101 protein-coding genes and 2 pseudogenes (2 of these 103 only partly in view) are annotated in these 112,358 nt (G+C 67.3%); 49 read left to right on the top strand and 54 right to left on the bottom strand.

Annotated features, from left to right (window positions below):
* A protein-coding gene (locus ACFJI2_RS28365) for a DUF2461 domain-containing protein (RefSeq protein WP_377702849.1) crosses the window boundary here: on the top strand, window positions 1-207 show its 3' portion. It extends 486 nt beyond the left edge of the window; the window shows 207 of its 693 coding nt (coding positions 487-693); the start codon falls outside the window, past its left edge; it ends in the stop codon at window positions 205-207.
* A gap of 1 nt (window position 208) precedes the next feature.
* Here ACFJI2_RS28365 and ACFJI2_RS28360 read toward each other — a convergent pair whose 3' ends face one another.
* The gene (locus tag ACFJI2_RS28360) at window positions 209-1,117 is read right to left on the bottom strand and encodes a LysR family transcriptional regulator (RefSeq protein ID WP_377702848.1); all 909 of its coding nucleotides are present in this window, start codon (window positions 1,115-1,117) and stop codon (window positions 209-211) included.
* Between the two features lie 88 nt (window positions 1,118-1,205).
* Between ACFJI2_RS28360 and ACFJI2_RS28355 the strand changes: the two genes are divergently transcribed.
* From ACFJI2_RS28355 to ACFJI2_RS28345, 3 genes are all read left to right on the top strand, one after another.
* The gene (locus ACFJI2_RS28355) at window positions 1,206-2,294 is read left to right on the top strand and encodes a tartrate dehydrogenase (RefSeq protein ID WP_377702847.1); all 1,089 of its coding nucleotides are present in this window, start codon (window positions 1,206-1,208) and stop codon (window positions 2,292-2,294) included.
* Between the two features lie 165 nt (window positions 2,295-2,459).
* Window positions 2,460-2,666 carry a hypothetical protein gene (locus ACFJI2_RS28350; RefSeq protein WP_377702845.1) on the top strand — a complete coding sequence of 69 codons (207 nt, stop codon included), beginning with the start codon at window positions 2,460-2,462 and terminating at the stop codon, window positions 2,664-2,666.
* Between the two features lie 36 nt (window positions 2,667-2,702).
* Entirely contained in the window at window positions 2,703-3,464 is a 762-nt protein-coding gene (locus tag ACFJI2_RS28345) for a GIN domain-containing protein (protein WP_377702844.1), read from the top strand.
* Window positions 3,465-3,488: 24 nt separating this feature from the next.
* Here the strand turns inward: ACFJI2_RS28345 and ACFJI2_RS28340 are convergent, their stop codons facing one another.
* From ACFJI2_RS28340 to ACFJI2_RS28275, 14 genes are all read right to left on the bottom strand, one after another.
* Window positions 3,489-4,424 (bottom strand): type II secretion system F family protein, encoded by a 936-nt coding sequence (locus ACFJI2_RS28340; protein ID WP_377705923.1) that lies wholly within the window; start codon window positions 4,422-4,424, stop codon window positions 3,489-3,491.
* Between the two features lie 8 nt (window positions 4,425-4,432).
* Window positions 4,433-4,615, bottom strand: coding sequence for a type II secretion system F family protein (locus ACFJI2_RS28335; protein ID WP_377702843.1), 183 nt, complete (start codon window positions 4,613-4,615; stop codon window positions 4,433-4,435).
* Window positions 4,567-5,424, bottom strand: coding sequence for a type II secretion system F family protein (locus ACFJI2_RS28330; protein WP_377702842.1), 858 nt, complete (start codon window positions 5,422-5,424; stop codon window positions 4,567-4,569). The genes ACFJI2_RS28335 and ACFJI2_RS28330 overlap by 49 nt, the downstream gene beginning before the upstream one ends.
* A 28-nt stretch (window positions 5,425-5,452) precedes the next feature.
* Window positions 5,453-6,820, bottom strand: a complete 1,368-nt coding sequence (locus tag ACFJI2_RS28325; RefSeq protein ID WP_107979796.1) for a CpaF family protein — start codon at window positions 6,818-6,820, stop codon at window positions 5,453-5,455.
* Window positions 6,821-6,843: 23 nt separating this feature from the next.
* On the bottom strand, window positions 6,844-8,019 hold the full coding sequence (locus ACFJI2_RS28320) for a CpaE family protein (RefSeq protein ID WP_377702841.1): 1,176 nt from the start codon (window positions 8,017-8,019) through the stop codon (window positions 6,844-6,846).
* 31 nt (window positions 8,020-8,050) lie between these two features.
* The gene (locus tag ACFJI2_RS28315; RefSeq protein WP_107979794.1) at window positions 8,051-8,653 is read right to left on the bottom strand and encodes a TadE family protein; all 603 of its coding nucleotides are present in this window, start codon (window positions 8,651-8,653) and stop codon (window positions 8,051-8,053) included.
* Window positions 8,643-9,104, bottom strand: coding sequence for a hypothetical protein (locus tag ACFJI2_RS28310; RefSeq protein ID WP_377702839.1), 462 nt, complete (start codon window positions 9,102-9,104; stop codon window positions 8,643-8,645). Before ACFJI2_RS28310 ends, ACFJI2_RS28315 begins: the two co-directional genes overlap by 11 nt.
* A complete protein-coding gene (locus ACFJI2_RS28305; RefSeq protein ID WP_377702838.1) occupies window positions 9,101-10,531 on the bottom strand; it encodes a pilus assembly protein TadG-related protein in 1,431 nt (476 codons plus the stop codon). Before ACFJI2_RS28305 ends, ACFJI2_RS28310 begins: the two co-directional genes overlap by 4 nt.
* Window positions 10,528-10,860, bottom strand: a complete 333-nt coding sequence (locus ACFJI2_RS28300; RefSeq protein WP_377702837.1) for a hypothetical protein — start codon at window positions 10,858-10,860, stop codon at window positions 10,528-10,530. The genes ACFJI2_RS28305 and ACFJI2_RS28300 overlap by 4 nt, the downstream gene beginning before the upstream one ends.
* Window positions 10,857-12,395: a type II and III secretion system protein family protein gene (locus ACFJI2_RS28295; RefSeq protein ID WP_377702836.1), complete on the bottom strand. Its 1,539-nt coding sequence runs from the start codon at window positions 12,393-12,395 to the stop codon at window positions 10,857-10,859. The genes ACFJI2_RS28300 and ACFJI2_RS28295 overlap by 4 nt, the downstream gene beginning before the upstream one ends.
* A gap of 8 nt (window positions 12,396-12,403) precedes the next feature.
* The gene (cpaB, locus tag ACFJI2_RS28290) at window positions 12,404-13,246 is read right to left on the bottom strand and encodes a Flp pilus assembly protein CpaB (protein WP_377702835.1); all 843 of its coding nucleotides are present in this window, start codon (window positions 13,244-13,246) and stop codon (window positions 12,404-12,406) included.
* Window positions 13,243-14,649 carry an ATP-binding protein gene (locus ACFJI2_RS28285; RefSeq protein WP_377702834.1) on the bottom strand — a complete coding sequence of 469 codons (1,407 nt, stop codon included), beginning with the start codon at window positions 14,647-14,649 and terminating at the stop codon, window positions 13,243-13,245. The genes cpaB and ACFJI2_RS28285 overlap by 4 nt, the downstream gene beginning before the upstream one ends.
* A 68-nt stretch (window positions 14,650-14,717) precedes the next feature.
* Window positions 14,718-15,266 (bottom strand): prepilin peptidase, encoded by a 549-nt coding sequence (locus ACFJI2_RS28280; protein ID WP_377702833.1) that lies wholly within the window; start codon window positions 15,264-15,266, stop codon window positions 14,718-14,720.
* A gap of 60 nt (window positions 15,267-15,326) precedes the next feature.
* Window positions 15,327-15,506: a Flp family type IVb pilin gene (locus tag ACFJI2_RS28275; RefSeq protein WP_107869821.1), complete on the bottom strand. Its 180-nt coding sequence runs from the start codon at window positions 15,504-15,506 to the stop codon at window positions 15,327-15,329.
* 380 nt (window positions 15,507-15,886) lie between these two features.
* Here ACFJI2_RS28275 and ACFJI2_RS28270 point away from each other — a divergent pair, with 380 nt between their 5' ends.
* Window positions 15,887-16,936 carry a GGDEF domain-containing protein gene (locus tag ACFJI2_RS28270; RefSeq protein ID WP_377702832.1) on the top strand — a complete coding sequence of 350 codons (1,050 nt, stop codon included), beginning with the start codon at window positions 15,887-15,889 and terminating at the stop codon, window positions 16,934-16,936.
* Window positions 16,937-16,951: 15 nt separating this feature from the next.
* Here the strand turns inward: ACFJI2_RS28270 and ACFJI2_RS28265 are convergent, their stop codons facing one another.
* Window positions 16,952-18,175: an HD-GYP domain-containing protein gene (locus tag ACFJI2_RS28265; RefSeq protein ID WP_377702831.1), complete on the bottom strand. Its 1,224-nt coding sequence runs from the start codon at window positions 18,173-18,175 to the stop codon at window positions 16,952-16,954.
* 104 nt (window positions 18,176-18,279) lie between these two features.
* Between ACFJI2_RS28265 and ACFJI2_RS28260 the strand changes: the two genes are divergently transcribed.
* The 8 genes from ACFJI2_RS28260 (at window position 18,280) to ACFJI2_RS28225 (ending at window position 29,091) form a co-directional block, all read left to right on the top strand.
* On the top strand, window positions 18,280-19,209 hold the full coding sequence (locus tag ACFJI2_RS28260) for a LysR substrate-binding domain-containing protein (RefSeq protein ID WP_107869818.1): 930 nt from the start codon (window positions 18,280-18,282) through the stop codon (window positions 19,207-19,209).
* A gap of 262 nt (window positions 19,210-19,471) precedes the next feature.
* The gene (locus ACFJI2_RS28255) at window positions 19,472-23,026 is read left to right on the top strand and encodes an indolepyruvate ferredoxin oxidoreductase family protein (RefSeq protein WP_377702830.1); all 3,555 of its coding nucleotides are present in this window, start codon (window positions 19,472-19,474) and stop codon (window positions 23,024-23,026) included.
* 178 nt (window positions 23,027-23,204) lie between these two features.
* Window positions 23,205-26,501 (top strand): fused isobutyryl-CoA mutase/GTPase IcmF, encoded by a 3,297-nt coding sequence (icmF, locus tag ACFJI2_RS28250; RefSeq protein ID WP_377702829.1) that lies wholly within the window; start codon window positions 23,205-23,207, stop codon window positions 26,499-26,501.
* Between the two features lie 90 nt (window positions 26,502-26,591).
* Complete coding sequence (locus tag ACFJI2_RS28245) at window positions 26,592-26,831, top strand: hypothetical protein (protein ID WP_377702828.1); 240 nt, start codon at window positions 26,592-26,594, stop codon at window positions 26,829-26,831.
* Window positions 26,773-27,237: a putative toxin-antitoxin system toxin component, PIN family gene (locus tag ACFJI2_RS28240; protein ID WP_377702827.1), complete on the top strand. Its 465-nt coding sequence runs from the start codon at window positions 26,773-26,775 to the stop codon at window positions 27,235-27,237. The genes ACFJI2_RS28245 and ACFJI2_RS28240 overlap by 59 nt, the downstream gene beginning before the upstream one ends.
* 201 nt (window positions 27,238-27,438) lie before the next feature.
* The gene (locus ACFJI2_RS28235) at window positions 27,439-28,287 is read left to right on the top strand and encodes a type I restriction endonuclease (protein WP_377702826.1); all 849 of its coding nucleotides are present in this window, start codon (window positions 27,439-27,441) and stop codon (window positions 28,285-28,287) included.
* A gap of 152 nt (window positions 28,288-28,439) precedes the next feature.
* Window positions 28,440-28,802: a glyoxalase superfamily protein gene (locus ACFJI2_RS28230; protein ID WP_377702825.1), complete on the top strand. Its 363-nt coding sequence runs from the start codon at window positions 28,440-28,442 to the stop codon at window positions 28,800-28,802.
* Between the two features lie 79 nt (window positions 28,803-28,881).
* Window positions 28,882-29,091: a hypothetical protein gene (locus tag ACFJI2_RS28225; RefSeq protein WP_132133524.1), complete on the top strand. Its 210-nt coding sequence runs from the start codon at window positions 28,882-28,884 to the stop codon at window positions 29,089-29,091.
* 15 nt (window positions 29,092-29,106) lie between these two features.
* Here the strand turns inward: ACFJI2_RS28225 and ACFJI2_RS28220 are convergent.
* The 5 genes and pseudogenes from ACFJI2_RS28220 to ACFJI2_RS28200 all read right to left on the bottom strand — a co-directional run bounded on the left by ACFJI2_RS28220 (window position 29,107) and on the right by ACFJI2_RS28200 (window position 35,522).
* A pseudogene (locus ACFJI2_RS28220) lies at window positions 29,107-30,118 on the bottom strand (substrate-binding domain-containing protein).
* A 10-nt stretch (window positions 30,119-30,128) separates the two neighbouring features.
* Window positions 30,129-31,397: an MFS transporter gene (locus ACFJI2_RS28215; protein ID WP_107979782.1), complete on the bottom strand. Its 1,269-nt coding sequence runs from the start codon at window positions 31,395-31,397 to the stop codon at window positions 30,129-30,131.
* Window positions 31,398-31,427: 30 nt separating this feature from the next.
* On the bottom strand, window positions 31,428-32,087 hold the full coding sequence (gene pgmB, locus ACFJI2_RS28210) for a beta-phosphoglucomutase (protein WP_377702824.1): 660 nt from the start codon (window positions 32,085-32,087) through the stop codon (window positions 31,428-31,430).
* Window positions 32,084-34,420: a glycoside hydrolase family 65 protein gene (locus ACFJI2_RS28205; protein WP_377702823.1), complete on the bottom strand. Its 2,337-nt coding sequence runs from the start codon at window positions 34,418-34,420 to the stop codon at window positions 32,084-32,086. Before ACFJI2_RS28205 ends, pgmB begins: the two co-directional genes overlap by 4 nt.
* A 94-nt stretch (window positions 34,421-34,514) precedes the next feature.
* Window positions 34,515-35,522: a LacI family DNA-binding transcriptional regulator gene (locus tag ACFJI2_RS28200; protein WP_377702822.1), complete on the bottom strand. Its 1,008-nt coding sequence runs from the start codon at window positions 35,520-35,522 to the stop codon at window positions 34,515-34,517.
* Between the two features lie 210 nt (window positions 35,523-35,732).
* On the opposite strand from ACFJI2_RS28200, the gene ACFJI2_RS28195 reads away from it, so the two are divergent.
* Together ACFJI2_RS28195 and ACFJI2_RS28190 are read left to right on the top strand one after the other, a co-directional pair.
* A complete protein-coding gene (locus ACFJI2_RS28195) occupies window positions 35,733-38,219 on the top strand; it encodes a TonB-dependent receptor (RefSeq protein WP_377702821.1) in 2,487 nt (828 codons plus the stop codon).
* A 243-nt stretch (window positions 38,220-38,462) separates the two neighbouring features.
* Window positions 38,463-38,675: a hypothetical protein gene (locus ACFJI2_RS28190; RefSeq protein ID WP_377702820.1), complete on the top strand. Its 213-nt coding sequence runs from the start codon at window positions 38,463-38,465 to the stop codon at window positions 38,673-38,675.
* 80 nt (window positions 38,676-38,755) lie between these two features.
* On the opposite strand, the gene ACFJI2_RS28185 is transcribed toward ACFJI2_RS28190, so the two are convergent.
* On the bottom strand, window positions 38,756-39,778 hold the full coding sequence (locus ACFJI2_RS28185) for an MBL fold metallo-hydrolase (protein WP_377702819.1): 1,023 nt from the start codon (window positions 39,776-39,778) through the stop codon (window positions 38,756-38,758).
* An 84-nt stretch (window positions 39,779-39,862) separates the two neighbouring features.
* Between ACFJI2_RS28185 and ACFJI2_RS28180 the strand changes: the two genes are divergently transcribed.
* Window positions 39,863-40,468, top strand: coding sequence for a TetR/AcrR family transcriptional regulator (locus tag ACFJI2_RS28180; protein ID WP_107869804.1), 606 nt, complete (start codon window positions 39,863-39,865; stop codon window positions 40,466-40,468).
* Window positions 40,469-40,477: 9 nt separating this feature from the next.
* On the opposite strand, the gene ACFJI2_RS28175 is transcribed toward ACFJI2_RS28180, so the two are convergent.
* Window positions 40,478-41,566, bottom strand: a complete 1,089-nt coding sequence (locus ACFJI2_RS28175) for a WD40/YVTN/BNR-like repeat-containing protein (RefSeq protein WP_377702818.1) — start codon at window positions 41,564-41,566, stop codon at window positions 40,478-40,480.
* Between the two features lies 1 nt (window position 41,567).
* Window positions 41,568-41,837: a MoaD/ThiS family protein gene (locus tag ACFJI2_RS28170; protein WP_107869802.1), complete on the bottom strand. Its 270-nt coding sequence runs from the start codon at window positions 41,835-41,837 to the stop codon at window positions 41,568-41,570.
* Between the two features lie 85 nt (window positions 41,838-41,922).
* On the opposite strand from ACFJI2_RS28170, the gene ACFJI2_RS28165 reads away from it, so the two are divergent.
* Window positions 41,923-42,255, top strand: coding sequence for a hypothetical protein (locus ACFJI2_RS28165; RefSeq protein WP_377702817.1), 333 nt, complete (start codon window positions 41,923-41,925; stop codon window positions 42,253-42,255).
* Here ACFJI2_RS28165 and ACFJI2_RS28160 read toward each other — a convergent pair.
* From ACFJI2_RS28160 to ACFJI2_RS28140, 5 genes and pseudogenes are all read right to left on the bottom strand, one after another.
* Window positions 42,256-42,537, bottom strand: a pseudogene (locus ACFJI2_RS28160) (2Fe-2S iron-sulfur cluster-binding protein); the annotation flags it as partial.
* On the bottom strand, window positions 42,534-42,854 hold the full coding sequence (locus tag ACFJI2_RS28155; RefSeq protein WP_377702816.1) for a hypothetical protein: 321 nt from the start codon (window positions 42,852-42,854) through the stop codon (window positions 42,534-42,536). The pseudogene ACFJI2_RS28160 and the gene ACFJI2_RS28155, both read right to left, overlap by 4 nt.
* Window positions 42,855-42,948: 94 nt before the next feature.
* Window positions 42,949-44,637 carry a glycosyltransferase family 39 protein gene (locus tag ACFJI2_RS28150; protein ID WP_377702815.1) on the bottom strand — a complete coding sequence of 563 codons (1,689 nt, stop codon included), beginning with the start codon at window positions 44,635-44,637 and terminating at the stop codon, window positions 42,949-42,951.
* Window positions 44,634-45,821, bottom strand: coding sequence for a TIGR03088 family PEP-CTERM/XrtA system glycosyltransferase (locus ACFJI2_RS28145; protein ID WP_377702814.1), 1,188 nt, complete (start codon window positions 45,819-45,821; stop codon window positions 44,634-44,636). Before ACFJI2_RS28145 ends, ACFJI2_RS28150 begins: the two co-directional genes overlap by 4 nt.
* A complete protein-coding gene (locus ACFJI2_RS28140; protein WP_377702813.1) occupies window positions 45,818-47,029 on the bottom strand; it encodes a glycosyltransferase family 4 protein in 1,212 nt (403 codons plus the stop codon). The genes ACFJI2_RS28145 and ACFJI2_RS28140 overlap by 4 nt, the downstream gene beginning before the upstream one ends.
* A gap of 153 nt (window positions 47,030-47,182) precedes the next feature.
* Between ACFJI2_RS28140 and ACFJI2_RS28135 the strand changes: the two genes are divergently transcribed.
* The 4 genes from ACFJI2_RS28135 to ACFJI2_RS28120 are packed head-to-tail and all read left to right on the top strand — an operon-like array spanning window position 47,183 to window position 52,122.
* A complete protein-coding gene (locus ACFJI2_RS28135; RefSeq protein WP_377702812.1) occupies window positions 47,183-48,550 on the top strand; it encodes a UDP-glucose dehydrogenase family protein in 1,368 nt (455 codons plus the stop codon).
* The gene (locus ACFJI2_RS28130; protein ID WP_377702811.1) at window positions 48,547-49,557 is read left to right on the top strand and encodes an NAD-dependent epimerase/dehydratase family protein; all 1,011 of its coding nucleotides are present in this window, start codon (window positions 48,547-48,549) and stop codon (window positions 49,555-49,557) included. Before ACFJI2_RS28135 ends, ACFJI2_RS28130 begins: the two co-directional genes overlap by 4 nt.
* Before the next feature lie 10 nt (window positions 49,558-49,567).
* Entirely contained in the window at window positions 49,568-50,884 is a 1,317-nt protein-coding gene (locus tag ACFJI2_RS28125; RefSeq protein ID WP_377702810.1) for a nucleotide sugar dehydrogenase, read from the top strand.
* Window positions 50,881-52,122 carry a glycosyltransferase family 4 protein gene (locus ACFJI2_RS28120; protein WP_377702809.1) on the top strand — a complete coding sequence of 414 codons (1,242 nt, stop codon included), beginning with the start codon at window positions 50,881-50,883 and terminating at the stop codon, window positions 52,120-52,122. Before ACFJI2_RS28125 ends, ACFJI2_RS28120 begins: the two co-directional genes overlap by 4 nt.
* A gap of 10 nt (window positions 52,123-52,132) precedes the next feature.
* Here the strand turns inward: ACFJI2_RS28120 and ACFJI2_RS28115 are convergent, their stop codons facing one another.
* Genes ACFJI2_RS28115 through ACFJI2_RS28070 form a run of 10 tightly spaced genes read right to left on the bottom strand, consistent with a single transcriptional unit; the run spans window position 52,133 to window position 65,168 of the window.
* Complete coding sequence (locus ACFJI2_RS28115; RefSeq protein ID WP_377702808.1) at window positions 52,133-54,028, bottom strand: XrtA/PEP-CTERM system amidotransferase; 1,896 nt, start codon at window positions 54,026-54,028, stop codon at window positions 52,133-52,135.
* Window positions 54,029-54,051: 23 nt separating this feature from the next.
* Window positions 54,052-55,701, bottom strand: coding sequence for an exosortase A (gene xrtA / locus ACFJI2_RS28110; RefSeq protein WP_377702807.1), 1,650 nt, complete (start codon window positions 55,699-55,701; stop codon window positions 54,052-54,054).
* Window positions 55,698-56,912 carry a TIGR03087 family PEP-CTERM/XrtA system glycosyltransferase gene (locus ACFJI2_RS28105; RefSeq protein ID WP_377702806.1) on the bottom strand — a complete coding sequence of 405 codons (1,215 nt, stop codon included), beginning with the start codon at window positions 56,910-56,912 and terminating at the stop codon, window positions 55,698-55,700. The genes xrtA and ACFJI2_RS28105 overlap by 4 nt, the downstream gene beginning before the upstream one ends.
* 4 nt (window positions 56,913-56,916) lie before the next feature.
* Window positions 56,917-57,987 (bottom strand): FemAB family XrtA/PEP-CTERM system-associated protein, encoded by a 1,071-nt coding sequence (locus ACFJI2_RS28100; RefSeq protein WP_377702805.1) that lies wholly within the window; start codon window positions 57,985-57,987, stop codon window positions 56,917-56,919.
* Complete coding sequence (locus tag ACFJI2_RS28095; protein WP_377702804.1) at window positions 57,984-58,853, bottom strand: XrtA system polysaccharide deacetylase; 870 nt, start codon at window positions 58,851-58,853, stop codon at window positions 57,984-57,986. The genes ACFJI2_RS28100 and ACFJI2_RS28095 overlap by 4 nt, the downstream gene beginning before the upstream one ends.
* Window positions 58,850-59,992 carry a non-hydrolyzing UDP-N-acetylglucosamine 2-epimerase gene (gene wecB, locus ACFJI2_RS28090; RefSeq protein WP_107869790.1) on the bottom strand — a complete coding sequence of 381 codons (1,143 nt, stop codon included), beginning with the start codon at window positions 59,990-59,992 and terminating at the stop codon, window positions 58,850-58,852. Before wecB ends, ACFJI2_RS28095 begins: the two co-directional genes overlap by 4 nt.
* Window positions 59,989-60,996, bottom strand: a complete 1,008-nt coding sequence (locus ACFJI2_RS28085; RefSeq protein WP_107869789.1) for an XrtA/PEP-CTERM system-associated ATPase — start codon at window positions 60,994-60,996, stop codon at window positions 59,989-59,991. Before ACFJI2_RS28085 ends, wecB begins: the two co-directional genes overlap by 4 nt.
* Window positions 60,997-61,011: 15 nt before the next feature.
* A complete protein-coding gene (locus tag ACFJI2_RS28080; RefSeq protein ID WP_377702803.1) occupies window positions 61,012-62,574 on the bottom strand; it encodes a TIGR03016 family PEP-CTERM system-associated outer membrane protein in 1,563 nt (520 codons plus the stop codon).
* Window positions 62,567-63,628, bottom strand: a complete 1,062-nt coding sequence (locus tag ACFJI2_RS28075) for an XrtA-associated tyrosine autokinase (RefSeq protein ID WP_377702802.1) — start codon at window positions 63,626-63,628, stop codon at window positions 62,567-62,569. Before ACFJI2_RS28075 ends, ACFJI2_RS28080 begins: the two co-directional genes overlap by 8 nt.
* A gap of 19 nt (window positions 63,629-63,647) precedes the next feature.
* Window positions 63,648-65,168, bottom strand: a complete 1,521-nt coding sequence (locus ACFJI2_RS28070) for an XrtA system polysaccharide chain length determinant (RefSeq protein WP_377702801.1) — start codon at window positions 65,166-65,168, stop codon at window positions 63,648-63,650.
* A 332-nt stretch (window positions 65,169-65,500) separates the two neighbouring features.
* Between ACFJI2_RS28070 and ACFJI2_RS28065 the strand changes: the two genes are divergently transcribed.
* The 7 genes from ACFJI2_RS28065 to ACFJI2_RS28035 all read left to right on the top strand — a co-directional run bounded on the left by ACFJI2_RS28065 (window position 65,501) and on the right by ACFJI2_RS28035 (window position 71,038).
* Window positions 65,501-66,241 (top strand): serine protease, encoded by a 741-nt coding sequence (locus ACFJI2_RS28065; RefSeq protein WP_377702800.1) that lies wholly within the window; start codon window positions 65,501-65,503, stop codon window positions 66,239-66,241.
* Window positions 66,242-66,363: 122 nt separating this feature from the next.
* Entirely contained in the window at window positions 66,364-66,978 is a 615-nt protein-coding gene (locus ACFJI2_RS28060; RefSeq protein WP_377702799.1) for an XrtA/PEP-CTERM system exopolysaccharide export protein, read from the top strand.
* 191 nt (window positions 66,979-67,169) lie between these two features.
* Window positions 67,170-67,790: a hypothetical protein gene (locus ACFJI2_RS28055; RefSeq protein ID WP_377702798.1), complete on the top strand. Its 621-nt coding sequence runs from the start codon at window positions 67,170-67,172 to the stop codon at window positions 67,788-67,790.
* Window positions 67,791-67,822: 32 nt separating this feature from the next.
* Entirely contained in the window at window positions 67,823-68,083 is a 261-nt protein-coding gene (locus ACFJI2_RS28050; RefSeq protein WP_377702797.1) for an HPr-rel-A system PqqD family peptide chaperone, read from the top strand.
* Complete coding sequence (locus ACFJI2_RS28045) at window positions 68,077-68,991, top strand: HprK-related kinase A (RefSeq protein ID WP_377702796.1); 915 nt, start codon at window positions 68,077-68,079, stop codon at window positions 68,989-68,991. The genes ACFJI2_RS28050 and ACFJI2_RS28045 overlap by 7 nt, the downstream gene beginning before the upstream one ends.
* On the top strand, window positions 68,988-70,091 hold the full coding sequence (locus tag ACFJI2_RS28040) for a nucleotidyltransferase family protein (RefSeq protein WP_377702795.1): 1,104 nt from the start codon (window positions 68,988-68,990) through the stop codon (window positions 70,089-70,091). The genes ACFJI2_RS28045 and ACFJI2_RS28040 overlap by 4 nt, the downstream gene beginning before the upstream one ends.
* A 44-nt stretch (window positions 70,092-70,135) precedes the next feature.
* Entirely contained in the window at window positions 70,136-71,038 is a 903-nt protein-coding gene (locus ACFJI2_RS28035; protein ID WP_377702794.1) for a lytic transglycosylase domain-containing protein, read from the top strand.
* 58 nt (window positions 71,039-71,096) lie between these two features.
* On the opposite strand, the gene ACFJI2_RS28030 is transcribed toward ACFJI2_RS28035, so the two are convergent.
* Entirely contained in the window at window positions 71,097-71,993 is an 897-nt protein-coding gene (locus ACFJI2_RS28030; protein ID WP_377702793.1) for a PEP-CTERM sorting domain-containing protein, read from the bottom strand.
* A gap of 443 nt (window positions 71,994-72,436) precedes the next feature.
* On the opposite strand from ACFJI2_RS28030, the gene ACFJI2_RS28025 reads away from it, so the two are divergent.
* A complete protein-coding gene (locus ACFJI2_RS28025) occupies window positions 72,437-73,270 on the top strand; it encodes a ThiF family adenylyltransferase (protein WP_107869780.1) in 834 nt (277 codons plus the stop codon).
* Here ACFJI2_RS28025 and ACFJI2_RS28020 read toward each other — a convergent pair.
* The 6 genes from ACFJI2_RS28020 to ACFJI2_RS27995 form a co-directional block, all read right to left on the bottom strand.
* Window positions 73,267-74,121: a PEP-CTERM/exosortase system-associated acyltransferase gene (locus tag ACFJI2_RS28020; RefSeq protein ID WP_377702792.1), complete on the bottom strand. Its 855-nt coding sequence runs from the start codon at window positions 74,119-74,121 to the stop codon at window positions 73,267-73,269. The genes ACFJI2_RS28025 and ACFJI2_RS28020 overlap by 4 nt on opposite strands.
* A 21-nt stretch (window positions 74,122-74,142) precedes the next feature.
* Window positions 74,143-74,964 carry a PEP-CTERM/exosortase system-associated acyltransferase gene (locus ACFJI2_RS28015; protein ID WP_377702791.1) on the bottom strand — a complete coding sequence of 274 codons (822 nt, stop codon included), beginning with the start codon at window positions 74,962-74,964 and terminating at the stop codon, window positions 74,143-74,145.
* A 174-nt stretch (window positions 74,965-75,138) separates the two neighbouring features.
* A complete protein-coding gene (prsT, locus tag ACFJI2_RS28010; protein ID WP_377702790.1) occupies window positions 75,139-77,916 on the bottom strand; it encodes an XrtA/PEP-CTERM system TPR-repeat protein PrsT in 2,778 nt (925 codons plus the stop codon).
* Window positions 77,917-78,042: 126 nt separating this feature from the next.
* Entirely contained in the window at window positions 78,043-79,896 is a 1,854-nt protein-coding gene (locus ACFJI2_RS28005) for an asparagine synthetase B family protein (protein ID WP_377702789.1), read from the bottom strand.
* Window positions 79,893-81,167 carry a pyridoxal-dependent decarboxylase, exosortase A system-associated gene (locus ACFJI2_RS28000; protein WP_377702788.1) on the bottom strand — a complete coding sequence of 425 codons (1,275 nt, stop codon included), beginning with the start codon at window positions 81,165-81,167 and terminating at the stop codon, window positions 79,893-79,895. Before ACFJI2_RS28000 ends, ACFJI2_RS28005 begins: the two co-directional genes overlap by 4 nt.
* Window positions 81,164-82,750: an acyl-CoA ligase (AMP-forming), exosortase A system-associated gene (locus tag ACFJI2_RS27995; RefSeq protein ID WP_377702787.1), complete on the bottom strand. Its 1,587-nt coding sequence runs from the start codon at window positions 82,748-82,750 to the stop codon at window positions 81,164-81,166. Before ACFJI2_RS27995 ends, ACFJI2_RS28000 begins: the two co-directional genes overlap by 4 nt.
* A 229-nt stretch (window positions 82,751-82,979) precedes the next feature.
* Here ACFJI2_RS27995 and ACFJI2_RS27990 point away from each other — a divergent pair, with 229 nt between their 5' ends.
* From ACFJI2_RS27990 to ACFJI2_RS27950, 9 genes are all read left to right on the top strand, one after another.
* Window positions 82,980-84,278 (top strand): putative O-glycosylation ligase, exosortase A system-associated, encoded by a 1,299-nt coding sequence (locus ACFJI2_RS27990; RefSeq protein WP_377702786.1) that lies wholly within the window; start codon window positions 82,980-82,982, stop codon window positions 84,276-84,278.
* A 1-nt stretch (window position 84,279) separates the two neighbouring features.
* The gene (locus ACFJI2_RS27985) at window positions 84,280-85,266 is read left to right on the top strand and encodes a polysaccharide deacetylase family protein (protein ID WP_377702785.1); all 987 of its coding nucleotides are present in this window, start codon (window positions 84,280-84,282) and stop codon (window positions 85,264-85,266) included.
* A 94-nt stretch (window positions 85,267-85,360) separates the two neighbouring features.
* A complete protein-coding gene (locus ACFJI2_RS27980; RefSeq protein WP_377702784.1) occupies window positions 85,361-86,647 on the top strand; it encodes an aminotransferase class I/II-fold pyridoxal phosphate-dependent enzyme in 1,287 nt (428 codons plus the stop codon).
* Window positions 86,644-87,741 carry a GNAT family N-acetyltransferase gene (locus ACFJI2_RS27975; protein WP_377702783.1) on the top strand — a complete coding sequence of 366 codons (1,098 nt, stop codon included), beginning with the start codon at window positions 86,644-86,646 and terminating at the stop codon, window positions 87,739-87,741. Before ACFJI2_RS27980 ends, ACFJI2_RS27975 begins: the two co-directional genes overlap by 4 nt.
* 3 nt (window positions 87,742-87,744) lie before the next feature.
* The gene (locus tag ACFJI2_RS27970) at window positions 87,745-87,993 is read left to right on the top strand and encodes an acyl carrier protein (RefSeq protein ID WP_377702782.1); all 249 of its coding nucleotides are present in this window, start codon (window positions 87,745-87,747) and stop codon (window positions 87,991-87,993) included.
* 15 nt (window positions 87,994-88,008) lie between these two features.
* A complete protein-coding gene (locus ACFJI2_RS27965; protein ID WP_377702781.1) occupies window positions 88,009-88,926 on the top strand; it encodes a hydrolase 2, exosortase A system-associated in 918 nt (305 codons plus the stop codon).
* Complete coding sequence (locus ACFJI2_RS27960; protein ID WP_377702780.1) at window positions 88,916-89,827, top strand: hydrolase 1, exosortase A system-associated; 912 nt, start codon at window positions 88,916-88,918, stop codon at window positions 89,825-89,827. Before ACFJI2_RS27965 ends, ACFJI2_RS27960 begins: the two co-directional genes overlap by 11 nt.
* Window positions 89,821-91,083 carry a glycosyltransferase gene (locus ACFJI2_RS27955; RefSeq protein ID WP_377702779.1) on the top strand — a complete coding sequence of 421 codons (1,263 nt, stop codon included), beginning with the start codon at window positions 89,821-89,823 and terminating at the stop codon, window positions 91,081-91,083. Before ACFJI2_RS27960 ends, ACFJI2_RS27955 begins: the two co-directional genes overlap by 7 nt.
* An 11-nt stretch (window positions 91,084-91,094) precedes the next feature.
* The gene (locus ACFJI2_RS27950; RefSeq protein WP_377702778.1) at window positions 91,095-91,883 is read left to right on the top strand and encodes a type IV pilus biogenesis/stability protein PilW; all 789 of its coding nucleotides are present in this window, start codon (window positions 91,095-91,097) and stop codon (window positions 91,881-91,883) included.
* On the opposite strand, the gene ACFJI2_RS27945 is transcribed toward ACFJI2_RS27950, so the two are convergent.
* From ACFJI2_RS27945 to prsK, 3 genes are read right to left on the bottom strand one after another with little or no spacing between them, the layout of a single operon-like run.
* Window positions 91,873-93,126 carry a VanZ family protein gene (locus ACFJI2_RS27945; protein ID WP_377702777.1) on the bottom strand — a complete coding sequence of 418 codons (1,254 nt, stop codon included), beginning with the start codon at window positions 93,124-93,126 and terminating at the stop codon, window positions 91,873-91,875. The two genes, ACFJI2_RS27950 and ACFJI2_RS27945, sit on opposite strands and share 11 nt — an antisense overlap.
* A gap of 8 nt (window positions 93,127-93,134) precedes the next feature.
* A complete protein-coding gene (gene prsR / locus ACFJI2_RS27940) occupies window positions 93,135-94,490 on the bottom strand; it encodes a PEP-CTERM-box response regulator transcription factor (protein WP_107869761.1) in 1,356 nt (451 codons plus the stop codon).
* Window positions 94,491-94,503: 13 nt separating this feature from the next.
* Window positions 94,504-96,060, bottom strand: a complete 1,557-nt coding sequence (gene prsK, locus ACFJI2_RS27935) for an XrtA/PEP-CTERM system histidine kinase PrsK (RefSeq protein ID WP_377702776.1) — start codon at window positions 96,058-96,060, stop codon at window positions 94,504-94,506.
* Window positions 96,061-96,062: 2 nt separating this feature from the next.
* Between prsK and ACFJI2_RS27930 the strand changes: the two genes are divergently transcribed.
* Together ACFJI2_RS27930 and ACFJI2_RS27925 are read left to right on the top strand one after the other, a co-directional pair.
* Window positions 96,063-96,263, top strand: coding sequence for a hypothetical protein (locus ACFJI2_RS27930; protein WP_377702775.1), 201 nt, complete (start codon window positions 96,063-96,065; stop codon window positions 96,261-96,263).
* A 27-nt stretch (window positions 96,264-96,290) separates the two neighbouring features.
* Window positions 96,291-96,560, top strand: coding sequence for a hypothetical protein (locus ACFJI2_RS27925; RefSeq protein WP_377702774.1), 270 nt, complete (start codon window positions 96,291-96,293; stop codon window positions 96,558-96,560).
* A gap of 36 nt (window positions 96,561-96,596) precedes the next feature.
* On the opposite strand, the gene ACFJI2_RS27920 is transcribed toward ACFJI2_RS27925, so the two are convergent.
* From ACFJI2_RS27920 to ACFJI2_RS27905, 4 genes are all read right to left on the bottom strand, one after another.
* Window positions 96,597-98,000, bottom strand: coding sequence for a TIGR03013 family XrtA/PEP-CTERM system glycosyltransferase (locus ACFJI2_RS27920; protein ID WP_377702773.1), 1,404 nt, complete (start codon window positions 97,998-98,000; stop codon window positions 96,597-96,599).
* 85 nt (window positions 98,001-98,085) lie between these two features.
* Window positions 98,086-99,132: an SDR family oxidoreductase gene (locus ACFJI2_RS27915; RefSeq protein WP_377702772.1), complete on the bottom strand. Its 1,047-nt coding sequence runs from the start codon at window positions 99,130-99,132 to the stop codon at window positions 98,086-98,088.
* Complete coding sequence (locus ACFJI2_RS27910) at window positions 99,132-100,421, bottom strand: nucleotide sugar dehydrogenase (RefSeq protein ID WP_377702771.1); 1,290 nt, start codon at window positions 100,419-100,421, stop codon at window positions 99,132-99,134. The genes ACFJI2_RS27915 and ACFJI2_RS27910 overlap by 1 nt, the downstream gene beginning before the upstream one ends.
* 292 nt (window positions 100,422-100,713) lie before the next feature.
* Entirely contained in the window at window positions 100,714-102,150 is a 1,437-nt protein-coding gene (locus ACFJI2_RS27905; RefSeq protein ID WP_377702770.1) for a UbiA family prenyltransferase, read from the bottom strand.
* 213 nt (window positions 102,151-102,363) lie between these two features.
* On the opposite strand from ACFJI2_RS27905, the gene ACFJI2_RS27900 reads away from it, so the two are divergent.
* The 9 genes from ACFJI2_RS27900 (at window position 102,364) to galE (ending at window position 111,736) form a co-directional block, all read left to right on the top strand.
* Entirely contained in the window at window positions 102,364-103,845 is a 1,482-nt protein-coding gene (locus ACFJI2_RS27900; protein WP_377702769.1) for a lipopolysaccharide biosynthesis protein, read from the top strand.
* Window positions 103,846-103,852: 7 nt separating this feature from the next.
* Window positions 103,853-104,839, top strand: coding sequence for a WxcM-like domain-containing protein (locus ACFJI2_RS27895; protein ID WP_377702768.1), 987 nt, complete (start codon window positions 103,853-103,855; stop codon window positions 104,837-104,839).
* A gap of 37 nt (window positions 104,840-104,876) precedes the next feature.
* Window positions 104,877-105,839 (top strand): ATP-grasp domain-containing protein, encoded by a 963-nt coding sequence (locus ACFJI2_RS27890; RefSeq protein WP_377702767.1) that lies wholly within the window; start codon window positions 104,877-104,879, stop codon window positions 105,837-105,839.
* 4 nt (window positions 105,840-105,843) lie between these two features.
* Window positions 105,844-106,500: an HAD family hydrolase gene (locus ACFJI2_RS27885; RefSeq protein ID WP_377702766.1), complete on the top strand. Its 657-nt coding sequence runs from the start codon at window positions 105,844-105,846 to the stop codon at window positions 106,498-106,500.
* Window positions 106,497-107,624 carry a DegT/DnrJ/EryC1/StrS family aminotransferase gene (locus ACFJI2_RS27880; protein ID WP_377702765.1) on the top strand — a complete coding sequence of 376 codons (1,128 nt, stop codon included), beginning with the start codon at window positions 106,497-106,499 and terminating at the stop codon, window positions 107,622-107,624. The genes ACFJI2_RS27885 and ACFJI2_RS27880 overlap by 4 nt, the downstream gene beginning before the upstream one ends.
* Entirely contained in the window at window positions 107,621-108,589 is a 969-nt protein-coding gene (locus ACFJI2_RS27875; RefSeq protein ID WP_377702764.1) for a glycosyltransferase family 2 protein, read from the top strand. The genes ACFJI2_RS27880 and ACFJI2_RS27875 overlap by 4 nt, the downstream gene beginning before the upstream one ends.
* A gap of 7 nt (window positions 108,590-108,596) precedes the next feature.
* On the top strand, window positions 108,597-109,673 hold the full coding sequence (locus ACFJI2_RS27870; RefSeq protein WP_377702763.1) for a glycosyltransferase: 1,077 nt from the start codon (window positions 108,597-108,599) through the stop codon (window positions 109,671-109,673).
* Between the two features lie 68 nt (window positions 109,674-109,741).
* Window positions 109,742-110,680, top strand: coding sequence for a methyltransferase domain-containing protein (locus ACFJI2_RS27865; RefSeq protein ID WP_377702762.1), 939 nt, complete (start codon window positions 109,742-109,744; stop codon window positions 110,678-110,680).
* Window positions 110,681-110,734: 54 nt separating this feature from the next.
* Window positions 110,735-111,736 (top strand): UDP-glucose 4-epimerase GalE, encoded by a 1,002-nt coding sequence (gene galE / locus ACFJI2_RS27860; protein WP_377702761.1) that lies wholly within the window; start codon window positions 110,735-110,737, stop codon window positions 111,734-111,736.
* A gap of 19 nt (window positions 111,737-111,755) precedes the next feature.
* Here the strand turns inward: galE and ACFJI2_RS27855 are convergent, their stop codons facing one another.
* Window positions 111,756-112,358 carry the 3' end of a hypothetical protein gene (locus ACFJI2_RS27855; RefSeq protein WP_377702760.1) on the bottom strand. The gene runs 1,284 nt beyond the window's last position, so 603 of the gene's 1,887 nt are visible here — the last part of the coding sequence; the start codon falls outside the window, past its right edge; it ends in the stop codon at window positions 111,756-111,758.

Here is a 112,358-nt window from a genome sequence, read left to right as displayed (position 1 = left end):
CTGCAGCGCCCGCCCAAGGGCTTCGACGCGGACCACGAGCACATCGAATTCATCAAGCTGAAGAGCTTCTTCGTGTGGACCGAGATGAAGCTGGACCTGAACAAGCCGGACCTGCTGCTGCCGCTGATCGCCAACGGCCTGAAGGACGCCTATCCCCTGGTGACCTGGATGCGCTCGGCCAAGGTGGAAGAGGAAGCCGCCGGGTAATTCACGCCTCGGCCAGCCACTGCTCGATAAACTCGACGCAGACCCGCACCTTGGCCGAGGTGGACAGCCGCGACGTGTACACCGCCCACACGTCCGCCGGCTGCGCATAGGCCGGCAGCACGCGCAGCAGCTCGCCGCGCGCCAGCGCCGGCCCCACATCCCAGATCGATCGCAAAATGATGCCGTGGCCGTCCAGCGCCCACTGGTGCACGATCTCGCCGTTGCTGGCCGAGAGCGGCCCGGCCACCTTCACCGCCTCCACCCCGTCCGGCCCGGACAGCAGCCAGCGGCCCGAATTCTGCTCATGCCCCTGGTCGCGCTCGCGGATGACGATGCAGCGGTGCTGCGCCAGTTCGGCCAGCGTGGCCGGCGCGCCGTGCCGCGCCAGGTAGGACGGCGCCGCGCACAGCACGCGCTGGTTGGCGGCGATGCGGCGCGACATCAGGTGCGGCTCGTGCGCCTCGCCCACGCGGATATCCAGATGAAAGCCTTCGCCGATCAGGTCCACCGGCCGGTCCAGCAACTCAAGCTGCACTTCCAGCGCCGGATAGCGCAGCGCCAGCGCCGAGATGGCGGGCGCCACCCGGTTGCGGCCGAAGCCGGAACTGGTGCACACGCGCAGCAGGCCGCTGGGGGCGCTCTGCTCGTTCGATACCGCGTCGCGCATCTGGTCCACGTCCTCCAGTATCCGCAGCGCCCATTGGTGCACCACCCCGCCCTGCTCGGTCACCGTCACGCTGCGCGTGGTCCGGTGCAGCAGCTTCGCCTGCAAGGACTGCTCCAGCAAGGCGATGCGCTTGCTGACGTAGGCGTTCGACACGCCCAGCGTGCGCGCGGCGGCGGCAAAGCCGCGTTCGCGCACCAGGGTGCAGAACAGGCGCAGGTCGGCCAACAGGGGTTGATTATTCACGATACGTGCACGCTGGAATTACGAATCAGCCGATTATAGCGCTACCGATTAACGCTATGCTGAACGCACATTCACAGGAGGAGTCTTCATGAAAACGCACCGCATCGCAGTCATCGCCGGCGACGGCATCGGCCAGGAAGTCATGCCGGAGGGCCTGCGCGCCGTCCAGGCTGCCGCGCGCAAGCACGGCTTGCCGCTCGAATTCACCACCTTCGCGTGGGCCGACTGCCAGTACTACGCCCGGCACGGCCAGATGATGCCGGACGACTGGTTCGAGCAGCTGAAGGGCTACGACGCCATCTACTTCGGCGCCGTCGGCTGGCCGGACACGGTGCCCGACCACATTTCGCTGTGGGGTTCGCTGATCAAGTTCCGCCGCGAGTTCGACCAGTACGTGAACCTGCGCCCGGTGCGCCTGATGCCGGGCGTGCCCTGCCCGCTGGCCAACAAGCAGCCGGGCGACATCGACTTCTTCGTGGTGCGCGAGAACACCGAGGGGGAGTACTCGTCGGTGGGCGGGCGCATCTTCGAGGGCACGGAGCGCGAAACGGTGCTGCAGGAAGCGGTGTTCACGCGCAAGGGCGTGGACCGCATCCTGAAGTATGCGTTCGAGCTGGCGCAGAGCCGTCCGAAAAAGCACCTGACCTCGGCCACCAAGTCGAACGGCATCGCCATCAGCATGCCCTACTGGGACGAGCGCGTGAAGCAGATGGCGGGCGGCTATCCGGAAGTGCGCTGGGACCAGTACCACGTGGACATCCTGGCGGCGCGCTTCGTGCTCAGCCCGGAGCGCTTCGACGTGGTGGTGGCCTCCAACCTGTTCGGCGACATCCTGTCCGACCTGGGACCGGCCTGCACCGGCACCATCGGCATTGCGCCGTCGGCCAACCTGAATCCGGAGCGCACCTTCCCTTCGCTGTTCGAACCGGTGCACGGCTCGGCGCCCGACATCGCCGGCAAGAACATCGCCAACCCGGTCGCCATGATCTGGTCCGGCGCGCTGATGCTGCAGTTCCTCGGCCAGGGCGATGCGGCACAGCAGGCTGCATTCCAGGCGGCGCACGACGACATCATGCGCGCCATCGAAACCGTGCTGGTGGAAGGGCCGCGCACGCCCGACATGGGCGGCAGCGCCAGCACCACCGGCATGGGGGAGGCTATCGCTGCGCTGATCTGATTTGATCTGATCCGGGCCAAGCGCTCGGGCTCCCATATTTGCAGTTCATGTCGCCGATTGTGCATTTCGTCGCACTGCGGTGGAGTGGTGCGCGGGGTTTATCTATAGTTCACTCAACGCAAACGCAAAACGCAAGCACCACCCCACCAGACAAGGAGAAACATCATGAACATCGCTAAAAACATGGAAGCCATCTTCATCGCCACCGTTGCCCTGGCAGGCGTCGCCAGCTTCGCCACCGCAGCCGTGCCGGCCGCCGTCGCCGCACCGGCTCCTGTCACCGTCACCGACGCCAAGGCCGCTCCGATGCAGGTCGTGACGATTACCGCCAAACGGCTGAGCGCTGCCGAAAAAGCCGCGCTCGCCAATTAATCGCCACGCCACGCAGACCACCACACGGAGCACGTAATGAACAACTTTATCAGCGCAACGATGATGGCAGTGACCCTGTACGCGACGCACGGCGCCGCGATCGCCCAGGAACTGGCCAGCGAAAGCCGCAGCATCGATGCGCGTGCCGTGAAGGTGGTGCTGGACGGCGTGATCAGCCTGAATGTGAAACAAGGCCCGACCGCTTCGCTCGTCGTCACCGGCGACAAGCGCTACCTGCAGAAAGTGACCGTGGTGCAGAACGGCGACACGCTGCGCATCGGCACCGAACTGCGCGGCGTGCAAATGCACAGCCATAACCTGCGCGCCGAACTGACCTTGCCGAACTTGCGCGAACTGGTGTCGGCCGGCGTCGGCTCGACCGAAGTGAGCGGCTTCACCGGCGATGAAATGCGCCTGGCGCTGGAAGGCGCGGGCGCCGTCAACGTCACGTCGCGCTACCGCACCGTGAACGCCAAGCTGACCGGCGTGGGCAGCATGCACGTGAACGCCGGCGACGCCGATACCGTGGGCATCGATTTGCGCGGCGCGGGCCAGATGGTGGTCAGCGGCCAAAGCAAGAACCTGAACGCCAAGCTGGGCGGCATTGGCAGCCTGGACGCGCAGCAGCTGCGCGCCGACAGCGTGGATGTCGATCTCAGCGGCCTGGGCGGCGCCACCGTGTACGCCAGGACCAGCGCCAATCTGCGCCTGAGCGGCCTCGGTTCGGCCACTGTATACGGCAAGCCCGCCAACCGCAGCGCCAGCGCGCGCGGCCTGGGCAGCGTGGCCTGGAACTAGCCGCCTGCCTGATGTCCTAATGCCCTAATGCCCGCCGGCGGCGGGCAGCAGCACCTTCGACATTTGCAGCAGCGCCGGTCCGAGCAGCACCAGCATCAGCGTCGGGAAGATGCAGAAGATCAGCGGGAACAGCAGCTTGAGCGCGATCTTGGCCGCCGCTTCCTCGGCCAGCATGCTGCGCTTGGCGCGCAAATTCTCCGCATGCACGCGCAGCGAATCGCCCATGCTGGTGCCGAAGCGCTCCGACTGGATCAGCATCGCCACCAGCGTGTCCACGTCCTCTACGCCGCTGCGCAGGGCCAGGTTGCGCAAGGCCTTCTCCTTGCTGAAGCCGGCCCGCATCTCCATCAGCACCAGCTGCAGTTCCTGCGCCAGCACCACGCTCTTGATGTGCACTTCGCCGGCCACCTTGGCCAGCGCGCGTTCCAGGCTCAGGCCCGCTTCCACGCACACCGTCAGCAAATCCAGCGCATCGGGCAGATGCTCGAAGATGTCGCGCTGGCGGCCGGCCGCAGTGCGCGCCAGCAGCGCGTTGGGCAGGTAGTAGCCCAGCGCCGCAGCGCCCAGCAGGAAATACAGCCAGCCGCCGCCCACGGCGCCGGCCTTCAGGCCCGCCATCAGCGCCGCCAGCAGGGCCGGCAGCAGCAGGGCCAGCAAGGTCTTGCCCGCGAAGTAGAAGGTGGGCGCCGACGCATGGCGCCAGCCGGCCGTCATGAAGCGCGTGCGCAGCGGCGAGCGCTCCCAGCCCTCCTCCGGCAGCGACAGGCGCATGAAGGGCTGCGCCACCTTGGCCGCGCGCTCGACCCAGCCGGACGGCGCATCGGCCACGCCCTCGGGCAGCGCGTGCGCGGCCAGGCGCTGGCGCAGTGCGCCCGGCGCGAACAGCAGCATGGCTGCCAGCGCCACCAGCGCCACGGCCGCGAACACCACCAGCAGGAACAGCCAGTGGTTCAGTTCCATGCCGGCGCTCATATGCGTATCCTGATCATCTGGCGCATCCACAGCAGGCCGCCCAGCATGGCCGCCGCGCCGTACCACAGCATCTGCACGCCGGCCGGGTCGGTCCACAGCTGGCTGATGTACTGGTAGCTGGTGAGCGACATCAGCGCCATGGCGCCCAGCGGCAGCAGGCCCAGTATCCAGGCCGACATGCGGCCCTCGGCCGACAGCACGCGGATCTGCGCCAGCAGCCGCAGGCGGGCGCGCACCATGCGCGAGATCTGCCCAGCAATTCGGCCAGGTTGCCGCCCGATTCGCGCTGGATCAGCACCGCGATCACCAGGTAGCGCAGATCCGTCAGCGGAATGCGGGCGCCCAGGTTGTGCAAGGCTTCGTTCATCGGCACGCCGTAGTTGATCTCCTCGTAGGCGATGCGGAATTCGCTGCCGATCGGTTCGGGCATCTCGTTGCCCACCATGTGCAGCACGTTGGCGAAGGAGTGCCCGGCGCGCAGCGCGCGGCTGAGGAAATCGGCCACTTCGGGCAGCTGTTCCTGCAGCTTGGCCAGGCGCGCGCTGCGGGCGCGGTACAGCAGCAGCGCCGGCGCCAGCACCGCAGCGGCCAGCGCCAGCAGTTGCGCCGGGCGCGGCAAGCCGGCCAGCGCCGGCAGCGCGGCGGCCGCCAGCAGCAGCACTGACTGCACGCCCAGCAGGCGCGCCACGCTCCAGCCGAGGCCGGACTGCAGCAGCAGCCGGTCCAGCCGCGCCGCCAGCGGCAGCAGCGGCGCCCGGCGCAGCAGTTGTTCCAGCCAGGGCAAGGCGCTGTAGCGGCGCTGCTTGAGGATGGTCACGCGCGGCGCCAGGCCGCCATCGTCGGCGCGCGCGGCCATCAGCTCGAGGCGGCGCGCAATGCGCCGCGCGCCGCCGCCATGGGTGCCGGACCACCACAGCCAGGCCCCCTCGATCAGCAGGATGACGGCGGCGAACAGCAGCACCACGAAAGAAGAAAAGACCAGATCCATAGGCGTCTCCCGGAGACTGATGGGCGAATTATTCGTAGATCTTGTCGGGATCGAAGGCGCTGTCCGGCACGGCCGCGCCGAACATGCGCAGGCGCTCGGCGAAGCGCGGCCGCACGCCGGTGGCGCGGAACTGCCCTTGCACCCTGCCCTCGCCGTCCACGCCGGTTTGCTCGTAGCGGAAGATTTCATGCATGGCGATCATGTCGCCTTCCATGCCGGTGATCTCCTGCAGGCTGACCAGCTTGCGCGTGCCGTCGGTCAGGCGCGACACCTGCATCACCACCGTGATGGCCGAGCAGATCTGCTGGCGCGTGGCGCGCGGCGTCAGGGTCAGGCCGGCCATGCCCACCATGTTCTCCAGCCGCGACAGGGCGTCGCGCGGCGTGTTCGAGTGGATGGTGGCCAGCGAGCCTTCGTGGCCGGTGTTCATGGCCTGCAGCATGTCCACCGCCTCGGCGCCGCGCACCTCGCCCAGGATGATGCGGTCCGGGCGCATGCGCAGCGCGTTGCGCACCAGCGCGCGCTGCGTCACCTCGCCCTTGCCCTCGATGTTGGGCGGCCGCGTTTCCAGCCGCACCACGTGCGGCTGGCGCAGCTGCAGCTCGGCCGCGTCCTCGATGGTGACCACGCGCTCGCTGCCGGGAATGAAGCCGGACAGCACGTTGAGCAGGGTGGTCTTGCCGCTGCCGGTGCCGCCCGAGATCAGGATGTTGATCTTGGCGTGGCCCAGCGCCTCCAGCACCTGCACCATGGGCGGCGTGACACTCTTGAACGCGAGCAGGTTGGCCACCGTCAGCGGCTGCACGGCGAAGCGGCGGATCGACAGCATGGGGCCGTCGATCGCCAGCGGCGGGATGATGGCGTTCACGCGCGAGCCGTCCGGCAGGCGCGCGTCCACCATGGGACTCGATTCGTCGATGCGGCGCCCCACGCGCGAGACGATTTTCTCGATGATCTTCATCAGGTGGGCGTTGTCGTGGAAGCTGATGCCGGTCAGCTCCAGCCGCCCGCCGCGCTCCACGTAGACCTTGGACCAGGTGTTGACCAGGATGTCGGACACGCCGGCGTCGGCCAGCAGCGGCTCGAGCGGACCGAAGCCCAGCATCTCGTGCTGGATGTCGAGCACCAGGCGGTGCCGCTCCTGCTGGTTCAGCACGATGCGCTCGTCCTCGATCACGCGCTGTACCAGCAGCGCCAGCTCGTGCTTGAACTGCTCCGGCGTGAGCCGCTTCAGGCGCTCCAGGTCGATCCGGTCCAGGATGGTCTGGTGCATGGTCTTGCGCAGCTCCTGGTAGGACGCGTCCGGCAGGCTGCCCATCAGTCCGGGCTGCAAGCCCACCACGTTGCTGCTGCCCCGCGTCTCGTCGCCGCTGGCCAGGCGTTCGCGCAAACTCATGTTGCTCTCCTTTTTGTTGGCGGTTAAAGCTCGGCGTCGCTGCGGCCGAACAGGCGGTCGAACAAGCCCTTGCTTTCCGGGACCCTGCGCGCCGTCACCACTTCCACCAGGTCGGCCAGGCTGCGTGCCACCGGGCTGCTGCGCGACAGCTGCAGCAGCGGCACGCCCTGGTTCACCGAATCGGTGGCCGACAGGTAGTCGTTGGGCACCGTGTGCATCACCTCCGCGCCCAGCGCCTGTTCCAGGTCGGCCAGGCGCAGCTTGCCGCCGCGCTCGTAGCGGTTGACGATCAGGCGGATGCGGTCGCCCGGATAGCCGAGCGAGCGGAAGATGTCGAGCAGGCGGCGGCCGTCGCGGATGTCGGGCAGCGCCAGCTGCAGCACCGGGTAGATGGCGTCCGCGCTGTCGAGCGCGCGCAGCGAGATGGCGTCGATCTGGCGGCCCACGTCCAGCACGATGTAGTCGTAGTGCTGGCGCGCCACGCGCAGGATGGCGTCCATATGGTCCGGCTTCATGTCCGACACCTGGTGCGGGTCGTCGGCCGCCGCCAGCACGCCGAAATTGGGCGTGACGTGCACCAGGCAGGAATCGAGGAAGGCGCCGTCCATGCGGCCGATCTGGGCGCAGATGTCGGACAGCGTCATGGCCGGCTTCTGGTCCGACACATACAAGGTGGCGTCGCCGAACTGGCCGTGCAGGTCGATCAGCAGCACCTTGCGTTCGGCCAGCACCGCCAGCGCGTAGCCGAAATTGGTGGCCAGGAAGGTGGCGCCGCTGCCGCCCTTGCAGGAGATGAAGGCCAGCGCCTTGCCGTCGCGCATATGGGTGACGCCTGTCTCGATCTCGATGCGGTCCATGGCCTCGTGGAAGGCGCGGTGCACCAGCGGCAGCGGCAGCACTTCGCGCATGCCGGCGCGCATGGCGCGGATCAGCAGGTCCTGCTGCGGCGCGCGCGTGAGCATCATGTAGGAGGCGCGCGGATAGTGCTTGCCCAGGCGCTCGACCAGTTCCACCTCCTCCGGCGCCACGTCGCTGGCGTCGAAGATCACCAGCTCGGGCGCCTCGGCCAGCACGCGCTCGACCGCGTCGCGCAGCCCCTGGCGCGTGGCCACCAGCTGCACCGCCGGCATGCGCGCCGATCCCTGCGCCGCCACCTCGGCGTGCAACTGGCTGTCCCTGCTTATCATCAAGGCTTTCATAGGCATTCCTTCGTCAAAGTGCGCGCCGTGTTCAGGGGGGCGGCGCGGCAGGCGCGGCGCACAGCGCGCTGCCCGGCTGATAACCCAGGGACTCGGCGCGCCCGGTGGTGGCCGAGGGCGGCAACACCAGGCTTTGCCAGTCCAGCTGCGGCAGTGGCAGCAACGGCCGGAACGGCACCGGCCGGCAGCCGTCCGCATCGGCCGGATCGCACACGCTGGCGCGCACGAAGCGGATGCAGTCGCTGCCGTTCGGATTGCGCAGGCAGTACAGCCGGTTCAGCGCCGGGCACGGCGCGCGCGCGCCGGCCGCCACCGGCTGCAGTGCGCCGTCCGCGCCCTGCCACAGATACTCGATGCGCAGATAGCTGCTGTCGAGCCCCGGCACCAGCGGCAGCGTGCCGCCGTTCGAACGCAGCAGCGCGCGCCGGCGCAGCGCCTCCATCGCCGCCGGGTCGGTGTAGTCGGCCATGGCGGCCGCGCGCGCGGCGGCGCGCGTGACCTCCTGCAGCGTGTTCCACAGATACACCAGGCGCGCGCATTCCAGCATGCCGTACATGAACAGCAGAAAAAATGGCAGTACCAGCGCCAGCTCGATCAGCAGCGCGCCGGCGGCGCGGCGGGGCTCAGTTCTCATAGCGCAGCACCGCCACGGTTTGCAGCGGCAGGCCGCCGGCGCCGAGCAGCCAGCCGGACAAGCCGTCGCCGCCGCTGCTGTGCACCGTCAGCGAGATCATCACCGTTATCCGCTGCGGCAAATTCGCGGTGCCGCACGAGCTCGGCGCGCAATCGACGTCGATTACCAGCTCGGAGGTGTCCAGCCGCGCGGCGTTCAGCGCCGCCATCACCTGCGCCTGCACTTCCCCCTCGACCTGCAGATAGCTGGCGCGCTTGGCCATCTGCACGCGCGGCATGGCGGCCAGCTGGCGCACGGCCTGGTAGGAGGCCTTCTCCAGCACCACGTACTGGCGCATGGCGTTGCCCAGCGTGATCACGCAGGGCACGATCATCAGCGCCACCAGCAGGATCATGGCCAGCTCCAGCGCCAGCATGCCGCCCATCCGGCGGCCGGGCAGCGGCGCCTTCATCGGTACAGCTCCACCGCGCCGGCCAGCGTGCTCTCGTCCACCACGCCTGCGAACTCGGCGCGCACCCCGCCCGCGCCGGCCTGCTCCATCAGGAAGAACTGCGCCAGCGCCAGCACCGCCGCCTGCGTGTCCGGGCCGGGCGCGGCGGGGCACTGCAGCAGCGGGATCACCAGCATGCGGCGCAGCGCCAGGCCGGGCATGGACGGCGCCAGGTAATTGGCTGGGGTGGTTTGCGCATAAGGCGGCACCGTACCGTAGGTGGGCGCGGACGGCGCGCTGCCGGCAGTGACGGGATACAGGAAGGGCCACTGCGTGCGGGCGATGGCGCCGCCGCCGGCCGCCTGCCGCGCCGCGCCATAGGCCCACAGCAAACCGTAGGATGCCGCCCCGGGCGCGTTGGCGCGGTCGGCCACGGTGTTGTAGGGCAGGCCGCCGCCGGTCGCGGCATCGGCACTGGCGGCGTTGGGCGCCGTCGCCATCCAGCTGCCGGTGGCGGTGTACTGGCGCACATTGGTGTCCGGCGGCGCCGTGAGCTGCGAGCAGGCCAGGGCGCCGGCGCCATACAGGCCGAAACGGGAATTGAGCTGCTCGCCCAGCGTGAAGCCGGCCGGACGGCGCAGCCTGAGCGTGCTGCCCGTGACGCGCGGCAGCTGCACCGTGCCGCTGCACATGAACGGCGCCAGCACCGCGTCGCTGGTATGGTCCACCGGCCCGGCCGGCCCGCCGGCGCCCTGGATCGGGTCGACCAGGAAGTATTCGGCCGTGGTGGCGTTGGCGGCCGGGTTGAGCTGAAGCAGGTTGTAGGACACGCCGAAACGGAAGCCATATTGCAGCAATTCCGAGGCGGCGCCGCCGGACGCGCCGGGGTTGCTGCGCGTGCCGCTGGCCGCGCCCATGGCGCACACGGCCAGCGGCGTGACGCGGGTGCCGGCGCGGCCCGCCACCGCGCGCCCGGTGGCAGTGACCGGCGCTGCGGCACCAGCCAGGCGCAGGAAGGCAGTGTTGACCGCGCCCACCCCGAGCACGCTGGTGTCCACCCTGGCGTAAGCCAGGCCGGCCGGCGCGGCGGCGGCGGCAGCGGCGTCCAGCCAGGCCCCATCGGGCGCGTCCGGCGTGGCGCTGAAACTCAGCGCGGAAGGCTGCCACGGCAGGCTGGCGCCGAAATACCGCTGGCTGCCGGCGATCTCCTGCGCCTTCGCGGCCGCGTCGGTCACGCCGGCCGCCGTGCCGTTCAGCGAACGCGCCGCCGCCAGCGCCACCGCGTCCGCGAAATTCTGCAGCTGCGCCTTGCGCTGGTACACCAGGGCCAGGTCCAGCGCCATGCCGGCCGCGCACAGCACCACCGGCAGCAGCAGCGCGAACAGCAGCGTCAGCACCCCGCGCTGGCGCGCGGCGGCATGGCGGACGGGCGGCGCGCGGCGTGTCATTTTGCGCCGCTCACGCCGATGGCGAAGCTGCCCGGCTGCGGCCCCGCTTCGCTGTAGCTTTTCTGGTAGCGGCCCTGCGCGTTGGCAGCAGCGCGGCCGTCCACGCCGGCTGCCGCGCCATGGTCCTGCTCCTGCGCTCGGCGCGCCGCGTCCGGGTTTGCGATCTGCTGCGCCAGCGCGGCGCGGGTGACGCTGCCGAACGGCGGCGGGGCCGGCTCGGCCTGCGGCGCGCTCCCGGCGGCGCAGGCGCACAGCGCCAGCGGCAGCGGCAGTAACAGCAGCAGTGCCCGCAGCGGCAGCAGCGGCATGGTCCTCAGGGTGCGCATCATGGCTGTCCTCCTTGCGGGGCGGCGCCGAGAAACAGTTCGCCACGCGCCGGCGGCGCCATGCTGCCGGTGGGCAGCGGCTGGCCGGGCGGCAGCGGTTTGACCAGATGGGCGGTGATGACGAACAGCAGTTCGCTGCGGTCCTGCTGGAAATCGGTGCTGCGGAACAGCGCCCCCAGGATGGGCAGTTCGCCCAGCAGCGGCAAGCCCTTGACGCTGGTGTTCTGCGTGTTGCGTATCAGCCCGCCGATGGCGAAGCTCTGGCCGTCGTACAGCTGCACCGTGGTGTTGGCGCGCCGCGTGGTGATCAGGGGCAGCACGGCGCTGCCGGTAAAGCCGGTGGCCGTGATGCCGATGCCTTCGCGCGACAGCTCCGACACTTCCGGCGCCACCTTCAGGTTGATGCGCCCGCCCGCCAGCACAGTGGGCGTGAAGCGCAGGCCGACGCCGAATTCCTTTTCCTCCAGCGTCACCTTGTCGCGGTCCTGCGCCACCGGGATGAAGATCTTGCCGCCGGCCAGGAAGCTGCCCTCCTGGCCGCTGATCGCCATCACGGTCGGTTCGGCCAGGATGCGTACCTGGCCGTCCTTGCGCTCGGCGTCCAGCGTGATGCGCTTGTTGTCGCCCCTGGCCAGGTCGAGCCGGCCGCCGGCCGTGCCGGTGAGGAAATTCGACAGCATGGTGGTGGCCCAGCCGCCGCCGGCGTAGTGCAGCATCACGCCGGCCTCCAGCTTGTCGAGCAGGGTCTTGGAGACCTCGGCGATCTTCACCTCCAGCATCACCTGCTGCGGCGCGGTCACCGACAGCAGGTTGACCACCCGGTTTAGCGTCATGCCCGCCACGCCGGGCACGGTGCCCGATGGCGGGGCGGACGGCTGCTGCGTGGCCGGCGCCTTATCCTCCGGCGCGCGCGGGCTGGCCAGCGCCTGCACCGGACGCCGCACATAGGCGTGCGCCAGCTCCAGCACATTCATCAAGGTGGCGCCGTCTTCCACGGTGCCGCTCAGCACCAGCGCGTCCGCCGCCGCCGTGACGCGGATGTTCTTTTCCTGCGGCAGCAGCTGCGCCAGCGAGGCTTGCAGGCCGGCCACGTCCATGCCCACCACCAGGTCAATCAGGCTGCACTTGCCGCTTTTGCCCTGCACCACCATATTGGTGCTGCCGATATCCACCCCGGCCACGTAGAGCGTGTCCGGCGCCACCAGCATGGCTTGCGCCACGGCCGGGTTGCCGATGCTGCGGCTGGCCACGGCTTCGGGCAGGCGCAGCAGGGTGGATTTACCGGGCTGCAGCGCCATGCTGTGCTGCGCCGGCGTGTCGCCGGAGCAGCGCGGCCCGTCGCTGGTGGGCGGCGCCGCCCGGGACGCCGCAGGCGCGGCACGGCCCGGTGAGGCGGCGGCGGGAGCGGCGGCGGTAGGAGCGGCAGCGGCGGCAGTGGCAGTGGCGGCAGTGGCGACGACAGTGGCTGCGGGACCGGCAGCGGCCAGCGCCGGCTGAGCGCAGCACGCCAGCAGGGCAAGCATGGGCAAGGTTTTCATGGCGCGCCTCATAAACATTCGCGGCTGCTGTGCAGGCCGTTGATGACGCCGATGCAGTGGCGCGCCGGCGCCGCCGCCAGCTGGGGGCGCGGCGCGGCGGACGGCCGCGCAGGTTCGGCGGCCGGGCCGGGCGCCGGTGCCGGCTCCGCCTCGTAGATGCCCAGCAGCGTGCCCTTGGTCGCGCCGGCCGTCACGCCCGGCCTGGGGTCGACCTGGTTGCGCAGCGCCAGCGACAGGGTGCCCACGCTGCGCGCCAGGTCCAGGTGCTCGGCTTGCTCGGGCGTTACCTCCAGCGTCACCGCGTTGACCACGCGCGGCTTGGTGTCGTCGCGGCTCACTTCCTGCGCCACCGCCAGCACCAGGATGCGCTCCAGCACGATCTTGGAAATGTCGCGCTCGTGCTGGCGTTCGCCGGCCTGGGTATGCACGATGATATCGACGAAATTGCCCGGCAGCGCGAAGCCGGCCACCCCCACCACGTCGTTGACGCGCACCGTGATGGCGCGCTTGCCCTCGGCGATCAGCGCCGACAGGCCGCCCAGTGTGCCGGCCGGGGCCAGCTTGGCCTCGCTCAGCGGCTCGCCGCGCAGCACGCTGGTTTTCAGCACCCGTCCGTTCAGCTTGGCCGGGTCGCGCAGCGCCCCCGGCGGCAGCGCGTCGGCCGGCCAGTCGGCCAGCTTGAACATGTCCGTCGTCAGGCGCTGGCCCAGGTTGACATCTGCGGCGGCCACCACGATGCGGCCGGCCGCGCCGGGCGTTTGCCGCAGCAGCCAGCGCGAGGCCAGCAGCACGGCCGCCAGCCCCAGCGCCACGGCCAGCGCCAGCATCAGGTAAGCGCGCCGGTTTTTCATGCCGCCCTCGCCCGCAGCAAGGCGTACCCGGTCTCGTCCTCGGCCTGGCAGGGCACGCCGGCTGGACCGGCGGCCGGGCCGCAGGCGGCGAACATGCTGGACCAGGCCTGGTCCAGCGCCGCCACCGTCAGGCGCGGCGCCTGGCCGGCGTAGCCGGCGAAGTCGGCGATGCGGCCCAGGATCTCGCGCGGGTAGCTGGCCAGCAGCGGCTGGCCGCTGCCGCGGTGCAGCTCCTCGATCAGGTAGCGCAGGCCGGCGTCGTCCAGCGCCACGCCGGCGGCGCGGCACTGCTGGCGGAACAGCGTGCGGTAGCTCGCTTCGCTCAGCGCGCCCACATGGATCTTGTAGCCCAGCCGGCGCAGCGCCGAGCCGTCCAGCAGCGTCTGCGGCGCCAGGTTGGTGGCGAACACCAGCATGGCGCCGAAGGGCATGGCGAATTTATGCCCGCCCTGCAGCGACAGCTGGTCCTGGCCCGCGTCCAGCGGCTGGATCAGGCGGTTCAGCAAGGCCGGCGCGCTCATGCGCTGGCGGCCCAGGTCATCGATGATGAACAGGCCGTGGCTGGCCTTGCAGTGCGGCGGCGCCTGGTAGCAGCCGGAGAAGGCATCGTGGCGCAGCTCCAGCATGGACTCGTCCAGTTCCGCGCCCAGCTGCACCACCGGGCGCTGGCACAGCACCCAGCGCGCGTCGGTGCTGCGCCGCTCCAGCGGCTGGCGCCCGGCCGCACCCGGCGGCAGCGCCGGCGGCAGGTGCACGGCCGGATCGTACAGCTGCACGATCTCCTGGCCCACCGCCACCGCGTGCGGCACCAGCACCGTGCCCTGCAGCAGCCGGCCCAGCTTGCGCGCCAGCGTGCTCTTGCCGCTGCCGGGGGGACCGTACAGCAGCATCGAGCGGCCGGCGTGCATGGCCGCGCCGATCAGGTTGCGCACCGCCGGCTCCAGGCCGGCCTCGCCGAACACCGCCTCCACGTCCTCGGCGCTGGGCGCCTGCAGCTGGGCCGACTGGCGCGCCGCCATGGCGCGCCACGCCTCCAGCGTCACCGGCGCCGGCCCCTGGTAGGGCGAGCGCTCCAGCCAGCCGGCCGCGCGCTGCTTGCCGGCCGTGGTCAGCTGGTACTGCACGTCGATATCGGCGTCGCCACGCCAGGCCACCTCGGCCAGCTGCTCGGCCACCATGAAGTCCAGCGCCTCGCGCAGCACATTGATCGACAGCCGCAGCCGCGTCGCCAGGATGGGCAAGTGGGTGCGCCCGGCGATATAGATGGCCTTGGCGGCCAGCTCCACGATCAGCTGCAGTTCCAGCCCCGTCTCGCGCACGGTTTTCGGCTGCGGCGGCAGCAGCGCGCCGTGCTCGTCCTCCTCGCTGCGGGTGGCGGGCAGTGCAGTGGCAAAGTCCATCATGCGATACTCCTGAAAAGTGTTGCGGTGAGGAATCGATACTAGCAACCGCTTGCCAAGCGGATATTGAGCTACAGCAAAGGCTGGGCGCGGCAGTGCGGCGCCAGCACCACAGCCAGCGTGCCCAGCGCCACGGCCACGCCATAGGGCATGCCGCCCACGCTCTGGCCCTGGCGCAGCGGCACCGGCTGCAGCGGCATGCCGGCCAGGCGCAGCAGCGCCGGCACCAGCATGGCGCGCAAATTGGCCAGGCCGCGCCGCCACTGGCCGCTGGCCACCATCAGCATCAGCCCCAGCACGCCGCCGGCGGCAAAGCTGAGCAGGGCAATGTCGAACGCCCGCAGCGGGCCGGCGAACGCGCCCACCATGGCCATCAGCTTGACGTCGCCGGCGGCCATGCCGCGCACCAGGTAGAGCGGCAAAAACAGGAAAAAGCCGGCCAGCGTGCCCGCCAGCCACTGCGTCAGCAGCGCCCAGGGCGGCCCGGCCAGGCCATGCAGCGCCAGCGCCAGCAGCAGGCCGCTCAGCACCAGCACATTCGGGATCTTGCGCAGCGCCAGGTCGGTCACCGCCGCTTGCAGGACCAGCCACAGCAACAGCACTTCGGTCGCAGTCCACATCGGGTCCTCCCGGCGAAAGTGGGCGCGCCGGACCGGAAAACCGGCGCGCCCGGCCGCGCGTCAGGTGACGTTCATGGCGGTGACGATTTCGCCGAAGGCGGCCACGATGGCGGCCCGCAGCGGTGTGAACGCGGCGGCAACCACACCGGCCATGAGCGCCGCGATCAGGCCGTATTCAATTGCGGTAATCCCCTCTTCGTCCCGGGCGAAATTCCGGGCTGCCTGCATAAAGCTGTTCATGATGTACCCCTTGAAAGGAAATCAAAGCTACGCCCTGGCACGGCCGGCCTGCAGTCCGGCGGCCATTGGAATCACTATATTCGTGCCAGTTTTCGGGGACGTTGATTGAGCGCAAGTTTTCCACACGGAATCTTTCCGCCCGGGGCGCGCCGCCTGGTGTGGTATGAACGAAACTGTTTTGGATCAAACTTTCGGGAGATGCCCGCAGTGGCGGGCGCTTGCGCTGGGCATTGAAGGGTAGAATCGTGGCGTTTTAGCAGAAATATCGCAGACTGGAATTGCCTATAATACAAAAAGGTATTATTCTGCTTAGCTGTCTTTTGGAAAGGCCTCGTGCTTATGAGCACTGTACGCCTTGGTGCCGTGATCAGAGAACGACGATGGATTCCCTACTGAAACACATGGTGGACATGACTGGCCACCGCGATCACACGATGCTGGACGTCTCCGTCATTTCGGCCGTCCAGGAGCTCGCTGGCGCGCGGCAGACCCGCGTGCTCACGCTGACGTCGGTGCGCGGCCAGATCTTCGTGCGTCCGCGCGCCATCGTCGTGTCCGGCAGTCCGGCGCGCATGGAGGAGCATGGCGACCCGTCCTGCGCCGGCGACCCCATCAGCATGTTCCCTGCGCTGGCTTCCTGCATTGCCGCCCACGAAGCGTCCGCCGACCAGGTCGACGCGGACGGCAACCACACGCTGTGGCTGCCGATCTGGCTGGGCGACAAGGCCAACACCTGCCTGGAAATCGTCAACCCCACGCCCTACACCAGCGAGACCATCCACATCGTGGGCGGCATCGTCAGCGTGTACCGCAACTTCCAGAACCTGCTCGACTACAGCGAGCGCGACTCGCTGACCGGCCTGCTCAACCGCAAGACCTTCGACGACCAGCTGGCCAAGATGCTGCAGGCCAGCACCGCCGAGCAGGACGCGCTGGCGCTGCCGCCGGGCGAACTGGAGCGGCGCCAGCACAACGACCAGGAAAAGCAGTGGCTGGCCGTGGTGGACGTGGACCACTTCAAGCACGTCAACGACAAGTTCGGCCATCTGTACGGCGACGAAGTGCTGATCCTAATCGCCAACCTGCTGACCTCGTCCTTCCGCGCCCAGGACCGCGTGTTCCGCTTCGGCGGCGAGGAATTCGTGGTGCTGCTGCGCTCGACCTCGCAGGACAATGCGCACCGCATCATCGACCGCTTCCGCGCCAACGTGGAAAGCCACGAGTTCCCGCAGGTGGGCAAGGTGACGGTGAGCATAGGCTACGTCAGCATCAGCGCCTACCAGGCGCCGGTGATCATCCTCGGCCAGGCCGACCAGGCGCTGTACTACGCCAAGAGCCACGGCCGCAACCAGGTCTGCCACTATGACGAGCTGGTCAGCGGCGGCCTGCTGCAGGCCATCGAATCGAACGACGAGGCCGAGTTCTTCTGAGGCCGGCCGGCGGGCTCAGCCCGCCAGCGTCAGGAAGCGCATCGGGTCCACATTCCACTTGGACGGCGACTCATGGCCGACGATCTTGTCGGCGCCGCCGAAGCCCACGCCGCGCGCGAGGTCCACCGTTTCCGGCTTGATGTAGACGTTCTTCCGGGTGTGGAAAAACACGTTGACCTTGGGCGCCAGCAGATTGGTCTCATGCGGCTCGACCACCACGCCCAGGCGGCCCGACTCCAGCATCACCATGGTGCCCACCGGATAGATGCCGACGCAGCGCATGAATTCCTGCGCGTACTGCGGGTTGAAATGGAACTTGCTCCACTCGTAGATCTTGCGCAGCGCGGCGGCCGCCGACATGCCCTTGTGGTAGCAGCGATCGGCGGTGATGGCGTCATATACGTCCACGATGGCCGCCATTTGCGCCAGTTCGCTGATAGCGTCGCCGGACAGCTTGTGCGGGTAGCCGCTGCCGTCGCGCCGCTCGTGATGGTGCAGCGTGATGTCGAGCGCGATGTCGTTGACCTCCGGCGACTGGCGCAGGATGTCGAAGCCGTCCTGCGGGTGCTTGCGGATCAGGGCGAACTCCGCGGCCGTCAGCGCAGCCGGCTTGTTCAGCACCTCGTCCGGCACCAGCGCCTTGCCGGTATCGTGCAGCAGCCCGCCCAGGCCGGCCTGGCGCGTGATCTCCGGCGCCATGCCGCGCGAATTGCAGAACGCCACCAGCAGCGCGCACACGCTCACCGAGTGCAGGAAGGTGTAGTCGTCCTTGTTCTTGATGCGCAGCAGTCCCACCAGCGCGCCCGGATTGCGCAGGATGGACTCGGTGATGTTCTGCACCACCGGCTGCACCTGGCCGATTTCGATGGCCTTGCCCAGGCGCGCGTCGCGCATCACGGTGCGCACCAGCGTGGACGCCTGGTGGCGGATCTGCGCCGCGCGCGACAGCTCCTCGCCCAGCGACACCCTGGTCAGCACGGCCGGCTTGGCGGCCAGTTCGGTCAATTCGCGCTCGGTGGCCAGGTTGGCCTCCTCCAGGGTGGGCGCATCCTGCGCGTCCAGCCCCCTGGAACTGTCGATCACCACATCATGGATGCCGGCCTTGAGGATTTTGCGGATCTCGTCTTCGCTGCTGATGACGAAGCGGTTGCGGATGAAAGGATGGGTCATCCAGTCGCAACTGAGGTCATGGATATACATGCCCACGGTCAGCTGGGAAGAATCGACTTTCTTGAGCATACGGGGCCTGCGAGCGCGATGGACGATGGTAGAGGTTAGAATCAGTATAACAAATAGTTTCCTCCCGGATTCACACTTTTGTCCTGAACAGGTCACATTCGCACATGGAATTACGCCAACTCCGCTATTTCGTCGCCATTGTCGACCACGGCTCGCTGTCGCGCGCGGCCACGGTGCTGCACGTGGCGCAGCCGGCGCTGACGCAGCAGCTGCGCCAGCTGGAGGAAGAGCTGGGCGCGCAGCTGCTGCACCGCTCCGCGCAGGGCGTGCTCAGCACGGACGCCGGCAAGGTCTTTTACGAGCACGCACAAGCTATCCTGAAGCAAGTTGCCGACGCCAAATCGGCCGTCACGCAGTCGGCCGAGCGCCCCAGCGGCAGCGTCACGCTGGGCCTGCCGCACAGCATCTCGGGCGCGCTGGCGCTGCCGCTGCTGTCGGCCGCGCGCGCCCAGTTTCCCGAAATCACCCTGCAGCTAACGGAAGAACTGACCGGCAACCTGGCCGAGCAGCTCAAATCCGGCCGCGTCAACCTGGCCGTGCTGTTCGACGACGGCCAGCTGGCGCCCTTCGTCTGCACCCCGCTGGTCGAAGAAGAGCTGCGCTTCATCTGCCGCGCCGGCTCGCCGTGGGCCGAGGGCCGCGACCGCGTCACGCTGGCGCAGGCGCTGGCGGCGCAACTGATCCTGCCCGGCCCGCAGCACGGCGTGCGGCCGCGGATCGAAAGCGTGGCGCGCGGCGCCGGGCTGGCCACCGCCAACGTCATCGAAATCAACTCCATCGCCATCCTAAAATCCGCCATCCTCGCCGACATGGGAGCGACGATCCTGCCGGTGGCGCCGGTGCTGGCGGAAATCGAGCGCGGCGCCATGGTCGCGCTGCCAATCGACAGCCCCGCCATCTCCCGTACCGTGGTCCTGTGCGGCTCCAAGAACATCCCCCTCACCAACGCCAGCGCCGCCATCAGCCGCCTCGCCTGCCAGGTCGCCGCCGACCTCTGCCACAGCCACTACTGGCTCGGCGCCCGCCTGCTCTAGCGCAATCTTTCCCCGAAAATGGGGTCAGGGTTAGTTTTCGCCGCCGCGAAAACTAACCCTGACCCCATTTTGGGTCTGCGATGGGTATCATTTTTTCTTATGGCTGTATCGGCATTCGGTATTTCCGTATACGTCAACTAGGCCCTACACTGAAACATTGGTAGTGCTGCCCACCGGCGGCGTTACGGCTGAACCTGCTTGTGCCTTACCCGGCGCGGCGCAGGAGCGGCGAACCACCCGAACACCATTTGGAGACATCACCATGGCCGACTATACGGCACCTGCCCAGGCTTCCCGCCTGACCACCGTCACGCTCGACGATAAATACACCGCCACTTCCGGCAGCATCTTCCTGTCCGGCATCCAGGCCCTGGTGCGCCTGCCGATGATGCAGCAGATCCGCGATGCCGCCGCCGGCCTGAACACCGCCGGCTTCATCTCGGGCTACCGCGGCTCGCCGCTGGGCGGCCTGGACGAGAACCTGTGGAAGGCCAGGCCGCAGCTGGAAGCGCGCAACGTGCAGTTCGTGCCGGGCGTAAACGAGGACCTGGCGGCGACCGCCGTCTGGGGCTCGCAGCAGGTGGACCTGATCGGCGAGTCCAAGTACGACGGCGTGTTCGCCATGTGGTACGGCAAGGGACCGGGCGTGGACCGCTGCGGCGATGTCTTCAAGCATATGAACCACGCCGGCACCTCCAAGCACGGCGGCGTGCTGCTGGTGGCCGGCGACGACCACGGCGCCTATTCGTCCACCCTGCCGCACCAGTCCGACCACATCTTCTCGGCCTGCATGATCCCCGTGCTGTATCCGTGCAACGTGCAGGAATACCTGGACCTGGGCGTGCACGGCTGGGCCATGTCGCGCTTCTCCGGCTGCGCCGTGGCCTTCAAGGCGCTGGCCGACACGGTGGAGTCGTCGGCCTCGGTCGATGCCGATCCGTTCCGCGTGCAGGTCAAGCTGCCGAAGGAGTTCCACATGCCGGAGGGCGGCCTGAATGCCCGCCTGTCGTCCATCCCGCTGGGCCAGCAGGCGCGCAACCAGGAAGCGCTGATGCAGGACTATAAGATCTACGCTGCCCTGGCCTATGCCCGCGAAAACAAGCTGAACCACACCACCATCGATTCCAAGGACGCCAAGCTGGGCATCATCGCCTCCGGCAAGTCCTACCTGGACGTGCTGGAAGCGCTGGAAGAGCTGGGCATCGACGAAGCCATGGCCGCCACGGTCGGCCTGCGCCTGTTCAAGGTGGCCATGCCGTGGCCGCTGGAGCCGGACAGCGTGCGCGAATTCGCACAGGGCCTGGACGAGATCCTGGTGGTGGAGGAGAAGCGCCAGTTCGTCGAATACCAGCTGAAGGAACAGCTGTACAACTGGCGCGACGACGTGCGTCCGCGCGTGATCGGCAAGTTCGACGACAAGGGCGAGTGGGTGGCCCCGCGCGGCGAATGGCTGCTGCCGCCGAAAGCCGACTTCTCGGTGTCGCAAGTGGCGCGCGTGATCGCGTCGCGCATCAAGCAGTACATCACCGACACCAACATCCAGGACCAGATCAAGGCTCGCCTGACCTTCCTGGACGCCAAGGACGCGGTGCTGAAGAAGGCCATCAACACGCCGTTCCGCCCGGCCTTCTACTGCTCCGGCTGCCCGCACAACACTTCCACCAAGGTGCCGGACGGTTCCTTCGCGCTGGCTGGCATCGGCTGCCACGTGATGGCGACCTCGATCTACCCCGAGTACAACAAGCTGACCACCCACATGGGCGGCGAAGGCGCGCCGTGGATCGGGCAGGCCGCGTTCTCGAAAGTGCCGCACGTGTTCCAGAACCTGGGCGACGGCACCTACTTCCACTCCGGCTACCTGGCCATCCGCGCCGCCGTGGCGGCCAAGGTCAACATCACCTACAAGATCCTGTACAACGACGCCGTGGCCATGACGGGCGGCCAGCCGGTGGACGGCACCGTGTCCGTGCCGATGATCGCGCAGCAGATGGCCGCCGAGGGCATCAAGCGCATCGCGCTGGTGACCGAAGACCTGAGCCGCTACACCGACCGCTCCGCCCTGCCGTCCATCGTCTCCCTGCACGACCGCAAGGAAATCGACGCGGTGCAGCGTGAGCTGCGCGAGATCGAAGGCTGCACGGTGCTGATCTACGACCAGACCTGCGCCGCCGAGAAGCGCCGCCGCCGCAAGAAGAACGAATTCCCCGACCCGAACAAGCGCATGGTCATCAACGAAGCCGTGTGCGAAGGCTGCGGCGACTGCGGCATCCAGTCCAACTGCGTGTCCATCCTGCCGAAGGAAACGGAGTTCGGCCGCAAGCGCACCATCGACCAGTCGTCCTGCAACAAGGATTACTCGTGCGTGAAAGGCTTCTGCCCGTCCTTCGTGACGGTGGAAGGCGGTTCGCTGAAAAAGTCGAAGACCGGCGTGAGCAAGGACAAGTCGGCCGACGGCTGGGACGAACTGCCGCAGCCCGTGCTGCCTGAGTGCGAGCAGCCGTACAACATCCTGATCAACGGCATCGGCGGCACCGGCGTCATCACCGTCGGCGCGCTGATGGGCATGGCGGCGCACCTGGAAGGCAAAGGCGCTTCCGTGCTGGACATGACCGGCATGTCGCAGAAGAACGGCTCGGTCACCTCGCACGTGAAGGTGGCCCGCTCGCCGGCCCACCTGCGCGCGCAGCGCATCGCCACCGGCGAAGCGGACCTGATCCTGGGCTGCGACATGCTGACCGCCGGCGCGGCCGATGCGGTATCCAAGATGCGCCCTGGCCGCACGCTGGCCGTGGTCAACCTGCACGAGCAGCCGCCCGGCACCTTTGCGCAGCAGGCCGACTGGGAATACCCGGCTGCCGAGGTGCGCGCGCTGATCGAGGAATCGGTGGGCGCGGCGCAGTACCACAGCGCCGACTTCATCGACGCCACCAAGCTGGCCACCGCGCTGATGGGCGACTCCATCGCCGCCAACCTGTTCATGCTGGGCTACGCCTGGCAGCGCGGCCGCATTCCGCTGACCGAAGCGTCGCTGCTGCGCGCCATTGAGCTGAACGGCGTGGGCGTGGAAGCGAACAAGAAGAGCTTCCTGTGGGGCCGCCGCGCCGCCGTGGACCTGAAGCGCGTGGAAAAGACCGCCATCCCGGCCCAGGCCATCGTGGTGCAGATGCCGCAAAGCCTGGAGTCGGTGATCAAGAAGCGCGTGGAGTTCCTGACCGGTTACCAGAACGCCGCCTATGCCGCTTCCTACGAGGAGCTGGTGCAACAGGTGCGCGCCAAGGACGCCTCGCTCAACCTTGGCAACAAGCTGTCCATGGCCGTGGCCAAGTCGCTGTCCAAGCTGATGGCGTACAAGGACGAATACGAAGTGGCGCGCCTGTACACGGACGGCCGCTTCGTCGAGCAGCTGCAGTCCCAGTTCGAGGGCAACTTCTCGTTGAAATTCAACCTGGCCCCACCGCTGCTGGCCAAGAAGGATGCCAAGGGCCACCTGGTGAAAGCCGAATTCGGCTCGTGGATGTGGAGCGCGTTCAAGATGCTGGCCAAGCTGAAAGGCTTGCGCGGCGGCGCATTCGACATCTTCGGCTACACGGAAGAGCGTAAGATGGAACGCGCGCTGATCGGCGAATACCGCGAGCTGGTCGGCACCGTGCTGGCCCAGTTGAATGCCGGCAACTACGACACGGCAGTGGCGCTGGCGCAGCTGCCGGAGAAGATCCGCGGCTTCGGCCATGTGAAGGAAAAAGCCGTGGCCGAGTTCCGCGCCGAGAAGGCGCGCCTGCTGGCGGCGCTGGGCGGCGGGCACCAGCACGCCGCGTAAAGCTGGCGGCTTACGCGGCTGCGCCGCTAAGCCGCCCTACCGTCGATGCCATATCGATACCGTAGGGCGGCTTAGGCGCAGCCGTAACCCGCCACAGCGCCGCAAAATCGCTTGACTTGACGTTAACGTAAACGTCATATAATCAAAATTCTCGCGTTCCAGAACGACAAGGACACCCATGAACGACCTCTCCGCTCCGAAACTCGCCGCCGTGCCCGAGCAGGCCAAGCTGGCCAACAAGGTACGCTTCGTCACCGCCGCTTCGCTGTTCGACGGCCACGACGCCTCGATCAACATCATGCGCCGCATCCTGCAGTCGAACGGCGTGGAAGTGGTGCACCTGGGCCACAACCGCTCGGTGGACGAAGTGGTGACCGCCGCGCTGGCCGAAGACGTGCAAGGCATCGCCATCTCCAGCTACCAGGGCGGCCACGTCGAATACTTCAAGTACATGCTGGACCTGCTGCGCCAGCGCGGCGGCGCGCACATCAAGGTGTTCGGCGGCGGCGGCGGCGTGATCGTGCCGGAAGAAATCGCGGACCTGCATGCCTACGGCGTGACCCGCATCTTCAGCCCGGAGGACGGCCAGCGCATGGGCCTGGTCGGCATGATCCAGTGGATGGTGCAGCAGTGCGACATCGACCTGTCGCAGTATTCCCCGACCGCGCTGGCGCCGCTGCGCGAAGGCGACATCGCCGCGCGCCACCGCCCGCTGGCCCAGCTGATCACCGCGCTGGAAAACGAGAAAGCCTCCCCCGAGCTGCGCGCCGAACTGCGCGCCGCCGCCGAAGACCTGCCGGTGCCCGCGCTGGGCATCACCGGCACCGGCGGCGCCGGCAAATCCTCGCTGACCGATGAACTGATACGCCGCATCCGCCTGGACCAGGGTGACGCGCTGAACATCGCCGTCATCTCCATCGATCCGTCGCGCCGCAAATCGGGCGGCGCGCTGCTGGGCGACCGCATCCGCATGAACGCCATCGCGCCGTGGGCTGGCCAGTCGCGCGTGTTCATGCGTTCGCTGGCCACGCGCGAAGCGGGCTCCGAAATCTCGCAGGCGCTGCCGGACGTGATCGCCGCCTGCAAGGTGGCCGGCTTCGACCTGGTGATCGTGGAAACCTCCGGCATCGGCCAGGGCGACGCCGCCATCGTGCCGCACGTGGACGTGTCCATGTACGTGATGACGCCGGAATTCGGCGCCGCCTCGCAGCTGGAAAAAATCGACATGCTCGATTTCGCCGACTTCATCGCCATCAACAAGTTCGACCGCAAGGGCGCGCAGGACGCATTGCGCGACGTGGCCAAGCAGTACCAGCGCAACCGCGAACTGTGGAGCAAGCGCCCGGAAGAAATGCCGGTGTACGGCACCCAGGCGTCGCGCTTCAACGACGACGGCGTGACCGCGCTGTACCAGGGCCTGGTGGGCAAGCTGGCCGAGTTCGGCATGAAGACCGTGCCGGGCACGCTGCCCAAGTCGGACGTGCGCTTCAGCAGCGGTAAGAACGTGATCGTGCCGCCGGCGCGCGCGCGCTACCTGGCCGAGATTTCGGACACCGTGCGCGGCTACCACAAGAACACGGCCAAGCAGGTCAAGCTGGCGCGTGAACGCCAGCAGCTGCGCGCATCGAAGCGCATGCTGGAAGAAGCAAAAAGCATCGACCTGGGCGCGGATTTCGACAGCCTGATCGCCGACCGCGACAGCGCCATGGAAGCTGGCGCCAAGAAGCTGCTGGCCCAGTGGCCGGACATGCAGGCCGCCTACGCGGGCGACGACTACGTGGTGAAAATCCGCGACAAGGAAATCCGCACCCGCCTGATCTCGCACACGCTGTCCGGCACCAAGGTGCGCAAGGTGGCGCTGCCGCGCTACGAGGACGACGGCGAAGTGCTGCGCTTCCTGATGTCCGAGAACGTGCCGGGCTCCTTCCCGTTCACGGCCGGCGTGTTCGCCTTCAAGCGCGAAGGCGAAGACCCGACCCGCATGTTCGCCGGCGAAGGCGACGCCTTCCGCACCAACCGCCGCTTCAAGCTGGTCTCCACCGGCATGGACGCCAAGCGCCTGTCCACCGCCTTCGACTCGGTCACGCTGTACGGCGCCGACCCGGCGATCCGCCCCGACATCTACGGCAAGGTGGGCAACTCCGGCGTGTCGATTGCCACGCTGGACGACATGAAGGTGCTGTACGACGGCTTCAACCTGTGCAGCCCGAGCACCTCGGTGTCGATGACCATCAACGGCCCGGCGCCGACCATCCTGGCCATGTTCATGAACACCGCCATCGACCAGCAGGTGGACAAGTTCGTCGAAGAGAACCACCGCCAGCCGAGCGCGGACGAGGCGGCCAAGATCAAGGACTGGGTGCTGCAGAACGTGCGCGGCACCGTGCAGGCCGACATCCTGAAGGAAGACCAGGGCCAGAACACCTGCATCTTCTCCACCGAGTTCTCGCTCAAGGTGATGGGCGACATCCAGGAATACTTCGTGCACCACCAGGTGCGCAACTTCTACTCCGTGTCCATCTCCGGCTACCACATCGCCGAAGCGGGCGCGAACCCGATCTCGCAGCTGGCGTTCACGCTGTCGAACGGTTTCACCTTCGTTGAAGCCTACCTGGCGCGCGGCATGCACATCGACGATTTCGCACCCAACCTGTCGTTCTTCTTCTCGAACGGCATGGACCCGGAATACACGGTGCTGGGCCGCGTGGCGCGCCGCATCTGGGCCGTGGCCATGCGCGACAAGTATGGCGCCAACGACCGCTCGCAGAAGCTGAAGTACCACGTGCAGACCTCGGGCCGCTCGCTGCACGCGCAGGAGATCGACTTCAACGACATCCGCACCACCCTGCAGGCGCTGATCGCGATCTACGACAACTGCAACTCGCTGCACACCAACGCCTACGACGAAGCCATCACCACGCCGACCGACGAATCGGTGCGCCGCGCACTGGCGATCCAGCTGATCATCAACCGCGAATGGGGCCTGGCCAAGAACGAGAACCCGAACCAGGGCTCCTTCATCATGGAAGAGCTGACCGACTTGGTGGAAGAGGCGGTGCTGCAGGAGTTCGAGCGCATCGCCGAGCGCGGCGGCGTGCTGGGTGCGATGGAAACCGGCTACCAGCGCGGCAAGATCCAGGAAGAGTCCATGCTGTACGAGCACCAGAAGCACGACGGCACGCTGCCCATCATCGGCGTGAACACCTTCCGCAATCCGAAGGCCTCCGACGTGCCGGCACCGATCGAGCTGGCGCGTTCCACCGACGATGAAAAGCAGTCGCAGCTCAAGCGCCTGGACGACTTCCACACGCGCCACGCCGCCGCCGCACCGGCCGCCCTGGCCGCGCTGCAGAAAGCCGCCATCGACAACGAGAACGTGTTCGCCAAGCTGATGGACGCCGTGCGCGTCTGCTCGCTGGGCCAGATCACCGCCGCGCTGTTCGAAGTCGGCGGCCAGTACCGCCGCAATATGTAAGGCTGCGTCAAGCAAGTCCGGACGGGAGGCAGATCAATACCTCCCGTCCATGCCGGTGCTAGACTGAGATGACCACCTTGCGAGGCAGCCATGGCAACCATCACCTTCACTCTACCGGACGACCTGGTGCGTGCCGCCGAAGCACTCGGGCTACTTGATCCAGCGGTGTTCGCCACCCTCTTGCAGGCAGAAGTCCGGCGCCGCGCCTTCGCGGAGATCAGCGCGGTATCCGAGCAGTTGTCCGCCGTTGGCGTCTTCCCCATGTCGGAAGATGAAATCCAAGCCGAAATCCGCGCAGCAAGGGCTAACAAGCGTGCGGCTTGTACTTGACACCAATGTCGTCATTTCCGCATTGCTCTGGGGCGGCACGCCGCATCAGCTTCTTGCCGCCGCGGCTCCAGGCCGCGTCGAACTCTGCACATGCGAAGAATTGTGCGCAGAACTGCTAGTTGTACTGCATCGACCGAAATTTGTCGCTCAACTACGGATTGCAAATACCCATGCGGCCAAACTGGTCTCCAGATACCGTGCCATTTGTCAGCTAACTCCTCTGCAGGCCCCCTTGCCTAAATTGTGTCGCGATCCAAAGGATGACGTCGTGCTGGCTTGCGCCTTGGCCGCAGGAGCCGACCTCATCGTTAGCGGAGACAATGAACTGCTTGCTCTGCAAACGTATCAAACGATTCCGATACTGCGGGCCAGCGAAGTAATAAAGCACCTCCACTCACTGCCGTAGCTCCCACCTTAATTGCATATTGATAGCCGAGTTACATTTTTGATAAATGGGGTCTATCTGTGCAAAAACTGCATCGTGGCAATACTTCCTAAAAACAATGTCGGGGGCGCAATGGACATGATTGATCAACTTAGAGCGCTTGCTACACGTATCTCTAGCACGAAGGGGCTTATCTAAACAGAGGAAGCCACCAAGAACGCAATGGTCATGCCATTCATTCAGATACTTGGTTATAACGTGTTTGACCCTACGGAAGTCACGCCTGAACTCATTGCCGATGTAGGAACCAAGAAGGGCGAAAAGGTTGACTACGCAGTTCTCCGCGAAGGAAAACCAATACTGCTCTTCGAATGCAAGAAGTGCGGCGGCGATCTTCACATAAATCACGCGAGCCAACTCTTCCGATACTTCCATGTGACGGCGGCGCGTTTTGGCGTACTGACGAACGGCCTGACATACCGCTTTTTTACCGATCTTGAGCAACCAAACAAGATGGATGAAAAACCGTTCTTTGAGTTCGATATCCTCGACTTCAAGGATCGAGATGTTGACGAGCTCAAGAAATTCGCCAAATCCATGTTCGACGTCGACACTATCCTGACAACGGCAAACGATCTCAAATATACGAGAGCGATTCAGAATCGTTTGGCAGAATGGACTGTGAATCCCAGCGAGGAGATTGTCCGGCTACTGGCGTCTGACCTATTGGCAGAGGGCAAAAGATTTACACCTGCCATTAAGGATCAATTCACTTTATTGACCAAACGTGCGTTTGAACAATTGTTAAGTGAACGAATCAACGACCGCCTAAAGGGGGCCATGACGCCGGAGCCTGCCCTCTCGGAACCAGTCCTGGCGCAAACCGCCATAGAAAGAGCTGAGGACGAAGGGATAGTCACGACAGCAGAAGAAATTGAAGGTTTCCACATTGTCCGGGCGATTTTGCGCGAAGTGATCAGCCCACGGCGTATTGTCATGCGCGATGCTCAGAAGAAGAACGCTTCCCGCTGGAGCACGTCGATGATCTGTACAAGCATGCGGAACAGCTGAAGGCAGCTGTGCTATCGCATTTGCCACAAAGCGAACCTATACAACCAGCGGCTGAGCGCTAAGGACGCAGCTACGAACAAGGGAGCGCGAAGCGCGCACGGGAGTTACGCTACTATTTCGTTTCGTCCTCAACTTCACCCGGTGCGATAGCCATGCAACTCTCTTCCGCCATCCCCATCCTGCGCAGCTTTTCCGAAGCCAAGGCCAAGGAGTTCTATATCGATTTTCTCGGATTTGAGATCGAGTGGGAGCACCGCTTCGATGCGGATGCGCCGCTCTACATGGCGATCCGGCGCGGGGCGCTGACCTTGCACTTGAGCGAGCACCACGGCGACGGGTCGCCCGGCATGGCCTTGCTGGTGCACGTGGAGGACCTGGATGCGCTGCACGCCGAGCTGAACGCCAGGCAGTACCGCAACATGCGGCCCGGCATCGAGGAGCGCGACTGGGGGCGCGAGATGACCGTGTGGGACCCGTTCGGCAACCGCATCCGCTTTACGGCACTGGCGGCCTGAGCGGTTAAGTGAGCTCAGCAGGAGAAAAATCAATATCGCCGACTAGCCTTCCCCTATGCTGGGTCAAAGCGGAGGGCTCATGACGACCATACACATCTCCTTACCCGACCAGCTGGTACACGATGCCGGCGAACTCGGCCTGCTCGACCCCGTCAACCTGGCGGAGCTGCTGCAGAACGAGATCCGCCGCCGCACCTTTGCCGACATCTTCGCCGTCTCGCACCGCCTCGCCACCGAATCCGAACCCGACCAGGACCCCGACCCGCCTCCGCGCCGCCGGCGCAGGTAACCCAGCAACCAGCCCTTAGACGGGACAGCGGCCGACGGTGGCACCGGGCAGCAGCACCGGTTGCCACAGCACTTGCAACTCGCTGGCCGGCGTGCCGGACGACAGGGCCAGCAGCATGTCGATCATCTTGGCGCCCGCGCCCGCCGGGGTCGGGCTGGTCCACCGTGGTGACGTTGGCGCCGGTCAGGGTGTCGCCCAGGCTGCCCCACACGATCACGGACATATCCTTGCCGATTTCCACCCCCGCATCGAGCAGCGCGCGCACCGCGCCCACGCCGGACAGATGGTTGTCGACGATGACGGCGGTCGGCCGCGGCGAGCAGGCCAGCAACTGCTGCATGGCCTGGTAGCCGCTGCGGCGGTCGATGGTGTTGGCGATCAGGTAGCGCGGATCGGCGCTCAGGCCTGCGCTGGACAAGGCGGCGAGGAAGGCTTCCTTGCGCTGGCAGGCGAAGTTCATTTCCAGCGGCGCGCTCAGCAGGGCGATGCGCTGGTGCCCCTGCTCCAGCAGGCAGGCCGCCGCCATGCGGATGCCGGCCTCGTTGTCGTAGTCGAACCAGGCGTAAGGCATATCCAGCTCGGTGCGCCCGTGCGCCACGAAAGGAAAGCCGGCCTTGCTCAGAAAGGCGATGCGCTCGTCGCGCACCAGGGTGCGGCTGACCACCAGGCCGTCCACGCGCCGCCCGCGCACGATCTGCTCGTACGAGGCCAGCTCGTTGTTGGCCGACACCGGGCCGATGATGAAGTTCATCTTGCGCGCTTCCAGCGCCTCCGTCATGCCGCCCACCGTGTGCAGGAACATGGCGTCGCCCAGGTCCGCCGGCAGCAGCGGGTAGATGATGCCGAACACATTGGTGCGCCCCACCGCCAGTCCGCGCGCCAGCGGGTTGGCTTCGTAGCCCGCCTCGCGCGCAGCGGCCAGCACACGCTCGCGCGTGTGCACGTTCACTTCGGGATACCCGTTCAGTGCCCGGCTAACGGTGGTTTTGGACATGCCAAGCAAGTTGGCAAGACTCTTCAGATTCATGGCGAAGGCTTCAATGCTGACCGGTGATTATAGCTGAGCCACCATAGCCATCCGCCCCCGCGTCCACCGACTTTTTGAAAAAATACAACATAATCAAGATGATAGAAATCGGCGCCAGCGTCAGATAGAAGGCGAAGTGGCCGCTGAAGTTGCCGAATACATAACCCGTGATCAGCGAGCCGGTGGTGCCGCCCAGCGCGGAAAAGATCACCAGCAGGCCGGTCATGGCCGAGTGCTGGTTCTTCGGCAGGGAGCTCAGCATGACCGAGTTGATGCCGGGGTAGATCGGCGCCATGAACAGGCCGATCAGCGGGAATAGGAAGGCCGCCACCGGCGCGGTGGACCAAGTGACGAAGGGGTCGTGCGCGATGTCGTGCGTGAGCGGCAGCGCCAGCAGCACCATGGCGCCCATGCCGAGCACGCAGCCGTTCATCACCGGATACCAGTTCAGCTTGCGCATCAGCACCCCGGCCGACAAGCGCCCCACCGCCAGGCAGGCCGCGTAGATGCTGGTCACCTGCACGCTCATGGCCGCCGGCAGCTTGAGGATCTCGTTGTTGAAGGTCGGCAGCCAGGTGCCCACGCTTTGCTCGATCAGCACGTACAGGAAGGCGGTGATGACGAACACGCACACCAGCGGCTTGAAGAACAGCTTGAGCATGGCGGCGAAGTCCTGCGCCAGGCTGCGCTCGGGCGGCAGGGCGGCCGTGCTTTCGTCGAACTGCGTGGTCAGCACCAGCGCGAAGGTCATCGCGCACAGCGCGGCCAGCACCCAGTACACCTGCAGCCAGCTTTGCGACTGCGGATGGTCCGAGTCGATGAAGTAGCCGAACACCCAGTAGGCGCTGAGCACGCCCACCATGAAGAAGCCTTCCAGCGTGTTCATGATGCTGGCGTGCTGCTTGCGGTCCGCCGCGATCAGGCCCAGCGTGGAATACACGGATACCTTCACCAGCGCGAACGCCACGCCCACGCACAGGAACAGCAGCTTGGTGGTGAGGAAGGAGGGCACCAGCGGCATGGCCATGCAGGCAAAGGTCACCAGCGCCAGCCCGGCCAGCATGGCTTTCTTGTAGCCGATGCGCGGCAGGAAGGACGCCACCAAGAAGGACACCAGGGCGATCGGCAGGTCCTTGAAGCCTTCCAGCACGCTGGCGCCGGACTTGCTCACGCCGTAGTTGGCAATCACCTGCAGGATCACCGTGCCCACGCTGTTGAGCAGGATGGCGAACACGAAGTAAATCAAAAACAGGGCGAACAGGATGCGCTGCTTGTTCATGGTGTCTCCGGTATTTTTATGATTGTAGTTTTATTCGGCGAAGCTGATGTCAAGGCTGAAGCTGTCCAGGCCAGGGATCACGCTGTCGGCCTGCGTGAGCACCGCCGGATCGCCGACGCCCAGGGCCGTCATGCCTGCCGCCTTGATCGAGGCCACCCCCGCCACCGCGTCCTCCACGCCCAGGCAGCGCGCTGGCGATACGCCCAGCGCCGATGCGGCCTTCAGGAAGATTTCCGGGTCCGGCTTGCCCTTTTCGATCTTGGCCGCATCCACCACATAGTCGAACTTGCGCGTGATGCCCAGCATGGCTAGCACCGCAAAGGCGTTCTTGCTGACGGAAGCCAGGCCTATCTTCAGGCCCGCGGCGCGGCAAGCGTCCAGCGCTTCCACCGCGCCGGGCAGCAGGTCGGCCGGCGACATGGCGGCAATCAGCTCCACGTAGTGCTTGTTCTTCTCGTCGGCCAGCGCCAGCTTCTCTTCCTGCGTGTAGCGGCGCCGGGCGGAAGCGAGGATCAGCTCCAGGGAACCCATGCGGTCTATGCCCTTCAGGTGCTCGTTGAAGGCTTCATCGAAATGCACGCCCTGGGTTTCAGCCAGGCGCTTCCAGGCCAGGTAGTGGTAGCGCGCGGTGTCGGTAATGACGCCGTCCAGGTCGAAGATCACGGCGTCGAATTGCGGCTTGCTGCTCATGCGAGTTCCTTCACGTTGGCGCTGGCGGTGAGTTCAACCGGAAGGCCACGATGGGTGAACGCCAGCGCGTCCCCCTGCAGCAGCGTGTAGGCGGTGCGTCCCGCTTCCACACGCACCTGCAGCAGGCAACCCTGCAGGTGCAGCTTGAATTGGTAGTGCTGCCACTGCCTGGGCAGCGTGGGCGCGAAGCGCACCGCGCCGTCCACCACGCGCATGCCGGCGAAGCCGTAGGCCACGCCCATCCACGTGCCCGCCATAGCGGCGGTGTGCACGCCGTAGTGCGTGTTGCCGTGCGTGTCGTCCAGGTCCAGGCGCGCGGTCTCCATGAAGTAGTCGTAGGCCTTGTCGTGGTAGCCCACTTCCGCCGCGATGATGCTGAAGATGCAGGACGACAGCGAGGAATCGTGCGTGGTCACTTTCTCGTAGTAGTCGAAGTCGCGCTTCTTGTCCTCCAGCTTGAACTCGTCGCTCAGCAGCAGCAGCGCCAGCACCACGTCGGCCTGCTTGCACACTTGGTGGCGGTAGATCACCAGCGGGTGGTAGTTCAGCAGCAGCGGATAATTTTCCTTCGGCGTGTTGGCAAAGTCCCACACTTTCTTGTCGAGGAAGCTATCGTCCTGCGCGTGGATCTGCAGCGCTTCGTCGTACGGCAGCAGCATCTGCGCGGCGGCGCGGCGCCATTGCGCGGGTTCGTCCGCATCCAGCTGCACCAGGCTGGCGATGCGCTCGAATTCATCCGGCCACTCCGCCACCAGCAGCTCGGCGATGGAGGCGGCGAAGTTCAGGTGCATGCGTGCCATCGCGTTGGTGTAGTAGTTATTGTTGACCAGCGCGGTGTATTCATCCGGCCCGGTCACTTCGTTGATGCAGTAGCGGCCCGCGCGGTCGTAGGCGCCGATGCCCATCCAGATGCGCGCCGTCTCCAGCACGATCTCGGCGCCGTATTGCAGCAGGTAGGCTTCGTCCTGCGTCGCTTCCATGTACAGCTTGATGGAGTAGGCGATATCGGCGTTGATGTGATATTGCGCGGTGCCTGCCGGGTAGTAGGCCGAGCATTCCACACCGGCGATGGTGCGCCACGGGTACAGCGCGCCCTTGGCGTGCGACATCTGGCGCGCACGCTCGCGCGCCAGCGGCAGACCGGCGTAACGGTACTCCAGCAGCTTCTTCGCGATCTCCGGCTTGGAGTACAGGAAGAAGGGGAAGATGTAGATTTCCGTGTCCCAGAAATAGTGGCCTTCGTAGCCTTCGCCGGTCACGCCCTTGGCCGAGATGTTGGTCTTGCCGTCGCGGCCCGCCGACTGCAGCAGGTGGAACTGGTTGAAGCGCATGCCCTGCTGGAGCGCGTCGTCGCCGCTGATTTCCACGTCGGCGTGCTGCCAGAAGTCGGCCAGGTATTGTTCCTGCTCCTGCGCCAGCGCGCGGAAGCCTTTGGCCGCCGCGACGGCCAGCGTGGCCTTGGCGCGCGCCAGCAGCTCGCCTTCGGGATAGTCGCGCGAAGTGTGGTAGCTACCGTACTTGGTCAGGCGCAGCGCCTCGCCCTGCATGGCGGCCACGGTGTAGGCCTGTTCCAGGCGCTGCCTGTCCGGACCTGTCCGGCGCTGTTCCAGTTCGAACACGCCGCGCATGTCGGTCTGCACCGCGCTCACCAGCTGGAAGCCGCTGTTGACGGTGCGCTGCGTCAGCGCCGAAAAATGCGGCGCCTGTTCGGCATCGACCAGCGCCAGCGACTGGCCGCTGATGGCCGAGCCCACGCGCGGATCGTCGCCCGCTTCCAGGTTCTTCACGGCGCCGTCCACGCTGGACACCAGCACCACCTTGCCGGAAAAGTTCAGCGGCGTCACCTCGTACTCGATGGCGAACAGGTGCTTGTCCGTCATGCTCACCAGGCGGCGGCTGGCGATGGCCACGCGGCGGCCCTGCGGCGACGTCCATTCCAGCGTGCGGCGCAAGACGCCGGTGCGGAAATCAAGCACGCGTTCGTAACTGTCCAAGGAGCCTTGCAGCGGATCGAAGCGCTCGTCCTCCAGCCACAGCGCGATGCCCTTGGCGTTCGGCACGTTGAGCATGAACTGGTTGGTCCTGGCCAGGCCGTAAGCCGCTTCCGGGTAATGGATGCTTTCCGACTCGTAAAAGCCGTTCAGGTAGGTGCCGTCCAGCGACGTGCCCTTCGGTCCCGTGTAGCCTTCCTCGTGCGTGCCGCGCAGGCCGATGTAGCCGTTGCCCAGCGCGAACAAGGTCTCGTCGAGGAAGTGCGACTCGGTGTCGAAGGCGGTCTCCCGTATGCACCAGGGTTCCAGCGGATACGTGTGTTGTGGGGCGTCAGCGGGCACGATACTCTTCCTTTTCGATGATTCAAACCGGTTTGGGACTGTGTTTCAAAAAAACCAGCCCGCAGGCTGGCATGGCATTGCATTGCAACGGGCGTCAGGTGTGGCGCACCATCAGCATGGTCGGCAGCATTTCGGACTGCACCGGCTGGCCCTCGATCAGGCCCAGCATCTTCTTCGCCAGCAGCACGCCGCCGTCGCGCAGGTACTGGTGCACGCTGGTCAGCGGCGGCACGAAACTGGCCGCGCTCGGCGTGTCGTCGTACCCGATCACGGAGACCGACTCCGGCACCCGCATATTCTTCTCCGCCAGCGCGCGGATGGCGCCCATGGCCAGCGAATCGCTGGCGGCAAACACGCCGTCGAACACCGGCCCCTTCTTCTTCAGCAGCGCCGAGATGCAGTCGAAACCCGCCTCGAAGGTGAACGCCTTCGGCCGGATGATGTGCACCGTGCCCTGCCCGCCCATGGCGTCGATAAAGCCGGCGCAGCGCTCCTGCACCTCGGCGTGATCCACGTCGCCCAGGAACACCAGCTTGCGGCGGCCCTGGTCGATAAAGCGTTGCGCGGCGCTGACACCGCCGGCGCGGTTGTCCGAGCCCACCACGACATAGTCGCCGCCCGGCTCGGGCGCGCCCCACACCACCAGCGGCAGGCCGGTGCGCTGCAGCGCGTGCACCGCCTCGCCGTGCGAGCCCTGGCCCAGCAAGATCATGCCGTCCGCGCCCTGCACCGGGGCCGTGTCCAGCAGCTGCTTGGAGGTCAGCACCACGCTGTAGCCGGCCGTCGTCAATTCCTGCGTGATGCCGCCCAGCAGCTCCAGCGGATACGGGTCCGACATCGGCCGCCCCTTCACGGGCGTCATTTCCACCACCACCGCCACCGAATAGCTGCGCCGCATGCGCAGGTTGCGCGCGCTCACGTTCAGCCGGTAGCCCTGCTCGCTGGCGATCTGGCGCACTTTTTCGCGCGTTTCCGGCGTCACCAGCGGGCTGTCGCGCAAGGCGCGCGACACCGTGATCTTCGAGACACCGGCCAGCTTGGCCAGGTCTTCCATGGTCAAGCCCGCGTCGCTGTTGCGGATTCCAGTCTTAGGTGCAGGCATGCATTTGTCTTTTCGTCAGTACTTGCACGCATTATGACAGATTTTTTTCCGGCGCAACAGAAAAATGACATCGATAACATTTTGATTGACATCGATATCATTTGTGGATTTAATGGCTACACTTTCGCGGCAATGACCTCTGCGAAGCGTGTGGACAGTGTCATCATGTCCAGGAGACTGCACGATTACCTCGATAAGAAAGAGAAGCATATGAACAGCTCGAACAAATTCCTGTTGTCGTCAGTGACGCTGGCCGTCCTGACCCTGATGAATGCGGCCCAGGCGCAGGAAGCCGCCGCCCCGGCAGCGCCGGCCGCCCAGCCCGCCCCGGCCAAGGATTCCGTGGCCGCCGAACTGCAGCAAGTGGTGGTGACCGGCGTGGCCGCCTCGCGCGGCGTGCGCAAGCTCGATTCCGCCTTTTCCATCACCACCGCCAATGAAGAACAGCTGAAACAGGCTTCGCCCAGCAGCACCGCCGACGTGATGAAGCTGGTGCCTGGCGTGTACGCCGAAGCCACCGGCGGCCAGTCCGGCGCCAATATCGAGGTGCGCGGCTTCCCGTCCGGCTCCGATTCGCCGTTCGTCTCGGTGCAGATGCAGGGCAACCCGATCTATCCGGTACCCACGCTGTCCTTCTTCGAGGGCTCGTCCGCCTTCCGCCTGGACGACACCATCGAGCGCGTGGAAGTGCTGCGCGGCGGCCCGAGCACCATCTTCTCCAGCGGCCAGCCGGGCGCGACCATGAACTTCATCCTGAAAAAGGGTAGCGACACGCCGGAAGGCACGATACGCTTCACCGCCGGCACCGGCGAGCTGCGCCGCGTGGACCTGTACTACGGCGGCAAGATCAGCGACGGCTGGTACGGCAGCATCGGCGGCTTCTACCGCACCGCGCACGGCGTGCGCGACGCCGGCTTCCCGGCCGACGACGGCCACCAGATCACCGCCACCCTGACCCGCAAGCTGGACCAGGGCGAGCTGACCCTGTATACCCGCAGCACCAGCGACAAGAACGCCTTCTACACCGGCGTGCCGCTGATTTCGGCCAACGAAGGCCGCAGCATCAGCGCCTTCCCCGGCTTCGACCCGCTCAAGGGCACCCTGATGAGCGGCGAAATGCGCCGCTTCACCATCGAAGCGGCACCCGGCAAGACGCTGACCTACGACCTGGGCGACGGGCGCGGCCTGAAGGGCAATGTGTTCGGCGCCGAGTTCGACCAGACCTTCAACGGCTGGACCGTGTCCAACAAGTTCAACCGCTTCGACGCGGACATGAACACCATCGCCATGTTTACCGGCAACAACCCGCTGACCATGGGCGCCTACAACGCCGCCGCCATCGCCTCGGCCAACGGCAGCGCGGCCACCCTGGCGGCGGCGGGCAAGCCGGCCACCTCGGCCACGGCCACCTTCGCCAACGGCGGCGGCGCCGTCTCGGACAGCACGCAAGTGGTGCAGGCCGGCCTGTGGGCGGTGGAGAAAAAGCTGAAATCGTTCACGGACGAACTGCGCATCAGCCGCGAATGGATGACCGGCAACACCGTCACCGTCGGCGCCTACTTCGCCAACTACTCGTCGGACGACGTCTGGTACCTGGGCAACAGCCATTTGATGACCGCCGTGCCGAATGCCAGCCTGATCAACGTCAAGCTCAACAACGGCGTGGTGGTGTCCAACAACGGCACCGACGGCAATGTGTTCTATGCGCCGAACGCGTCCTATGACGGCAGCAATACCGCCTTCTACATCAGCAACGAATGGAAGGTGAACGACCGCATCAAGGTGGACGCGGGCGCGCGCCGAGAGCGGCAGAAGATCGACGGCACCATTTCCAACCTGATGTCCGGCGACACCGACAACAACCCGCTCACCGTGTACAACAACGGCACCTCGATGCCGTCCGGCTCGTACACCGCGCTCAGCCGCAAGGACACGGCCAGCTCCTTCACCATCGGCGGCAACTACAAGCTGAGCAAGGACGCCAGCGTGTTCGCGCGCGCCAACACCGGCCACACCTTCATCTCCTTCGACGACCTGCGCAACGCCGGCAGCCAGAAGAACGTGGACGACCGCGGCTTCCTGCCGACGCCCAAGATCAAGCAGCTGGAAATCGGCTTCAAGACGGTGGGCGAGCTGTACAGCGCCTACATCAACGCCTTCCACACCGAATTCGACGGCATTGCCTTCCAGCAAATCCTGTCCAACGGCAGCATTTTGAACTCCACCAGTGGCTCCAAGGGCAACGGCCTGGAGTGGGAAGTGTCGGTACGCCCGGTGCGCAACCTGACGCTGACCCTGACGGGCGACTACCAGAAGTCCGAATACAAGGACAATCCGGCCACCGAGGGCAAGACCGTGCAGCGCCAGCCCAAGCTGCAGTTCCGCTTCACGCCGACCTACAAGATCCCGCTGGGCGACGACAATTCGGTCAAGCTGTACGGCACCTTCACCAAGATCGGCGACCGCTGGGCGGACCAGGCCAACCTGCAATACCTGCCGTCCTACAAGACGGTGGACCTGGGCGCGCTGTTCTCGCTGGGCGAGAAGATCGAGATCCGCGTGGCGGCCACCAACGTCAACAACGAGCTGGGCCTGACCGAAGGCAATTCCCGCCTCACCAGCGGCAACAGCGGCCCGATCAATGCACGTCCGTTGTTCGGCCGCGCGGTGGAAGGCTCGCTGCTGTACCGCTTCTGATCCTGGTTTAACAGAAACTCCCTGTAGTCTTGGGCAAGGCCGATCCCCTCCGGCCTTGCCCTTTTTTATGTTGCAGCCTCGCCAATTTTCGCCTACGCTTGAGATAAGTCCGCTCCCAGGGGTGCACCGTGGTGACAGTCACGTCCGTCGATACGCTACGCAATGCGGTTGCCATTGCTGAACGCAAGGTCCAGCAGGACCAGACGCGCGTGGACCAGGACGCCAGCCGGCTGCAGGACAGCCGTGTGCAGCTGGCCAAGGACCAGGAACAGCTCGAGCACCCGCCAGAAAGAAAGCCGCCAGGCCGAAAGCGCGACCGCCGTCACGCCCGCCCCGGTGCAGCTGGACAAAGCCATCGCCAAACCCATCCCCGCCGAGCTCGAAGCCCTGCCCCGCGCGCCCCAGCTCAACGCCCAGGGCCAGACCGTCGGCCGCCTCATCAACGTCGTCGTCTGAAAAAATCAATCTCCTATAAGCAAGCTGAGCCGCATTCGGGGTCTGACCCCGAATGCGGCTCAGCTTGGCTGGGGCTGGGGTCAGAGGAGTTGCTGCCACCATTTGCCGGTGGCGGGGATGTGGCGCAGGTTGAGCTGCTGGCCGATTTCGGGAGTGGCCAGGGTTTGGCCGCGCGCGTCGGCCAGGGCGCTGATGCGGTCGAACGGTTCGTTCCAGGCGTGCAGGGCGAGGTCGAACGTGCCGTTGTGGATGGGCATCAGCAGCTTGCCGCGCAGGTCGATGTGGGCTTGCATGGTTTCTTCTGGCTGCATGTGGATGTCCGGCCATTGCGGGTCGTAGGCGCCGGTCTCCACCATCGTCAGGTCGAAGGGGCCGTATTTGTCGCCGATTTCCTTGAAGCCTTTGAAGTAGCCGGTGTCGCCGCTGAAGAAGATGCGCTGGCCGCCGGCCTGGATGACCCAGGAGGCCCACAGCGTCTGGTTGCCGTCCGCCAGGCCGCGCCCGGAGAAGTGCTGCGCCGGCGTGGCGGTCAGGCGCACGCCGTCCACGGCGGTCGATTGCCACCAATCCAGTTGCTGCACCTTCGCTGCCGGCACGCCCCATTTGACCAGGGTGTCGCCCACGCCCAGCGGGGCGAGGAAATGCTCGGTCTTGGCGGCCAGCGCCAGCACGGCGGCGTGGTCCAGGTGGTCGTAGTGGTCGTGCGACAGGATTACGCCCTTGATCGGCGGCAGGTCGGCGATGCTGATCGGCGGCTGGTGGAAGCGGCGCGGACCGAGCCACTGGAACGGCGAGGCGCGCTCGGAAAATACCGGGTCGGTGAGCCAGAACTGGCCGTCCAGCTTGAGCAATATCGTCGAGTGGCCCAAGCGGAACACGCTGTTGTTGGGCGCCACCAGCAGTTGCTGGCGCATGATGGCGCGCACCGGCACCGGCTTGGACGGCGCCGTGTCGCGCGGCTTGTCGAACAACATGCGGTACACGATGCGCAGCGCGCCCAGGAAGCCGGTCTTGTGCATGCGCACCGGGTTGCGGAATTTGCCGCCCCGGTATTGCGGCGAGGCGTGGTCGGGTTGTTGCGCGGTGAGGGTGCAGTCAGCCATGGCGGCGGCTCCGAAGTGAAAAGTATACTGCACAGTGTAGTTTCATTTTTTGAGAAAGTAAACTACCCGGTGTAAAATACTTGCATGGATACTTCCCGCCTCACCGACCGTAAGCGCCAGGCCATCGTCGATGCCGCCGTGGCCGAATTCCGCGCCAACGGCTTCGACGCCACCAGCATGGACAAGATCGCCGCCACCGCGGGCGTGTCCAAGCGCACCGTGTACAACCATTTCCCGAGCAAGGACGAGCTGTTCGCCCACATCCTGCAGCAGCTGTGGGACAGCAGCGCGGCGCTGCAGGCGTTCCGCTACCGCGCGGACGTGCCGCTGCGCGCGCAACTGCTGGAGCTGGTGGGGGCGAAGATGGCGCTGCTGCGCGACGGCTATTTCCTGGACCTGGCGCGGGTCGCCATCGCCGAGGGCATCCACCATCCGGAGCGGGCGCAGGAAATGGTGGCCAGGCTGGCCGACAAGGAGGAAGGCGTGGCGGCCTGGCTGCGCGCGGCGCAGGCGGACGGCAAGCTCAAGCCGCTGGACCCGGCGCTCGCGTCGCACATGCTGCAGGGCCAGCTGAAGGCCTTCGCGTTCTGGCCGCAGGTGACCATGGGCCAGCCGGTGCTGGAGCCGGCCGCCGAAGCGGCCGTCATCGCGACGGCGGTGGATATGTTCCTGGCCTACTACGCCAGCTAGCGCAGCGCGCTAGGCGAAGCGCACCGCGTACACCGGCGGCATATTGCTGGAGATGGTTTGCCAGTAGTCGCCGCCGTTGGCCGACAGCCACACGCCGCCGGTGGTGGACGCCATCAGCAGGGTCTTGCCGTCTTCGGCCACCGCCAGGCCGTGGCGGTACACCAGGTCGTAGCAGTGTTCCTGCGGCAGGCCGTTGCGCTGCGCCATGAAGCTGGCGCCGCCGTCCGTGGTGCGGGTGGTGGCCATGGCCGCGTCCACGGGGATGCGCTGCTGGTCGGCCACGCCGGGCGCGAACCACGCCGTGTCGCCGTCGCGCGGATGCACCGCCACCGCGAAGCCGAAGGTGGACGGCGACACATCCTTCACTTCGGTCCAGCGCGCGCCGTTGTCCACGCTGCGCCAGATGCCGCTGTGGTGCTGGCACCAGAGCTTGTCCGGCTCGCCTTCGCAGCGCACGATGCGGTGCGGGTCCTGGGCCACGCCGTCTTCGGCCATCTCGGGCGGCATGTAGCCGGCCACCATGCCGCTGGTGCGCAGGCGCCAGCTGGCGCCGCCGTCCGTGGTGAGCCAGGCGCCGCCCACCGACACGCCGACGAGGATGCTGCGGCTGTCGCGCGGGTCCACGCAGATGCTGTGGATGCCGGCCACGTCGTAGCCGCCGCCCATCCACTGCGGGCGCTCGGGCAGATTCCACAAGGCTTCCACCAGCTGCCAGCTGGCGCCGCGGTCGCTGGACTTGAACAGGCCGCCCGGCAGGGTGCCCGCCCACAGCACGCCCGGCTCGTCCTTGCCGCCCGCTTCCAGGCACCAGATCTGGCGCAATGTCCAGTCGGTCTTGTCCTCGCTGCCTTCCGGCTTGGGCGGATAGACCGGCACGCCCACTTCGGTCCACTCGGCGCTGCCGGCGTCGCGCCGGTGCAGCTTGGTGCCGAAGTGGCCCAGGTTGAGCGCCGCGTACAGCGTGCCGTCGCGTTCGTCCGCCAGCACCTGGCTGACCGGCTCGCCAAGGAAGTGGTGGCCGTCCAGTGCCCACTCGCCGTTTTTTGCGGCCAGTTCGAACAAGCCCTTGCGGGTTGCGAGATACGCGCGGTCTGCCATGTCAGCCTCCTGAAAGTGCTTGCAAGATGTAGATCTGGGAATCGGGGCGCAGCGCGTCGTTCAGCAGCGCGCGGTCGCGGCAGCGCTGGCCGTCGATGAAGACGACCACGTTTTCGCGCAGCCGGTTCTGGTCGTCCAGCACATAGCCGCGCAGGCGGGCGTTGCCGGCGAAGGCAGCATCGAGCGCGGCGCGCAGGTCGGCCGCCTGCACCTCGAGCCGGGGCACGGGCAAGAATCGCGCGAGTTGTTGGGTAAAAATAATGTGTGCCAAGGCGACGCTCCTGGAGCGGAAATTCTAGCGCGGATCGGATCAGCTTAGGTCTAAAATGCGCTTAGGGCAACCACAGGAGCGACCGATGTCGATCACGCGTGAAGAACTGGAAACGCTGATGCTGGAAGTGGAACAGGAAGACCCGATCGATTTCGCCGACCTGCCCTTCGAGGAGCAGGATTTGCGCGGCCTGGTGGCCAGCCACCTGGTGGAAATGGCGGACGCCATGGAATCGTTCAGCGAGGAGGACCGTCGCCTGACCCTGATGGCGGTGGCGGCCAAGCTGGTGCTGGAGAACCTGGTGCTGCACATCCAGATGCTGCGCCAGCACGGCCTGCCGCTCAGCGACAGCGCGGATGCGTTGCTGAGCAGGCTGCGCCGCGGCGAGGCCGGCAGCGACGGCAAGGACGGCGGCTAGGGGGGCGATCCGCCGCGCGGCAGGCACGGCCAGTTGCAGGTCGGACTGCGGCACGGCCACGCAGGGCAGGATGTAGCCTTCGCGCTTTTCGTCCGCGCTCAGGCCGGGCCACTCAACCAGGTAGCGCACGCTGCCGCCGCCCATGTGGCAGATGCAGGTGCGGCAGGTGCCGTTGCGGCAGGAGCTGGGCAGGCGGATGCCGGCCCGCTGCGCTGCCATCAGCACGGTGCTGCTGCCGTCGGCGTCGAAATCCCAGCCCTGGACCGTCAGGCTGACCTTCATTGCACCTGGCAGGCGGCGCGCGCGGCCGCCATGCGCTCGTCCTTGTGCTGGTCCGTGGCGGCGGACTGGCCGCTGTTCATCACTTCGTCCACTTCGGCTTTCGGAATATGGTCCCAATAGGACTTGGCCACGCAGTCGCAATACTTGGGCACCAGCTTCAGGTTTTTGGGCGCGCCCGGGCCGGTGTTGCCGTGGCGTATGCAGGCGCTGCGTTCGACTTGCTTGAGCCCGTCCAGGCGCGGATCGGCGGCGGGCGCCGGCGCGGCGGCGGCGTGGGCGGCGGCCAGCAAGGCCGCCAGCAGGAAGGTCAGGCGCATAAAAGTTTCCCCGGTGAATTACTCCGCTATATTACACGGAGTTCAGCGGGGCACGCGCCGCCCAGCTTCGGCCAGCAAGCAAAGACGGGATATGTCAACTGCCGGCGTCAATCGAACGGTTGATGATGGGCAGGTCCAGCTTGCGCGGACCGGCGCGGCGGCCGGACGGTGCCTTGTTGCGGTAGATGACCAGTTCCTTTTCGTAGGCGCGGACATTGTTGGGCGTGGCGATGCGCGCCACTTCCTCGAACTGGCCGGCGGCCAGCACGCGCTCGAAGCGCTGCATCACTGCCAGGTCGTTCCAGAAGCCGGGCTGCACCACCAGGTAGCTGACGTTCAAGCCGTCGATCTGCGCCAGGATGTCCTTCTCGCTGAGCTCATGTTCCTTCACGCCCAGCTCGCGCCGCACGGCCACGTTCAGCAGCATCTTGTCGGCCCGCACCACGGTCAGGTCGCGCCGCTCCTCGTGGGTGCGCATGTTGAAGACAAAGGAACCGTCGCGGTAGCCGGAGAACAGCACGCTGCTGTCCTTGGGCGCCTGCTCGGCCACCAGGCGCGCGGCCTCGGCGTAGCCGCCGACGTAGGCCACCGGCCGCAGCAGCACGGTCTGCAGCCCCACCGCCGCCGTTAGCGCGGCCAGTGCCGCGCCGCGCCAGCGCGGCTGGCGTATACGCATCAGCAGCAAGGCGGCCGCCAGCACCAGCGGCGGCAGGATGTAGACGCTGTGGCGCGCTTCCTTCAGGTCGATGGCGGAGAAGAACAGGTAGCCCGCCATCATCCACAGCAGCCAGAACACGGCGTCGCCGCGGCTGAGCGCGGACGCGGCCGGGCGGCGCCCGCGCACGGCGGCGACGGCGGACCAGGCGGCCGCCATCATCCCGGCGGCGCCCGCCGCCAGCATGGCCCAGCCCAGCTGGCCAGGGAACTGGCGCAGATACCACAGCCAGCCGTCCAGCGAGCGGCGCGACACCAGCGAGTCGTTGATGCGGTACGCGGACTGGATGTTGGCCTGGCCGAACTTCACCGTCAACACCAGCAGCGGGATCAGGCCGATGCACGCCAGCAGCGCAGCCAGCCAGACGTGGCGGTCCTTCAGCGCGGCGGCGCGGCGCTCGTACAGCAGCGTGCCGCCAAAGGCCAGCGCCAGGAAGCCGGCGGTGAGCTTGGTATACATGGCCAGCAGCAGCAGCGCGGCGGCGCCGTACAGCAGCAGCGGGCGCGCGCTGGCCGCATGGCGGTAGCGCGTAAACAGCACGGCGCTCCAGATGAAGAAGGCCAGGCTGGGCACTTCGAGCATCACCTGGCGGCCCCAGAAGGCGATCTCGGGCAGCAGGCACAGCATGGCGGCGGCGGCGGCGGCCGGCCAGGCCGGCAGCCAGCAGCGGAACAGCGCCGACGCGCCCCAGGCGAAGGCCACGTAGTGCAGCGCCACCACCAGCAGCGCCGTGCTTTCCGACACGCCGAACAGCGCGTAGAACGGGGCGCTGACGGCGTAGAACAGCGGCGGGTAGAACAGGATCGTGAGCGCCGGATATTGCGCGTAGTAGTCGTAGGCGTAGCGCGACGGGTCGGACCATGGCGCGGCCACGATCAGGTCCTTGACGAACACCCCGTTCAGCGCGTGGCGCGGCGCGTCGCTCCACCAGTAGGAACCGTCCGCGTGGGCGCCCAGGAACAGCAGGCCGACCAGCGCCGCCAGCAACAGGTGGATAAGCCAGGCGGTGCTGCGCGCGGCGTCAGCGGGCGCGGCCGCTACTGCGGCGTTGTCGTGCACAGCGCTCATGCGCGCCGCCCGGCGCTGTCGTACACCGCCATGTAGTTGTTGACCATGGCCGCCATGCTGAATTCCTCCACTGCTATCTTGCGCGCCGCCGCGCCGTGCGTGCCGCGCAAGGCGGCATCGCCGCCGTAGGCGGCCAGCAGCGCGGCCAGGCCGTCTACATCGCCCGGCTGGAAACAGCGTCCGCAGGCGCCGTCGCGCACCAGCTCCAGGTTGCCGCCCACGCCGGTGGCCAGCACCGGCAGGCCGCAGGCCATGGCTTCCAGGATGGTGTTGGAGATGCCTTCGGACAGCGAGGGCAGCACGAACACGTCGAAGCTGGCCAGGATGGCGGGCACGTCGTCGCGCGCGCCCGACAGCCAGACTTGCTGCTGCACGCCCAGCTCGGCCACCAGCTCATGCAGCGCCTGTTCCAGCGGGCCGCCGCCGACGATGGCCAGGCGCAGGCGCGGCCACAATGCCGGCTGCGTGTCGCGCAGGCGCGCGAAGGCGCGCAGCAGCGTGGCCTGGTCCTTCACCGGCTGCAGCCGGCCCACGGTGCCGATCACGATCCGGTCCGGCGCGTCTAAGCCGTCCGGCAAGGCGGGCCGGGGCGCGCCGGGCGCGCGCGGCACGAAGCGCGCGGTGTCCACGCCGTTGTAGACCTGTTTGATGCGCGGCTGCGCCACGCCCACGCGGCGCGCCAGGTAGCGCGCCAGGTCCTGCGACACGGTGATGTAGCGGTCGATCAGCGGCGCGTGCAGGCGGCGCAGCAGCGCAGGCTTCCACTGGCTGCCGTCCAGGTCGCCCACGTCCCAGCCATGCTCGCCGTGCACGCAAGCGCGCACCCCGGCCAGGCGCGCCGGCAGCAGCACATCCAGCCCCGACATATTGCGCGAGTGGACGATGGCCGGCTTGAGGCGGCGGCACAGGCGCCACATGGCCAGCCGCATGCGCCAGATGCCGATGCGCGAGCGGTGCAGCGCATACACTTCCACGTCCTGGCGCCGGATGCGCAGGCGGAAATCGTTGTAGTTCTCCACGCACAGGATGGCGTGGCGGTAGCGCTCGGCCGGCATGGTGTTGATCAGGTTGACCAGGCCGTTCTCCAGCCCGCCCATGACCAGGTGGTGGATCACGTGCAGCACCAGCGGGCGCGGGTCGTCCGCCGCGGCCGCCGCGGCGCCGGTGGCCGCATCGGCGCTCACGGGCGCACTCCGCTCGGCTGCCAGAGCGGCGTGCTGCGCCCCTGCAGGATATCGCCGAACAGCCGCAGCTGGCCTTCTGTGGTGGCGTCCCAGCTGAACAGCTCGGCGTAGCGGCGCGTGGCGCTGCGCTCGGGCGGCGCGGCGCGCAGGGCCTTCACCGCGTCCGCCACGCCCAGCGGCGTGCGCTCGCGCATCAGCACGCCGGCGGCCGGCGCGGCCACCACTTCCGGCGTGCCCCACACATTGCTGGCCACCACCGGGGTGCCGCAGGCCATGGCCTCCAGCAGCACATTGGCCCAGCCTTCGCGGCTGGAGGCCAGCACCATGGCGTCGGCCGCGTTGTAATAGCGCTTCAGTTCGGGCTGCGCCACCGGGCCGAGGAAGCGCACCCGGTCCGACACGCCCAGCTGCAGCGCCAGCGCTTCCAGCCTGGCGCGGTCCGGGCCGCTGCCGGCGATCAGCAGTTCCGCGTCCGGCAGCGCGGGCAGCGCGGCGATGATCAGTTCATGTCCCTTGCGCTCGATCAGGTAGCCCACCGACAGCAAGGTGTAGCGGTTCAGGCCCAGTTCGCCGCGCACGGCGTCGCGTTCCGGCAACGGTGCGAAGCGCTGCAAATCCACGCCGTTGCGCAGCGGCGTCACCCGGTCCGGGTCCACCCCGAGTTGCACCATTTCATCTTTAAGCGCCTGGCACACGGTGATCATGCCCTGGGCGTTGCGCGCAGCCCACAGAATCATGCGTCGAGGCAATGAATATTGTGGTATCAAATTAATGTCCGTGCCGCGCGCGGTGATGACCACGGGCTTGTTGAAGTACTTGCCGAGCATCACAGCCGCCACCCCGTCGGGATAGAAATAGTGCGCATCGATCAGGTCGAAATGGTAGCCTTCGTCCAGCATGCGGCCGATCTCGCGCTTGGCCGCGCGCGCCAGCAGCAGCGGCGCCACCCGCATGCCGATCTTGGGCAGGCTGACATAGCGCGGATGGCTCACCTGTATGCCGTGCCGCACCTCGTGGCGCGGCACTTTGGCATAGCTGGCATACTCGCCAAAGCGCGGGTTGCTTGAAGGGAACCAGGGGACGGGCGCGACCACGCGCGACTCGGCTTTGCCGCTGGCCAACAGATAGCGCAGCCGCGTTTCGACGAAGATGCCATGACCTGCGTGTTGCTCGTTGGGAAATAAGGTACTGAAGGTAAGTAGCTTCATGTTTGGAGGTAGGGAGCGGTGGGCGCAACGCCGCACGGCGGCACGTTTACTGATAATAAAATTGAAAGTACAATTACGCAAGAGCTACGCTTGGACGGCCAAGCGCAATTCGCCTCCCGCCTCCCCCGGCATTCAGTCTACAGGCACGAATAAATGAATATTTCTGTGATAGGTTCAGGCTACGTCGGTCTCGTGACCGGAGCCTGCTTCGCCGACGTCGGCAACACCGTCTTGTGCCTGGATGTGGACGAGCGCAAGATCGCGCTTCTCAACAGCGGCGGCATTCCCATCCATGAACCCGGCCTGGACGCGCTGGTGGCGCGCAACGCCGCCGCCGAGCGCCTGCTGTTTACCACCAGCTACGACGAGGCGGTGGCGCACGCGGACGTGATCTTCCTCGCCGTGGGCACCCCGCCCGACGAAGACGGCAGCGCCGACCTGCAATACATCCTGGCCGCCGCGCGCAGCATCGGCCAGCGCATCACCAGGCCGGTGGTGGTGGTGGACAAGTCCACCGTACCGGTCGGCACCGGCGACAAGGTGCGCGCCGCCATCGCCGGGGAACTGGCCAAGCGCGGCGCCGAGGTGCGCTTCGACGTGGTGAGCAATCCCGAATTCCTGAAGGAAGGCGCGGCGCTGGACGACTTCATGCGCCCGGACCGCATCATCGTCGGCAGCGACAGCCCGTCGGCGATGAAACTGATGCGCCAGCTGTACGCGCCGTTCAGCCGCCAGCACGAGAAATTCATCGAGATGGACGTGCGCAGTGCCGAGCTGACCAAGTACGCCGCCAACGCCATGCTGGCCACCCGCATCAGCTTCATGAACGAGCTGGCCAACCTGGCCGAGCTGCTGGGCGCCGACATCGAGGCGGTGCGCCTGGGCATGGGCAAGGACCCGCGCATCGGCCCGCAGTTCCTGTATGCGGGCATGGGCTACGGCGGCTCCTGCTTCCCGAAGGACGTGAAGGCCCTGATCCGCACCGGTGCCGATTTCGACCAGCCGCTGCGCATCCTGCAGGCCACCGAGGACGTCAACGAGCGCCAGAAGAATGTGCTGTTCGATAAGCTGGTGCGCCATTTCGGCAGCGCCGGCGCGCTGCACGGCAAGACCATCGCGCTGTGGGGCCTGGCCTTCAAGCCGAACACCGACGACATGCGCGAGGCGCCCAGCCTGGTGCTGATCCGCGCGCTGTTCGCGGCCGGCTGCAAGGTGCGCGCCTACGATCCGGTGGCAAGCAAGGAGGCCGAGCGCCTGCTGCTGGCCGAACACGGCCAGGCGCGCTGCGCCGACCTGCTGTTCCTGGCTTCCTCGGCCAAGGAAGCGGCCTTCGATGCGGACGCGCTGGTGCTGGTGACCGAGTGGAAGGAATTCGGCTCGCCCGACTTCCGCTACCTGGCCGCCAATCTGCGCGCCAAGGCGGTATTCGACGGCCGCAACATCTACGACCTGGAAGCGGTCACCGCTGCCGGCCTGTCCTATGAAGGCATAGGACGCATCAACCACGCGCCGAACGCATGAGCGCGAACGCGATGCCAGGGGCGCACCTGAAAGTGCTGGTCACCGGCGCCGCCGGCTTTGTCGGCAGCGCCGTCGCCGCGCGCCTGGCGGCCATGGGCCACAGCGTGGTGGGCTGCGACAATTTCAACGATTACTACGACCCGCGCCTGAAGACCGGCCGCGTGCATGCCTTGCTGGCCCCGGCCGGCATCGCGTGCCACAGCGTGGAACTGGCCGACGGCGCGCAGGTGCAGGCGCTGTTCGAACGCGAGCAGCCGGCGCTGGTGGTGCACCTGGCCGCGCAGGCCGGCGTGCGCTACTCGCTGGACGACCCGGCCGCCTACGTGCAGTCCAACCTGGTGGCCTTCGGCCACATGCTCGAAGCGTGCCGCCACCACAAGGTGCAGCACCTGCTGTACGCCAGCAGCAGCAGCGTGTACGGCGCCAACGCCAGCCTGCCCTTCAGCGAGGAAGACCGCTGCGACGGCCCGGTATCGATGTATGCCGCCACCAAGAAGGCCAACGAGCTGATGGCGCACTCCTACAGCCACCTGTTCGCCCTGCCCGCCACCGGCCTGCGCTTTTTCACCGTCTACGGACCGTGGGGCCGGCCGGACATGGCTTATTTCAGCTTTGCCGAGAAGATGATGCGCGGCGAAGCCATCCCGGTGTTCGCCGAGGGTAAGCTGAGCCGCGACTTCACCTACATCGACGACATCGTCGAAGGCGTGGTGCGCCTGCTGCACAAGCCGCAGCCCGTCGCCGACGGCAAGGTCCCGCACAGCGTCTTCAACATCGGCAACCACCAGCCGGTGCGCGTGCTGGAGTTCATCCAGACGCTGGAGCGCGTGCTGGGCGTGCAAGCGAAAATGAACTTCCTGCCGATGCAGCCGGGCGACGTGCCGGCCACTTACGCCGCCATCGACAAGCTGCGCGACTGGGTCGGCTTCGCGCCGACCACGGCGCTGGAGACCGGGCTGTCCCGTTTCCGCGACTGGTATCTGCCGTGGCGCGCCGCCAACAACTGAAAGGATTGCCGTGAAAATTTCTGTTTTCGGACTGGGTTACGTGGGCGCCGTGTCATGCGGCTGCCTGCCCGAACTTGGCCATGAGGTCATTGGTGTGGACACCAATCCGCTCAAGGTGAAGATGATCAACAATGGCCAGTCGCCGGTGGTGGAAGAAGGCATCAACGAGCTCATCGCCAAGGCCGTGGCCGAGGGCAAGCTACGCGCCACGCACGACGTGGAGGACGCGGTGCTCAACTCGGACGTGTCGCTGATCTCGGTGGCCACGCCGTCCAATCCCAACTACTCGCCCAACCTGACGGCGGTGGACGCGGTGGTGCGCTCAATCGGCGCCACCCTGCGCAAGAAGCAGGGCGCGCACGTTATCGTACTGCGCAGCACCGTGCCGCCGGGCACCACCGAAGAGCGCATCCTGCCCATCCTGCTGGAAGCGTCGGGCCGCCAGATCGGCGACGGCCTGTCGCTGGTGTTCAATCCCGAGTTCCTGCGCGAAGGCAGTTCCGTGAAGGATTTCCACAATCCGCCGCAGACCGTGGTGGGCAGCCTGGGCGAAGCGGGCTACGAAGCCATGGAAGCGATGTACAAAGGTTTGCCGGGCAAGTTCGAGCGCACCACCACGCAGATCGCCGAGTCGGTGAAATACCTGTGCAACGTGTTCCACGCGATGAAGATCGTGTTCGCCAACGAAGCCGGTTCCGTGCTCAAGGCCTGCAACCTGGACGGCCGCGAAGTGATGAAGATCTTCTGCCAGGACACGCAGCTGAACATCTCGCCGGCCTACCTGCGCCCCGGCTTCGCCTTCGGCGGCTCCTGCCTGCCCAAGGAAGTCAAAGGCTTCCTGACCATGGCGCGCGACCTGGAAGTGCCGATTCCGACCCTGTCCGCGCTATTGGACAGCAACGAGGCGCACATCAAGCGCGCCTACGACATGATCGCCAAAAACGGCCGCAAGAAGGTGGCGCTGTTCGGCCTGGCCTTCAAGCCGGGCACCGACGACATGCGCGACTCGCCGCTGGTGGTGCTGGCCGAGCGCATGCTGGGCAAGGGCTTCGAGCTGGCCATCTTCGACCGCTTCGTGAAGATCAGCCGCCTGCTGGGCAAAAACAAGGAATTCATCGAGCAGGAAATCCCGCACCTGGACAAGCTGCTGCATGAAACGCCGGAAGCCGCGCTGAAGGACGCGGAAGTGATCGTCATCGGCCACGCCGACGCCGAGGCGCGCCAGGCCATCATCGCCCATGCCGAGGGACGCCGCATCATCGACCTGTCCGGCTACGCCGATCTGCGCAGCGCGGCGGGCGCGCACTACGAGGGCATCTGCTGGTGAACGGAGCCAAGCCCAAGCTGGTGTTCGTCTCGCCCGTGTTCCTGTTCCCGAACGACGCGGGCGGCAAGATCCGCAGCACCAACATCCTGCGCGGCCTGAAGGGCGGCGCCTTCCACGTGACGCTGCTGAGCGCGGCCACGCCGGAACAGGCGCGCCGCTGGAGCAAGGAAATCGGCGGCGTGTGCGACGAGTTCGTGCCATGGCAGCCGGCGCCGCAGCGCCCGATGTGGCGGCGCGCCTTCGACCTGCTGGGCAGCCTGCCCGTCAACGTGGCCAACGACAGGACGCGGCCCGGCATGGACGCCGTGCGCCTGCTGGCGCAGCGGCCCGACATCGACCTGATGGTATTCGATTTCGTGCACTCTGCCGTGCTGCGCCCGGCCAGCTTGCGCGCGCGCAGCACCTGTTTCACGCACAACGTGGAAGCGGAGATTTTCGCGCGCCACGCCAAGCAGGCGCGCGGTCCGCACAAGCGCTGGCTGTGGGGTTCGCAGCATGCCAAGATGGCGCAATTCGAAGCGGACGCGCTGCGCAGTTTCGACAGCGTGATCGCCGTCTCCGAGCGCGATGCGCGCTTCTTCAAAGACGCCTACCAGGTGGCGGAGTCGTACGCGATTCCGACCGGCGTCGACCTGGACTTCTTCTCCTACCAGGACCCGCCGGCCGTGGACGCGGCCACCCCGCCCACCGTGGTGTTTACCGGGTCGATGGACTGGGCCGCCAATATCGACGGCATCCAGTTCTTCCTGGGCCAGGTGTGGCCCAGGGTGCTGGCGGCGCGGCCCGAGGCGCGCTTCGTCATCGTGGGACGCAATCCGCCCGCTTCGCTGCAGGCGCTGGCGCGCACCACGTCCAACGTGGAGTTCACCGGCTTTGTCGATGACGTTCGCACCTATGTGCACAAGGCGCATGCCTTCGTGATTCCGCTGCTGGTGGGCGGCGGCACACGCATCAAGGCCTTCGAGGCCATGGCGATGGGCTGTCCGGTGGTATCGACCGCGATCGGCATCGAGGGCCTGGACGCCGACAAGGATGTGCATTACCTGGAACGCGACGAGCCGGCCGCGATGGCGGACGCGGTCCTGCAGCTGCTGGCAGACGGCGCCCTGCGCGACGGCCTGGCGCGGCGCGCGCGCCAGCTGGTGGAGGAGCGCTTCGGGCACGAAAAGGCGGCGCGGGTGTTCGAGGAGATCTGCCTGCGCACGCTGGCGCTGCCGGCGGCGACCGAGGCCGCGTAACCCGCCTTTTTTACGCTGCCATTTCCTTGCGCAGGAAGGCCTCGAACATCAGCAAGGTCCAGATCGGCGCGCTGTAATCGCGGCGCCCGGACTGGTGGTGCTCCACCAGCTCGTGCAGGAAGGCCTTGTTGAAAATCCCCGTATCGGCCAGCATCGGCCCCAGCAGCGAATCGCGCACGCGCTGCGCCAGCGGGCCGCGGAACCAGGCCGCCAGCGGCACCGCGAAGCCCATCTTCTTGCGGTACAGGATGTCGTGCGGCAGGTGCGATTCCAGGCTCTTCTTGAAAATGTACTTGCCTTCGCCGCCGCGCAGCTTCATGTGCGACGGCAGCCCGGAAATCCATTCCACCAGCTGGTGGTCCAGCAGCGGCACGCGCACTTCCAGCGCGTGCGCCATCGAGGCGCGGTCCACCTTGGTCAGGATGTCGCCCGGCAGATAGGTCTTCATGTCGATGTACTGGATCAGCGACAGCGGATCGTCGGTGGGCGACTTGGCCGCATGCCCGCGCATCACGTCGATGGCGCGGTAGCCCTGCAGCCCGGCGCGGAAGCCGGGGCTGAGCAGCTTGTCGCGCATGGCGTCCGACATGATGGAGACGCCGTGGAAATAGCCCTCGACGGTGTCGCGCGCCAGCGCCTCGAAGGTGGTCTTGGCGCGGAACACGCGCGGCGCCCAGTCGGCCTTGGGATACAGCCGGCCCAGCGTGCCGAACACCGGCTTGCGCAGGCTGTCCGGGATGCGGCCGCGCACGTTCTGCTCGGCCATGGCGTAGCGGTAGCGGCGGTAGCCGGCCAGGTTCTCGTCGCCGCCGTCGCCCGACAGCGCCACCGTGACGCGCTTGCGCGCCAGCTGGCACACGCGGTAGGTGGGAATGGCCGAGCTGTCGGCGAAGGGCTCGTCGTACAGGTGGGCCAGCGTGTCGAGCAGGCCGTAGTCGTCGGTGTCCACGGTTTCGGTGTAGTGGTCGGTCTTGTACTGCGCGGCCACCATGGAGGCGTACTCGGATTCGTCGTAGGCCTTGTCGTTGAAGGCGATCGAGCAGGTGTGCACGGGACCTTCGTTGAGGCCGGCCATCATGGCCACCACCGCGCTCGAATCGACGCCGCCGGACAGGAAGGCGCCCAGCGGCACCTCGGCCACCAGGCGGATCTTGACCGCCTCGCGGATGCGCGTCAGCAGTTCTTCCTGCGCATCCTGTTCGGACATGGCGCCGTGCAGCTTGAACGGCACGTCCCAGAACTGCACCGGCTGCGCCAGCGGCGCGCCGACTTTCTGCAGCAGGGTGAAGCCGGGCGAGAGCTTGAGCGCGCCCTTGAAGATGGTCTTCGGCTCCGGCACATAGCCGTAGGCGAAATAGTCTTCCACGGCCTGCGGGTCGATCTCGCGGTTCAGGCCCGGCAGGGTGCGCAGCGCCTTCAGTTCGGAGCTGAAGGCGAAGAAGCCGTCCGGCAGCATGGTGTAGTACAGCGGCTTGACGCCCATGCGGTCGCGGCCCAGGAACATCACCCGCTTGTTGCGGTCCCACAGGCCGAAGGCGAACATGCCGCGGAAGCGGTGCACGCAGTCCTCGCCCCACTCTTCCCACGCGTGCACGATCACCTCGGTGTCGCAACGGGTGCGGAACGTGTGGCCCAGGCCTTTCAGTTCCTCGGTCAGTTCGCGGTAGTTGTAGATCTCGCCGTTGTAGCAGACCATCACGCTGCCATCCTCGTTGCCCAGCGGCTGCAGGCCGGCCGCCACGTCGATCACCGACAGGCGGCGGTGGCCGAAGCCCACGCCCGGCTCGATGTACAGGTCGGCCTCGTCCGGGCCGCGATGGTGCTGCGTTTCGTTCATGCGCGCCAGCAGCGCGCGGTCGATGGCGCGCGTGCCGCGCGTATCAAACATTCCGACTATTCCACACATGATATTCCCGCGCTTTCCCTTGATTATTTACGCTTGCTGCGCTTGTTCGCGTCCAGCACGGCATCCACCCGCGCCAGGTTGGCGGCGAGGAAGGCGCGCATGGCGGTGCGCGCCAGTTCGGGCTGCTCGTCGAATGGCGAGAAGACCATGACGGCGGCGCCGTCGTCGGCGCCGGTGAGCAGCTTTTGCTTCACCTGCAGCGCCTTGCCGAGGTAGTCGTTGGCGGTGTAGCGGCCGTCGACCCAGTACCAGTTCCACACCAGCATGCGCCCCCCGGTGCCGGCCAGCGTGCTCTCGCGCACGGCCAGCACGCGCCCGCCCACGTTTTCCTCGCGCAGCGCGGACGCCACGCTGTGCCAGTTCTGGTCCTTTTCGGCCGCCATCCGGTTCACCGAGCTGATCAGCTTGGTGTCGTGGTCCTGCCTGCGGTAGTAGCGCAGGTGCACGCCGACGGGGTGGCCCGGGTGCTCGCCGTTCGCCTGCGTGTAGTACTGCTGCAGCTCGGCGCTGGCGGCAGGGTAGCTCGGCGACCACTGCACGAATGGCGTGCTTTGCGGCCAGGTGGCGGCAAAGCCGGACAGCTCGGCCGGCTGCGCCGCGCCTTCGCGCTGCGCCAGCCAGGCCGCGTAGGCCGGCCACGCGCCGACGCACACCGCAATGGCCAGCACGGCGGCGGCGAAGCGGCTGAGCGGCGCGCTGCCGGCCGAGGCGGCGGCAACGGCGGCGACGCGCCCCTGCGCGCTTTGCTCGTCGGCCGGCGCGTCCTCGCGCCACAGGCTGCCCAGCCAGAACAGCAGGAACATCACCAGGCCGAAAAACAGCCAGCCGTAAATCAGGTGGTCGACGCCGACCGCCAGCGTCATGCCGCTCAGGTGGCCCAGCATCACGATCATGTAGGCGCGCATGCCGTTGGCCACGATGGGCACCAGCATCGAGGCGACGATGAACAGCGCGCGGCGCCAGGTGCTGCGGAAGGTCAGGTAGGCGTACAGGCAGCCCAGCGTGACGGAGGCGATCAGGTAGCGCACGCCGCTGCACGCTTCCACCACCGACCAGTTGCCGCTCGGGATGGAGAAGCTGGTGCCGTCGCGCAGCACGGGGATGCCGGTGGCGCGCAGCGCCCACACGGTGAAGTCGGCGGTGACGCCGATCAGTGGGTTGATGAAGACGTCGCCGAAGGGTACGGCAAATAGCAGGAAGGCCAGCGGGAAGGCCAGCGCCCAGGCGATGCGCTTGCCCAGCAGCGCCAGCACCACCAGCGGCAGCATGGCGACGAAGGCGTAGTGGCGCACGATCTGCACGTCGCCGAATTCGCCCAGCAGCCAGGCGGCGCCGCAGGCCGCCAGCGCCAGCAGCGCGGGCCAGTACGGCGCGGCGGGCAGCTGCGCGATGACGGCGCGGCGCTGCCACACCAGCCACAGGCTGATCGGCAGGATCACATAGCCGTGCGCAAAGGTGCCGGAACTGTCCCAGATCTCGACGATGGAGCGCGCGGTGGCAAAGTAGGCCAGGAAGGTCAGCAGCAGCGCGGCCGCGGTAAACAGCAGCAGCGCCTTGCGGGCTCCTGGCGCGGGCGCGGCGGCCGGGCCGGCCGCGTTGGCTGCGTTCGCCGCCGCATTCGCCGCATCGACCGCGCCGGGCGCGCCGGCGGATGGCAGGGTATTGGACGTCATGCTTCTTTCCTTACAGGGCGGTCCGCTTCCAGCAGGGTGCAGACCTGGGCCAGGTGGCTGTTCCATCCATACAGTCGTTCGACGGTGGCGCGCGCGGCCCGGCCCATGGCGGCATCGGGCCGGTCCAGCGCGGCGTTGATGGTGGCGGTGAAAGCCGGCGCGTCTGCCGCCAGCAGCAGTTCCCGGCCGGGCTCGGCCTCGATGCCTTCCAGCGCCTGCGGTGACACCACCACCGTGCGCGCCATGGCCATCGCTTCCAGCACCTTGTTCTGGATGCCGCGCGCAATGCGCAGCGGCGCCACGCACAGCGCCGCGTGCGCCACGTAGGGCCGCACGTCGGGCACGGTGCCGGTGACGACTACGCCCGGCAGCGCCGCCAGCTCCTGGACCTCGGACGCCGGGCGCGCGCCGACGATGTAGAACACGGCCTGCGGGTGGCGCGCGCGCACTGCCGGCAGCACCGCTTCGGCGAACCAGGTGACGGCGTCGATATTCGGCCAGTAATCCATGGCGCCGGTAAACACCAGCGCCTGTTCGCCCGGCGCGTACGGGTTGGCGTAAGCGCCCTCGGGCGAGAAATAGACCGTGTCCACGCCGTTGCTGAAGTGGCCGGTGCGCGCCGCGCTTTCCGGCGCCAGCTGGCGGAACAGGTCCGCCTCCGGCCCGGACACGAACAGCGCCGCGTCGCACTCGCGCGCCACGCGGCGCTCGTAGGCCAGCAGCTGGCGCGCCTCGTGCGCGTACAGCATGCTCATGGGCCAGGACTTCTTCTCGGCGTACTGGCGCCACTTGTCCGAATCGACGTCGACGAAATCGACCACCCGCGTGGCGTTCGGATACGCTTCGGCATACTGCGCCATGGCCGAGGAGAACACCACGATGCGCGTAATGCCTTCGCGCTGCACGGTGTCGTCCACCCAGCGCCGCAGGCCGGCGTCGCGGTAGTAGTCCAGCGACAGCGAGCGGTTGCCCAGCAGCGCGCCCAGGCTGCGCACGCGCGCCTTCTTCGGATGCAGCGGCGCGAAGTGCGCGCTGGCCGTGAGCGCCTGCAGGCGCGGCACGTGCTGCCAGTCGTCCTCGTCGTCGACAAAGGTGGCCAAGTGCACGCGGTAGTGCTCCGCCAGGTGCTTGAGCAGATGGTAGGAGCGGATCTTGTCGCCCTTGTTGGGCGGGTAGGGGATGCGGTGCACCAGCAGCAGCAGGTTGTCCATGGCACTATCCTAGGCTGCGGACGATGTGCGGTCCAAGCAGGTTGGCCACCGGCAGCGGCAGCTTTTTCCACAGCTTGATGAACAGCTGGTATTTCGGATTGAGCGGATTGTTGTCCGGCAGTTCCGTGGCCGCGTGCATCTGGTATTCATAGGCCAGCGGCGTGGCGGTGAAGCCCCAATTCTTCTTGAAGTCGTAGGCGCCGGTGCCGAGCTTACTGCGCCCGAAGTCGAACAGGCGCACGCCGCGCTCGGCCGACGCTTCCATCAGGTTCCAGTACATGAAGTCGTTGCCGGCCACCTCGCGCGCGATCGGCATGCTGCCGCCGTAGTAAGGCAGCACTTCGTCGCGCCAGAAGAAGCTCATCACGCCGGCCACCGGCTCGCCGTCCTTGACGATGATGCGGATTTCGCACTGCTCGCCGAACAGTTCCTTGATCAGCGCGAAGTACTTCTTCGGGAACACCGGCGTGCCCAGGCGCAGCACGCTGGTGGCGTAGATGTGGAAGAAGCGGTCCACGGTCTGGTCGATTTCCGCCGTCAGGCCGCACTTGATGCCCTTGCGTACCATCGCGCGCTGCTTGCGCGGGATGGCGTTCATGTTTTCCTCGTGGTCGGCGCTGATGGCCTTGCGGAAGGTGACGTACAAATCCTTCACGTGCCAGCCCGGCTTGCCGGTCGGTTCGATGTTGCGGTATTCCAGGTGGCCGGCGCCCAGTTCACCGGCCAGCTTGCCGGCGGCCGCGTCCAGCATGGCGCGCGCCTGGTCGTTCAGCGCCACCACGCCCCCGTGCACGCAGAACGGCAAGGAACTGAGCGAGTGGCCGAACAGGCGGCTCTTGATCTGGCACAGGCCCAGGATGCCCTGGATCTGGCCGTCCTGCTCCACGTAGTAGAACCAGGTCTTGTGGCCGTAGCAGCGCTGGATCAGCGTCTGCCAGGCGCTCAGGTGGAAGAAGGTGGCGTGCGGCGTGGCGCGCACGAAGGCGTCCCAGCGGCCGTAGTCGGCCGGCGTGAGCAGCTTCAGGGTGGCGGTATGCGCGCCCGCGCGGGCCGGGACGTCAACGACGGAGCTCATGCCTTGCCCAGGAAAATGCGGTCCATGCGGTCCCACGCGAAGTCGCGCGTGAGCGCCTGGATGCGGCCGTCCATGCGGGCCAGGTTGACGTAGTGGCGGAAGCGCGTCTTCAGGTTGATGCCGTCGGGACGTGGCTGGCCGGGGTCGATCTCCCACGGGTGGAAGTAGAAGATGGCGGGCTGGCCGTCGTCCTGGTTCACCTTGCGCATCATCCAGCGCGACAGCGAATACGGCAGCAGGCGGAAATAGCCGCCGCCGCCGGCCGGCAGGTTGCGCGCGCCCATGCGCACGGTGGTGATCGGCACTTCCAGCAGGCCGCCGGCGTTCTCGGGGTGCCAGGCGAAGCGCGGCGCGTCCGGCATGCCGTAGTGGTCGTGCTGCACCGGGTAGATGCTGGAGCTGTAGCGGTAGCCCGCCTCGCTCAGCGCGTCCAGCGCCCACAGGTTGCCGTGGCCGATGGAGAAGCTCGGCGCGCGGTAGCCCAACACGGCCTGGCCGCCGATGTCTTCCAGGATGGCCTTGCTGCTGGCGATGTCCTGCATGAAGGCCGCGCGGTCCTGGTCGGAGGCGCGCAGGTGGCCGTAGCCGTGGCTGGCCAGCTCGTGGCCGCCGGCCACGATGCGCCGGACCATGGCCGGGTAGCGCTCGGCGATCCAGCCCAGCGTGAAGAAGGTGGCGTGCACATTGCCCGCCTCCAGGATGGCCAGGATGCGGTCGATATTGGCTTCCACGCGGCATTCGCGCTCGGGCCAGCTGTCGCGCGCGATGTAGGGCGCGAAGGCGGAGACCTGGAAGTAGTCTTCCACGTCGATGGTCATGGCGTTGCGGATGGTGGCGCCGGCACCGGCGCGGGCGGCGGTGCTCATGCTGTCTGGCATCCGTTCTGCATCCATGCCTGCAGCGCGGCGGCGATGCGCACCGCGGCCTGGCCATCCCAGAAGCGCGGCACGCGGCCGGCCTTGCCGCCGCCGGCCATCACTTCCTCGTAGATGGCAAGGATCCTGGCCGGGTCCTGGCCCGCGATGGTGTTGGTGCCCTGCTCGACCGTGATCGGGCGCTCGGTGTTGTTGCGCAGCGTGATGCAGGGCACGCCCAGCGCGGTGGTCTCTTCCTGGATGCCGCCCGAATCGGTCAGCACCACGCGCGCCTGCTTCATCAGGCCCAGCATCTCCAGGTAGCCCATGGGCGGCAGCAACAGCACGTTGGGGCCTTCCACCAGGTGGTTCAAGCCGGCCTTCTCTATCATGCCGCGCGTGCGCGGATGCAGCGGGAAGATCACCGGCGTGCGCCGCGCGATCGCCGCCGCCGTTTCCAGCAGCGTACGCAGCACGGCCGGGTCGTCCACATTGGACGGGCGGTGCAAGGTCAGCACGGCGTAGCCCTCGGCGCCGTCGGCCAGGCCGGGACGGCCGGCATCGGCCACGATGGCGGCTGCCGGCACGGCGCGCGGCAGGTTGCGCACCAGGGTGTCGATCATGACGTTGCCGACGAACTGGATGCGGTGCCCCGCCACGCCTTCGCGCAGCAGGTTTTCCTCGCCGCTTTCCTCGGTGGTAAACAGCAGGTCCGAGATCTGGTCGGTCAGCACGCGGTTGATTTCTTCCGGCATGGCGCGGTCGAAGCTGCGCAGGCCCGCCTCCACGTGGATCACCGGCACGCCCTTCTTGGCCGCCACCAGCGCGCAGGCGATGGTGGAATTGACGTCGCCCACCACCAGCACGGCGGTCGGCTGCACCTCATCGAGCGCCGGCTCGAACTTCTTCATCACCTCGGCGGTCTGCTGCGCGTGGCTGCCGGAACCGACTTCCAGGTTGATGTCCGGCGAGGGAATGCCCAGCGCCTCGAAGTACTGGTGGTTCATGGCCACGTCGTAGTGCTGGCCGGTGTGCACCAGCTTGACGTCCACCTGCGGGCGCAGCGCCGACAGCGCCGCCATGATGGGCGCCATCTTCATGAAATTGGGGCGCGCGCCGACCACACACAGGATGCGGAAAGAAGTGCTCATTCGAGGTTGTCCTGTTTGCCATTGGTGTTGACGGCAGTGGGCGCCGCGACGATTTTTTTCAGCACGTTGAGCACCGATACCACCGACTTCTCCAGCCGCATCATGCGCTCGTCCATATTGTCCGGATAGGCCGCGTTGACGGCGGCCAGGTCGGCCTCGTCGACCATGACCTTATCCGGTTCCGGCGGCGCCTGGAATTCGCTGGCGATGTCCTTGACCACCTCTTCCACGTGGGCGCCGCTGAATTCGTGCAGCTCCTCCAGGAAGCCCATCAGCAGCAAACGGTCGCACAGCGCGTTGGTCATGCGCGGGATGCCGCCGCTGAAGGCGTAGATGGCGGCATGCGCCTCCGGCGTGAAGGCCGGGTCGTTGTTCCAGCCCACCGTGTGCAGGCGGTGCTCGATGTAGGCCTGGGTTTCCAGCGCGTCCATCGGCCCCAGGTGGTAGGTGGCGATCACGCGCTGGCGCAGCTGCTGCATGTCCGGGCTGTGCAGGGTGGCGCGGAATTCGGGCTGGCCCAGCAGGAAGGTTTGCAGCAGCGACTTGTCGTCGGTCTGGAAGTTCGACAGCATGCGCAGCTCTTCCACCGTGCGCGGCGTGAGGTTCTGCGCCTCGTCCACCACCAGCAGCGCGCGCCGGCCCTGCTGGTCGCAGGCGCGCAGGAAGGCCTCCAGCCGCGTCAGCAGCGTGCTCTTGCTGGCGTCCTCGCTGGGCAGGCCGAAGGCCGACAGCACCATGCGCAGCGTGTCTTCCGAATTGAGCGCGGTGTTGACGATGTGCGCGGCCACGATCTGCTGCGAGGACAGCGTGTTGAGCATGTTGCGCACCAGCGTGGTCTTGCCCGCCCCCACTTCGCCGGTGATGACGATGAAGCCCTCGCCCTGCGACAGGCCATACTCCAGGTAAGCCATGGCCCGCTTGTGGCCCTTGCTGCCGAAGAAGAAATGCGGGTCCGGACGCAGCCGGAACGGTTTGGCGCTAAGGCCGTAGTAACTTTCGTACATCCTTGCCAGACTCCACTAGAACTGCTTGCTCACGGACGCCGATATGGCGTTCTCGGTGTAGTCGCGCCCGGCGACCGCGGTAGCTCCCTTGACCCGGCGCACTTCCACGTTGCCGCTCACCTGGCGGGCAAACTGGCGCGTCAGGTTCAGCCGGACGGAGCGGTTGTTGTCCAACCGGTCTTGCGACAGCGATTTGGAGCGGTTGACATTGCCGGTCAGGTTGACGGCGGTAAATGGCGACAAGCGCCAGTTGGCCGTGACGGTGGCGCCGGTCTGGCGCGTGTTATCGTTCAGCGTGTTGGTCGAGCTGCCCAGCAGGCCGGCGTCCACGTCCAGCAGCGACAGGCCGCTGCGGCGTGCGCTCACCAGCGCCAGCACTAGCGTGCCGCGCGCGCTGTTGAAGGCGGCGGTGGCTTGCAGCTGCTTCTGCAGCATGTAGCGGTTGCTCAGGTAGTTGATGCTGTTAGCCAGCGACGGCGGCAGGCCGGCTGCAAGAATGTAGGCCTCCACCGCCCGGCGGCGCGCCACCGCGTCCGGAATCTGGGCCTGGAACAGCTGGTCGATCAGGGCGAACGTGTTCACCGCCGACGGCAGCTGGAACTGCGAGCGGGTGGTGGTGACGGCGTCGCTGTAGTTCAAGCTCCACACGCTGGTGCGGGTGCGGTGGTTGGCGGCCAGGAAGTAGCTGTCGCCGAAATAGCGCTTGCCCACGTTGAGCTGCACGCTGGTGCGTCCGCTGGGACGCCAGCTGCCGCCCACCGACCAGTTCGCGCCCTTGGTGGTGCCGCCCAGGGACTGGTAGTCGTACTTGTCGTAGCCGCCCGTGACCGTCAGCGTCAGCTGCGGCGAGTACAGGTAGTTCAGCGTGGCCAGCATGTTCTGGCTGCTCGAACCTTGAGCGATCGAGTCTTCCAGGTTCTGGCGCGCGTAATACAGGTTCCAGCCTATGCTGCGGTAGGCGGCGCCGCTGGCCAGGTTCAGCGTCACCTGGTCGCTGGTACTGGTGCCGAAGTCGCTGCGGTCGGACGTGACCTTGTCACGCGCGTACCGCAATTCCGCATTGGCTTGCGTACCGAAGCGGTGCAGCAGATAGGGGCTGACGCGCCAGGTCTTGATTTCGCTGCTGATGCCGGGCGCGAAGGGGTTGCCGACGCCACCGCCGACCACCGGGCCGAAGGCCGACACGCCCTGCTCCGTGATACTGGCGTTGCTGTCCAGGAACAGCATTTCGCTGATCAGCTTGGCCTTCAGGTCGGCCTGCAGGCTCTGCTGCCCGCTGTTAGCCTCCTGGCCGCCCGGGCCGCGCAGGCTGTCGTCGGCGTACTTGTAGAAGTGCTTGTTGTAGTTGACGCGCAAGTCCAGGCGCGGGCCGAGGTTCTGCAGCCTGAAGCCCGGCGTCAGTTCGCTGATGAACTGGCTGCGTTCCTGGCCTTGCGGGGCCAGCATCACGTTATCGGTCCAGGTTTCGCGCACAGTGGCGTTGGGCGTGAACGTCCAGTCGGCGCGGCTGGGCTGCGCCAGCGACAGCGCCGCCAAGCCAACCGCCACCGCCATCCCGCTGCGGCGCGGTTTAGCCATAGTGATAGTCATAAGTCTCGGTGCCGGGGAATTCACGCGTCTTGTTGTAGATCAGGTTGACGTTGCTCAGCCCCTCGAGCTGGCTCAGTGCTTCCTTGACCGCGTGCTGCGTGGTGCGCTCGGCTTCCACCACCACCACGATCTGGCCCATGTGGCCGGCCAGCACGTGCGCCTCGCTGGTCAGCAGCAGCGGCGGCGAATCGAAGATGACGATGCGGTCCGGGTAGCGGTTGGCGATTTCATAGACCAGTGAAGTCATGGTCTGGCTGGCCAGCAGTTCGGTGGCGCGCGGGTTGCTGGTGCCGGCCGGCAGCAGGGTCAGCGTATCGACGTTGGTGCGCAGCATGACGTCGGCCATGTCAATCTTCTCGTCCAGCAGCAAGTCCATCAGGCCGCGCTGGGCCGGCAGGCCCAGCGTGCGCAGCACCGAGGGGCGCGCCACGTCGGCGTCCACCAGCAGCACCGTGTGGTCCAGCTCCATGGCAATGCTCATGGCCAGGTTGATCGAGCAGAAGGTCTTGCCCTCGCCGGGCAAGGAACTGGTGATCATGATCAGGTTGCCCGGCTTTTCATCGGCCGGGCGCGGGCCGAAGGCGCGCTTGATCAGCGGGCGCTTGATGACGCGGAAATCCTCCACCAGCGTGGTGCGGCCGCCGGCGGCGGTGACCAGGCCGATGTCCTGCATGTGCTTGAGGTCCAGTTCCACGCGGCGCGGGCCGCGGCGCGGCGTCGCTTCGGCGCCAGCCGGCGCGGCGGCGGGCGCAGCGTCGGCGGCCGGTGCCGGTGCCTGTGCCGGCGCGGCAGCAACAGCAGCAACAGCGCCTTCCTGCGGTGCGGCGGCCATGGCGGCAGCCACGGCGGCGGCGTGGGCGGCGGCGGCGTCGCCCGCCGCAGTTGGCTGGACCGGCTGGACCGGCTGGGCGGCGGTGGCGAGCGCGGCGTCGGCCGCGGTGTCCGGCTGCAGCGGCGCGGTGACGGCCGGCGGCGCGCTGTCGGCGGCGGGCGCGTCCTTCTGGTGCTCTATGCGGCTGGCCGCGCGTTCAATAATGCTCATCGGATTCCCCGTGGATCGGTCAGATAGGTTTCAGCAGCAAAGCCGCCATCACGCCGCCGTAGGCGGTAAACAGCACCGCCACCGCGGCGCTGAAGGCATATAGGCGGCGCCGGCGGCGCACCTTTTGCTGGTCGGTCCAGTTCATGCTGATGGTGCCCAGGATGGGAATCCCGGTGGCGCTACGCAGCGCCGACTGGCTGACGAAGGTCGGGCGGATCTGGCTCATCAGCAGCGCCACGCCCAAGCCCAGCAGCAGCGCCGCGCCGAACACGATGGACATCAGGCGCGGACGGTTGGGGCCGATCGGCGCGGTCGATGCGGTGGGCGGATCGATCACGCGGAAGCTCAGCATGTCGGTGGCCGAGGTCAGGTCGCCGGACAGGCGGGCCGCCTCGCGGCGCTCCACCAGCTTGGTGTAGTTCTCTTTGTTGACCTGGTAGTCGCGGTTCAGCTGGGCCAGCTGCGCCTCCACTTCCGGCGCCGCCGTGCTCTGGCTGCGCAGGCGCGCCAAGCGGGAATTGTACTCATCAACGCGCGCCTTCAGCGAGGCCACGCGCGCCTCCTCGACCGACAGCGCCACGTTCATCTGCTGCATCATGGGACTGTAGTTGATGCCGGGGTCGGCGCTGCGCACGCGCTTCTTGGCCTCTTCCTTCTTGCGCTGCTGCAGCTGGGCCAGCAGGCGGCGGTTGGACACGATGTCCGGATGCTCTTCCGTGTATTGCAAGCGCAGCGCGTCCAGCGTTTTTTCGATGGTCTGGATGCGGCCGTCCAGTTCGGGATTGAGGCCCTCGTCCTGCTGCGGTATGGCCTGGGTCAGCGGGGCTGGCTCCTCGCCGCCCATCTGGCGCTTGATGGCGTTGCGCGCCTGCTCGGCCTCGGCCAGTTCCAGGCGCGCCGCGTTCAGCTTGTCGGCCATGTCCGCCAGCGTGCTGCTGTAGTCGGCGCCCTGGCGCGGCAGCAGGCCCATATTCTGGATCTTGAAATCCTTCAGCGCGTTCTCGCCGGCGGCCAGCTTTTCCTCGTAGCTCTTGATCTGGTCCTCGATGAACTGCACCGCCTTGTCCGACTCCTGCTTCTTGCCGCCGAAGCTGCCCTCGACGAAGATGGTCAGCAGCGACTGCACGATCTGCTTGCCCAGCTTGGGATTGGGGTTGTTGTAGGAAATGGTGTAGATGTCGTCGCGCTCGGTGCCGCTGACCTTGATCTGCGCGGTCAGCTCGTCAACCAGCTTCTCGTGCTCCTGCACCGACTTGGTCTTGATGTCCAGGTCCACCATGCGCATCACGGTTTCCACGTTGGGACGGCTGATCAGGGTGCGGCGCATGAACTGCACCTGCTGCTCGACGTTGGGCACGCTGGTCATGCCCGACAGCAAGGGCCGCAGGATGCTTTGCGTGTCCACATAGACGCGGGCCGAGGCCTGGTAGTCGTCCGGCAGCTTGTACACCACCGCCCAGCCGACGACCGCCACCACCCAGGAGATTGCCACGGCGTACCAGCGGTACTTGCCGATGGCCTTAAGGAAGGTTAAGAGCAATGCCTGTAATTCCGCCATATCGTCTATCTCGCCTATGAATTGGTGCGCGCATCCGGGCTTGCCTAAAATGCATCAAACCGCAATTATGATACATGAGTTTGCAAGCCATGTTACTACTAAATGGCGCCGTATCCTCCCCCTGCTGTGGCAGCGGACAGACAGCTTTGCGCATTTAACTCTGTGAAATATCTATTTCCAAAGAGGCAAGCATTATTGTGACACAGGCGGAACGCTTTTTGTTGTGCGAAAGACAGCTAATTTTCGGAAAAATCTGCTATCGTTGTTGCGCCCCGACTACAACCCTCGCCATGAATTTCCGCCTGTCAATAATATTGCTTTTCAGCATAGCCAGCGGCGCCGTTGCGGCCGCCGACCTGAGCGCCGCCATCGCCGCGGTCAAACCCTCGGTCGTGGGTGTCGGCAGCTACCAGCGCCTGCGCAGCCCGGCCACCGTGTTCAGCGGCACCGGCGTAGTGCTGGGCGACGGCCTCAGCGTTGTCACCAATTTCCATGTGGTGCCGGAATTTCCCGACAGCGATCAGAAGGAAACGCTGGGCGTGCTGGTGGCCGGCGAAGGCACGGCGTTCAGCTTCCGCCCCGCCACCGTGGTGGCCATCGACAAGGAACACGACCTGGCGCACCTGCGCCTGAGCGGGGCGCCGCTGCCGGCGCTCAAGCTGGGCGACTCGGCGGCGCTGCGCGAAGGGCGCGAACTGGCTTTCACCGGTTTCCCGCTGGGCACGGTGCTCGGCCTGCATCCGGTGACTCACCGCGCCATGCTGTCGGCCATCACCCCCATCATCCTGCCCTCGGCCAATTCGCGCCAGCTTGACGCGCGCGCCGTGGCGGCGCTGCAACGCACGCCCTTCAACATCCTGCAGCTGGACGGCACCGCCTATCCCGGCAACAGCGGCAGCCCGCTGTTCGACCCGGCCGACCACAGCGTGGTCGGCATCATCAATATGGTGTTCGTCAAGGGCTTGAAAGAGTCCGCCATTTCCAACCCCAGCGGCATCACGTACGCGATCCCGGCGCGCTATGTGCAGGAACTGTTGCAGAGAAAAGTGCCCTGAGAAAAATATTGCCCCGGCTACCGCTAAGGCTGCAGGGCCTGGTATAGAATAGGCATGCAAAAATACTACCTAAAATGCCACGCATCTTGCCTGCAAGAACTTTACCCAAGAAGAGGACATGCATGAACACTCCCCTGACGAAATGGCTGGCCTGCGGCGCGCTGGCGCTGTTGGCGCTGACCCTCGGCGGCTGCGCCACCAAGCAAGTGCTGCCACAGGAAGCGCCGCCCGCCACCGACTACCTGATCGGCCCGGGCGACAACCTGAGCATCGTCGTGTGGCGCAATCCGGAAGTGTCGCAAGGCGTGCCCGTGCGTCCCGACGGCAAGATCACCACCCCGCTGGTGGAAGACCTGCAGGCCAGCGGCAAGACCTCCACCGAACTGGCGCGCGACATTGAAAAGGCGCTGTCCAAGTTCATCCAGCAACCGGTGGTGACAGTCATCGTGACCGGCTTCGTCGGCGTGTACAGCGAGCAGATCCGGGTGATCGGCCAGGCTGCCCGTCCGCAGGCGCTGCCCTACCGGCGCGACATGTCGCTACTGGACGTGATGATCGCCGTTGGCGGCATCACCGACTTTGCCGCCGGCAACCGCGCCATCGTGCTGCGCAATGTCGACGGCAAACAACAGAAGCTGACCGTGCGCCTGAACGACCTGATCAAGGACGGCGACATTTCCGCCAATATGCCGATGCGTCCTGGCGACGTGCTGGTGGTGCCGGAAAGCTACTTCTAAGCAATGTCGAGAATTCTTACAGTTTTTGCGCTAGACTGATCGGGTGGACGCGCGGCACGCTGAAAAACTCGCTAAGTCGTTGATTTTTCTCAAGCTCGCCGCGCTTTCCTCGCATGGGAACGAATATTGCTTCGTTTCCATTCATTACCAGAATTCGGCCTCCCGGCCCACCGCTTACCAAGGATACAGACGTGGCTAACCTAGACCAGCACGACGGGGACAACGGCGCCCCGCAGCTGCCGCCCGCAGCCCCCGGCACGGACTCCGGCAGCGCCAAACCGGCCTTCGCCGGCGCCGCGCGCCGCCGCTTCGCCACCCGGGGCGCGGCCGCCGTCGGCGCCATCCTGACCGTGAAAAGCCAGCCCGGCATGGCATGCAGCATCTGCACCTCGCCGTCGGGCAACGCATCGGGCAACCTGAACAGCCACAGCCCGCACCAGGTGGTGTGCCAGGGCCTGTCGCCCGGCTACTGGAAAAACCACGAGTCCGCCTGGCACAGCAGCTGCGTGAGCACGGTCAAGTTCCAGAAGCGTTTCAACTGCTCCAGCACCAGCGGCTTCTACAACAAGACCATGATGACCTTGCTCACGCACCAGGATTGCGATGCGGACAACGTCGCCATGCACTGCATCGCGGCCTATCAGAACGCGCTCAAGGGCTACACCTCCTTCCTCAAGCCGGACCGCGTGCAGGCGATCTGGAACGAGTACTGGCGCACCGGCGGCGCCGGCCGCGGCTACTACACGCCGATCGCCGGCAAGCGCTGGTATGGCGCGGAAATCGTCAACTATTTGCGCGGCACCATGGACTGACACGGCCGCATGCTCACTGACTCTGTTTTACCATGTGGCGCCTGATGCCGGGCCAGCGGCTGCGCAGCCATAGCTGGGACGGCGAGCAGTTCGTGCTGTACAACAACCTGTCGGGCGATACCCACCTGCTCGACGCCGCCGCCATCGAAGTGCTGAACGCGCTGCAGCCGGGCGCCGCCGACGCGGCCGCGCTGGCCGCCGCCTTGCAGCTGGACGCCGATGCGCTGCCGCAACTGGACGCGCTGCTGGCCGACCTGCGCGCCCTCGACCTGGTGGACCGGGCCGCATGCTGACCCTGTCCTCGCTGGCGCCGGCCGAACTGGCGCGGCGCCTGGCGCACGGCGGCATCGTACTGCAGACCGGCGCCTACACCACCCACCTTGAAAGCAGCGTGCCCAGCGTGGCGCACGGCCTGGGCCTGCTGTACGGCAGCTACCCGCTGCACGGCGCGGACGCCTTCGCCGACTTCCACCTGCAAGTGGTGCGCCCGGCCGGGCTGCGCCGCTGGTGGCGCCCGCAAGTGCTGCTGATGCACAACGGCGACTCGCTGTTCAAGCCGCTGCCGCTGGCGCAAGCCTTCCCCATGTTCGAATGGGGCTTGAACTGGTGCGTATCGAGCCGCGTGCACGACTGCCTGATCATCCACGCGGCCGTGCTGGAACGCCACGGCCGCGCGCTGATCCTGCCGGCCCCGCCCGGCTCCGGCAAGAGCACGCTGTGCGCGGCGCTGGCGCACCGCGGCTGGCGGCTGCTGTCCGACGAGCTGGCCCTGGTGCAGCTGGCCGACGGCCGCCTGCAGCCGCTGCCGCGCCCGATCAGCCTGAAGAACGCCTCCATCCCGCTGATGCAGTCCTATCTGGGCGGCGCCGTGTTCAGCCCGTCCGTGGCCGACACCGTCAAGGGCACGGTGGCGCACCTGCAGGCGCCGCCCGACAGCGTGGCGCGCTGGGCCGACACGGCCGCGCCCGGCTGGATCGTGTTCCCGCGCTACCAGGCCGGCGCCGCCACCGCGCTGACGGCGCTGCCCAAGGCGCCCACGGTGCTGACGGTGGCACAGAATTCCTTCAACTACAGCTTGCTGGCCGAGCGCGGCTTCGAGGCCATGGCCGGCCTGGTCGGCGCGGCGCAGTGCTATAGCTTCGTGTACAGCCAGCTGGACGAGGCGGTCGAGCTGTTCGCGCGCCTGGCGGAGCAGCCGTGAGCGGCGCGTCCATGCTGCCGCTGGCGGTGCTGGCCTTCCGCCAGCCCGACCTGCTGGCCGGCTACGACAGCGCCCAGTGGAACGTGCTGCTGCGCCAGTGCGCCAGCGCCAATCTGCAGCCGCGCCTGTACTACCTGCTGCAGGCGCGCGGCGAGCTGGAGCGCATCCCCGCGCCGGCGCGGCGCCAGCTGGAGTGGACGCGCACGGTGGCCGAGCGCCACAGCCAGGCCGTGCACTGGGAGGTGGCGCAGATCCGGCGCGCGCTGGCCGCGCTGGACACGCCGCTGATCCTGCTCAAGGGCGCGGCCTACGCGCTGGCCGGGCTGCCGCCGGCGCGCGGCCGGCTGTTCTCCGACATCGACATCCTGCTGCCCAAGGACAAGCTGGACGACGCCGAGGCGGCGCTGATGCTGCACGGCTGGGCCAGCACCCACCTGGACGCCTACGACCAGCGCTACTACCGCGAGTGGATGCACGAGCTGCCGCCGATGGAGCACGTCAAGCGCGGCACCGCGATCGACGTGCACCACGCCATCCTGCCGCCCACCGCGCCGGTCCATCCCGACCCGGCGCAGCTGCGCGCCGCCGCGCAGGCGCTGCCCGGCCAGCCCGGCCTGTACGTGCTGGCGCCGCCCGACCTGGTGCTGCACAGCGCCACCCATCTGTTCTTCGACGGCGAGCTCGACCACGGCCTGCGCGACCTGGTGGACCTGGACAGCCTGCTGCGCCACTACGCCGGCCAGCCCGGCTTCTGGGCCGCGCTGCAGGAACGCGCGGCGCGCCTGCAACTGCAGCGTCCGCTGTTCTACGCGCTGCGCTACACGGCGCTGCTGCTGCACACGCCGCTGCCGCCGCAAGCGCAGGCCGGCGCCATGCCGGGCCGCCCCGGCGCCCTGCTGCTGCGCCTGATGGACGCGCTCTACCTGCGCGCGCTGCTGCCCGCGCACGCCAGCTGCGGCGACCGCTACACGCCCGCCGCCCGCTTCCTGCTCTACATCCGCGCCAACTGGCTGCGCATGCCGCCGCTGCTGCTGGCGCGCCATTTGTTCCACAAGGCTTTCCTGTCGCCGAAAGACAAAGATCAGTCCGAACAGGCTTGACTGCTCTACAATGAAGCATCGTCCGGCACTCATGGGAGCGCAGCATGACGGCACCGTTCCACCCCCTCCACCGCACCCGCCGCCCGCACGCCGCGCTGCTGGCCGCGCTGCTGGCCTGCTGCGGCCCGGCTTGCGCTGAGGCCGGCGCCGCCCCGGCGGCGGCAGGCGGCATGGCGGAGCTGCTGGCGTCGGCGGTGCGGCTGGAGCACGGCGAAGGGGTGCCGCGCGACCTGCCGCAGGCGCTGGCCCTGTACTGCCGCGCCGCGCGCGCCGGCAATGCGCAGGGGCAGTACGCGCTGGGCTGGATGCTGGCCAACGGCCGCGGCGCCGCGCGCGACGACGGCGCCGCCGCCCAGCTGTTCGCGCTGGCCGCCGCCCAGGGCCACCCGCAGGCGCAAGCCATGCTGCACATGACCAATGCCGCGCCCAGCACGCCGCTGCCGGCCTGCATGCTGCCCGACACCCCGTTCGTGGCCATGGAAGCGGAGCCGCGCGCCGTCTACGAGCAGGCCGCCAGCAAGCAGATCGGCGCGCTGGTGGAGGTGCTGGCGCCGCAGTTCGAGGTCGACCCCAGGCTGGCCATGGCCATCATCGCCATCGAGTCCGGTTTCAACACGCGCGCCGTATCGCCCAAAAACGCGCAGGGGCTGATGCAGCTGATCCCGGAGACGGCCGAGCGCTTCCGCGTCAAGGACGCCTTCGACGCCGAGCAGAATATCCGCGGCGGCCTGGCCTACCTGCGCTGGCTGCTGGGCTACTTCCGCGGCGACGTGCAGCTGGTGGCGGCCGCCTACAATGCGGGCGAGAAGGCGGTCGACCAGTACAAGGGCGTGCCGCCCTACGCGGAAACGCAGGAATACGTGAAGCGCCTGGCGCGGCTGTACAAGCATGCCGTCCATCCCACCCCGTCCGCCACGGGCGCCGGCGGCGCGCGGCGCAAGCCCTAAGCAAAAAACCCCCGCCTGGTATCCCAGGCGGGGTTTTCAGCTTGCTGCGGAAGCCGGATTACTGCTGCTTGCGGCGGCGCAGAGCTGCCAGGCCTGCCAGGCCCAGGCCGAAGATGGCCAGCGAACCAGGCTCAGGAATCACAACAGCGCGCACTGGGTCGTTGATATAGCCGGCGAAGCAATCGCCTGCGGTGATCTGCGCGTCGGTGCAAGTGCCAGTCTGGATGTTGAACGGTGGCGTGCCCGATGGACCATTGCTGCGCAGCGTGAAGATGCCGTCCAGGTCATTGCCGCCAACCTGGCCGGTCTGCCATTTGGTTGCCTGGGTGCCGCCTACCACGTTGGCGGCGAAGTTGCCCTGGCCGGAAATGTCGCCTGCGCCCAGCGTCAGGTTGCTGACGTTCTGGAACATGGTGGCGGTGGTTTCATCCTGCGGCGTGGTCGGATCGTCGGCATACAGGCCCGAGACGAATTCCACCGCCAGGTATTTCTCCATGCCGGCGAACAGGCTATACGTGTCGAAACCGGTGCGGCCGTTCGGATTGGCGTTCTTGGTGTTGTAGATCGTGCTCAGGTCGGTGGTGCTGCGGTACACGTCCAGGTGGATCTTGCCGTCGCAATCGCCGCCGGTGCAGCCGATGTTGTACAGGTTGTTGCCGTAGCTGCCGCCGGAGGTGTTGCTCAGGTCGGCGATACCGTACAGCATGTAGTACAGGTAGTAACCGTCGGACGCGCCGGCGGACCAGGTGCCCAGGCCGGTCGCGTCGATCGACGTGATGGCGCCGATACCCCAGGTCGATTCGTTCGAGCTTGCGGTCAGCTTGGTTTCCGTGGTCAGGCCCATCAGCTTGATGTCCAGCTGGCCGGCGATGCTGTTCAGTGGAATGGAAGCGGCCGAGGCGCTGGCGGCGGCCAGTCCGAATGCGGCGCCTGCCAGCAATTGTTTGAGTTTCATATTTGATCTCCAGTGGTTGGGGGGCGCCGTCAAGATTAGCGTCATATCCCTGTAAAGCAATCGCTGTGCCAGCCCGTCGAAAAATCGCGTGTCCGGGCCGCCGCCCCAGCAGCGGCGGGGTGCCGTGTCGTTTTTGTCCAGCTGGACATTTTTTCAAATTGGCCAGCACTGTAAAGAAAGCCGACAAGCGGCGTCACAATTGTTGCCTGGTGGTTAGAAAAACGCCGTGCCACACGTTGCGCGGCCAGCGCAGGCCGCCCGGCGGCGCTGTCCGATGCCGCCGCAACAGTCAATTCGGCACGCTCGGGCAAGGGCAATTGTAAAGAATATCGACAGACAGCAAGCTGGGCAGGAGCGCCATGTTGCGCTACTATTCTCTTGTCAATCTGGAATTAAAGCAGGCCGCCGCGCGGCCACACCCATTTATCCTTACCGGGGGCACTATGGCTATCGAATTCGACTATGACCGCTTTGTCACACGCAATGACGGCTACGTAAACAAGGCCACCCAAGCCAAGATCCGCGAGACGCGGCTGCTGATCGCGGGCGCCGGGCTGGGCAGCGCGCTGCCGGTGGCGGCCACGCGCATGGGCTTCCAGCATTTCGTGCTGATCGACGGCGACACGGTCGACCTGCACAACCTGAACCGCCAGTTCTTCGACTTCGACGACATCGGCAGCCCCAAGGTGGAAGCGCTGAAACGGCAGATCCTGCGCATCAATCCGACCGCCAAGGTGGAAACCATCCAGGCCAACCTGGACAAGAGCAATGTGGCCGAGCTGGTGTCCAAGGTCGACATCGTGTTCGACACCATCGATTTCCTCGACCTGGAAGCCATCCTGCACCTGCACGGCACCGCCAAGGCGATGGGCAAGCACATCTTCACGGCGCTGTCGATCGGCTTTGGCGCCGGCGTGCTGCACTTCCCGCCGGACGCGCCGGAATCGCTGGCCGACATCCTGGCCAAAGACGTGGCGGCAGCCACCGCCGAAGGCGATGTCAGCTATTCGAATGTGTTCGGGAAAATCATGGGCCGCATCGGGGTGCACCTGGACGCCCAGGTGGTCGAGCAGGTGGGCCGCGCGCTGACCATCATGGAAGACGGCCGGCCCTGCCCGGCCTCGCAGATTTCAGTGGGCAGCTTCACGGTCGGCTCGATGGGCCTGGCCATGATGCACGACATGCTGGCCGGGCTGGACGTGCCGTCCGCGCCCTACATCACGGTGCACAGCTTCCGCAACCACACCACCAAGAAAATCAAGATCAGCGCCGACTAATCGGCGCGGGCGCGCGACAGCGCGCGCGTCAGGCCGCGCGCCGGGTTCTGCTGCCAGGACAGGCGCGGCAGCAAGGCGTGCGGCCGCTCCTGCATCCAGGCCGACAGGGCCGGATTCTCGGCCGCCAGCTTGGCTTCCATGGCATGCAGGTCCAGCACATAGGGCACCACGGCGCCGTAATAGTCGGCCTGCGGCCCGATCGCCTTGAAGCCGAAGCCCATGCGCGCCAGCGACTGCGCCAGCGCGCGCTCCATGGCGGCAAACCAGTAGCGGATGCCGGCCTGGCGGCTGTGGCGGTACATTTCGCGGTACATGCCGAACAACAGCATCGGTGATTCGCGGCGGCGCTCGCCGTGCCGGCGCTCGACCTCGGGCACCTGGGCCGGCAGGCCGGGCACGCCGGCCAGGCTGTCGGCGCGCCGGCGGCGGTGGTCCTTGCGCACCACCAGGCGCGAAATCTCGCAGGACAGCGCGCGCGGCGGCAGCTCGACGTGGTCGAACACGGCGCAGTGGCGCTCGAAGGGATAGGGCTGCTCGTCCTGCGGCTGCACCAGGCGCACCGTGCCGATCAGGGTCTCGTCCAGCGAATAAGCGGCGATGTGCACGGCATTGGTCTCGTACTCGTCCACTTCCATGCCGCCGGCCTGTTCGGCCTGCGGCAAAAAGGCGCACTCGATGCAGTACACGTCGTAACGCAGCTTGAAGATGTCGTGCGGCACCTTGCCTTGCTGGTCGCCGCGAAAGGAGCGGAAAATATTGCGGTTGGCGCGGTCCACGGTTTCGAAATGGGCCTGGTATTCCTGGCGGGTCAGTACACTGCGGTAGCCAGGATTGTCAAATACGTGCGCCATACGGCCAGTTCTCCTACGGGTTCATTTCTTCCTGCCGCGCCCTATCATGAACGTGCCTACCATGGTTTTCACCACGATCCAGAACGGGATAGGCTCATCGTTGAACCATGCAGCCAGGAATCGGTTTTCTTGCTTCAATCGCTCGCTCAGTTCGTGCAGGTCAACCATATGGGGCGTGACCGGCCCGTAATAGTCCACCTGCGGACCGATGGGGACGAAGCGGAACCCCATCTTGTCCAGCGAACGCGCCAGCGAGCGCTCCATGGCGGCATACCAGTAACGGATGCCGTTCTTGCGGCTGTAGCGGTACATCTCGCGGTACAGCCCCAGCAGCAACAGCGGACTGTTGGTGCGCTGCTCCTTGCCGCTGGGCGGCTTGATCGCCGCCGGCCCCCCCTGTTGGTCCATGAACTCCTTGGATACGCCTTCCAGCGAATCGCCGCGCCGCCGCCGGTGGGTCTTTTTCACCACCAGCCGCGACACCTCGCCGGCCTGCTCGCGCGGCGGCATGGTGAAGTCCTCGAACACGGTGCAGTGCGACTCGAACGGATAGACTTGCCCGTCCTTCGGCTGCACCAGCCGTACCGTGCCCACCATGGCCTGGTCGCGCGTGTAGGCGGCGAAATGGATCGAGCAATCGTCGTACTCGTCCGTTTCCTTGCCTTCGTCAAACTCGGCCGCGTCCAGGTAATGGCATTCCAGGCAATACACCTCGTAACGCAGGCGGTAAATCTCGGCCAGCACGGCCGAATCCATCATGCCTTTCCCGACGCTGGCAAAGTCGAAATACGGGATCAGAATGTCGCGTTTGCCAACAAAACGCTCGAACAGATTGGACAGCATGGCTGTGTTCCTAGTCTGCACATCAGTCGGGCGCCGGGCACTGGCTCACGTCATGCAAGCCAAGGCCCAGGCGCAAAGATAACCTATTTCCGGCCAGCACGCACAGCCGAATTCAACCGTGCGCACGTCCGCAAAGCCGCCGTGCAAGCGGCTTTGCGGCTCGCCGAGGCCGGATCAGAGTTGTTTCAACAACGCCCGCGCGTCGTCGGCCTGCGGGAAGTTATTTCCCTTGGCCAACAGCTGTTCCAATTCCTTGCGCGCGCCGGCCTTGTCGCCGGATTTGCTCAGGGCAGCGGCATAGTGATAGCGGATTTCGCTATTGCCTTCGGCCGCCGCAGCCGCTTTTTGCAGCAGCGGCAAGCCGCGCGCCACATCGCCCTGCTCCACCAGCACCCAGCCCAGGGTGTCCATGATGGCCGGGTGGTTGGGCACCAGCTTGGCGGCTTGTTCAGCCGACGCCAGTGCGCGCTTGTCCTTCAGCTGCAAATACGCTTGCGCCAGATTGTTGTGCGCCACCGCGTTTTTCGGGTTTGCTTTCAGGATAGCCTCGAATTGCTCGATTGCAACCGGGTATTGTTTGGCCGCCAGGCTGGATTCGGCCTGGTACATCGCCACCATCGGTTCGGCCGGGTTGTCCTTGCGCCACTGCGCGACGCGCAGCTCGGCTTCCTTGGCCTTGCCGGCGCGCTTCATCGCGTCGGCCAGCTTGAGCAGCGCGCCGGGCGCCCTGGACAGCGCCAGCGCCTTGTCGTAGGCCGGCACGGCTTGCGCCGGCTTGCCCTGCACGCTCAGGATGTCGCCTTCCAGCAGGAAGCCGGCCGGCATCTTGTCATGCTGCTTCTGCAACTGGCGCGCCTGCGCCAGCGCGGCGTCGGGCTTGCCCTGGCGCATCAGCAATTCGGCCTGCAGCAGCTGCGCCTGGGCCAGGTCCGGCTGCAGCTGCAAGGCTTTTTTCACATCCTCGGCGGCGGCGGCCTCGTTTTTCAGTTGCAGGTGCACTTCGGCCAGGTGCAGTTGCGCCACGCCCGACTTGGGCAGCAGGCCGGCAATCTTGCTGTACGACTCGAGCGCGGCGCCGGGGTCCTTGGCGGCCAGCTGGCTTTGCGCCTGCAGTTCCAGCAGCTCAGTGTTGGACGGCGACGCCACCAGCATCTTGCGCGCCAGCGCCAACGACTGCGGCGCCTTGCCGCTGCGCAGATAATGCAGGCCCAGACGCAAGGCCGGCGCCAATGCGTCGGGCTGCTCGGCGTGGGCTTTCTCCAGCCAGCTCTGCACTTCCGCCGGTTGCTCGCGCACGGCAGCCACACCGGCCAGCGCAGTCATCGCGTCCACGCTCTTCTTGTCTTTTTCCAGGAAGGCCAGCAGGCGAGCGCGGGCGTCCTCCGGCTTTTTGTCGTACACGTCCAGCTGCACCAGGCTGGAGACGGCCGGGAAGAAGGTTGGCTGCTGCTTCAGCGCCTGCTGGAAACTGGCGCGCGCGGCCGCCGCATCGCCCTTGCCGAGCGAGGCCACGCCGGCCAAGTGCGACACTTCCGGGTTGTCCGGCTGGCTCTTGGCCAGCTGCGCTGCCGCCGCCAGCGCCTTGTCATAATTGCGCAGGCCGATTTCGGCGCGGATCAGGGCGATGCCGGACTGCAGCGACTTGCTGTCGAGGGCGGCCGCCGCCTCCAGGTCGCTGATGCCCTGCGCCTTGTCTCCCTTGCCCAGCTTGCTCAAGCCCAACGAGGTGCGCAGCGCGGCCGCCTTCGGCTCCAGCGCACTGGCCTTCTCAAAATACTCGGTGGCTTTGTTGAAGTCGCGCGCCTGCATATAGGATTCGCCGGCCAGCGCCAGCAGCTGCACGTCGGGCGCGTCGCTGCCCTTGAGCGCGGGCGCCAGCACTGCCAGCGCGTCCGGCGTCTGGCCGCCGCGCAGCAGGGTCGTGGCCAGCATTTTGCGGGCGTACAGATTGTCCGGATTCTTCTCCAGGTATTTACGCAGGTGCTGCTCGGCCTGCTGCATGGAACCCAGGTTCAGATTGACCGCGCCGGCCAGCAGGATGCTGGGCATATGCTCGGGGGCGGCGCGCAGCACTTTCTGCAGCGACTCCAGCGCCGCCGCGTTCTTGCCTTGGGTGAAGTCCAGCAAAGCCTGCGTGTAAGTCACCATCATGCTGTTGGGGGTGATCTTCTTGGCCGCCACCAGGTCGGCCTGGGCCTGCTCATACTTGCCGGAGGCAATTTCCAGATAGGCTTTTTCGATGTGGGCCGAGCGGTGCGCCGGATTGGCCACCAGCACCTGCGCGTAGGCTTCCAGCGCCTGCTCGGGCTTGTTCTGGGCACGCAGCAGGTCGGCCTTGAACAGCAGCGCCTCGTCGCTTTTCGGTGCTGCCACCACCGCCTGGTCGGCATACGCCATGGCGGCAGCCGGATCGCGCGCCAGGAAGGCCACCCGGCCCAAGCCCACCAGCGCCGGCGCGAAAGCAGGCTGGCCTTGCGCCACCGACTCGAACAACGCCTTGGCCTCGTCGCGCTTGCCCAACGCCAACAGGGCGTCGGCCCGCGCGCACAGCAGTTCCGCGCCGCCGGCCTTGGCGGCGACCTCCGTTTCGTCCAGCGCGGCCTGGAACTTACCCTGCAGCAGCAGCACGCGCGCCAGAACCGGCATGGTCTGCGCGTCCGGATACTTCAGGCTGATGGCCTTGCGGATTTCCTTGTCGGCCGCCAGCACGTCGCCGCTGTCCAGCGACAGCTTGGCCAGCAGGTAGCGCGCCTCGGCGTCCTCCGGGCTGGCCGCCAGCGCGTTCTTGAGCTGGATGACGGCGGCAGGAATGTCGCCCTTCTGCTGAAACTGCTTGGCTTGGGCCACCAGCGTCGCCGCCGACTCCTCTTTCTTGCAGCCGCTCAGGCCGATGGTCAGAACACAGGCTCCGGCGATGACGGCAGCCGTCAATTTGTGTAGGCGATGCGACATATATTTCCTCTTGTTAACAGACGACAGGATGGCGGATAGCATCCTGCCATGTTGGCATGATCACAGATGTGTAGCAATAGCAATAACTCTTCCGAGCAACAAAATGCGCAAGGGAATCACATTGCGTCACATCGCGGTGGCAGGACGCTGGCGGAACCATTGCTCCAGCATCATCAGCACCCACACCATGGTGCCGTGGTAGCCGGCGTGCTCGGCCAGGTGCTGGTCCATCAGCTTGCCGATGAAGTCGGCGCGCACGATGCCGCGCCGCTTCAGGTCGCTCAAGCTGTCGGCCGCCAGCGCCTGCAGCTGCGGGCTCTGCTGCAGCCAGACGCCGAACGGCAGGCCGAAGCCGTGCTTCTGCTTGGTGATGATCTCGTTGGGCAGGAAGTCGCGCAGCGCTTCCTTGAAGAAGTAGCGCAGCTGGGTGCCGTTGAGCTTCTGCTGCGGCGTCAGGCCGGCCGAGAAGGCCACCATCTGCTCGCTCAGGAAGGGGAACGCCACTTCCATGCCGGCCAGCTCGCACGCCTTCATCACTTTCGGCAGGTCGTTGTCAGCCAGGGTCACCTTCAGGTCCAGTGCCAGCATGCGGTTGATCAGGCTGGGCGCGTCGCTCAGGCCGTAGGTGGCGTTCAGGCCGGCCAGCGGCTGGCCCACGTCGGCGCCGGCCAGGAAGTCGTCGGTAAACACCTGGGTGGGGCCGTAGCGGCCCAGCAGGTTGTAGGTTTCCAGGCGCGCCGGCATCGGCACCGAGGCTTGCTCGATATAGCTGCGCGCCTTGCGCAGCAGCTTGACGTGGCCGCCGCCGGGGAAGTTGAACACGGCCGGCTCCAGCAGCGCCTTGCGCAGCAGCGAGGGCACGCGCTCGTACAGCGCGAACACATGCTGCTTGGAGTAGCGCTCGTTGCCGCCGAACAGCTCGTCGCCGCCGTCGCCGCCAAACATGCGCGCCACGCCGTCGGCGCGCGCCATGCGGGCGCAGTAGTAGGCCGGCACCGCCGAGGCGTTGCCGAAAGGCTGGTCGAACACCTGCGCCATGTGCGGGATGGCGTCGGCCACGTCGGTGGGCGTCACGTAGTATTCATGGTGCTCGGTGCCGAAATGGCGCGAGGCCATGCGCGCGTATTCCATCTCGTCGTAGCCCTGGGCCTCGAAGCCGATCGAATAGGTCTTGGCCGGCTTGCCGCCCACTTCGCACAGGATGCCGGCCAGGGTCGAGCTGTCGGTGCCGCCGGACAGGAAGGCGCCGACCGGCTGCGTGCCGCAGGCGTCCCGCACGCTGCTGCGCAGCACGTCGCGGAATTCGTCCTTCAGCTCGGCGAACGGACGGTTGCCGTTTTCCTGGAACTGCATGCGCCAGTAGGCCTGGGTTTCGACGCGGCCCTGGCGGTAGCGCAGATAAGTGCCGGGCAGCAGGCGCTGCTGGCCCTGGTACACGGTGCCGGGCGCCGGCACCATGTGGAAGTACACATAGTTGTACACGCCTTGCGGGTCCACTTTGCCGGGCGTCTGCGGGTGGCGCACCAGGCTGTCGGCCGAGGAGCCGAACACCAGCGTCTCGCCGGCCAGCTGCCAGGCCAGCGGATGGGTGCCCATGCGGTCGATGGCCAGCAGCGCCTCGCCGGCGCGCTCGTCCAGCACGGCCAGCGCGAACGCGCCCTGCAAGCCGTTGCACAGCGCCTCCGCGCCCTGCTTCCACAAGCTCAGCAAGGCCGCGCCCATGCCTTCGGCCACGGCCTGCTCGCGCCGCGCCGCGTCGCGCAGCTGCACATCGCCCCACAGCGCGATGGACACGCCGTCGCGCTGCAGGCTGTGGGCGCAATCGGCGCCCGCCGCCACGGCCAGCGCGCTGGCGTTGCCGGCCAGCGCCTGCACCGCGCTGGCGTCGAAACGCGCCAGCGGCGCCGCCATGGCCTCGATCAGGGCGCGGTTGTCCGCCGCGCCGTGGCCGTGCCCCATCCAACCGCAAATGCCGCTCATACGCCGCCTCCTGCTGCTTCATTGCTGCCAACCAGCACTTCCAGCGCGCCGGGATGGCTGAGGAAGGCGCCCGGGCTGGCCGTCAGGCCATAGGCGCCGGACTGGAACACCACGGCCAGGTCGCCGGGGCCGGCCTGGGCCAGCTCCATCTGGTCCGCCAGCAAGTCCAGCGGCGTGCACAGCGGCCCCACCACGGACGCCGTCTCGCGCGCGCCTGCGCGCACCTTGTTGCCGATCACGACGGGATAATTCTTGCGGATCACCTGGCCGAAGTTGCCCGAGGCCGACAGGTGGTGGTGCAGGCCGCCGTCGGTGACCAGGTAGACCTGGCCGCGCGAGACCTTGCGCTCGATGACCTTGCTAACGTAGACGCCGGCTTCGCCCACCAGGTAGCGCCCCAGTTCGATGACGATGTGCGCTTCCGGCAGCGCGCGCTTGACGCCGGGCAGCAGGCGCCGCAGGTTCGCGCCCACGGCCGCCAGGTCCAGCCTGCCTTCGCCGGGGAAATACGGAATGCCGAAGCCGCCGCCGATGTTGAGCATGCGCAGCGGGCGCGGCGTGTGTTCGGCCAGGCGCAGCGCCAGCGCGAAGGTCTTCTCGTGCGCTTCCTGGATGGCCTCGGCCTTCAGGTTCTGCGAACCGCTGAAGATGTGGAAGCCGTGGAAGTCCAGCGCCAGCTCGCCCAGCCGCGCCAGCAGCGCCGGCACCTGTTCGGCGTCCACGCCGAACTGCTTGGGGCCGCCGCCCATCTTCATGCCGGACGATTTCAGCTCGAAGTCCGGGTTGACGCGCACCGCCACTTGCGGGCGCACGCCCAGCCGCTCGCCGATGGCCGCTATGCGCTCCATCTCGCCGGCCGATTCCATGTTCAGCACGATGCCGGCCGCCACCGCGCAGGCCAGGTCGGCGTCGCTCTTGCCGGGACCGGCGAAGCTGATGTTGCGCGGCGCCATGGTGGTGTCCAGCGCCACCCGCAGCTCGCCGCCGGAGGCCACGTCAATGCCGTCCACCAGGCCGGCCATGTGCTGCACCACGGCCGGCATGGGATTGGCCTTCATCGCGTAATGCAGCTCGATTTCCGGCGGCAGGTGGCGCCGCAGCTCGGCCACGCGGGCCGTCATGGCGGCGCGGTCGTAGGCGTAGAACGGGGTCTGGCCGACGCGCGCGGCCAGCCGCGTCAGCGGCATGCCGCCGATCTGCAGGCAGTCGTCAACCACGGGAAATTGCACCAGGGGCGCATGCTGGGGGCGCGCTGCGCTCGTTGTGCTCATTGGGTAGGCTCCGTAAAACAGTGTTCGTATTGCAGGCTAAGCAGCTTGCGGTCTATCTTGCCGTTCGGGTTGCGCGGCAGGCTGGTCTCGGCCATGATGATTTTCTGCGGCAGCATATAGGCCGGCAGGTGCGGCTTGCAGGCGGCCAGCAGCTCGGCCGCCGTCATTTCCCGGCCCGGCTTGCACAGCGCCACCAGCACGATGGCCTGGCCCAGCGCCGGGTGCGACACGCCCAGCGCAGCCGCCTCGGCCACCTGTTCGCGCGCGTAGATCACTTCCTCCACCTCGCTCGGGCTGACGCGGTAGCCGGAGGTCTTGATCATCTCGTCGTTGCGGCTGATAAAGTACAGATAGCCTTCCTCGTCCTTGCGCACGGTGTCGCCCGACCACACGGCCATCTCGCCCAGCACGATGCCGGCCGCGCCGCGGTAGGGCTTGAAGCGCTCGGCCGTCTTGGCCGGGTCGTTCCAGTAGCCCAGCGACACCAGCGCGCCGCGGTGCACCAGTTCGCCCGGCTCGTGCGGCTCGCATTCCGTGCCGTCCGGGCGCAGCACCATCACTTCCGCGTTGGGGATGGCCTTGCCCATGGAATCGGGGCGCAGGTCCACCTGGTCCGGCGGCAGATAGGTGGAGCGGAACGCCTCGGTCAGGCCGTACATCAGGAAGGGGCGCGCGTTCGGCAGCGCCTTGCGCAGCGCCTCCAGCGTGGGGCGCTGCATGGCGCCGCCGGAGTTGGTCAGGTAGCGCAGCGTGCAGTCGGCCGGCCAGTCCAGGCCGGCGATCTGTATCCACAGCGGCGGCACGGCGGCCAGGCCGGTGATGCGCTCGGCCGCCACGGCCTTGAGGATGTCGCGCGGCAGCAGGTGGTTGATCAGCACGGCCGTGGCGCCGACGCGGAAGGCGGTGCTCAGCTGGCTCAGGCCGTAGTCGAAGGACAATGGCAGCACGGCCAGCAGGCGGTCGGCCGGCGTGTTTTCCAGGTAGGTCGAGACGCTGACGGCGCCGGCCACCATGTTGCGGTGCGATAAAACAACACCTTTCGGCTTGCCGGTGCTGCCCGAGGTGTACAGGATGGCGGCCATGTCGGTGTCGATGGCGCGGTGCGGCGCCATGCCGGGCGGCGCGGCGGTGGCGCTGTCCCAGCCCAGCACGGACACGCCGGCCACTGCGGGCAGTTCCAGCCCGTGCGGGTTGACGGCGAACACCATGCGCAAATCGGGGCACAGCGCCAGGCTGGGCGCCAGCAGGCGCAGGCGGTCAGCCGAGGTCACTAGCACGCGCACATTGCAGTCGGCCATGATGTAGGCCACCTGCTCGGGCTTGAGCAGCGGGTTGACCGGCACGAACACGCCGCCGGCGGCGGCCGCGCCGAACATGGCGGCCACGTTTTCCACGTTCTTTTCCATGTAGACGGCGACGCGCTCGCCCCGTCCCAGGCCGGCGGCCAGCAGCGCGTCGGCGGCGCCGCGCACGGCTTGCGCCAGCGCCGCGTAGTCGAGCCGGCGCTGGCCGTACACCAGGGCTTCGGCGGCCGGCGTGCGCGCCGCGCTGGCGAAAATGAATTCGTGGATCAGGTCGCTCATGATTCCCAACAAGTTGTTTGAATTAACAATGTGACACAATGCAGCATGGTACGCGCGGCCCCCCGCGCTGTCTATCGCCGGGCCTGCAACAATCCGGCGACCAAAAGCTTGCCTGAACGGACTAAAATGGCCGAGGCCGGGTTATACTACGGCGATATATAAATGGAAACAAGCAATTGCAGTATTACAACAGTATTTGCTTGATAATGCCACCCCTATTGGATGCTGCATGAGAGATATCGTCATCACGCTGATTGTGTTCGCCTCGCTGCCCTACACATTCAAGAAACCCTACATCGGCGCGCTGATGTGGATCTGGATCAGCGTCATGAATCCGCACCGCCTGAGCTGGGGCTTCGCCTACGATTTCCCGTTTGCCGCCATCATCGCCGGCACCACCCTGCTGGCCCTGCTGATCGCGCCCGGCCCGAAGCGGCCGCCGTCCTCGCCTGCGGTGCCGGTGCTGATCATGTTTACCATCTGGATGGTGATCAGCACCATCTTCGCCATCCATCCGGGCGAATCAAGCGTGATGCTGCAGCGCGTGGTCAAGATCATGCTGATGAACCTGGTGGTGATGATGCTCATCCGCAACAAGGAGCATCTGCACCTGATGCTGTGGACGCTGGCCGGCTCGCTGGCCTATTACGGCGTCAAGGGCGGCCTGTTTACCATCGCCACCGGCGGCAGCTTCCGCGTGTGGGGGCCGGAAGGCAGCTTTATTTACGGCAACAATGAAGTGGCGCTGGCCTTCATCGTGATTATCCCCATCCTGTACTACCTGCATCTGATTTCCGTCAGGAAATGGCTGAAGTACGGCTTGCTGGGCGCCATCGGCCTGTGCGCGCTGGCCGCGCTGGGCTCGTACTCGCGCGGCGCGCTGCTGGCCCTGATCGGCATGTGCGGCTTCCTGTGGTTGAAGAGCCCGAAAAAGGCCGCGCTCGGCATCGGCCTGGCGCTAATGCTGCCGCTGCTGATCCTGTTCATGCCGGCCCAGTGGACCGCGCGCATGGACACCATCGACAACTATCAGGAGGACGGCTCGGCCATGGGCCGCATCAACGCGTGGCAAATGGCCACCAACCTGGCGCTGGACCGCCCGCTGACCGGCGGCGGCTTTGAAATCTACGATGCCTACGTGTTCGGACGCTACGCGCCGGTGCCCAACGACATCCACGCGGCCCACAGCATCTATTTCCAATGCCTGGGCGAACACGGCTTCATCGGCCTGGGACTGTACCTGGCCCTGGTCATCATCTGCTGGCGCCGCGCCGCCTGGATCATCCGGCAAACCGCCAAGCGCGCCGACCTGAAGTGGGCCAGCCAGCTGGCCGGCATGATACAGGTGAGCATGATCGGTTTCGGCGTGGGCGGCGCCTTCCTCAGCCTGCTGTACTTCGACGTGCCCTATTACCTGATGGGCGCGCTGCTGGTGACCGGCCAGATCGTGCAGGACGCCCTGCAGCAGCCGGCCGCAGCCGATGGCGCCCTGAAGCAGCCGCTCCAACCCTCCGTCCGACAGGCCTGACATGACCGTGACCACCCAGCTGGCCGCGCTGGCGCGCCGCTCCCTGCTGCGCCTGGGCGCGCTGGGCCGCGCCCGCCGCAGCCTGAGCATCCTGATCTACCACCGCGTGCTGCCCGCGCCCGACCCGCTGTTCCCGGACGAGGTGGACGCAGCCCGCTTCGAGCAGCAGATGGCCTGGCTCAAGCAGGGCTTCCGCGTGATGCCGCTGGCCGAGGCGGCGCGGCGCCTGCGCGAGGGGACGCTGCCGCCGCGCGCGGCCTGCGTCACCTTTGACGACGGCTATGCCGACAACGCCGAGATCGCGCTGCCCATCCTGCAGCGGCACGGAGTGCCAGCCACCTTCTTTGTTGCCACCGGCTTCCTGAACGGCGGACGCATGTGGAACGACACCGTGATCGAACTGGTGCGGCGCGCGCCCGGCCCGCGCCTGGAGCTCGCCGCGCTGGACCTGGGCAGCCACGCGCTCGACAGCGACGGCGCGCGCACGGCCGCCATCCAGGCGCTGCTGGACCAGCTGAAATACCTGGAGCCGGACGCACGCCTGACGGCGGTCGAGCGGCTGCGCAGCCACCTCGGCCTGGCGCTGCCGGACGACCTGATGATGAACACCGCGCAGCTGCGCCGGCTGCATGCGGCCGGCATGGAGATCGGCGCGCACACGGTGCACCACCCCATCCTGGCCAGCATGGACGAGCACGGCGCGCGGCAGGAGATCGCGCGCGGCAAGGCGGCGCTGGAAGACATGACGGGCGCGCCGGTGCGCCTGTTCGCCTACCCGAACGGCAAGCCGGGGCGCGACTACCACGCGGCCCATGTGGCGCTGGCGCGCGAGCTGGGCTTCGAGGCGGCCGTGTGCACCTCGTGGGGCGCGGCCGGGCCGGACGCCGACCTGTACCAGCTGCCCCGTTTCACGCCCTGGGACCGCAAGCCGCTGGGCTTCACCTTGCGCCTGCTGCACAATTTGTACCGGCCGGGACAGACGGTGTGATTGTGTGAACTTGTTGCAACAGTTATACTACCCGATGCATTAATTGAAACAAACCGAATTCCACGGACAGACACCGCACCGGAGACCCACGGAGATGGCCCACACCGCACACCGCGCCCAGCAGCACACCCCGGCCCCGGCTGGCCAGCCGGCCGCCGCGCCGGCCATGCCCGCGACGCGGGCGGGCCACCCGCCGGCGCTGCCGGACTACCCGCGCGCGCGCATCCCCACCAAGCCGGTGCTGTCGCGCGCCTCGTTCGGCGGCGGCGGCCATGCGCCTTCCATCCTGGACGTGCGCGAGGCGCGCCTGGTCACCAGCGGCCGCGTGGCCATCGCGCTGGCCCTGCGCCAGATGGGCGTGGGCGCGGGCGACCGCGTGCTGGTGCCGTCCTACCACTGCGCCTCGATGATAGAGCCGGTGGTGTGGCTGGGCGCCACGCCGGTGTTTTACCGCATCCACGATGACACCCAGGTCAACCTGGACGACGTGGCGGCCAAGCTGGCCGGCGCCAAGGTGCTGCTGGCCACCAACTACTTCGGCTTCCCGCAGAATCTGTCGGCGCTGCGCGCCTTCTGCGACCAGCACGGCCTGATGCTGCTGGAAGACTGCGCGCACTGCTTCCTGGGCGAGCACAACGGCCAGCCGGTGGGCTCCTTCGGCGACTACGCCATTGCCAGCACGATGAAGTTTTTCCCCATCTACGAAGGCGGCTGCCTGGTGTCGGCGCGCCACTCGCTGGCGCCGGTGCGGCTGGAGGCGGGCGGTTTCAAGTTCGAAGCGAAGATGGCCGTCAACGCGTTCGAGGACGGCTTTGAATACAAGCGCCTGCGCACCGTGCAGCGCCTGCTGGCGCTGCCGCTGGGCCTGAAGAACTTCGTGCTGGGCCAGCTCAAGCGGCGCGGCAAGGGCGCGCCGCCGGCCATGGCACCGCGCTCGTCCGAAGGGGGCTTCGGCTTCGATCCGGCCTGGCTGCACAAGCGCGGCTCGCTGTTTACGCGCCTGATGCTGCGCCTGGTTTCGCGCGGGCGCATGGGCGCGCTGCGCCGCCGCCACTACCTGCGCCTGCAGGCCGCACTGGCCGGCCTGCCCGGCTGCCGCCCGCTGCACGCGGCGCTGCCGGAGCGGGTCTACCCCTGGGTGTTCCCGCTGTATGTGGAGCGGCCCGAGCCGGTGTTCGACTCGCTCAAGCGGGACGGCGTGCCCATCGTGCGCTTCGCCGAATACCTGTGGCAGGGCGTGGACGCCTCGGTGTGCAGCACCAGCGCCGAGTTGTCGCGCCACGTGCTGCAATTCCCTTGCCACCAAGAATTAGAAGAACAGGAGCTCGACTGGATGATCGACCAAATCAAGGCCGCCTTGCTGGCGGCGCGCGCGCCATGAGCTGGCGCCTGCTGCCGGCCAGCCAGTTCGCCGCCCACGCCGCGCAATGGCGCGCACTGAACCACGCCAGCGTCAATTCGCCGCTGCTGGAACCGGAATTCGTGCAGCCGCTGCTGACCGAATTCGGCGACGGCGGCGAATGGCTGGCCGTGTGCGAACGGGACGGGCGCAGCGTGGCCATGGCGCTGCTGAAAAAGAGTCACCAGGGCGCCTGGCAAACCTTCCAGCCTTCGCAGCAGCCGCTGGGCATGTGGCTGCATTTGCCGGACCAGCGGCTCGACGAGCTGATGGATACGCTGCTGCGCAGCCTGCCCGGCCTGCCGCTGGTGCTGGGCCTGACCCAGTTCGACTGCTGGCTGCACCCGCGCCCGGCCGACAGCGCCCAGCTGCGCACGGCCGACTACATCAGCACGGCCCGCATCACCATTGCCGGCACGTTCGATGAGTATTGGGCCGCGCGCGGCAAAAACCTGCGCGCCAACCTGAAAAAGCAGCGCGCCAAGCTGGCCAAGGACAACATCGTGCCGCGCATGGACATCCTGCGCGCGCCGGCCGACATGGCGCAGGCCGTGGCCGACTACGGGGTGCTGGAAAGCGCCGGCTGGAAAGCCGAACTGGGCACGGCCATCCACCCGGACAACGCCCAGGGCCGCTTCTACCGCACCATGCTGGAGAATTTCGCCCAGCGCGGCGAGGCCAGCGTGTACCGCTACTTCTTCGACGAGCGCCTGGTGGCCATGAATCTGTGCATCGAGGGCGGCGGCGCCAAGATCGTGCTGAAAACCACCTATGACGAAAGCCTGAGCAGCCAGTACTCGCCGGCCTTCCTGATGCGCGAGGACACCTGCCACATGCTGTTCAAGGAGCGCCTGTTCGAGCGCCTGGAATTCTACGGCAAGGTGATGGAATGGCACCTGCGGTGGACTGACGAGGTGCGCAGCATGTACCATATCACCCACTACCGGTGGCCGGCCCTGAAAAGCCTGCACACCCTGGTCAAGAACCTCAAGGGCGGACGCGCGCCGGCGCAGTCCGGCGCGCAGCCTGCGGCGCAGCCCGTCCCCGCCCGCCATACCGAACCATCCACGGAGTAAGCAATGTATCTGCAAGAAGTGAAGAATATCCTGGCCGACGTGCTCAGCCTGGGCGCCGCAGCCGGCGCGCTGACCGAGCAGTCGCCCCTGCTGGGCGCCATCCCCGAACTCGATTCGATGGCCGTGGTCCAGCTGATCGCCGCCATGGAAGAGCAATTCGGCTTCAGCGTGGACGACGACGAGATCGACGCCGCCACCTTCGCCAGCGTCGGCAGCCTGGCCGCCTTCGTCACGCGCAAGCTGACCGCCTGACCGCCGCATGATCCGATGAGCCTGTTCTCCCCTGCTGCGCACGCCCAGCCCTTCTTCCTGAAGGCCGCTGCGGGGGAGCGCTACTGCCTGTTCCATCCGGCTGTCGGCAGCTGCCGCGGCGGGCTGGTGTACGTCCCGCCGTTCGGCGAGGAGATGAACAAATCGCGCCGCATGGCCGCGCTGCAGGCGCGCGCGCTGGCCGCGCAGGGCATCGCCGTGCTGCAGATCGACCTGTACGGCACCGGCGAGAGCAGCGGCGACTTCGCCGACGCGCGCTGGGCGCTGTGGCTGGCCGACGTGGCGCTGGGCTGCCAGTGGCTGTCGGCCCGGCTCGGCAGGCCGGTGGGCCTGTGGGGCTTGCGCCTGGGCGCCCTGCTCGCGCTCGACTATGCGCGCCTGCAGCAGGTGCAGGGCGCGCCGCTGCCGCAGCGCATGCTGCTGTGGCAGCCCGTACACAGCGGAAGCGCCTACCTGACCCAGTTTCTGCGCCTGCGCATGGCCAACGACATGCTGGGCGGCGGCGACGGCCAGAAGAGCGGCACGGCGGCGCTGCGCGAGCAGTTGCGCGCCGGCGAGGCGCTGGAAGTGGCCGGCTACGAGCTGGCCCCGGAACTGGCCGACGCGCTCGACGCGCTGGACCTGGCCAAGATGGCGCCGCCGCCCTGCCCGCTGCACTGGCTGGACGTGGTGGCAGCCGAAGGCCGGCCGCTCACGCCGGCCTCGGCCAGGCTGGTGGCCGCCTGGCAGGCGCAAGGCGCGGCGCTGCACGCGCAAGCGGTGGCCGGCCCGGCATTCTGGGGCACGCAGGAGATCGCCACCTGTCCGGCGCTGCTGGAGGCCAGCAGCGCCCTGTTCAGCGAGCCGGGCGGCACCGCCGGCCACGCAGCCATCGACATCGGCAACGGCAGCAGCGAGGCATCCCATGCAGTTTGAAGAACGCGCCCTGAGCTTCGACTGCGGCGGCGACTGCCTGTTCGGCGTGGCCAGCGTGCCGGCCCAGCCGGCCGCCCGCGGCGTGGTGGTGGTGGTGGGCGGCCCGCAATACCGCGGCGGCAGCCACCGCCAGTTCACGCTGCTGGCGCGCCACCTGGCCGCGCAGGGGATCGCCGTGCTGCGCTTCGATTACCGCGGCATGGGCGATGCCGAAGGCGAGCAGCGCGATTTTGAAATGGTGCACGAGGACTTGCGCTGCGCCATCGACCGCTTCCAGGCCGCCGTGCCGGCGGTGCGCGAAGTGGTGCTGTGGGGCTTGTGCGACGGCGCTTCGGCGGCGCTGTTCTACGCGCCGCAGGACGCGCGGGTGCAGGGCGTGGTGCTGCTCAACCCCTGGGTGCGCACCGAGGGCGGGCTGGCCAAGGCCACGCTGAAGCACTATTACCGCGAGCGCCTGCTGCAGCCCGCACTGTGGAAGAAGATCTTCACCGGGCAGTTCAACTACGGCGCCGCGCTGCGCTCGTTCACCGGCCTGCTGGGCGCGGCGTCCGGCAAGGCCGCGCCGCCCGCCGCTGCCGCCGAGGCCGCCCCCACGGCGGCGCCCAGCGTGAGCGCCGCGCCGGTGCCGCGCCTGGCCGACCCCGACCTGCCGCCGCTGCCCGGGCGCCTGCACGACAGCCTGGCCGCCTTCCAGGGCAAGGTGCTGCTGATCCTGAGCGGCGCCGACCTGACGGCGCAGGAATTCCGCGCGGCCGTCGCAGCGTCGCGACCGTGGCAGCGGCTGCTGGCCGCGCCGCGCGTGACGCAACAGGAACTGGCGCAAGCCGACCACACGTTCTCGCGCCGCGCCTGGCGCGACCAAGTAGCAGACTGGACCGGAGAATGGATGCGCTCATGGTAAACAAACGCGTGCTGATGATCGCCTACCACTACCCGCCGATGCGCGGCAGCAGCGGCATCCAGCGCACCCTGAAGTTCTCGCAATACCTGCCGCAGTCGGGCTGGGGACCGGTGATGCTGTCGGCGCACCCGCGCGCCTACGCCAACCCGGGCGACGACCAGATGGCCGACATCCCGGCCAGCGTGCCGGTCACGCGTGCGTTCGCGCTCGATACCGCGCGCCACCTGGCCATCGGCGGACGCTACGCCGGCTTCCTGGCGCTGCCGGACCGCTGGGCCAGCTGGTGCCTGGGCGCCATCCCGGCCGGCTGGCGCCTGATCCGCCGCCACCGCCCGGCCGTGATCTGGTCGACCTATCCGATCGCCAGCGCGCACCTGATCGGCCTGGTGCTGCGGCGCCTGACGGGCCTGCCCTGGGTGGCCGACCTGCGTGACCCGATGACCGACGTCAGCTACCCGTCCGACCCGCGCACCCGCCGCGTGTTCCAATGGATAGAGCGCAAGACCATCGAACACTGCACAGTGGCCGTGTGCACCACGCCGGGCGCCATCAAGACCTATGAAACGCGCTTCCCGGCCATCCCGCGCGACCGTTTCCGCCTGATCGAAAACGCCTACGACGAGGAAAACTTCGCCGAGGCCGAACGCGGCGGCGCTGCGGCCGCGCCCGGCGCGCATGGCGGACCGCTGACCCTGGTGCACAGCGGCATCATCTATCCGTCCGAGCGCGATCCGGTGCCGCTGTTCCAGGCGCTGGCCGCGCTCAAGCAGCAGGGCGCCGTCAGCGCCGCCAGCCTGCGCGTGGTGCTGCGCGCCACCGCCCACGACGACTACCTGGCCGGCCTGATCGCCGAGCACGGCATCGCCGACCTGGTGCAGCTAGCGCCGCACGTGCCCTACCGCACGGCGCTGGCCGAGATGCTCAGCGCGGACGGCCTGCTGATCCTGCAGGCCACCAATTGCAACCACCAGGTGCCGGCCAAGCTGTACGAATACCTGCGTGCACGGCGCCCCATCCTGGCGCTGACCGACAGCGACGGCGACACCGCCGCCACCTTGCGCCAGGCCGGCATCGACAGCATCGCCCCGCTGGACCAAAAACATGCGATCATCGCAGCATTGCCGCGCTTCCTGGAACAGGTGCGCAGCGGCACTGCGCCGCTGGCGCCGGCCGCCGTGATCGCCGCCCACTCGCGGCGCGCGCGCACCGAACAGCTGGCGCAGCTGCTGGACCAGGTCGCCGCACAAACCGCATGATGGAGAAGCACATGACGAAGCAGATGAACCCATCCCGCCGCCGCACGCTGCGGGCTGCCGCGCTGGCCGCGCTGGCCGCCGCCACGGTGGCGCTGCCGGCCCACGCCGCGCGCAAGGAACCATATTGCGGCAACCTGGACAACGCCTACGGCCCCTACGACTACCGCAAGGGCGCCACCGAGTTTGCCTTCAACCTGAAGCTGGTGGAAAGCGCGCACTTCACGGCCGACGTGGAAAACGGCATCAAGGGCCGCAGCAGCACGCTGGCCGGCGACCTCGACTACACGCTGCGCGCCTTCCCCAACCACGCGGTGGCGCTCAGCACCGTGATCCGGGTGGCCGCGCGCGACAAAAAATCGCTGTTCCTGCCGCAAGGCAACCGGCCGGTGGAATGCTATTTCGACCGCGCGGTGCGCTTCGCGCCGGACGATCCGTCCACCCATACGCTGTACGGCAGCTATCTGCTGTCGGTCGGGCGCGACGCCGAGGCGCTGCCCCACTACCAGAGCGCCGTGCAGCTGGACCCGGACAATCCCAGCACCAACTACAACATGGGCTTGGTCTATTTCAAGAACAAGGACATGGTCAACGCCAACAAGTATGCGCAAAAGGCCTACGCGCTGGAATTCCCGCTGCCGGGCTTGAAGAATATGCTGGTGCAGGCCGGCAAATGGGACCCCTCGGCGGCGCCCGACCCGGCGACGCTGAAAAAGCAAGCCCAGCCCGGCGACGATGCGCCGGCGGCGGCGCAAGACGCGCCGGTGGCGGACGGCAAGCCGGCCGAGGTGGCTAAGGACTGACCGCCGCCGCGGCCGCCTTGGGGTGCACCAGCACCCACTCCTCCACCAGCCACGGCACGGCCCAGCCCGCGCAAGCCAGCAGTACCTGCGTGATGTCGGCCGAGCGGCCGGGCAGGTAGAGCTGAGCCCACTCCATGGCGAACATGGCGCCGGCCACCGCCACCCCGCCGGCGAGCGCCAGCGCGTGGTGGCGCGCCGGCGGCGACACCTGGCGCGCCAGCCAGGCCATGCCCATGAAGGGCCACAGGAATTCCAGGATGTTGGTGAAGCCTTGCAGGCTGCGCATGTGGCCGCGGAACGGCACCCAGTTGAAGCCGCCGCCGCGCCAGCCGCCGCGTCCCGGCGCCAGCTCGGCCGCCGCCATGGCCAGCGCCAGCAGCGCGATGGCCATGGCGGCCGCGCGCGCCGATTGCGCCGATTGCGCCGATTGCGGAGCCCGTCCAAGCCGGCCCAGCGCGCCCGGCAGCAGCGCCAGCAGCGGCCACGACAGCGCCGCGCCCGCCACCTCCTCCAGCCGCAGCGCGTGGCCGTCGATGCACACCTGGCAGGCCAGCACCGCCAGCAGCAGCGCGCCATACAGGCGCCACCACGGCTTGCCCGGCTTGATCAGCGTGCGCAGCAGCAAGCCCAGCGCCGCGTAATTGCAGGTCAGGCACAGCAGCAGCACCAAACTGAGCGGCATCCAGCCGCGCAGCTGGAAATACAGCGGCATCAGCGCCTGCTTCCAGCGCCACAGGCCCAGCACCGGCATCAGCGGACTGGTCTCGGCCAGCAGCCACAGCGCCACCACCACCAGGCCGGTGTTGGCGATGGCGCCCCGCGCGAACCAGCCGTCGCGCCAGGCTTGCAGGCGGGCGCCGCTGTGGGTGTCGTGCCGCAGCAGGCCGGCCAGCAGCGCGCCGCACAGCGTGCCCAGCAGGTTCATGGCCACATCGGCCGCCGACGACACCCGGGCCGGCAGCCACAGCTGCACGATCTCGGCGCACACGCTGAACAGCGTGCCGGCCGCCACCGCCAACGGCAGCGCGGTCCAGTAGCGGTGGCGGCGCGCCCACCACAGCGCCAGCAGCAGGCCGAAGGGCATGTAGACGAGCACGTTTTGCACCAGGTCGCCGCGCTCGAGGTAGGCGCTGCCCGGGTGCAGCAGGAAGCCGAACAGCGGCTCGGTGCGCGCCGCCCACTTGAAGGGATACAGGCTGCCGTAGAACAGCAGGAAGGCGTAGACGACGACGGCCTGGCGCATGGCGCCGGTCAGGAACCGGATTTGATGGCGTGGCGGCTCATCAGGTCGTACAGGGTCGGGCGGCTCACGCCCAGCAGTTCGGAAGCCTTGACGATGTTGCCGTCCACCCGCGCCAGCACCTTGACGATGGCCTTGTACTCGGCCTCGTCGCGCACCTGGCGCAGGTTCAGCGGCTCTTCCGGCAGCAGCGCGCCGGACAGGCCCAGGTCCTCGGCCACGATGTGCGGCCCGTCGGCCATGATGACGGCGCGCTTGATGCAGTTCTCCATCTCGCGCACATTGCCCGGCCATGGATAGGCTTCGATCACGTTCATCGCTTCCTGGCTGAAGTGCAGCGCGGGGCGCGACTCGGCGGCGCAGAACTTGTTCTTGAAATGGTGCGCCAGCAGCGCCGCGTCGCCCACGCGGTTGCGCAGCGGCGGGATGGTGACCACGATTTCGGACAGGCGGTAGTACAAGTCCTCGCGGAAGCGGCCGGCCGTGGCCAGCTCCTTCAGGTTCTGGTGCGTGGCGCAGACGATGCGCACGTCGACCGGGATCTCCTCGTGGCCGCCGATGCGCTCGATGACGCGCTCCTGCAAAAAGCGCAGCAGCTTGGCCTGCAGCGGCATCGGCAGGTCGCCCACCTCGTCGAGGAAGAAGGTGCCGCCGTGCGCCAGCTCGACCTTGCCCTTGGTCTGTTTGGCCGCGCCGGTGAAAGCGCCCTTCTCGTAGCCGAACAGTTCCGACTCGAGCAGGTTTTCCGGGATGGCCGCGCAGTTGATGGCCATGAAGCGCTCCTTCGAGCGCGGGCTGAGCTGGTGCAGCGCGCGCGCCAGCACTTCCTTGCCGGTGCCGCTTTCGCCCAGCAGCATCACCGAGGCCGAGGTCGGCGCCACCTTCTCGATGCTGCGGCAGATCTTCTGCAGGCCGGCGTCGCGGCTGATCACGCCGGCCAGCGGCGAATCGGCCTGGGCCTGCTGCATGCGGCGGTTCTCGCGCTGCAGCGCGTGCAGGTAGAAGGCGCGCTGGACCACCAGGCCCAGCAGGTCGGGATCGGCCGGCTTCTGGTGGAAGTCGTAGGCGCCCAGGCCGATGGCCGCCACCGCGTGCGCGTGGTCCTGGTTGCCGGTGAGCACCACCACCTTGGTTTCCGGGGCCAGCGCCAGGATTTGCTGCAGCGTGGCCAGGCCCTCGGTGGCGCCGTCCGGATCGGGCGGCAGGCCCAGGTCGGTGATCACCACTTCCGGCTCGTGGCGGCGCACTTGCGCCAGCGCCGCCTCGCGGTCGCCCGCCACCAGCACTTCATAGGCGTCGAAGCTCCAGCGCAGCTGCTTCTGCAGGCCCGGGTCGTCTTCAATGATCAACAGCTTGGATTTGCTCACAATAGTCCTTTTCTCAGGCCGCGCGTTCGACCGACAGCGCGTCCTGATTGTACAGCGGCAGGGTGACCTGGAAGGTCGTGCCCTGTTGCGGGCGGCTGTTTACTTCCAGCGTGCCGCCCAGCTCATGGATGTATTCCCGGCTTTCGAACGCGCCTATGCCCATGCCGGCCGGCTTGGTCGACTCGAACGGCTTGTACAGCCGGTCGCGGATGAATTCCTCCGTCATGCCGGCGCCGCTGTCGCTGATTTCCACCAGCACCGCGCCGGCCGTGCTGCGCAGGGTGATGGTGACCTGGCCGTCCAGCGGCGTGGCCTCGATCGCGTTCTGGATCAGATGCCCCAGCACCCGCTCCAAGCGCTCCCAGTCGGCCACCACGCGCAGGCCGGGCGTTTCCACCCGCAGCTGCGGGCGCGGTTCGAACGCTGCCTTCAAGGATACGGCCTGTTGCAACAGTTGGTCAATAAACAATGGCGCGGGACGCGCCGGCGCGTCGTTGCGGCTCAGCTTTTGCAGCATCAGCTTCATCTTCTGCACCGAGTGGGTGACGGTGTCGAGCATGTCCTGCTGGAATTCGGGGTTGTTGCGGTGCTTGTGCGCGTTCGGGATCAGCAGCGACAGCTGGGCCACCAGGTTCTTCAGGTCGTGCACCACGAAGGTGGACATGCGATTGAAGGATTCGAACTGGCGCGCCACCATCAGCGCCATGGCCGCGTCCTGCTGGGCCAGGTAGCTGGCGGCCTGGCTGCAGGCGATCTTGAGCAGGTCGATCACTTCCCAGTTCAGCTGGATGGCGCTGCGCGGCAGCTGCAGCAGCATGAAGCCGGACAGGCGGCCCTGCATGATGAGCGGCAGCACCAGCCACACGCGCGGGAAGCGCCGCACCCATTCCGGCATCGCGATGTCCTCGTACAGGCTGGGACTGCGCGCGTATTCCTGCATGTCGATGACCCACTGTTTGCTTTCCAGGAACTGGCACAGCGCCGAGTCGGCCGGCTCGGTGTCGCTCACGGTCGGCATATGCCATTGCGCCACCGGCTCGCACTGGCCGGACTCGCGCCGCAGCCACAGCGCGCCGCCCGGGCTTTCCACCAGCCCGGCCACGGCCTGGATGGCGCGCTCGGCCAGGTTGGGGCCGTCGGCCGACAGCATGCGGGTAAAACCCATCCATTCTTCGCGGTAGTCGTAGTTGTAGCTGTAGAAATGCTTGCTGATGAAGACCTTGAGCCAGGCCCGGAACGCCCCCGAAAACAGCACGCCGGCCAGCAGCACGGTGGCGCCGAACAGGAAGGCCACCTGCATCACCGAGCCCCAGCTGCCGCCGAAGAAGCGCAGGTAGTAGCCGGCCGAACTCATCACCAGCAGATAGGCGGCCGAGCCGGCCAGCGCGGCTGAATGGAACAGCACCCGGCGCGACACCGACAGTTCCGACGACCACACCTTGCTGCGCGAGACGGCCAGCGCGATCAGCGGCATGGTCAGCGCCTGCACGAAGCCGGCGCGCGGCCCAGATGTCGGCGTTGACCTGGCGGAACAGCATGGTGTCGCTGTACAGGTAGAAATCGTAGGCATACATGCCGCCTATGCCCAGGCAGGCGTATTTCAGCGCCCAGCGCTCGTGCAAGGGCTTGTTGCGGTACAGCTGCTCGACCAGGATCATGCCCAGCACGGCGGCGCCGGCGCGCAGCATCACCAGCGGCAGCATGCCGCCTAGCGCGGCCAGCAGGCCGGGCGCCCAGTTGGCCAGCGCCTCGCCCCCCAGCAGCAGCGCGTAAAAGCCGGCCACCAGGCGCAGCAGGCGGTTGTGGCGCAAGGCCTGCCAGCCGTGGGCGCGCTGGAAAAAGCCCAGCAGCGACAGCAGCACCACGGACCAGGCCGCGTTGCGGCCAATGTCGAGCGCGTCGTTCCACTGCGACGAGGCGGACGCATACGCCGCCTCCCACGCGTTCAGGCCGGCCCACAGCGCGGTGGCCAGCGCCGCCACCGCCAGCGCGGCGGCGTGCGCGCGGCTGCGCCACACGCTGAGCTGCAACACGCACAGCACCGCGAAGGCCAGCGCCGCCGCGCCGTAGCTGAAGACGGCTACGCTGCTCAGCATGCCACCGCCATCAGCGGCCGCTGCCGAACAACACCACCTTGAGGGTATCGATCAGCACCAGCAGGTCCAGGAACAGGCTGTTGTTTTTCACGTAGTACAGGTCGTACTGCAGCTTTTGCACCGCGTCCTCGACCGAGGCGCCGTAGCCGTAGCGCACCTGCGCCCAGCCGGTGATGCCGGGCTTGATGCTGTGCCGCACGTTGTAGTACGGGATGTCGGCGCTGAGCTGCTCGACGAAGTACGGCCGCTCCGGGCGCGGGCCGACAAAGCTCATCTCGCCCTTGAACACATTCCACAGCTGCGGCAGCTCGTCCACGCGCAGCTTGCGGATGATGCCGCCCACGCGCGTCACGCGCGGGTCGTTCTGCGCCGCCCATTGCGGCTTGCCGCCCTTTTCCGCGTCCGTGCCCATGCTGCGGAACTTGAGCACCTTGAAGCTGCGCCCGCCCTTGCCGACCCGCTCCTGGCTGTAGATCAGCGCGCCGCCGTCCTCCAGCTTGATGCAGGCGGCGGTAAACACCATGACCGGCAGCGCCAGCAGCAGGATGATGAGGGAGACCATGATGTCGAAGGCGCGCTTCATGAAGGTGCGCATGAAGCTCTGGTCGAAGCCGCCGCCGAAGACCAGCCAGCTGGGCTGCAAGGACTCGACCCGGATCTGGCAGGTTTCGCGCTCGAAGAAGGTGGCCGCGTCGGTCACCTTGACGCCGAACAGCTTGCACTCGAGCAGTTCGCGGATGGGGAAGGTGCCGCCGCGCCGGTTCTGCACCGACACCACGATTTCGCGCACATTGTATTTCTGCGCCAGCGCCACCAGCGACATGCCCGGCTCCATGGCCAGCACGGAATTGGCGGCCACGCGCGACTCCTCTTCTGGCATGGCCACATAGCCGGCCACGTCGTATTTATGGTAGCTGTTCGAATGCAGCGCCAGGTCGCCGCACTCCTTGGCCAGCGCGCCGTTGCCGAGGAAGATGATGCGCGACTCGAGGAAGCGGAACTTGGAGCTGGTGAAGAAAATGGCGCGCGCCACCAGGATGCCGGCCGCCGCGATGGCGAACACCAGCAGCAGGATGCCGCGCCCGAAGTACAGGTCCGGCGCCACGTAGAACACCAGCGTCAAAATGCCGAAGCCCATGGCGAACGAGGGCACCAGCTGCAGGAAGAAGGGATTGCGCAAGCCTTCGCTGAAATTGAGCTGGTACATACCCAGCGCGCTCATGGAAAACACGATGGCGGCGGTAAACACGCAGGCCGACAGCAGGAAATGGTCGAGCCGCGGCAGCATGAAGTCGTCGCCGTCGAAGAAGCGGATGGCCGAACCGGCGTAGAAGGCGCCGATCAAGATCAGGATTTCCACGAACAGCAGGCTGAACGCGACCTTGGACACGTAGTGATTGGCAATTTTTAACATGTTATTTTCCTTCCCCAGTGCGTACTACTCGCGGCGACGGAGCACGGTGCCGGCCGTACGCAGGCCGCGCCCGTTTCTATTGTGATTACCTGGCTGTCAGACTGCCGACATACCAATCCATCGCTACGGCCAAGCCTTCTTCTATGCGGTGGGTAGGCGCGTACCCGAGCAGCTGCGCCGCCTTGCCGATGTCCGCCTGCGAATGGCGCACATCGCCGGCCCGGAAGCCGGCGTACTGCGGCCGGTGCTGGTCAAGGTGCGGGCAGCGTTCCCGCAGCAGGGCCACCATCATGCCGTACAGCTGATTCAAACTGGTGCGCTGGTTCAGCGCCACGTTGTAGACCTGGTTGGCCGCGCCGGACGCGGCGGCCGTGGCGGCCAGCACATTGGCCTGCACCACGTTGTCGATAAAGCAGAAGTCGCGGCTGGTTTCGCCGTCGCCGTTGATGAACACCGGCTCGTTGCGGATCAGCGCCGCCACCCATTGCGGGATCACCGCGGCGTAGGCGCCGTGCGGGTCCTGGCGCGGGCCGAACACGTTGAAGTAGCGCAGCCCCACGGTTTCGGTGCCGTAGCAGCGCGCGAACACGCCGGCGTACAGCTCGTTGACGTACTTGGTGACCGCGTACGGCGACAGCGGGTTGCCGATACGCTCCTCGATCTTGGGCAGGTCCGGGTGGTCGCCATAGGTGGAGCTGGAGGCGGCGTACACAAAGCGCTGCACCTTGGCGTCGCGCGCGGCGGCCAGCATGTTGAGAAAACCGGTGATGTTGACGTCGTTGGTGGTCTGCGGGTCGGCAATCGAGCGCGACACCGAACCGAGCGCGGCCTGGTGCAGCACGTAGTCGGCGCCTTCGCACGCTTGCGCGCAGTCGGCCGGCACGCGGATGTCGCCGCGCAGGAAACGGAAGCGCTGCCAGGCCTCGTCGCCGACGGCGGCGCGCACCTGGTCCAGGTTGTGCTGGTGGCCGGTGGCAAAATTGTCCAGCCCGGTCACGCGCTGGCCCAGCTTGAGCAGCGCCTCGACCAGGTTGGAGCCGATGAAGCCGGCCGCGCCGGTCACCAGCCAGTGGCGCGGCTGGGCGCGCAGCTGCTGCTGCCGCTCCAGGTAAGCCGCCGGCGTGGCCGTCATCACAGCCTCCACACCGCGTGGCCGGCCGCGGCGATCGGCGCCAGGTCGAAGGCCGACTTGACGTCGATGAAGCAGCCCAGCGGGGTCAGCTTGGCGCACAGCTCGCCGTGCGGGATGGCCAGCAATTCCTTGTGCGGCACGGCCGCCACGATGGCATCGGCGCGCGGCAGGTCGTCCCAACGCTGCAGTTCCACGCCGTACTCGTGCACCGCCTCGTCCGATTCGGCCACCGGGTCGTGCACGTGCACGTCCACGCCGTAGCTCTTCAGTTCGGCAATGATGTCGGCCACTTTCGAGTTGCGCAGGTCGGGGCAGTTTTCCTTGAACGTCAGGCCCAGCACGATCACGCGCGAACCCTTGACGTGGCAGCCGGCCGCGATCATGGTCTTGACGGTTTTTTCCGCCACGAACTTGGCCATGCCGTCGTTGATGCGGCGCCCGGCCAGGATCACCTGCGGGTGGTAGCCGACCATGTCGGCCTTGTGCGTCAGGTAATACGGGTCGACGCCGATGCAGTGGCCGCCCACCAGCCCCGGGCGGAAGGGCAGGAAATTCCACTTGGTGCCGGCCGCCTGCAGCACTTCCAGCGTGTCGATGCCGATGCGGTCGAAAATGACGGCCAGCTCGTTCATCAGGGCGATGTTCAAGTCGCGCTGGGTGTTCTCGATCACCTTGGCGGCCTCGGCCACCTTGACGCTGGAGGCGCGGTACACGCCGGCGGTGATGACCGATTCGTACAGCGCGGCCACCTCGTCCAGGGTAGCGGCGTCGTCGCCGGACACCACTTTCAGGATGGTGGTCAGCGTGTGCAGCTTGTCGCCCGGGTTGATGCGCTCGGGCGAGTAGCCGATATGGAAGTCCTGCTTCCACTTCAGGCTGGACTCGCGCTCCAGGATGGGCACGCACACTTCCTCGGTGGCGCCCGGATAGACGGTCGATTCGAACACCACGATGGCGCCCTTTTTCATATGGCGGCCGACCGTGGCGCTGGCGCCGGCCAGCGGCGCGAAATCGGGATTGTGGGCGCTGTCGACCGGGGTGGGCACGGCCACCACGATGTAGTCGGCGCCGGCCAGCTCGGCCGGGTCGGTGGTCACGCGCAGCTGCGTGGCGGCCTGCAGCTCGGCCGGCGAGACTTCGCCGGTCGGGTCGCAATGGCGCCGGTAGCTGTCGATCTTGCGCTCGGACAAGTCAAACCCGATGGTGGACCGCTTCTTGCCGAACTCCACAGCCAGCGGCAAACCCACATAGCCCAGACCGACAACCGCAACTACCTTGGCATTGTTCATTTCAAACCCATACAGAAATAAAATTTCTTGCAAATAAATAACAAGTTCGTCGTGCGTCGCGCGGGTCAGCCGGGGCGGGCACCCATTTTAGCGCTACTGCGCAGCCGTGGTTCATGCTGCCCGGCGAAGCCGGCTGAACTGTTGGGCAAGCGCCACACAGTTTCAGCGCAGAATTAACAATTGGAAACTCAACGCGAACCGTGTACTAGAATACAATACTTGTTGCCATTTTCATAGCGACATTCCTCATCATAGCACCGGCTGCCCTATACCGACAGGAAATAAATAAGTCCTAGAAGGCCAGGAAGCGGGCCGCCAGCGCCAGCGCCACGATGGCCAGGATGGCGGCACGGCTGCCGCCGTCGCGCACGGCGTAGACCACCGGGTCGTCGTGCATTTCGCCGCGCGAGGTCTTGATCCATAGCCGGCCCAGCCAGTAGATCATGCCGAAGGCGGCCAGCCACAGCAGGTCCGGCGTGCGGTAGCGCGCCTGCGTCTCCGGCGCGCTGATGAACAGGCCCAGCACCACCACCGCGCTGAGCGCCGCGCCCACGCCGAGCGGCCACAGTACTACCAGGTCGTCGACCCGGTAGTCGCGCCCGCGGGTGGCGGTGCGGCCGTCCTGGCGCAGCAGCACCAGCTCGGAGCAGCGCTTGATGAGCGCCAGGCTGAGGAACACGAACACCGAAAAGGCCAGCAGCCAGGAGCTGGCCGTGATGCCGGTGGCCACCGCGCCGGCCTGGATGCGCAGCGTGTACAGCAGCGACAGCATCAGCACGTCGACCAGCATGTATTCCTTGAGCACCCAGCTGTAGGCGCTGGTGAGCGCCAGGTACAGCAGCAGCACCAGCAAGAAGCCCGGCGACACCAGCGCGGCCAGCGCCAGCGCCGCCGCCAGCGCCGTCCCCGCCACCAGCAAGCCCTGCACGATGGGCAGCTGGGCGCTGGCGAAGGGGCGCAGCTTCTTGCGCGGGTGGGCGCGGTCCGACTCCAGATCCCATAGGTCGTTCACCACGTAGGTGGCCGAGGCCGCCAGCGAGAAGGAGACGAAAGCCAGCGCCAGGTGGGCCAGCTTGGCCAGGTCGAGGAAGGAGAAGGCGGCAAACAGCGGCACGAACAGCAGCAGGTTTTTCAGCCACTGGTGGGCGCGCAGCGCGCGCAGCCACACTTTCAGCGAGCGGCTGTGGCGGTCGAACTCGCGCTCGACCGGCACCGTGCCGCCGCGCACGATGCCGCTGGTGCGGGCGCTGGCGCCCACCAGGATGGCGCCGCGCGCGCCCTGCCATACCGGCAGGTCGGCGCGGCTGTCGCCGGCGTAGACGAAGTCGGCGCCCACTTCGCGCTGTATCATGCTGAGCTTGGCCGTGCCCTTCAGGTTGTCGCCGGCGCCGGTGGCCAGCACCTGGTCGAACAGGCCGAGGTGGCCGGCCACCTCGTCGGCAATGCTGCTGTGGGCGGCGGTGGCCAGCACGATGCGGCGCCCGCGCGCCTTTTCCGCGCGCAGGTAGTCCAGCAGCGGCTGGTGGTAGGGCAGGCTGGCGGCCGCCACGCCGCCGCGCGCGGCAATGGCGCGCTTGAAGCCAGCGCGCCCGGACAGCAACCAGAACGGCATGCGCAGCAGCGCGGCCGGCGAACGGCGGATCAGCGTCAGGCCAGACTCGACCAGCGTGTCGGTCGGCGTCAGCGTGCCGTCCAGATCGACCACCAGGGGGATATTCGCGGCATCCATACGTGTCCATGCAAAACAAAAGATTTGCCATTATATTAAAAGACGGCGCGCCAGTCCCGTTGTCGCCATCACTATTTAACGAAGCGCAAAGACGGCATTCTGTGTTCTAATGCACAACATCAGTTAATCCAATAGCATTATTTTGTCCCACTACCCGCCCCTGCCGCTTCAGCCCGCCCCCGGCGCCGCCCCCTCGTCGCGCCGGAGCGCCGCATGAGCTCGCTCGCCCGCGGCGCCGGCCTGATGATGGCGCTGCGCCTGGTCGAGCGCGGCATCGGCCTGGCCAGCACCCTGATCCTGGCGCGCATCCTCACGCCGGGCGATTTCGGCCTGGTGGCCATGGCCATGTCGGTGCTGACGCTGATCGAACTGATGGGCGCATTCGGCTTCGACGTGGCGCTGATCCAGCGCCAGGACGCGCAGCGCCGCCATTTCGACACGGCCTGGACCTACAACGTGCTGTTCAGCGCCAGCGTAGCGCTGCTGCTGCTGCTGTGCGCACCGTTCGCCGCCGAGTTCTACCGCGAACCCAAGCTGCGCCTGGTGCTGTCGGTGCTGGCGCTCGGCGCGCTGGTGCAGGGCTGCGAGAATATCGGCACGGTGACATTCCGCAAGCAGATGAATTTCGGCCAGGAATTCCGCTTCCTGCTGTCGAAAAAGCTGGTGTCGTTTGCCGTGACCATGGCGCTGGCATTTACCCTGCGCAACTATTGGGCGCTGGTGGGCGGCATCATCGTGGGCAAGCTGTGCGCCGTGCTGCTCAGCTACCGCATGCACCCGTTCCGCCCGCGCTTCTCGCTGGCGGCCAGCCGCGACCTGTTCCATTTTTCCAAGTGGCTGCTGGTGTCCAACCTGATCCTGTTCCTGCAGAACAAGTCCGACAGCTTCATCCTGGGCCGCACCGTGGGCGCGCACGACCTCGGCCTGTACAACGTGGCCAGCGAGATCGCAGTGCTGCCGTCGACCGAGCTGATCGCACCGATCAACCGCGCCGCCTTCCCGGCCTACGCGGCGCAGGCGGCCGACCTGGAGGCGTTGCGCGCCAAGTTCCTGTCCGTGTTCAGCGTGATCGGCCTGCTGGCCTTCCCCATGTCGGTCGGCCTGGCCTGCGTGGCCGGGCCGGCGGTGGCCGTGCTGCTGGGGCCGCAATGGGCGGCCGCGGTGCCGCTGCTGCAGCTGTTTACCGTCTGCGGGCTGACCAGCGCCATCCAGTCCAACCTGATCATGGTCATCGTGGCGCTGGGCAAGCCCAAGGCCAACACCCTGCTGTCGGGCGCCATGCTGGTGCTCTACCTGCCGGCACTGGCCTACGCCAGCCTGCGGCACGGCGCGCTTGGCGCGGCCTGGGTGCACCTGGTGATGTCCTGCTTGGTGCTGGTGCCGCTGCACATCGTGTTCCTGCGCATGACCGGCTTGCGCGCGGCGCGCTACTTCGGCGCGCTGTGGCGCCCGCTGGCCGGCGCCGCCGCCATGGGCGCTGTTGTGCTGCTGCTACAGCAGCAGCTGGCCGGCGCCGTCCGGCCGTGGCCGGCCCTGCTGCAGCTCGCCGTTTGCATCTGTGCCGGCGGCGTCAGCTATGTTACGATGGTCTTGACGCTTTGGCATGCTGCGGGACGTCCACCGGCCAGCGCGGAAGCGGCCATGCTGGCCGGCGTGGCCGGCCGTTTACTGTCTGCAAAAAAGTCACCCACCTGAGTCCCTCATGCCCGACCACTTCCAACACGCGCACGCCCTGGTAGAGACCGATCAGATCGGTGCCGGCACGCGCATCTGGGCCTTCGCCCACGTGCTGCCGGGCGCCGTCATCGGCGCCGACTGCAATATCTGCGACCACGTCTTCATCGAGAACAAGGTGCGCATCGGCGACCGCGTCACCGTCAAGTGCGGGGTGCAGCTGTGGGACGGCCTGACGGTGGAGGACGACGTGTTCATCGGCCCCAACGCCACCTTCACCAACGATCACTACCCGCGCAGCAAGCACCACCTGGCGCAGTCGCTGACCACCATCGTGCACCAGGGCGCGTCGATCGGCGCCAACGCCACCATCCTGCCGGGGCTGAGCATCGGCCGCAACGCCATGGTGGGCGCCGGCGCCGTGGTCACGCGCGACGTGCCGCCCAATGCCATCGTGGTGGGCAACCCGGCGCGCATCACCGGGTATGTCGAAACCGGCACGCCGGCGGCCGCCGCAGGCGCCGCAGCCCTGCCGCAAGCCGTCTATGGCGGCCACGGCGCGCACCAGGCGCGCGGCGCCGACGGCAGCATGCGCACGCTGCGCACGGCCGGCGCCAAGCTCTATCCCATGCCGCTGGTGGAGGACTTGCGCGGGGCGCTGGTGTTCGGCGAAGTGGACCAGCACCTGCCCTTCCCTCCCAAGCGCTATTTCGTCGTGTTCGACGTGCCCAGCCGCGAAGTGCGCGGCGAACACGCGCACCGCGAACTGCACGAATTCCTGATCTGCCTGCGCGGCACCTGTTCGGTGGCGCTGGACGACGGCGTGGCGCGCGACGAAGTGGTGCTGGACACGCCCACGGTCGGCCTGCATGTGCCGCCCAGGCTATGGCGCGTGCACTACAAATACAGCCCGGACGCCATCCTGCTGGTGCTGTGCTCGGACGTCTACAAGGCCGACGACTACATCCGCGACTACGAACAATTCCTGGCGCTGACGGCTTCCGGCGCCCGGTGACCCGGCATACTCATCGAGCCAAACTACAAGGATACACATGGGCCAGCGCATCATCTGGGTCGGAGCGGCGGGCAGTACCACCGGCTTCGGTATTATCCGTTCTCTGAGCGCCGCCTTCGGCGAGCGTGTGCGCCTGATCGGTGCCGACACCAATCCGCCGCACCTGGTCGCCGCGAGCGTGTTCGCGCACGCCAGCGAGCAGGTGCCGCCGGCGGCGGCACCGGACTTCCTTGCACGCCTGCTGGAACGCTGGGAGGCGCACGGCGTGGACACCTATATTCCCGTGCACGACGGCGAAATCCTGGCGGCCGCGCGCGCCCGCGAGCAGGGCCTGCTGCCGGCCGGCGTGGCGGTGCTGGCGCCGTCGCTGCGCGCAGTGAGCCAGTGCAACGACAAGATCGCCACCTGCGCCGCGCTGCGGGCGGCTGGCATCGTCACGCCGGACACGGTGCTGCTGGGCGAAGCGCAATGGCGCGAGGGCGGCTGGCTGCGCAAGCAGCGCAGCGGCGTCGGCAGCATCGGCGTGCAGCTGCTGCGCACGCCCGCCGAGCTGGCCGCGGCGCAGCAGGCCGGCGGCGACTACGTGGTGCAGACCCCGTGCCTGAGCGGCGAAACCACGATCGACACCTTCAAGTCGCGGCACAGCGGCTACTTCCGCGCCGTGGCGCGCGAGCGCCTGGAAATCAAGGCCGGCGTGTGCTCGAAAGCGCGCCTGTATCCGGACCCGGAACTGGCCGCGCTGGCCGAAGCCGTGGCCGACGCCATGGAGCTGCGCGGCGCCTTCAATGTGCAGGTGATGCGCGACAGCGCAGGGCGCTGGAGTGTGATCGACGTCAACCCGCGCACAGGCGGCGCCACCAGCATGTGCAATTTGCTGGGCATACAGTTCGCCGCCGCCAACGCGGCCGACCTGTGGGGCGAGCCGGTCGAGCACCTGCTGCCTGCGCTGGCGGGCGAACGCCACGTGGTGCGCCAGCCGACGGACTTTCTGACGCAGTGACGCAATGACCTTGCTGGCACTGGACCTGGACGGCACCCTGCTGGACTGCGAAGCGCGGCAGGTGGCGCTGACGCGCGCCCTGCTGGCGCAGCGCGGCCAGCCGGCACTGGACGCGGCCGCCTTCTGGCGCCGCAAGCGCGCCGGCGCCTCGACGCGCACGGCGCTGGCGGCGCAGTATGGCGATGCGCCCTGGCTGCCGGAACTGGCGCAAGCCTGGCTGGCCGCGGTGGAGCAGCCGCAGTGGCTGGCAGGCGACCAACTGCTGCCCGGCGTGGCCGGCGTGCTGGAAGGGCTGATCGCCGGCGGCGTTGCCCTGCGCCTGCTGACCGCGCGCGGCAACCACGACGGCTTGCATGCCACGCTGGCGCGCCTCGCGCTGGCGCCCTATTTCGAGCAAGTGGGGGTGGTCGATCCTCTCAGCGCCAGCACGCAGAAAGCTGCCATCCTGGCCGACTGGCGGCCGGCCGCCTTCATCGGCGACACCGAGAGCGACCTGGCCGCCGCGCGCCAGGCCGGCATCCCCTTTGCCGCCGTCAGCTGGGGCCAGCGCGACGCGGCCTGGCTGGCCGCGCACGGCGCCGCCAGCTGCCATGCCGACCTGGCCGCCGCCATAAGCCATTTGAACCCTTATCTGACCAGCCCTACCGGAGCACAGCTATGATCCCCTTCCTCGACTTGGGCGCCATGCACGCCGAACTGCGGCCGCGCCTGGACGCAGCCTACTGCCGCGTGCTCGACTCCAACAACCTGATCCTCGGACCGGAAACCGCCGCCTTCGAGCGCGAGTTCGCCGCATACTGCGGCGCGCGCCACTGCATCGGCGTGGGCAACGGCCTGGACGCGCTGTTCCTGACGCTGAAGGCCTGGGGCGTGGGACCGGGAGACGAAGTGATCGTGCCGTCCAACACCTTTATCGCCACCTGGCTGGCGGTGTCCTATACCGGCGCCACGCCGGTACCGGTGGAGCCGGACCCGCGCACCATGAATATCGACCCGGACCTGATCGAGGCGGCCATCACGCCGCGCACGCGCGCCATCATGCCGGTGCACCTGTACGGCCAGCCGGCCGACATGGACCCCGTCATGGCGCTGGCGGCGCGCCGCAATCTGCGCGTGCTGGAAGACGCCGCGCAGGCGCACGGCGCGCGCTACAAGGGCCGCCGCACCGGCACCCTGGGCCACGCGGCCGGCTTCAGCTTCTACCCGGGCAAGAACCTGGGCGCGCTGGGCGACGGCGGCGCCATCGTCACCGACGACGACGCGCTGGCCGAGCAGCTGCGCATGCTGCGCAACTACGGCTCCAGGGTTAAATACCAGAACGAGGTGCAGGGCCATAATTCGCGCCTGGACGAGCTGCAGGCGGCCTTCCTGCGCGAAAAGCTGGGCCTGCTGGACGGGTGGAACGTGCGCCGCCGCGAACTGGCTCAGCACTACCGCGATGCGCTGGCCGGCAGCGGCCTGGCGCTGCAGCACGTGCCTGACTGGGCCGAGCCGGTCTGGCACCTGTTCACGGTGCGCCACCTGCAGCGCGACCGGCTGCAGGCCGAGCTGATGCAGCACGGCGTGCACACCGTGATCCACTACCCGGTACCGCCACACCTGCAGCCCGCATACGCGGCGCTGCAACTGCAGGCGGGCAGCTATCCGCTGTCCGAGGCCATCCACCAGCAAGTGCTCAGTCTGCCCCTGTGGCCGCAAATGCGCGCAGAGCAGAGCGCCGCCGTGGTGGCGGCCTGCCGCGCGGCCTGCACCGGCATAACGGCCGGCGCGCCTGTGGCAGCATGATAGCCCCAACCCGCCCGGCCGTCACGGTGATCGCCCTGTGCTACAACCACGCGCGCTTCCTGCACGCCTGCCTGGACAGCATCCGCGCCCAGACTTGCCAGGATTTCGAACTGATCGTCACCGACGACTGCTCGCGCGACAACTCGGCTGAGCTGATTGCCGCCTGGCTGGCCGAACACCGGCCGGACGCGCGGTTTATCCGCCACACCAGGAACGCAGGCGTCTGCAGCACGCTCAACGAAGCAGTCACCAGCGCGCGCGGCGAATTCATCAGCATGATCGCCACCGATGACATGTGGGCGCCGGACAAGATCGAGCGCCAGCTGGCCGCCATGCGCGCCCAGCCCGCCCAGGTGGCGGTGCTGTACTCGGACGCCTGGCAAATGGATGAAGAAGGCAAGCCGCTGCCGCTGCGTTTCATCGAGCAGCACCGCCCCGGCTTTGCGCCGCCGTCCGGCAAGGTGTTCTCGGCACTGGCCGACGGCAATTTCATTCCCGCCATGGCCACGCTGATACGGCGCCAGGCGCTGGCCGACGCCGGCTACTACGACGAGCGCCTGACCTACGAGGACTACGACATGTGGCTGCGGCTGTCCGCCGCCCACGACTTCGTCTACGAACCGGGGCCGGTGGCGCACTACCGCATCGTGTCCACCTCCATTGTGCGCACCACCTTTGTGCGGCCTACGGCAGCGCACTGCTACACGCTGTTCCTGATCCACGACCGCTGGCTGAACAGCGGCCTGCTCGCCGCCGCCCAGCGCCGGCGCTGGGCTGAAGCGCTGTGGTCGGCCGCCTACCAGCTGTACGTGCATGGCGACGCGCGCGCCAGCGCCTGCCTGTGGAGCGCCGCGCGCCATACGCGCAAGCCGCGCGCGGCGCTGCTGGCCCTGGCCAGCACGCTCGGCATCCGGCGCGACGGCGCCAAGCGCCTGCTGGCGGCGCTGGGCATGGCGGGCAAGTGAGCGCGGCGTGAAGATCGGTTTCATCCTGCTGTCCAACTCGGCCCGGCCCATTCCCAGCACGCGGGTGGCGGCGCTGAACATGTTCCCGCTGCTGCGCGCGGCCGGCTGCGAACCGCACATCGTGTTCGAACCGGCCAGCGCCACCGAAACGCCAAACCTGGACGGGCTGCTGCCGGCCATCGTGGCCGGCCGCTACGACCTGATCGTGTTCCAAAAGGTGCAGGGGGCCAGCGCCGTGGCGCTGGCGCGCCAGCTGGGCGCAGCGGGCATCCGCACTGTGTACTGCGTGTGCGACCTGGTCGACGCGCCCATGGCGGCCGCCACCGACGCCACCGTGACGGTCACGGCCTTCCTGAAAAGCCTGTACCCGGCCGCGCTGCAGCACAAGATCCACGTGGTGCACGACGGCATCGAGCGCCCCGACGTGCACAAGGGCGACTGGGGCCACCGGCGCGCCACGCCGGCCCACCCGCTGCGCGCCGTGCTGGTCACGTCGGCCCAGCTGGACCGGCTGCCGGTGATCGCCGAGCCGCCGCCATGGCTGCAGGTGACCATTGTCGGCCGCTACCGGCCGCCCGGCCAGCCCTTGCAGCGCATGCGCGAAGCGAAGTGGCAGCTGGCGCGCGCCGCCGAGCACGGGCGCGGCTGGACCTATCTGCGCTTCCTGGCCAACCGCCGCATCCGCTGCGTGGCCTGGCATCCCAGCGGCGTGTACGAACTGATGCGGCAGGCCGACATCGGCATCATCCCGGTCGATACCGGCCACGCCGCCGCGCCCGGCCAGGCCGCGCCCAGCTGGCAGGTGAAGTCGGAAAATCGCCTCAGCATGAAAATGTGCGTCGGCCTGCCCGTCATCGCCACCCCCATTCCTGCCTACGAACCGCTGGTGCGGCAAGGCGAGAACGGCTACCTGGCCTCCAGCCACGAAGACTGGATGCGCTACCTGGAAGCGCTGCGCGAGCCGGACCTGCGCGCCGCAGTCGGCCGCGCCGCGCGCGCCTCGGTGCAGCAACGCTATTCGATGGAAGAGCAGGCGCGCCTGCTGCTGGACGTTTTTCAGCGCGTTTGTTTGCACAAGGTTTGACGCAGCCCAGAACGGCCCCACTGTCGCCCTGCTAAGGTCGACTCCTGAGTCTACGCAAGGGAGCCACCATGAACGAGGCGCGCAATTGTCCGGCTTACGCCTGCCCGGTGCACAAGACCGCGCTGGCCGACTGGCACTGCGCGCAGTGTGGGCGCAGCTATCCCATGGTGCGCGGCATTCCCGTGCTGCTCCACCCCGGCAACAGCGTGTTCCGTGAAGCCGACTACCTTGGCCGGGACGGCGGCTACGACGGCGCCAGCGGCTATGCCGGCAGCCTGGACCGCACTAGCGGCCTGCGCCGGCTGTACCGGCGCGCCATGATGCGGCTGATGGACGCCGAGCCGCCGCGGCGCGACTTCGGCATGGCCGACGCGCTGGCCGCCATCTCGCGCACGCTGCCGCAGGCGCGCATCCTCGTCATCGGCGCCGGCGAACGCACGGTGGCGGGCGACGCGCTCTATACCGACGTGGCGTTCGGCAAGCACGTCAGCTGCATCGCCGACGCGCACGACCTGCCCTTCGAAGCGGCCAGTTTCGACGCCTGCGTGGCATGCGCCGTGCTGGAACACGTGCTCGATCCCTACCGCTGCGTGGAAGAAATCCGCCGCGTGCTGCGCCCGGGCGGCTATGTGTACGCCGAAACCCCGTTCATGCAGCCGGTGCACATGCGTGAATACGATTTCACACGCTTCACCCATCTGGGCCACCGGCGCCTGTTCCGCCATTTCGCCGAGCTGCGCAGCGGCACCACGGCCGGCACCGGCGTTAGCGCCGGGCAGATGCTGCGCTACGCGCTGGCGGCGCTGTCGGACCGGCCCGGCGCGCGCCGCTGGCTCAAGCTGGCCGGCCTGCTCGCCGCCTACCCGCTGCGCTGGCTGGATTACCTGGTGTACGACAACCGCGGCAACTACGACGCCGCCTCCGGCTTCTATTTCTTCGGCCGCCTGCAGGACGAACCGCTATCCGACCAGGAATTGCTGCGCGGATTCCGTGGCGCCGTTTGCTAAAAAAACCATATCAATTTATTATCGCCGCTGACATGCACTCACTTGGGGTAGGCAATGAACATACTGGTCACCGGCGGCCTGGGCTACATCGGCTCGCACACTTGCGTGGAACTGCTGGCCGAAGGGCATGACATCGTCGTGCTCGACAACCTGAGCAATGCGCAAGCGGCCGTGCAGCAGCGCGTGGAAAATATCGCCGGACGCCCTTTCCCGCTGGTGCAGGCCGACGTGCGCGACCGCGCCGCGCTGCGCGCCGTGTTCCGCGAGCACGCCATCGACGCGGTGATCCATTTCGCCGGCCTGAAGGCGGTGGGCGAATCGGTCAGCCAGCCGCTGGCGTATTACGACAACAACGTGGCCGGCAGCCTGGTGCTACTCGAGACCATGGCCGAGGCCAAGGTGCGCACGCTGGTGTTCAGCTCATCGGCCACGGTGTACGGCGACCCGGCCAGCGTGCCCATCACGGAAGACTTTCCGCTGTCGGCCACCAACCCCTACGGCCGCAGCAAGCTGATGATAGAAGAGATGCTGCGCGACCTGTACCGTTCCGACCCGCAGTGGCGGGTGGCCATCCTGCGCTATTTCAACCCGGTGGGGGCGCACGAGAGCGGCTTGATCGGCGAGACGCCGAACGGCGTGCCCAACAACCTGCTGCCCTACGTGGCGCAGGTGGCGGCAGGCGAGCGCGCAATGCTGTCGGTGCATGGGGACGATTATCCGACGCCGGACGGCACCGGCGTGCGCGACTACATCCACGTGACCGACCTGGCGCTGGGCCATGTGCGCACGCTGACGCGGCTGCAGCAAGGACCCGGCCTGCTGACCTACAACCTGGGCACCGGGCGCGGCTACAGCGTACTGGACATGGTGCAAGCCTTCGCCGCGGCCAGCGGACGTCCGGTGCCTTACCAGGTCGGCCCGCGCCGGCCCGGCGACGTGGCGCAGTGCTATGCCGATCCCTCGCGCGCGGAGCGCGAACTGGGCTGGAAAGCCGAACGCGCCATCGACCAGATGTGCCGCGACGCGTGGCGCTACCAGAGCGGCGCGGCCGGGTGACGCGGCCGGGTGACGCGGCTTAGCGTGCCAGCGACACGGTAAACGCCGCCGGTGGGTTGCGCACCCGGATAAACGGCGGGAAGCCGGGCGCCGACGGCGCCGCCTCCAGCACCGCGCCGTTGCTGCCCACCAGGCCCGGCAGCCAGTGGTAGCGCAGCACCAGGTCCGGGCCGGACGCAGCGACGATGTCCAGCCGGTTCACGCCGCGTCCCGCGATGCGCGCCTGTCCCGCTGCTACAAAGGAGAGCGGCCGCTCCAGCCGGTACATGCGCACCGGGCCGATGTCGGCCACCGCGCTGGCCTGCGGCAGTGCCGCCATGGCCTGCTTCAGTTCCAGCGAATGCGCGGCCACCCAACCCACGTTGTACAGGTCGAGCGCCTGCCACAGTTGCTGCGGTGTCAGCTCGCGCAGCGGCTTGCCGAACGCGCTGCGGTCCCACAGCGACACCTCCGGCAGCGAAAACGGATAACCCGCGCCGATCAGTTCCCGCCCGCTCTTCAGCGCCACCAGCCCCGCCACGTGGCCGCCACCATGCACACGGCCCAGTGAGGTCTCGAACGCGACGCGGCCCCCGGCCGTCGTGTTGTTACGCAGCCAGTCAACCAGTTCGCTCACCATGCG

The sequence above is a fragment of the Pseudoduganella sp. UC29_71 genome (genome assembly GCF_042693265.1).
Taxonomy (GTDB): domain Bacteria; phylum Pseudomonadota; class Gammaproteobacteria; order Burkholderiales; family Burkholderiaceae_D; genus Rugamonas.
The sequence above is the reverse complement of the archived record's forward strand: the minus strand, read 5'-3'. Positions and strand labels throughout refer to the sequence as shown.

What these genes read in the sequence shown, in the direction of transcription:
- ACFJI2_RS28100 (WP_377702805.1), bottom strand. Translation starts at nt 57,987, where the DNA reads ATGAGCTCCGTCGTTGACGTCCCGGCCCGCGCGGGCGCGCATACCGCC.
- ACFJI2_RS28105 (WP_377702806.1), bottom strand. Translation starts at nt 56,912, where the DNA reads ATGGACAACCTGCTGCTGCTGGTGCACCGCATCCCCTACCCGCCCAAC.
- ACFJI2_RS27945 (WP_377702777.1), bottom strand. Translation starts at nt 93,126, where the DNA reads ATGCGCCAGGCCGTCGTCGTCTACGCCTTCCTGCTGTTCTACGGCAGC.
- ACFJI2_RS27955 (WP_377702779.1), top strand. Translation starts at nt 89,821, where the DNA reads ATGGTAAACAAACGCGTGCTGATGATCGCCTACCACTACCCGCCGATG.
- prsK (WP_377702776.1), bottom strand. Translation starts at nt 96,060, where the DNA reads ATGCCTACGATTTCTACCTGTACAGCGACACCATGCTGTTCCGCCAGG.
- ACFJI2_RS28305 (WP_377702838.1), bottom strand. Translation starts at nt 10,531, where the DNA reads ATGACACGCCGCGCGCCGCCCGTCCGCCATGCCGCCGCGCGCCAGCGC.
- ACFJI2_RS28310 (WP_377702839.1), bottom strand. Translation starts at nt 9,104, where the DNA reads ATGAAGGCGCCGCTGCCCGGCCGCCGGATGGGCGGCATGCTGGCGCTG.
- ACFJI2_RS28000 (WP_377702788.1), bottom strand. Translation starts at nt 81,167, where the DNA reads ATGAGCACAACGAGCGCAGCGCGCCCCCAGCATGCGCCCCTGGTGCAA.
- ACFJI2_RS27995 (WP_377702787.1), bottom strand. Translation starts at nt 82,750, where the DNA reads ATGAGCGACCTGATCCACGAATTCATTTTCGCCAGCGCGGCGCGCACG.
- ACFJI2_RS27915 (WP_377702772.1), bottom strand. Translation starts at nt 99,132, where the DNA reads ATGACGGCCACGCCGGCGGCTTACCTGGAGCGGCAGCAGCAGCTGCGC.
- ACFJI2_RS28030 (WP_377702793.1), bottom strand. Translation starts at nt 71,993, where the DNA reads ATGAAACTCAAACAATTGCTGGCAGGCGCCGCATTCGGACTGGCCGCC.
- ACFJI2_RS28185 (WP_377702819.1), bottom strand. Translation starts at nt 39,778, where the DNA reads ATGGCTGACTGCACCCTCACCGCGCAACAACCCGACCACGCCTCGCCG.
- ACFJI2_RS28260 (WP_107869818.1), top strand. Translation starts at nt 18,280, where the DNA reads ATGGAATTACGCCAACTCCGCTATTTCGTCGCCATTGTCGACCACGGC.
- ACFJI2_RS27920 (WP_377702773.1), bottom strand. Translation starts at nt 98,000, where the DNA reads ATGTTAAAAATTGCCAATCACTACGTGTCCAAGGTCGCGTTCAGCCTG.
- ACFJI2_RS28295 (WP_377702836.1), bottom strand. Translation starts at nt 12,395, where the DNA reads ATGAAAACCTTGCCCATGCTTGCCCTGCTGGCGTGCTGCGCTCAGCCG.
- ACFJI2_RS28335 (WP_377702843.1), bottom strand. Translation starts at nt 4,615, where the DNA reads ATGTCGGCCTGGATACTGGGCCTGCTGCCGCTGGGCGCCATGGCGCTG.
- ACFJI2_RS28005 (WP_377702789.1), bottom strand. Translation starts at nt 79,896, where the DNA reads ATGAGCGGCATTTGCGGTTGGATGGGGCACGGCCACGGCGCGGCGGAC.
- ACFJI2_RS28315 (WP_107979794.1), bottom strand. Translation starts at nt 8,653, where the DNA reads ATGAGAACTGAGCCCCGCCGCGCCGCCGGCGCGCTGCTGATCGAGCTG.
- ACFJI2_RS28215 (WP_107979782.1), bottom strand. Translation starts at nt 31,397, where the DNA reads ATGAACAAGCAGCGCATCCTGTTCGCCCTGTTTTTGATTTACTTCGTG.
- ACFJI2_RS28115 (WP_377702808.1), bottom strand. Translation starts at nt 54,028, where the DNA reads ATGTGTGGAATAGTCGGAATGTTTGATACGCGCGGCACGCGCGCCATC.
- ACFJI2_RS28080 (WP_377702803.1), bottom strand. Translation starts at nt 62,574, where the DNA reads ATGGCTAAACCGCGCCGCAGCGGGATGGCGGTGGCGGTTGGCTTGGCG.
- ACFJI2_RS27975 (WP_377702783.1), top strand. Translation starts at nt 86,644, where the DNA reads ATGAGCTGGCGCCTGCTGCCGGCCAGCCAGTTCGCCGCCCACGCCGCG.
- ACFJI2_RS28240 (WP_377702827.1), top strand. Translation starts at nt 26,773, where the DNA reads ATGAAATCCAAGCCGAAATCCGCGCAGCAAGGGCTAACAAGCGTGCGG.
- ACFJI2_RS27905 (WP_377702770.1), bottom strand. Translation starts at nt 102,150, where the DNA reads ATGGATGCCGCGAATATCCCCCTGGTGGTCGATCTGGACGGCACGCTG.
- ACFJI2_RS28245 (WP_377702828.1), top strand. Translation starts at nt 26,592, where the DNA reads ATGGCAACCATCACCTTCACTCTACCGGACGACCTGGTGCGTGCCGCC.
- ACFJI2_RS28135 (WP_377702812.1), top strand. Translation starts at nt 47,183, where the DNA reads ATGAATATTTCTGTGATAGGTTCAGGCTACGTCGGTCTCGTGACCGGA.
- ACFJI2_RS28050 (WP_377702797.1), top strand. Translation starts at nt 67,823, where the DNA reads ATGTGGCGCCTGATGCCGGGCCAGCGGCTGCGCAGCCATAGCTGGGAC.
- ACFJI2_RS28075 (WP_377702802.1), bottom strand. Translation starts at nt 63,628, where the DNA reads ATGAGCATTATTGAACGCGCGGCCAGCCGCATAGAGCACCAGAAGGAC.
- ACFJI2_RS28285 (WP_377702834.1), bottom strand. Translation starts at nt 14,649, where the DNA reads ATGATGGACTTTGCCACTGCACTGCCCGCCACCCGCAGCGAGGAGGAC.
- ACFJI2_RS27990 (WP_377702786.1), top strand. Translation starts at nt 82,980, where the DNA reads ATGAGAGATATCGTCATCACGCTGATTGTGTTCGCCTCGCTGCCCTAC.
- ACFJI2_RS27970 (WP_377702782.1), top strand. Translation starts at nt 87,745, where the DNA reads ATGTATCTGCAAGAAGTGAAGAATATCCTGGCCGACGTGCTCAGCCTG.
- ACFJI2_RS27985 (WP_377702785.1), top strand. Translation starts at nt 84,280, where the DNA reads ATGACCGTGACCACCCAGCTGGCCGCGCTGGCGCGCCGCTCCCTGCTG.
- ACFJI2_RS28330 (WP_377702842.1), bottom strand. Translation starts at nt 5,424, where the DNA reads ATGGATCTGGTCTTTTCTTCTTTCGTGGTGCTGCTGTTCGCCGCCGTC.
- ACFJI2_RS27885 (WP_377702766.1), top strand. Translation starts at nt 105,844, where the DNA reads ATGACCTTGCTGGCACTGGACCTGGACGGCACCCTGCTGGACTGCGAA.
- pgmB (WP_377702824.1), bottom strand. Translation starts at nt 32,087, where the DNA reads ATGAGCAGCAAGCCGCAATTCGACGCCGTGATCTTCGACCTGGACGGC.
- ACFJI2_RS27880 (WP_377702765.1), top strand. Translation starts at nt 106,497, where the DNA reads ATGATCCCCTTCCTCGACTTGGGCGCCATGCACGCCGAACTGCGGCCG.
- ACFJI2_RS28275 (WP_107869821.1), bottom strand. Translation starts at nt 15,506, where the DNA reads ATGAACAGCTTTATGCAGGCAGCCCGGAATTTCGCCCGGGACGAAGAG.
- ACFJI2_RS28130 (WP_377702811.1), top strand. Translation starts at nt 48,547, where the DNA reads ATGAGCGCGAACGCGATGCCAGGGGCGCACCTGAAAGTGCTGGTCACC.
- ACFJI2_RS27965 (WP_377702781.1), top strand. Translation starts at nt 88,009, where the DNA reads ATGAGCCTGTTCTCCCCTGCTGCGCACGCCCAGCCCTTCTTCCTGAAG.
- ACFJI2_RS28340 (WP_377705923.1), bottom strand. Translation starts at nt 4,424, where the DNA reads ATGGAACTGAACCACTGGCTGTTCCTGCTGGTGGTGTTCGCGGCCGTG.
- ACFJI2_RS28085 (WP_107869789.1), bottom strand. Translation starts at nt 60,996, where the DNA reads ATGTACGAAAGTTACTACGGCCTTAGCGCCAAACCGTTCCGGCTGCGT.
- ACFJI2_RS28235 (WP_377702826.1), top strand. Translation starts at nt 27,439, where the DNA reads ATGGTCATGCCATTCATTCAGATACTTGGTTATAACGTGTTTGACCCT.
- ACFJI2_RS28255 (WP_377702830.1), top strand. Translation starts at nt 19,472, where the DNA reads ATGGCCGACTATACGGCACCTGCCCAGGCTTCCCGCCTGACCACCGTC.
- ACFJI2_RS28280 (WP_377702833.1), bottom strand. Translation starts at nt 15,266, where the DNA reads ATGTGGACTGCGACCGAAGTGCTGTTGCTGTGGCTGGTCCTGCAAGCG.
- ACFJI2_RS28025 (WP_107869780.1), top strand. Translation starts at nt 72,437, where the DNA reads ATGGCTATCGAATTCGACTATGACCGCTTTGTCACACGCAATGACGGC.
- ACFJI2_RS28325 (WP_107979796.1), bottom strand. Translation starts at nt 6,820, where the DNA reads ATGAGTTTGCGCGAACGCCTGGCCAGCGGCGACGAGACGCGGGGCAGC.
- ACFJI2_RS28320 (WP_377702841.1), bottom strand. Translation starts at nt 8,019, where the DNA reads ATGAAAGCCTTGATGATAAGCAGGGACAGCCAGTTGCACGCCGAGGTG.
- ACFJI2_RS28350 (WP_377702845.1), top strand. Translation starts at nt 2,460, where the DNA reads ATGAACATCGCTAAAAACATGGAAGCCATCTTCATCGCCACCGTTGCC.
- ACFJI2_RS27960 (WP_377702780.1), top strand. Translation starts at nt 88,916, where the DNA reads ATGCAGTTTGAAGAACGCGCCCTGAGCTTCGACTGCGGCGGCGACTGC.
- ACFJI2_RS28150 (WP_377702815.1), bottom strand. Translation starts at nt 44,637, where the DNA reads ATGAGCGCTGTGCACGACAACGCCGCAGTAGCGGCCGCGCCCGCTGAC.
- ACFJI2_RS28200 (WP_377702822.1), bottom strand. Translation starts at nt 35,522, where the DNA reads ATGCCTGCACCTAAGACTGGAATCCGCAACAGCGACGCGGGCTTGACC.
- ACFJI2_RS27895 (WP_377702768.1), top strand. Translation starts at nt 103,853, where the DNA reads ATGCCCGACCACTTCCAACACGCGCACGCCCTGGTAGAGACCGATCAG.
- ACFJI2_RS28300 (WP_377702837.1), bottom strand. Translation starts at nt 10,860, where the DNA reads ATGATGCGCACCCTGAGGACCATGCCGCTGCTGCCGCTGCGGGCACTG.
- ACFJI2_RS28225 (WP_132133524.1), top strand. Translation starts at nt 28,882, where the DNA reads ATGACGACCATACACATCTCCTTACCCGACCAGCTGGTACACGATGCC.
- ACFJI2_RS27900 (WP_377702769.1), top strand. Translation starts at nt 102,364, where the DNA reads ATGAGCTCGCTCGCCCGCGGCGCCGGCCTGATGATGGCGCTGCGCCTG.
- ACFJI2_RS27950 (WP_377702778.1), top strand. Translation starts at nt 91,095, where the DNA reads ATGACGAAGCAGATGAACCCATCCCGCCGCCGCACGCTGCGGGCTGCC.
- xrtA (WP_377702807.1), bottom strand. Translation starts at nt 55,701, where the DNA reads ATGACGTCCAATACCCTGCCATCCGCCGGCGCGCCCGGCGCGGTCGAT.
- ACFJI2_RS28230 (WP_377702825.1), top strand. Translation starts at nt 28,440, where the DNA reads ATGCAACTCTCTTCCGCCATCCCCATCCTGCGCAGCTTTTCCGAAGCC.
- ACFJI2_RS27910 (WP_377702771.1), bottom strand. Translation starts at nt 100,421, where the DNA reads ATGAACAATGCCAAGGTAGTTGCGGTTGTCGGTCTGGGCTATGTGGGT.
- ACFJI2_RS28165 (WP_377702817.1), top strand. Translation starts at nt 41,923, where the DNA reads ATGTCGATCACGCGTGAAGAACTGGAAACGCTGATGCTGGAAGTGGAA.
- ACFJI2_RS28345 (WP_377702844.1), top strand. Translation starts at nt 2,703, where the DNA reads ATGAACAACTTTATCAGCGCAACGATGATGGCAGTGACCCTGTACGCG.
- ACFJI2_RS28035 (WP_377702794.1), top strand. Translation starts at nt 70,136, where the DNA reads ATGACGGCACCGTTCCACCCCCTCCACCGCACCCGCCGCCCGCACGCC.
- ACFJI2_RS27865 (WP_377702762.1), top strand. Translation starts at nt 109,742, where the DNA reads ATGAACGAGGCGCGCAATTGTCCGGCTTACGCCTGCCCGGTGCACAAG.
- ACFJI2_RS28095 (WP_377702804.1), bottom strand. Translation starts at nt 58,853, where the DNA reads ATGAGCACCGCCGCCCGCGCCGGTGCCGGCGCCACCATCCGCAACGCC.
- ACFJI2_RS28195 (WP_377702821.1), top strand. Translation starts at nt 35,733, where the DNA reads ATGAACAGCTCGAACAAATTCCTGTTGTCGTCAGTGACGCTGGCCGTC.
- ACFJI2_RS28175 (WP_377702818.1), bottom strand. Translation starts at nt 41,566, where the DNA reads ATGGCAGACCGCGCGTATCTCGCAACCCGCAAGGGCTTGTTCGAACTG.
- ACFJI2_RS28015 (WP_377702791.1), bottom strand. Translation starts at nt 74,964, where the DNA reads ATGCTGTCCAATCTGTTCGAGCGTTTTGTTGGCAAACGCGACATTCTG.
- galE (WP_377702761.1), top strand. Translation starts at nt 110,735, where the DNA reads ATGAACATACTGGTCACCGGCGGCCTGGGCTACATCGGCTCGCACACT.
- wecB (WP_107869790.1), bottom strand. Translation starts at nt 59,992, where the DNA reads ATGAGCACTTCTTTCCGCATCCTGTGTGTGGTCGGCGCGCGCCCCAAT.
- ACFJI2_RS27875 (WP_377702764.1), top strand. Translation starts at nt 107,621, where the DNA reads ATGATAGCCCCAACCCGCCCGGCCGTCACGGTGATCGCCCTGTGCTAC.
- ACFJI2_RS28270 (WP_377702832.1), top strand. Translation starts at nt 15,887, where the DNA reads ATGGATTCCCTACTGAAACACATGGTGGACATGACTGGCCACCGCGAT.
- cpaB (WP_377702835.1), bottom strand. Translation starts at nt 13,246, where the DNA reads ATGAAAAACCGGCGCGCTTACCTGATGCTGGCGCTGGCCGTGGCGCTG.
- ACFJI2_RS28265 (WP_377702831.1), bottom strand. Translation starts at nt 18,175, where the DNA reads ATGCTCAAGAAAGTCGATTCTTCCCAGCTGACCGTGGGCATGTATATC.
- ACFJI2_RS28155 (WP_377702816.1), bottom strand. Translation starts at nt 42,854, where the DNA reads ATGCGCCTGACCTTCCTGCTGGCGGCCTTGCTGGCCGCCGCCCACGCC.
- ACFJI2_RS28180 (WP_107869804.1), top strand. Translation starts at nt 39,863, where the DNA reads ATGGATACTTCCCGCCTCACCGACCGTAAGCGCCAGGCCATCGTCGAT.
- prsT (WP_377702790.1), bottom strand. Translation starts at nt 77,916, where the DNA reads ATGTCGCATCGCCTACACAAATTGACGGCTGCCGTCATCGCCGGAGCC.
- ACFJI2_RS27890 (WP_377702767.1), top strand. Translation starts at nt 104,877, where the DNA reads ATGGGCCAGCGCATCATCTGGGTCGGAGCGGCGGGCAGTACCACCGGC.
- ACFJI2_RS28020 (WP_377702792.1), bottom strand. Translation starts at nt 74,121, where the DNA reads ATGGCGCACGTATTTGACAATCCTGGCTACCGCAGTGTACTGACCCGC.
- ACFJI2_RS28355 (WP_377702847.1), top strand. Translation starts at nt 1,206, where the DNA reads ATGAAAACGCACCGCATCGCAGTCATCGCCGGCGACGGCATCGGCCAG.
- icmF (WP_377702829.1), top strand. Translation starts at nt 23,205, where the DNA reads ATGAACGACCTCTCCGCTCCGAAACTCGCCGCCGTGCCCGAGCAGGCC.
- ACFJI2_RS27930 (WP_377702775.1), top strand. Translation starts at nt 96,063, where the DNA reads ATGCCGCCTATGCCCAGGCAGGCGTATTTCAGCGCCCAGCGCTCGTGC.
- ACFJI2_RS28060 (WP_377702799.1), top strand. Translation starts at nt 66,364, where the DNA reads ATGAACACTCCCCTGACGAAATGGCTGGCCTGCGGCGCGCTGGCGCTG.
- ACFJI2_RS28045 (WP_377702796.1), top strand. Translation starts at nt 68,077, where the DNA reads ATGCTGACCCTGTCCTCGCTGGCGCCGGCCGAACTGGCGCGGCGCCTG.
- ACFJI2_RS27980 (WP_377702784.1), top strand. Translation starts at nt 85,361, where the DNA reads ATGGCCCACACCGCACACCGCGCCCAGCAGCACACCCCGGCCCCGGCT.
- ACFJI2_RS28140 (WP_377702813.1), bottom strand. Translation starts at nt 47,029, where the DNA reads ATGAAGCTACTTACCTTCAGTACCTTATTTCCCAACGAGCAACACGCA.